The organism is Syntrophus buswellii, from assembly GCF_046097065.1.
In the GTDB taxonomy this organism is placed as follows: Bacteria; Desulfobacterota; Syntrophia; order Syntrophales; family Syntrophaceae; genus Syntrophus; species Syntrophus buswellii.
In genome coordinates this window covers 343,192-458,534 of the sequence record NZ_CP175563.1, presented here as the reverse complement: position 1 = coordinate 458,534, position 115,343 = coordinate 343,192, and the positions used below count along the sequence as shown (strand labels likewise).

The 115,343-nt window shown below is 56.9% G+C and carries 83 protein-coding genes, 2 pseudogenes and 4 riboswitches (1 of these 89 running past the window's edge); of the genes and pseudogenes, 53 read left to right on the top strand and 32 right to left on the bottom strand.

Going from position 1 to position 115,343, the window contains the following annotated elements; all coding sequences use genetic code 11:
• The first annotated feature begins 200 nt into the window (after positions 1-200).
• From ACJ77P_RS02015 to ACJ77P_RS01930, 18 genes and pseudogenes are all read left to right on the top strand, one after another.
• Positions 201-494, top strand: a complete 294-nt coding sequence (locus ACJ77P_RS02015; RefSeq protein ID WP_408998871.1) for a hypothetical protein — start codon at positions 201-203, stop codon at positions 492-494.
• 72 nt (positions 495-566) lie between these two features.
• Positions 567-690, top strand: a riboswitch (cobalamin riboswitch).
• A gap of 197 nt (positions 691-887) precedes the next feature.
• Positions 888-1,925, top strand: a complete 1,038-nt coding sequence (locus ACJ77P_RS02010) for an iron ABC transporter permease (RefSeq protein ID WP_367360747.1) — start codon at positions 888-890, stop codon at positions 1,923-1,925.
• Positions 1,862-2,359: pseudogene (locus ACJ77P_RS02005) on the top strand (ABC transporter ATP-binding protein); the annotation flags it as partial. The gene ACJ77P_RS02010 and the pseudogene ACJ77P_RS02005, both read left to right, overlap by 64 nt.
• Before the next feature lie 296 nt (positions 2,360-2,655).
• Positions 2,656-2,855: riboswitch (cobalamin riboswitch) on the top strand.
• A 138-nt stretch (positions 2,856-2,993) separates the two neighbouring features.
• Positions 2,994-4,991 (top strand): TonB-dependent receptor, encoded by a 1,998-nt coding sequence (locus ACJ77P_RS02000; protein WP_408998870.1) that lies wholly within the window; start codon positions 2,994-2,996, stop codon positions 4,989-4,991.
• Between the two features lie 47 nt (positions 4,992-5,038).
• Complete coding sequence (locus ACJ77P_RS01995) at positions 5,039-5,977, top strand: ABC transporter substrate-binding protein (RefSeq protein ID WP_408998869.1); 939 nt, start codon at positions 5,039-5,041, stop codon at positions 5,975-5,977.
• 10 nt (positions 5,978-5,987) lie between these two features.
• Positions 5,988-6,866 carry an energy transducer TonB gene (locus ACJ77P_RS01990; protein ID WP_408998868.1) on the top strand — a complete coding sequence of 293 codons (879 nt, stop codon included), beginning with the start codon at positions 5,988-5,990 and terminating at the stop codon, positions 6,864-6,866.
• Between the two features lie 229 nt (positions 6,867-7,095).
• Positions 7,096-8,340 carry a dicarboxylate/amino acid:cation symporter gene (locus ACJ77P_RS01985; RefSeq protein WP_408998867.1) on the top strand — a complete coding sequence of 415 codons (1,245 nt, stop codon included), beginning with the start codon at positions 7,096-7,098 and terminating at the stop codon, positions 8,338-8,340.
• 148 nt (positions 8,341-8,488) lie between these two features.
• Positions 8,489-11,689 carry a carbamoyl-phosphate synthase large subunit gene (gene carB / locus ACJ77P_RS01980; protein ID WP_408998866.1) on the top strand — a complete coding sequence of 1,067 codons (3,201 nt, stop codon included), beginning with the start codon at positions 8,489-8,491 and terminating at the stop codon, positions 11,687-11,689.
• Complete coding sequence (locus ACJ77P_RS01975) at positions 11,676-13,280, top strand: ATP-binding protein (protein ID WP_367360754.1); 1,605 nt, start codon at positions 11,676-11,678, stop codon at positions 13,278-13,280. Before carB ends, ACJ77P_RS01975 begins: the two co-directional genes overlap by 14 nt.
• A gap of 7 nt (positions 13,281-13,287) precedes the next feature.
• Positions 13,288-13,938 carry a response regulator transcription factor gene (locus ACJ77P_RS01970; RefSeq protein WP_367360755.1) on the top strand — a complete coding sequence of 217 codons (651 nt, stop codon included), beginning with the start codon at positions 13,288-13,290 and terminating at the stop codon, positions 13,936-13,938.
• A gap of 172 nt (positions 13,939-14,110) precedes the next feature.
• On the top strand, positions 14,111-14,305 hold the full coding sequence (locus ACJ77P_RS01965; RefSeq protein ID WP_367360756.1) for a hypothetical protein: 195 nt from the start codon (positions 14,111-14,113) through the stop codon (positions 14,303-14,305).
• A gap of 55 nt (positions 14,306-14,360) precedes the next feature.
• Positions 14,361-14,927: a VPLPA-CTERM sorting domain-containing protein gene (locus tag ACJ77P_RS01960; protein ID WP_367360757.1), complete on the top strand. Its 567-nt coding sequence runs from the start codon at positions 14,361-14,363 to the stop codon at positions 14,925-14,927.
• A 394-nt stretch (positions 14,928-15,321) separates the two neighbouring features.
• On the top strand, positions 15,322-16,026 hold the full coding sequence (locus ACJ77P_RS01955) for a VPLPA-CTERM sorting domain-containing protein (protein WP_408998865.1): 705 nt from the start codon (positions 15,322-15,324) through the stop codon (positions 16,024-16,026).
• Between the two features lie 397 nt (positions 16,027-16,423).
• Complete coding sequence (locus ACJ77P_RS01950; RefSeq protein ID WP_367360759.1) at positions 16,424-17,044, top strand: VPLPA-CTERM sorting domain-containing protein; 621 nt, start codon at positions 16,424-16,426, stop codon at positions 17,042-17,044.
• Positions 17,045-17,757: 713 nt separating this feature from the next.
• Positions 17,758-19,119: an NADP-specific glutamate dehydrogenase gene (gene gdhA, locus ACJ77P_RS01945; protein ID WP_367360760.1), complete on the top strand. Its 1,362-nt coding sequence runs from the start codon at positions 17,758-17,760 to the stop codon at positions 19,117-19,119.
• Between the two features lie 592 nt (positions 19,120-19,711).
• Positions 19,712-19,831, top strand: a riboswitch (molybdenum cofactor riboswitch).
• A 27-nt stretch (positions 19,832-19,858) separates the two neighbouring features.
• Positions 19,859-22,951, top strand: coding sequence for a formate dehydrogenase-N subunit alpha (fdnG, locus tag ACJ77P_RS01940; RefSeq protein WP_367360761.1), 3,093 nt, complete (start codon positions 19,859-19,861; stop codon positions 22,949-22,951).
• A gap of 15 nt (positions 22,952-22,966) precedes the next feature.
• The gene (locus tag ACJ77P_RS01935) at positions 22,967-23,761 is read left to right on the top strand and encodes a 4Fe-4S dicluster domain-containing protein (protein ID WP_367360762.1); all 795 of its coding nucleotides are present in this window, start codon (positions 22,967-22,969) and stop codon (positions 23,759-23,761) included.
• A gap of 2 nt (positions 23,762-23,763) precedes the next feature.
• A complete protein-coding gene (locus ACJ77P_RS01930) occupies positions 23,764-24,435 on the top strand; it encodes a formate dehydrogenase subunit gamma (RefSeq protein WP_367360763.1) in 672 nt (223 codons plus the stop codon).
• 141 nt (positions 24,436-24,576) lie between these two features.
• Here ACJ77P_RS01930 and ACJ77P_RS01925 read toward each other — a convergent pair whose 3' ends face one another.
• Positions 24,577-27,081: a hypothetical protein gene (locus tag ACJ77P_RS01925; protein ID WP_408998864.1), complete on the bottom strand. Its 2,505-nt coding sequence runs from the start codon at positions 27,079-27,081 to the stop codon at positions 24,577-24,579.
• A gap of 391 nt (positions 27,082-27,472) precedes the next feature.
• Between ACJ77P_RS01925 and ACJ77P_RS01920 the strand changes: the two genes are divergently transcribed.
• Positions 27,473-29,545 carry a cation:proton antiporter gene (locus tag ACJ77P_RS01920; RefSeq protein ID WP_408998863.1) on the top strand — a complete coding sequence of 691 codons (2,073 nt, stop codon included), beginning with the start codon at positions 27,473-27,475 and terminating at the stop codon, positions 29,543-29,545.
• Positions 29,546-29,644: 99 nt separating this feature from the next.
• Here the strand turns inward: ACJ77P_RS01920 and ACJ77P_RS01915 are convergent, their stop codons facing one another.
• Positions 29,645-31,120: a potassium/proton antiporter gene (locus ACJ77P_RS01915; RefSeq protein WP_408998862.1), complete on the bottom strand. Its 1,476-nt coding sequence runs from the start codon at positions 31,118-31,120 to the stop codon at positions 29,645-29,647.
• A gap of 298 nt (positions 31,121-31,418) precedes the next feature.
• Here ACJ77P_RS01915 and ACJ77P_RS01910 point away from each other — a divergent pair, with 298 nt between their 5' ends.
• The 3 genes from ACJ77P_RS01910 to ACJ77P_RS01900 all read left to right on the top strand — a co-directional run bounded on the left by ACJ77P_RS01910 (position 31,419) and on the right by ACJ77P_RS01900 (position 38,476).
• Positions 31,419-33,206, top strand: a complete 1,788-nt coding sequence (locus ACJ77P_RS01910) for an autotransporter assembly complex protein TamA (protein ID WP_408998861.1) — start codon at positions 31,419-31,421, stop codon at positions 33,204-33,206.
• Entirely contained in the window at positions 33,203-37,204 is a 4,002-nt protein-coding gene (locus ACJ77P_RS01905) for a translocation/assembly module TamB domain-containing protein (RefSeq protein WP_408998860.1), read from the top strand. The genes ACJ77P_RS01910 and ACJ77P_RS01905 overlap by 4 nt, the downstream gene beginning before the upstream one ends.
• A 219-nt stretch (positions 37,205-37,423) precedes the next feature.
• Positions 37,424-38,476: a TIGR04552 family protein gene (locus tag ACJ77P_RS01900; protein WP_367359712.1), complete on the top strand. Its 1,053-nt coding sequence runs from the start codon at positions 37,424-37,426 to the stop codon at positions 38,474-38,476.
• 24 nt (positions 38,477-38,500) lie between these two features.
• Here the strand turns inward: ACJ77P_RS01900 and ACJ77P_RS01895 are convergent, their stop codons facing one another.
• The 7 genes from ACJ77P_RS01895 to ACJ77P_RS01865 form a co-directional block, all read right to left on the bottom strand.
• The gene (locus tag ACJ77P_RS01895) at positions 38,501-38,743 is read right to left on the bottom strand and encodes a hypothetical protein (RefSeq protein WP_367359711.1); all 243 of its coding nucleotides are present in this window, start codon (positions 38,741-38,743) and stop codon (positions 38,501-38,503) included.
• A 173-nt stretch (positions 38,744-38,916) separates the two neighbouring features.
• Entirely contained in the window at positions 38,917-40,128 is a 1,212-nt protein-coding gene (locus tag ACJ77P_RS01890) for a glycosyl transferase (RefSeq protein WP_367359710.1), read from the bottom strand.
• 1 nt (position 40,129) lies between these two features.
• On the bottom strand, positions 40,130-41,389 hold the full coding sequence (locus ACJ77P_RS01885; RefSeq protein WP_367359709.1) for a glycosyltransferase: 1,260 nt from the start codon (positions 41,387-41,389) through the stop codon (positions 40,130-40,132).
• On the bottom strand, positions 41,386-42,699 hold the full coding sequence (locus ACJ77P_RS01880; RefSeq protein ID WP_408998859.1) for a glycerate kinase: 1,314 nt from the start codon (positions 42,697-42,699) through the stop codon (positions 41,386-41,388). Before ACJ77P_RS01880 ends, ACJ77P_RS01885 begins: the two co-directional genes overlap by 4 nt.
• Entirely contained in the window at positions 42,674-43,495 is an 822-nt protein-coding gene (locus ACJ77P_RS01875) for an HAD-IIB family hydrolase (protein ID WP_408998858.1), read from the bottom strand. The genes ACJ77P_RS01880 and ACJ77P_RS01875 overlap by 26 nt, the downstream gene beginning before the upstream one ends.
• 6 nt (positions 43,496-43,501) lie before the next feature.
• Entirely contained in the window at positions 43,502-45,271 is a 1,770-nt protein-coding gene (locus ACJ77P_RS01870) for a TIGR00341 family protein (RefSeq protein ID WP_408998857.1), read from the bottom strand.
• Positions 45,272-45,339: 68 nt separating this feature from the next.
• Positions 45,340-48,027 carry a cation-transporting P-type ATPase gene (locus tag ACJ77P_RS01865; protein WP_408998856.1) on the bottom strand — a complete coding sequence of 896 codons (2,688 nt, stop codon included), beginning with the start codon at positions 48,025-48,027 and terminating at the stop codon, positions 45,340-45,342.
• A 403-nt stretch (positions 48,028-48,430) separates the two neighbouring features.
• Here ACJ77P_RS01865 and ACJ77P_RS01860 point away from each other — a divergent pair, with 403 nt between their 5' ends.
• From ACJ77P_RS01860 to ACJ77P_RS01840, 5 genes are all read left to right on the top strand, one after another.
• On the top strand, positions 48,431-49,807 hold the full coding sequence (locus ACJ77P_RS01860) for a chloride channel protein (protein ID WP_408998855.1): 1,377 nt from the start codon (positions 48,431-48,433) through the stop codon (positions 49,805-49,807).
• A gap of 430 nt (positions 49,808-50,237) precedes the next feature.
• Entirely contained in the window at positions 50,238-51,548 is a 1,311-nt protein-coding gene (gene ablA, locus ACJ77P_RS01855; protein WP_367359705.1) for a lysine 2,3-aminomutase, read from the top strand.
• A complete protein-coding gene (gene ablB, locus ACJ77P_RS01850; protein WP_408998854.1) occupies positions 51,545-52,396 on the top strand; it encodes a putative beta-lysine N-acetyltransferase in 852 nt (283 codons plus the stop codon). Before ablA ends, ablB begins: the two co-directional genes overlap by 4 nt.
• Positions 52,397-53,148: 752 nt before the next feature.
• Positions 53,149-53,532 carry a DUF4398 domain-containing protein gene (locus ACJ77P_RS01845; RefSeq protein ID WP_367359703.1) on the top strand — a complete coding sequence of 128 codons (384 nt, stop codon included), beginning with the start codon at positions 53,149-53,151 and terminating at the stop codon, positions 53,530-53,532.
• A 13-nt stretch (positions 53,533-53,545) separates the two neighbouring features.
• On the top strand, positions 53,546-54,454 hold the full coding sequence (locus ACJ77P_RS01840) for an OmpA family protein (protein ID WP_367359702.1): 909 nt from the start codon (positions 53,546-53,548) through the stop codon (positions 54,452-54,454).
• A 142-nt stretch (positions 54,455-54,596) separates the two neighbouring features.
• On the opposite strand, the gene ACJ77P_RS01835 is transcribed toward ACJ77P_RS01840, so the two are convergent.
• Genes ACJ77P_RS01835 through ACJ77P_RS01820 form a run of 4 tightly spaced genes read right to left on the bottom strand, consistent with a single transcriptional unit; the run spans position 54,597 to position 58,811 of the window.
• Positions 54,597-56,099 carry a trehalose-6-phosphate synthase gene (locus ACJ77P_RS01835; RefSeq protein ID WP_408998853.1) on the bottom strand — a complete coding sequence of 501 codons (1,503 nt, stop codon included), beginning with the start codon at positions 56,097-56,099 and terminating at the stop codon, positions 54,597-54,599.
• A 2-nt stretch (positions 56,100-56,101) separates the two neighbouring features.
• Entirely contained in the window at positions 56,102-56,914 is an 813-nt protein-coding gene (otsB, locus tag ACJ77P_RS01830; protein WP_367359700.1) for a trehalose-phosphatase, read from the bottom strand.
• Positions 56,911-58,146 (bottom strand): glycosyltransferase, encoded by a 1,236-nt coding sequence (locus ACJ77P_RS01825; RefSeq protein WP_408998852.1) that lies wholly within the window; start codon positions 58,144-58,146, stop codon positions 56,911-56,913. The genes otsB and ACJ77P_RS01825 overlap by 4 nt, the downstream gene beginning before the upstream one ends.
• Positions 58,143-58,811, bottom strand: a complete 669-nt coding sequence (locus tag ACJ77P_RS01820; protein WP_367359698.1) for a DUF5752 family protein — start codon at positions 58,809-58,811, stop codon at positions 58,143-58,145. The genes ACJ77P_RS01825 and ACJ77P_RS01820 overlap by 4 nt, the downstream gene beginning before the upstream one ends.
• Positions 58,812-59,061: 250 nt before the next feature.
• On the opposite strand from ACJ77P_RS01820, the gene ACJ77P_RS01815 reads away from it, so the two are divergent.
• The 3 genes from ACJ77P_RS01815 (at position 59,062) to ACJ77P_RS01805 (ending at position 62,118) form a co-directional block, all read left to right on the top strand.
• A complete protein-coding gene (locus tag ACJ77P_RS01815) occupies positions 59,062-59,556 on the top strand; it encodes a MarR family winged helix-turn-helix transcriptional regulator (protein WP_367359697.1) in 495 nt (164 codons plus the stop codon).
• Between the two features lie 62 nt (positions 59,557-59,618).
• Positions 59,619-60,899: a M23 family metallopeptidase gene (locus tag ACJ77P_RS01810; protein WP_367359696.1), complete on the top strand. Its 1,281-nt coding sequence runs from the start codon at positions 59,619-59,621 to the stop codon at positions 60,897-60,899.
• A 112-nt stretch (positions 60,900-61,011) separates the two neighbouring features.
• Entirely contained in the window at positions 61,012-62,118 is a 1,107-nt protein-coding gene (locus tag ACJ77P_RS01805; RefSeq protein WP_367359695.1) for a mechanosensitive ion channel family protein, read from the top strand.
• A gap of 290 nt (positions 62,119-62,408) precedes the next feature.
• Here ACJ77P_RS01805 and ACJ77P_RS01800 read toward each other — a convergent pair.
• The 3 genes and pseudogenes from ACJ77P_RS01800 to ACJ77P_RS01790 form a co-directional block, all read right to left on the bottom strand.
• Positions 62,409-63,568: pseudogene (locus tag ACJ77P_RS01800) on the bottom strand (cation:proton antiporter).
• A gap of 213 nt (positions 63,569-63,781) precedes the next feature.
• The gene (locus ACJ77P_RS01795; protein WP_408998851.1) at positions 63,782-66,427 is read right to left on the bottom strand and encodes a cation-translocating P-type ATPase; all 2,646 of its coding nucleotides are present in this window, start codon (positions 66,425-66,427) and stop codon (positions 63,782-63,784) included.
• Positions 66,417-67,295 (bottom strand): universal stress protein, encoded by an 879-nt coding sequence (locus ACJ77P_RS01790; protein ID WP_367360610.1) that lies wholly within the window; start codon positions 67,293-67,295, stop codon positions 66,417-66,419. The genes ACJ77P_RS01795 and ACJ77P_RS01790 overlap by 11 nt, the downstream gene beginning before the upstream one ends.
• Positions 67,296-67,598: 303 nt before the next feature.
• On the opposite strand from ACJ77P_RS01790, the gene ACJ77P_RS01785 reads away from it, so the two are divergent.
• Positions 67,599-70,160, top strand: a complete 2,562-nt coding sequence (locus ACJ77P_RS01785) for a cation-translocating P-type ATPase (RefSeq protein WP_408999388.1) — start codon at positions 67,599-67,601, stop codon at positions 70,158-70,160.
• 29 nt (positions 70,161-70,189) lie between these two features.
• Positions 70,190-70,329, top strand: a riboswitch (cyclic di-AMP (ydaO/yuaA leader).
• A 65-nt stretch (positions 70,330-70,394) separates the two neighbouring features.
• Positions 70,395-72,329: a potassium transporter Kup gene (locus ACJ77P_RS01780; RefSeq protein WP_367360609.1), complete on the top strand. Its 1,935-nt coding sequence runs from the start codon at positions 70,395-70,397 to the stop codon at positions 72,327-72,329.
• Between the two features lie 187 nt (positions 72,330-72,516).
• On the opposite strand, the gene ACJ77P_RS01775 is transcribed toward ACJ77P_RS01780, so the two are convergent.
• Positions 72,517-73,008 carry a Spy/CpxP family protein refolding chaperone gene (locus ACJ77P_RS01775; RefSeq protein WP_367360608.1) on the bottom strand — a complete coding sequence of 164 codons (492 nt, stop codon included), beginning with the start codon at positions 73,006-73,008 and terminating at the stop codon, positions 72,517-72,519.
• Positions 73,009-73,261: 253 nt separating this feature from the next.
• Here ACJ77P_RS01775 and ACJ77P_RS01770 point away from each other — a divergent pair, with 253 nt between their 5' ends.
• Both ACJ77P_RS01770 and ACJ77P_RS01765 read left to right on the top strand, forming a co-directional pair.
• On the top strand, positions 73,262-75,061 hold the full coding sequence (locus ACJ77P_RS01770) for a nitrogen regulation protein NR(II) (RefSeq protein ID WP_367360607.1): 1,800 nt from the start codon (positions 73,262-73,264) through the stop codon (positions 75,059-75,061).
• On the top strand, positions 75,058-76,416 hold the full coding sequence (locus tag ACJ77P_RS01765; protein ID WP_367360606.1) for a sigma-54 dependent transcriptional regulator: 1,359 nt from the start codon (positions 75,058-75,060) through the stop codon (positions 76,414-76,416). The genes ACJ77P_RS01770 and ACJ77P_RS01765 overlap by 4 nt, the downstream gene beginning before the upstream one ends.
• Positions 76,417-76,536: 120 nt before the next feature.
• Here ACJ77P_RS01765 and ACJ77P_RS01760 read toward each other — a convergent pair whose 3' ends face one another.
• Together ACJ77P_RS01760 and ACJ77P_RS01755 are read right to left on the bottom strand one after the other, a co-directional pair.
• On the bottom strand, positions 76,537-76,878 hold the full coding sequence (locus tag ACJ77P_RS01760) for a P-II family nitrogen regulator (protein WP_367360605.1): 342 nt from the start codon (positions 76,876-76,878) through the stop codon (positions 76,537-76,539).
• An 11-nt stretch (positions 76,879-76,889) separates the two neighbouring features.
• The gene (locus tag ACJ77P_RS01755) at positions 76,890-78,122 is read right to left on the bottom strand and encodes an ammonium transporter (protein ID WP_367360604.1); all 1,233 of its coding nucleotides are present in this window, start codon (positions 78,120-78,122) and stop codon (positions 76,890-76,892) included.
• Between the two features lie 480 nt (positions 78,123-78,602).
• Between ACJ77P_RS01755 and ACJ77P_RS01750 the strand changes: the two genes are divergently transcribed.
• The 3 genes from ACJ77P_RS01750 to ACJ77P_RS01740 all read left to right on the top strand — a co-directional run bounded on the left by ACJ77P_RS01750 (position 78,603) and on the right by ACJ77P_RS01740 (position 82,740).
• Entirely contained in the window at positions 78,603-79,289 is a 687-nt protein-coding gene (locus ACJ77P_RS01750) for a M48 family metallopeptidase (protein ID WP_367360603.1), read from the top strand.
• Positions 79,290-79,389: 100 nt separating this feature from the next.
• Positions 79,390-81,639 carry a ferrous iron transport protein B gene (gene feoB / locus ACJ77P_RS01745; protein ID WP_367360602.1) on the top strand — a complete coding sequence of 750 codons (2,250 nt, stop codon included), beginning with the start codon at positions 79,390-79,392 and terminating at the stop codon, positions 81,637-81,639.
• A gap of 177 nt (positions 81,640-81,816) precedes the next feature.
• Positions 81,817-82,740, top strand: coding sequence for an MBL fold metallo-hydrolase (locus tag ACJ77P_RS01740; RefSeq protein WP_367360601.1), 924 nt, complete (start codon positions 81,817-81,819; stop codon positions 82,738-82,740).
• On the opposite strand, the gene ACJ77P_RS01735 is transcribed toward ACJ77P_RS01740, so the two are convergent.
• Entirely contained in the window at positions 82,737-85,880 is a 3,144-nt protein-coding gene (locus ACJ77P_RS01735) for a PAS domain S-box protein (protein WP_408998850.1), read from the bottom strand. The genes ACJ77P_RS01740 and ACJ77P_RS01735 overlap by 4 nt on opposite strands.
• Before the next feature lie 472 nt (positions 85,881-86,352).
• Between ACJ77P_RS01735 and ACJ77P_RS01730 the strand changes: the two genes are divergently transcribed.
• Positions 86,353-86,973, top strand: a complete 621-nt coding sequence (locus ACJ77P_RS01730; RefSeq protein ID WP_367360599.1) for a DUF47 domain-containing protein — start codon at positions 86,353-86,355, stop codon at positions 86,971-86,973.
• Between the two features lie 224 nt (positions 86,974-87,197).
• On the opposite strand, the gene ACJ77P_RS01725 is transcribed toward ACJ77P_RS01730, so the two are convergent.
• From ACJ77P_RS01725 to ACJ77P_RS01715, 3 genes are all read right to left on the bottom strand, one after another.
• The gene (locus ACJ77P_RS01725) at positions 87,198-87,932 is read right to left on the bottom strand and encodes a DUF6515 family protein (RefSeq protein WP_367360598.1); all 735 of its coding nucleotides are present in this window, start codon (positions 87,930-87,932) and stop codon (positions 87,198-87,200) included.
• A gap of 42 nt (positions 87,933-87,974) precedes the next feature.
• Complete coding sequence (locus tag ACJ77P_RS01720) at positions 87,975-88,592, bottom strand: glycine zipper 2TM domain-containing protein (RefSeq protein WP_408998849.1); 618 nt, start codon at positions 88,590-88,592, stop codon at positions 87,975-87,977.
• A gap of 294 nt (positions 88,593-88,886) precedes the next feature.
• On the bottom strand, positions 88,887-89,795 hold the full coding sequence (locus ACJ77P_RS01715; RefSeq protein ID WP_408998848.1) for a radical SAM protein: 909 nt from the start codon (positions 89,793-89,795) through the stop codon (positions 88,887-88,889).
• Positions 89,796-90,166: 371 nt separating this feature from the next.
• Here ACJ77P_RS01715 and ACJ77P_RS01710 point away from each other — a divergent pair, with 371 nt between their 5' ends.
• From ACJ77P_RS01710 to ACJ77P_RS01700, 3 genes are read left to right on the top strand one after another with little or no spacing between them, the layout of a single operon-like run.
• Entirely contained in the window at positions 90,167-91,153 is a 987-nt protein-coding gene (locus ACJ77P_RS01710) for a CoA-binding protein (protein ID WP_408998847.1), read from the top strand.
• Positions 91,146-91,604 carry a hypothetical protein gene (locus ACJ77P_RS01705; protein ID WP_408998846.1) on the top strand — a complete coding sequence of 153 codons (459 nt, stop codon included), beginning with the start codon at positions 91,146-91,148 and terminating at the stop codon, positions 91,602-91,604. Before ACJ77P_RS01710 ends, ACJ77P_RS01705 begins: the two co-directional genes overlap by 8 nt.
• A 45-nt stretch (positions 91,605-91,649) precedes the next feature.
• Positions 91,650-92,345, top strand: coding sequence for an acetate--CoA ligase family protein (locus tag ACJ77P_RS01700; RefSeq protein WP_367360594.1), 696 nt, complete (start codon positions 91,650-91,652; stop codon positions 92,343-92,345).
• An 8-nt stretch (positions 92,346-92,353) separates the two neighbouring features.
• Here ACJ77P_RS01700 and ACJ77P_RS01695 read toward each other — a convergent pair whose 3' ends face one another.
• The 3 genes from ACJ77P_RS01695 to ACJ77P_RS01685 form a co-directional block, all read right to left on the bottom strand.
• Entirely contained in the window at positions 92,354-93,214 is an 861-nt protein-coding gene (locus ACJ77P_RS01695) for a M48 family metallopeptidase (protein WP_367360593.1), read from the bottom strand.
• Positions 93,215-93,280: 66 nt separating this feature from the next.
• The gene (locus tag ACJ77P_RS01690) at positions 93,281-93,919 is read right to left on the bottom strand and encodes a LysE family transporter (protein WP_408998845.1); all 639 of its coding nucleotides are present in this window, start codon (positions 93,917-93,919) and stop codon (positions 93,281-93,283) included.
• Between the two features lie 324 nt (positions 93,920-94,243).
• Positions 94,244-94,807 (bottom strand): acetate uptake transporter, encoded by a 564-nt coding sequence (locus ACJ77P_RS01685; RefSeq protein WP_367360591.1) that lies wholly within the window; start codon positions 94,805-94,807, stop codon positions 94,244-94,246.
• A gap of 607 nt (positions 94,808-95,414) precedes the next feature.
• On the opposite strand from ACJ77P_RS01685, the gene ilvB (ACJ77P_RS01680) reads away from it, so the two are divergent.
• From ilvB (ACJ77P_RS01680) to ACJ77P_RS01640, 9 genes are all read left to right on the top strand, one after another.
• Positions 95,415-97,088 carry a biosynthetic-type acetolactate synthase large subunit gene (ilvB, locus tag ACJ77P_RS01680; RefSeq protein ID WP_367360590.1) on the top strand — a complete coding sequence of 558 codons (1,674 nt, stop codon included), beginning with the start codon at positions 95,415-95,417 and terminating at the stop codon, positions 97,086-97,088.
• A 93-nt stretch (positions 97,089-97,181) separates the two neighbouring features.
• Positions 97,182-97,682 (top strand): acetolactate synthase small subunit, encoded by a 501-nt coding sequence (ilvN, locus tag ACJ77P_RS01675; protein WP_367360589.1) that lies wholly within the window; start codon positions 97,182-97,184, stop codon positions 97,680-97,682.
• A 59-nt stretch (positions 97,683-97,741) separates the two neighbouring features.
• Positions 97,742-99,448 (top strand): biosynthetic-type acetolactate synthase large subunit, encoded by a 1,707-nt coding sequence (gene ilvB, locus ACJ77P_RS01670; RefSeq protein ID WP_367360588.1) that lies wholly within the window; start codon positions 97,742-97,744, stop codon positions 99,446-99,448.
• A gap of 56 nt (positions 99,449-99,504) precedes the next feature.
• On the top strand, positions 99,505-99,978 hold the full coding sequence (ilvN, locus tag ACJ77P_RS01665; protein ID WP_367360587.1) for an acetolactate synthase small subunit: 474 nt from the start codon (positions 99,505-99,507) through the stop codon (positions 99,976-99,978).
• 156 nt (positions 99,979-100,134) lie between these two features.
• Complete coding sequence (ilvC, locus tag ACJ77P_RS01660) at positions 100,135-101,181, top strand: ketol-acid reductoisomerase (RefSeq protein ID WP_408998844.1); 1,047 nt, start codon at positions 100,135-100,137, stop codon at positions 101,179-101,181.
• A 144-nt stretch (positions 101,182-101,325) separates the two neighbouring features.
• Positions 101,326-102,987 carry a dihydroxy-acid dehydratase gene (gene ilvD / locus ACJ77P_RS01655; protein ID WP_367360585.1) on the top strand — a complete coding sequence of 554 codons (1,662 nt, stop codon included), beginning with the start codon at positions 101,326-101,328 and terminating at the stop codon, positions 102,985-102,987.
• A 210-nt stretch (positions 102,988-103,197) separates the two neighbouring features.
• The gene (locus tag ACJ77P_RS01650; RefSeq protein ID WP_367360584.1) at positions 103,198-104,688 is read left to right on the top strand and encodes a DegQ family serine endoprotease; all 1,491 of its coding nucleotides are present in this window, start codon (positions 103,198-103,200) and stop codon (positions 104,686-104,688) included.
• 31 nt (positions 104,689-104,719) lie between these two features.
• Positions 104,720-105,373 carry an endonuclease III domain-containing protein gene (locus ACJ77P_RS01645; protein WP_408998843.1) on the top strand — a complete coding sequence of 218 codons (654 nt, stop codon included), beginning with the start codon at positions 104,720-104,722 and terminating at the stop codon, positions 105,371-105,373.
• A gap of 9 nt (positions 105,374-105,382) precedes the next feature.
• Positions 105,383-106,069, top strand: coding sequence for a lysophospholipid acyltransferase family protein (locus ACJ77P_RS01640; RefSeq protein ID WP_408998842.1), 687 nt, complete (start codon positions 105,383-105,385; stop codon positions 106,067-106,069).
• A 22-nt stretch (positions 106,070-106,091) separates the two neighbouring features.
• Here the strand turns inward: ACJ77P_RS01640 and buk are convergent, their stop codons facing one another.
• The gene (buk, locus tag ACJ77P_RS01635; RefSeq protein WP_408998841.1) at positions 106,092-107,150 is read right to left on the bottom strand and encodes a butyrate kinase; all 1,059 of its coding nucleotides are present in this window, start codon (positions 107,148-107,150) and stop codon (positions 106,092-106,094) included.
• Positions 107,151-107,435: 285 nt separating this feature from the next.
• Here buk and ACJ77P_RS01630 point away from each other — a divergent pair, with 285 nt between their 5' ends.
• Positions 107,436-108,359, top strand: coding sequence for an SGNH/GDSL hydrolase family protein (locus ACJ77P_RS01630; protein WP_408998840.1), 924 nt, complete (start codon positions 107,436-107,438; stop codon positions 108,357-108,359).
• A gap of 35 nt (positions 108,360-108,394) precedes the next feature.
• Here the strand turns inward: ACJ77P_RS01630 and ACJ77P_RS01625 are convergent, their stop codons facing one another.
• Positions 108,395-108,673: a hypothetical protein gene (locus tag ACJ77P_RS01625; protein ID WP_408998839.1), complete on the bottom strand. Its 279-nt coding sequence runs from the start codon at positions 108,671-108,673 to the stop codon at positions 108,395-108,397.
• Between the two features lie 680 nt (positions 108,674-109,353).
• Between ACJ77P_RS01625 and ACJ77P_RS01620 the strand changes: the two genes are divergently transcribed.
• Positions 109,354-109,647 carry a hypothetical protein gene (locus tag ACJ77P_RS01620; RefSeq protein WP_367360578.1) on the top strand — a complete coding sequence of 98 codons (294 nt, stop codon included), beginning with the start codon at positions 109,354-109,356 and terminating at the stop codon, positions 109,645-109,647.
• Positions 109,648-109,888: 241 nt separating this feature from the next.
• Here the strand turns inward: ACJ77P_RS01620 and ACJ77P_RS01615 are convergent, their stop codons facing one another.
• Positions 109,889-110,203, bottom strand: coding sequence for a hypothetical protein (locus ACJ77P_RS01615; protein ID WP_408998838.1), 315 nt, complete (start codon positions 110,201-110,203; stop codon positions 109,889-109,891).
• A 213-nt stretch (positions 110,204-110,416) separates the two neighbouring features.
• Here ACJ77P_RS01615 and ACJ77P_RS01610 point away from each other — a divergent pair, with 213 nt between their 5' ends.
• The gene (locus tag ACJ77P_RS01610) at positions 110,417-110,545 is read left to right on the top strand and encodes a hypothetical protein (RefSeq protein WP_408998837.1); all 129 of its coding nucleotides are present in this window, start codon (positions 110,417-110,419) and stop codon (positions 110,543-110,545) included.
• A 479-nt stretch (positions 110,546-111,024) separates the two neighbouring features.
• Here ACJ77P_RS01610 and ACJ77P_RS01605 read toward each other — a convergent pair whose 3' ends face one another.
• The 3 genes from ACJ77P_RS01605 to ACJ77P_RS01595 all read right to left on the bottom strand — a co-directional run.
• Positions 111,025-111,720 (bottom strand): PEP-CTERM sorting domain-containing protein, encoded by a 696-nt coding sequence (locus ACJ77P_RS01605; protein WP_408998836.1) that lies wholly within the window; start codon positions 111,718-111,720, stop codon positions 111,025-111,027.
• 878 nt (positions 111,721-112,598) lie between these two features.
• Positions 112,599-114,104, bottom strand: a complete 1,506-nt coding sequence (locus tag ACJ77P_RS01600) for a sigma-54-dependent transcriptional regulator (protein ID WP_408998835.1) — start codon at positions 114,102-114,104, stop codon at positions 112,599-112,601.
• Between the two features lie 73 nt (positions 114,105-114,177).
• Positions 114,178-115,343, bottom strand: partial view of a two-component system sensor histidine kinase NtrB gene (locus ACJ77P_RS01595; protein WP_408998834.1) — the 3' portion only. It continues 352 nt past the right edge of the window; 1,166 of the gene's 1,518 nt are visible here — the last part of the coding sequence; its start codon lies off the right edge, out of view; it ends in the stop codon at positions 114,178-114,180.

Here is a 115,343-nt window from a genome sequence, read left to right as displayed (position 1 = left end):
ACCAATGCCCCCAGCGGCGGGCGCCGGCAAACGTCGCCCCCCCTGTTCAGGGAACATTTCAATGCTCCTCCGCCGGCTCAGGAAAGATCCCCGGGATGAAATCAACGCTCCAGATGGATGCTGTCTCAATAAAGCGGTTTAAAAAGCGCCGCCGATTGTGATAGACTAAAGAAAATTCCAGCGAGGTGATGATGATGAAGATGATGATGATTGTCTATGCGGAAACTGTTGATCAAGACGTTATGGCCGCCTTGACGCAGGTCGATATCAAGAAATACATCAAGATGGAACGCGTCATAGGAAGGTCGCCCGAGATCGAAAACATGGCCCAGGAAGGGTCGATCTACTGGACGGAGAAGTACATCCTGTTGATGCTGGCCGTCAAGGATGAAGAAGTTCAAAACGTGACGGACATGTTCCGCAAGCTGAAAAAAGAGCATCCCGTAAAGGGGGGCTATCACGTGTTCGTCGTTCCGATGGAACAGCTTCTTTAAGCGTGAAGGATGCAGGTCCCCCTCTGTTGGAAGAGGGGGCACCCAGCCGTGTCATCAGCTGATGGATAATGAGGAAGAGGGGTGAAAATCCCCCGCTGCCCCGCAGCCGTGAAGGGAACGAACGCCAAAGCAAGCCACTGTCGGAGCCGAACTCCGATGGGAAGGCTGGTCAGTAGGTCGCCTGAAGCCGGAATACCGATCCATCAATAAACTCGCGGGAGTTAGAAGATGCAGACATTTCCCTGGTTACGTCCGCCTTTTTCCCCTCCGGGAAAATGCCAATTCCCACGATATAACAATTAGTTAGCGTTTTACCGTCCCCCGGCGGATCTTGCGGAGAGCCGAGAATGCGGCCGCCCTGTTGGAGGAACGGAGAATGTCGGATTTCGTGAAATGGAATCGGCGGTCACCCTGAAGAAAGTCCTCAGAACAAGCCTGCTGCTCCTTGCGGTCCTGCTGGCCGTCTCGGCGGCCTCTCTCCTGTGCGGACCCGCGGAAACAGGCGTGCTTTCGAAAATCCGGGAGGGGCTGACAAGCGGACGCATGCCGGCCTTTGTCCTGACCCCTGGGGAGAAGACCATCCTGTTTTCTCTGCGCCTGCCCCGGATTGTTTTCGCCGGCCTGGTGGGGGCGTCGTTGTCCACGGCGGGGGTCCTTTTCCAGGCCCTGCTCCGGAACCCCCTGGCCGATCCCTATATTCTCGGAATATCGGGCGGATCAGCCCTGGGTGCGATTGTCGGAATCTTTGCCGGCCTGGGCTCCCTGCCCCTGGGAACCCCCGTTCCGGCCTTCCTGGGAGCCGCCTTCACGGTGTTCCTGGTCCTGGCGGCGGGAGGCTCGAAGAGGGGATTTTCCCCCGGGACCCTGCTGCTGGCCGGCGTCATCGTCAATGCCTTCTTCTCCGCCCTCATCATGCTGGCCCTGGCCCTGAGCAGCCATGCCGACCTTCAGAAGATCACCTTCTGGCTCATGGGCAATCTCAGCCTGGCCGGTTATCCCGAAGCGATGCTGACGGCGCTGGTCCTTGCAGCCGGCTTTGCCGTAGCCGTGCTGAACGCCCGCTCCATCAACCTGATGTCCCTGGGCGAGGAGACGGCCCTCCATCTTGGAGTCAGCGTGGGACGGATCCGGATTCTCCTCCTTCTTTCCGGCTCCCTTCTGACGTCGGTGGCCGTGGCGTTCAGCGGCACGGTAGGCTTTGTGGGGCTGATCATCCCGCACCTCATGCGGATGCTCCTCGGAGCCGATCATCGGCTGCTCCTTCCCGCATCCCTGCTGTTCGGGGCCTCCTTTCTGATCGCGGCGGACACCCTCGCCAGGACCCTTGTCCCCGACATGGACCTGCCCGTCGGGGTGGTGACGGCGCTGTGCGGGTCCCCCTATTTTCTTTACCTGCTGCGGAAAGGACGGTTTTCATCGTGGTCGTTTTGAACCTTGAAGACATCCACTTCCGTTACGAAGCCGCCGGCTGGGTGCTTCGGGGCCTTTCCTGCACCGTCGAGAAGGGGGAATTTCTGGGCATTCTCGGACCTAACGGATCGGGAAAGACCACGCTGCTGCGAATCTGCAACGGAATCCTCGCCCCTCACCAGGGGACGGTAACCGTTTCCGGGGCGGATATCCGGAAGATCCCCAGAAAGGCCCTGGCCCGGACCATGGCCTTTGTAGCCCAGGATTCCCCCGAACCGCCTCCCTTCACGGTGAGCCAATGCGTCCTCATGGGGCGGGCCCCTCACCTGGGAAGGCTGCAATTCGAAGGGGAGCGGGATTTCGCCGTCGCCCGCCGCGCCATGGAAGTCACCGGAACGCTTTCCCTGGCCTCGCGGAGCATGAATGACCTCAGCGGCGGAGAAAAAAAGCGTGCGCATATCGCCCGGGCGCTTGCCCAGGAGCCGCAGATCCTTTTCCTCGATGAATCCACGGCTCACCTGGACATGAAGCACACGGCGGCCGTTTTTGATCTGCTGAAAGGCCTGAACCGCCGGAAAAACCTGACGGTGCTCGCCGTGACCCACGACATCAACACCGCGGCGCTTTACTGTGACCGGCTTCTCCTGCTGAACCGGGGGAGTCTCCACGCACAGGGGCGTCCGGAGGAAGTGCTTACTGAGACCAACATAAGAGAGGTGTTTGAAACCCCGGTGACTATCGGCCGCAATCCGGAAACGGGATTGCCGCAGGTCTCACTGTTGCCGGAAAGTCTGTCAGATCAGAGGAAGCCGGTCAAAGCCGGCGCTGCCCCGCAACTGTAAGCGGAACGAAATCCACGGAATGCCACTGAATTTCACCGTAAATTCGGGAAGGCGTGGACGGTAGGCCAAGCCGCAAGCCAGGAGACTTATCTGACGGAAATCTCAATTCAGCCTGACCGAGGGGAAAGGAGGTTCGCATGATCCGCACACAATTCACGATATCCCCCTGAAATGCCGCCTTTTGAAGCGTCGGAACGACCCGTGGAATCTGGTGAACAACCGTTGAAATTCAAAAGGAGCAGGGGAAATGAATCAAAGGATTACGGCTATTTTGTTGTTTGTCTTGAGCGGACTCTGGTGTTTCTGTCCGCAGGTTTTCAGTCAGGGAACCGCTGACGCCGAACCCATGGAAGAGATCGTCGTCACGGCGACAAGGGACGCGGAGGAGGTCCGCTCGGTTCCCGCCAACGTCAGCGTTCTTACGGCCAAGGAGATCGAGGAATCCGGTGCGACGAGCCTTGTGGAGGTTCTCAGGAAACTGGAAAGCATTCAGATCCGGACCTACAGCGGCAACCCGTCGCAGGCGTCCATTGACCTCCGGGGCTTCGGCGGGGACAACCCCTCGGGTAAAACCCTGGTTCTGCTCGACGGTAAAAGGCTGAACAACCCGGACATGAACGCCATCAACTGGCTTCAGATTTCTCTGAGCAACATCGAACGGATTGAAGTCATCCGCGGCGCGGGCAGCGTCCTTTACGGCGATTCCGCCATCGCCGGCGTGATCAACATACTCACGAAGAAGGGCGAAGGAAAGCCTGAAGTCTCCGCTTCGTTCACCGCGGGCAGCTACGGCCTCTACAGCGGACAGGCGGGAATCCGCGGCTCGGAAGGGAAGGTTTCCTACTCCCTCAACGGCGAAAATTCGGGGATGCAGGGTTACCGGGACCGGTCGAAGTACACCTCGCGGGGGGCGGGCTTTCAACTGGGCTACGACGGCAGCGAGGCATGGAACGCCTCGCTGGCTTTGTCCTACAACCGTACGGATTTTCAACTTCCGGGATCCCTGACCAGGGCCGAATACAAAAAGGACAGGAGGCAGTCCGGCAATCCCGATGACGACGGGGAAAATCAGGACTTCCATGCGAACCTGACCCTGGAAACCCTTTTCGGCAATGCCGGGAGCTTCTCCCTCCAGTTTCTCTACGGCGCCAAGGAGATCATCTCCAGCTACAGGTCCATGTCCTCCTATTCCCGGGTAACCCTGGACTCCTACGGAATGACGCCTCGCTATGTCCTGGACAGGAACATGTTCAACCACAGGAACAAGCTCCTGGTCGGACTGGATTATTACGACGAAGGGCTGGACAAGGACGGCTATGCGGACCGGGGACAGGATGAAAGGATCAATACCGCCGAACTGTCCCGCAGGAGCCTGGGGGTCTATGTCCGCAACGAGTTCCATGTCCGGGAAGACCTGATACTGGCCCTCGGCTATCGAACGGAAAGGGCCAGAATCAAGGGAAAAGAAAGGCTGGCGGACGGAACGCTCGTCTTCGATGACGATAAGACGCATGATGCCAAGGCCTTTGAATCGGCCCTGACGTGGATGATCGGAGAAAAATCGAAGGCCTTCGCCAAGTACGCCACGGTGTTCCGTTACCCCTACCTTGATGAACAGGCCTCCTATTACGGGTATGGCTGGGACGCCTTCAATACGGATCTCGACCAGGAGAAGGGCAGGTCTTACGAGGTGGGCGTCAACCTCGTTCCAATCCTGAATCTTTCCCTGGATCTGACGCTCTACCGGATCGACATGGAAGACGAGATCTCCCCGGACCAGAACTGGGTCAATCAGAATCTTGACAAAACCCGCCACGAAGGCATTGAACTGGGCGCCTCCTATCTCTGGGAAAAGGCGGCCAGGGTCTACGCCCAGATGTCTTACCGCCGTGCGGAATTCCGCAACGGACCGAATGCCGGCAAGGACGTACCGCTGGTTTCCAATCTCCTTGGAACCGCCGGGGCGATCCTCTATCTCCCCGGCGGCTTTGAGCTGAACCCGGAGATCCGCTACGCCGGAGAGGCCTATCGGGGCGGAGACCTCAGCAACAGCGAGGACAAGATCGACGATACCACCCTGTGCAATCTTTTCCTCTATTACCGCCCGACGCTGAAGAAGCTTAAGTTCTCGGCCTTCGCCGGCGTGGAAAATCTCACCGACGAGAAACCGGTGCTGATCTATTACAACGGCTACTACCCCCTGCCGGGCATAACCGTCAAGGGTGGAATATCCTTTAAATTTTAGCCTGTTTGAACAGGATTTGGGAGAGGGAGGTCAGAAAGGGGAGCGCTATGATGAGACACCGGGCAGCAATGAAAATGCTCCGCATCGCATCCATCGTGGCCGCCCTGGCCCTCTGCCCCTTTGCCCATGCCGCCACGGTAATGGACGAAACAGGCAGGAGGGTCTTCGTTCCCGATGCTCCGCGGAGAATCGTTTCCCTGGCGCCGGACATCTCGGAAATCCTTTTTGCCCTGGGTCTGGAGAAGGAAATCGTGGGCGTATCACAGTTCAGCGACTATCCCGATGCGGCGAAGGGCAAACCGAAGGTGGGAAGCTATGTGTCCCTTTCCCTGGAACGCATCCTCTCCCTGTCGCCGGACCTGGTGATCGGCACTACCAACGGGAACCGCAGGGAAGCCGTCAATCGGCTGGAGCAGGCCGGGCTGAACGTCTACGTCGTTAATCCGGAAAGGTTTTCCGACATCTATCGCACCATCCTCAATCTCGGGAGGATCACCGGGCGGGAGACAGCCGCCAGGCAGCTGGCCGATTCGATGAGAAAAAGGGCGGAGCGCATCGTATCCCGAACGGCTTCCTGCCCGCGGCCGAAAGTCTTTGTCCAGATTGATTCCCATCCCCTGGTTACCGTGGGCGGGAGCACCATTTATTCGGAGTTGATCGCCATGGCCGGAGGGTACAACATCGCAGCCCGCGCACCGGGGAAATATCCCCGCTACAACCTGGAAGCCCTGATTTCGCAACAGCCGGACGTTATCCTGCTATCTCCCATGGTTCAAAGGGCGTCCCGGAACGGGGATCTGGATTTCTGGAGCCGCTGGCAGAGCATCCCCGCCGTGCGGAATTCCCGGATACACCTGGTGAACGCGGACCTGACCGACCGGTTTTCCCCGAGAATCGTCCAGGGGCTGGAAGAAATCGCGGGAATTCTCCATCCGGAGCGAACGGGCAGGCAACGGCCGCGGGAATGTTCCGGCCGGAGGAGATGAGCAGACGGCGATGAAGCAGGAACGGAACATAACCGCCAGAACGGCCTTCGGGAAATCCCCCCGGCCGGCCCCCCCCGGGGGAAACCTCCTCTGCGCCCTGATGGCGTCCTTTGTCGCTCACGGCCTGGTGATCCTCCTGATCGCTGCGGCGGGCGGTCTTTTTTCCGTTCCGGCAGACACCGGATCATTGAACAGGCTTAACATTACCCTGGTCTCCTGGGCGAACGCCCCTTCCAGCTCTTCGGCACACCCGGGTCAGGAAGAGTCCGCCGGGGCCGCTGCTGAGGCTGCCGGGAAAGGGATCCCCTCCGTCACGGCCGTTTCGGAAGATCACAGCGATGATGGCCGGCCTCTCAACGCCCCGCCGCCGGAAAAACCGGCAAAAAGGCTTCCCCGCCCCGCCTCGCTGCCGGGAAAGGCGCAAGACTCGGGCGCAGAGAAAACAATTTCAATCCCGGCAGGCCCTGACCTGCGGACCCGGCCTGCCGGGACGGCCCTGTCCGTGTCGTTTCCGGCAGCGGAAGGCGGACGGGACGTCGCGTCGATGTCTTCCGGTTCCGGCATGGAGCGGAACCTCGAGCCGTCCGGCCGATTCCACGCAATTTCAGGCTCCACCCTTTCCCGTTACCGGCAAACCCCTCCCCCCATCTATCCGGCCTCAGCACGGCGGAAGGGGTATGAGGGACTCGTTCTTATCTCCGTGGAGATCCTGGAAAACGGGGCGCCCGGGCAGCTGCTGGTGAAAAAGTCCTCGGGACATGTCATCCTGGATCAAGCGGCTCTTGAAGCGATCCGGAAATGGAAATTCGTCCCGGCGGAGAAAAACGGCCTTCCCGTCCGCTCCCGGGGGGATGTGCCCATCCGGTTCGTTCTCCGGGATGCCCGCTGAGGATCGCCGTGGGCGCCTTTCAGGACCCCCCGGCGACACGTCCGGGGGAAATCCGTCAACCTGCTTGACTTTTCGGTTCCGTTGCCGTTATTAAGCCCGGTGCAGGGCCGCCCCTACCCGGACGTGTCGCATCTTCCGGTCCGGGAGGAACGCAGCGGCACAACGAAAGGAATTCCATCGTCGACGACCGGGGCATGCAGGCAGAGCCTGGCGGCGATTCAGGACAGCCATGAAGACAAAGCCCTTTTCCTCTCCCTTTCTTCGATCCTACGGCTTCTCACTGCTGCTGCTCTTCTCCATTGGAATCGGCTCCGGGCTCGGGCTTCTCCTTAAAGAGGATGCGGCCCTCCTCAAGCCGCTGGGCGATATTTTCCTCAATCTCCTCTTCACCGCCCTGGTGCCCCTCGTGTTCTTTTCCATCTCCTCGGCCGTGGCGGGGATGACCAACGGTCGGCGGCTGGGCAGGATCCTCTTCTCCATGCTGGGGGTCTTTGTCCTGACGGGCGCAGTGGCTTCCGTATTCATGATGATCGGTGTTTCCTTGTATCCGCCGGCCGCTGGCGTTTCCATCACACTTCAATCCGCGGGAGAGCTCCAGTCGCTGGACACGGCGGACCAGATCGTCAGGGCCTTCACCACGCCCGATTTTCCCGATGTCCTGTCCAAGAAGAACATGTCGGCCCTGATCCTGTTCGCCATCCTGATCGGGCTTGCGACCTCCTGCCTGAAGGAGAGGGGGCGGGCCTTTGCCGATTTTCTGACTTCGGCCAGTGACGTGATGATCAAGGCCATCGATCTGATCATGTATTACGCCCCCGTGGGCCTGTGCGCCTATTTCGCCTATCTCACGGGTGTTTTCGGACCGAAGCTCCTGGGTTCTTATTTCCGGGCCATGACGCTCTATTATCCCATAACGTTTTTCTACTTCTTTGCCGGCTTTTCGATATACGCCTATCTCGCCGGGAAAGGCCCGGGGGTGCGGACCTTCTGGAGAAACATTGTTCCCCCGGCCCTGACCGCCCTGGCAACGGGCAGCAGCGTCGCCGCCATCCCCTCCAACCTGGAGGCCGCCAACCGAAGCGGCGTCCCGAAGGACATATCCGAACTCGTCATCCCCATCGGCGCCACCATTCACATGGACGGTTCCTGCCTGGCGGCCGTCCTGAAAATCGCCTTTCTCTTCGGCATCTTCAACCTGGATTTCTCCGGAACGGGGACGCTTCTGACGGCGCTGGGCATCGCCCTTCTGAGCGGAACCGTGATGAGTGGAATCCCCGGCGGCGGTTTTATTGGCGAACTGCTGATCATCTCACTCTACGGCTTCCCCCTGGAGGCCTTCCCCATCATCTCCATGATCGGCGTCCTCGTCGACCCCCCCGCCACCCTGGTCAATTCCGCCGGAGACAACGTGTGCAGCATGATGGTCGCACGGATGCTCGGGGGTCAGAGATGGATGAATACCGTCGATATTTAAACATTTTATATCGCTTGACAAGAAAGAGGTACTTACCTATAGTCCGCCCGTGCTGGGCACACGTTAGATCTTTTCCCCCGGTTTTCAATATGCAACGCATTTTTCTTCAAACTGCCCCGCGAAATCTTTTTCAGGAGGATGCTCCACCATGCCGAAGCGCGACGATCTCAGAAAAATCATGATTATCGGGTCCGGACCCATTGTCATCGGGCAGGCCTGCGAATTTGACTATTCCGGCACCCAGGCCTGCAAGGCCCTGCGGAAGCTCGGCTATGAAATTGTGCTGGTCAACTCCAATCCGGCCACGATCATGACAGACCCCGGAACAGCCGATGTCACCTACATCGAGCCCCTGAACGTCCAGTCCATGATTGAAATCATTGAAAATGAAAAGCCTGATGCCATCCTCCCCAACCTTGGGGGGCAGACGGGCCTGAACCTGACGGCCGAGTTGGCCAAGCTGGGCATTCTGGAAAAATACGGCGTCCAGGTCATCGGCGTCCAGGTGGACGCCATCGAGCGGGGCGAAGACCGGATCGCCTTCAAGGAAACGATGACCCGCCTGGGAATCGACATGCCCAGGAGCGAGCCCGCCTATACGGTGGAAGAGGCGGAGAAAATCGCCGCCCGGCTCGGCTATCCCGTCGTGGTCCGCCCGGCTTACACCATGGGAGGAACGGGAGGCGGCCTCGTCTACAACTCTGAAGAGCTCAGGACCGTTGCCAGCCGAGGCATTTCAGCCAGCCGCGTTGGTCAGATCCTGATCGAAGAGTCCGTTCTCGGCTGGGAGGAGCTGGAGCTGGAAGTCGTCCGCGACGAGAAAAACCAGATGATTACCGTGTGCTTCATCGAAAATGTCGACGCCATGGGCGTCCACACGGGGGACTCCTACTGCACGGCTCCCATGCTGACCATCGCCCCGGAGCTCCAGGAACGGCTCCGGAAATATGCCTATGCCATCGTGGAGGCCATCCAGGTCATCGGCGGAACGAACATCCAGTTCGCCCACAATCCGGAAACGGGGCGGGTTGTCATCATCGAGATCAACCCCCGGACCTCCCGCTCTTCCGCCCTGGCCTCGAAGGCCACCGGATTCCCCATTGCCTTGGTTTCCTCCATGCTTGCAGGGGGGCTCACCCTCGATGAGATCCCCTATTGGCGGGAGGGGACCCTCGACAAGTACACCCCATGGGGTGACTATGTCGTGGTGAAGTTTGCCCGGTGGGACTTCGAGAAGTTTCCCGGCGCCCAGGATAAACTCGGCACCCAGATGCGGGCCGTGGGCGAGGTCATGAGCATCGGCAAGAATTACAAGGAGGCCTTTCAGAAGGCGATCCGCTCCCTGGAAAAGGGCCGTTACGGTCTGGGATTCGCGGCGGATTTCCATGAAAAAAGCCTGGACGACCTGCTGGAGCGGCTGTCGGAGGCTTCCAGCGAACGGCAGTTCCTGATGTACGAGGCGATCCGCAAAGGCGCGGATGTGGCGATGCTCTCCAGAAAGACCCACATCAAGCGCTGGTTTATCGAGCAGATGAAGGAACTGGTCGATCTGGAGGAAGAGATCCTGAAATACAAGGGGAAGGCCCTTCCCGATGAACTGCTGGCCAGGGCGAAGAAAGACGGATTTGCGGACCGCTACCTGTCACAGATCCTCAACGTTCCGGAGCCGGAGATCCGCAGGCAGCGCTCCGCACTGGGCGTCATCGAAGCCTGGGAAGCCGTCCCCGTCAGCGGCGTGGAAAACGCGGCCTACTATTACTCCACCTACAACGGCCGGGACCAAGTGGCGGTCAGCGACCGGAAGAAGATCATGGTCCTGGGCGGCGGCCCCAACCGCATCGGCCAGGGCATCGAGTTCGACTACTGCTGCGTCCACGCGGCCTTCGCCATCCGCGACGAGGGCTACGAGTCCATTATGGTGAACTGCAATCCCGAAACGGTCTCGACGGACTACGACACCTCCAACAAGCTCTATTTCGAACCGCTCACGGTGGAGGACGTCCTGAGCATCTACGAGAAGGAAAAGCCGGAGGGGGTCATCGCCCAGTTCGGGGGCCAGACACCGCTGAACATCGCCGGCGAACTGGAAAAGGCGGGCGTCCGGATCATCGGGACCTCGCCGGAAACCATCGATCTGGCCGAGGACCGCGACCGCTTCCGAAAGATGATGCGCAGGCTGGGGATCCCCATGCCGGAGTCCGGAATGGCCATCAACCTTGAGGAAGCCCTGGTCGTCGCCAACCGGATCGGCTATCCCCTCATGGTTCGCCCTTCCTACGTGCTGGGAGGCAGGGGCATGGAAGTCGTCCATGACGAAGAGATGCTGAAGCGATACGTAGCGGCGGCGGTGGGGGTCACCCCGGAGCGCCCCATCCTCATCGACAAGTTTCTGGAAAACGCCATCGAGGCGGAGGCCGACGCCATTTCCGACGGGACGGACGCCTTTGTCCCCGCCGTGATGGAGCATATCGAGCTGGCGGGCATTCATTCCGGCGACTCCGCCTGCGTCATTCCGCCGATCAGCATCGCCCCCAAGCACATCGAAACGATCAACGAATACACCCGTACCATCGCCATCGAGTTCAAGGTGGTGGGCCTCATGAACATCCAATACGCCATTGCCGACGATGTCGTCTACATCCTGGAAGCCAACCCGCGGGCCTCCCGCACGGTTCCCCTGGTTTCCAAGATCTGCAACATCTCCATGGCCCGGATCGCCACCCAGGTCATGCTGGGAAAGAAGCTGTCGGAACTCAACCTTTCCAACCGGACGGTCCCCCACTTCGGGGTAAAGGAAGCGGTCTTCCCCTTCAACATGTTCCAGGAAGTCGATCCGCTCCTTGGACCGGAGATGCGGTCCACCGGCGAGGTCCTCGGCCTGGCCGACTCCTTCGGGCTCGCCTTTTTCAAGGCCGAGGAAGCGGCCCAGTCGGTTCTTCCCGGAGAAGGAACGGTCCTCCTGACCGTTGAGCCGCGTGACAAGGGCGGAATCCTCAGCGTCGCCAAGAAATTTCAGGAACTGGGTTTCCGGCTCATCGCCACGAAGGGGACACAGGAGTATCTGGCAGACCACGGGATCGAGGCCCAGACCATCCTGAAGATGCACGAGGGAAGGCCCAATATCGTCGACAGCATCAAAAACGGAGAGATTCAGCTCATCATCAACTCGCCGAGCGGAAGGACGAGCGCCTATGACGACTCCTACATCCGCAAGGCGGCGATCAAATACAGGGTCCCCTACATCACAACGATCGCGGCGGCGGCGGCGGCCGTCAAGGGGATCGCCACGTTCAGGCAAGGCCATGGCCGGGCGAAGTCCCTTCAGAGCTACCATCATGATATCAAATGATTCCCGGTGCTCCCCCTCCAGGGGAAGCCGAAGGGAGGAACGAGGCGGGAAGGGCAACCCCGCCGGGACCGTGAAAGCATGTGCCGAAGGGGCGGCCCCGGGTCTCTCCGCCGCCTTGAAGCAGGCGGAACAGCAGATTGAGCGGTTCCGGGAATCCGAGCGGAACCTAAAAAAATCCCGACGAACCCTTGTCGAACTGGCGGGACAGCTCACCGAGCGCGTCAAGGAGTTGAACTGCCTCTATGAGATTTCCGGCATCATGGGGAAGCAGGGCCTGACCCTGGAAGAGGCCCTGAAACGGACCGTGGATGTCATCCCCGGAGCATGGACGTATCCGGAAATTGCCTGCAGCCGGATTATCCTCAACGATTTGGAGTTTCAAAGCACCCCTTTTTCCGAAACAGTCTGGAGACAGTCGCAGCGGATCCTGCTCCAGGGCAGACAGGCGGGTTGCCTGGATGTTTTTTACAGAGAGGAAAGGCCTCTACGGGATGAAGGGCCCTTTCTGAAGGAAGAGCGGAGCCTGATCGAGGTCATCGCGGAGCGGATCGGAGAAATGGTCGTCCGGAAACGGGCCGAGGAAGCCCTCCAGGAAAGCCAGTCCCAGAACCGGGCGCTTCTCGACGCCATTCCCGATTTGATGTTTCAGGTCAATGGGGAGGGCGTGCTCCTCGGTTTTCACCGGGGACAGTTTGATCTCGCCCGGTTCATCACGCCCGACATCCTGGGCCGGAACCTGTACGACATCGAAGAGCTGAAACCGGTTCTGCCCCGACGGCTCGTGGATCAGATCATGGCCTATGTGCGCCATACCTTGGCAACGGGAGGGGTTCAGCTTTTTGAGCAGAACATCCCCCTTTCCGGAGAGCGCAGGGACTTTGAAATCCGCATGGTCCGATATCCTCCGGACAATGTCCTGGCCATTGTCCGGGACATCACCCGGAGAAAGCGCCTGGAACGGGAGATCCTGGAAATCAGCGGCAGGGAGCAGAGGCGGATCGGCCAGGACCTCCATGACAGCCTGTGTCAGCATCTGGCAGGGATCGGATTCATGGGAAAGGTCCTCGAGAAGAACATCGCCGGACACCGGGACCTGAAGCCTGCCGACGTTTCGGAAATGGTGGGACTGATCGATCAGGCCATCACAATGACGCGGGGGTTTGCCCGTGGCCTGAACCCCGTCAGGCTTGAGGCGGAGGGTCTTCGAATGGCCCTTTCTTCACTGGCCGCCAATGTGGAAAAGCTCTTCGGCATTTCCTGTCCCGTCATTTACGAGGAAGAGATACAAATCCCCGACCCTGAGGCGGCCACGCATCTCTACCGCATTGTGCAGGAGGCCTTGAACAACGCCATCAAGCACGGCAAGGCGGATACGGTGACCATCGCCCTCCGCAGGCGGGAGGACACCGTCGTCCTGACCGTTTCCGACAACGGCTGCGGCATCCGGAACGCGGTTCATCAGGGAAAAGGCATGGGGCTGAATATCATGGAGTATCGCGCCTCCATGATCGGGGCCTCCCTGGAAATCGCCGATGGCGAAACGGGGGGAACGAGGGTGACCTGCTCCTTTCCGAACCGTCGAGGAGATTGATTTCGACATGAAAAAAAAACGGGTACTCGTTGTTGATGATCATCCGATCCTCCGCAAGGGGCTTTCCCTTCTGATCAATTCGGAGCCTGACCTGAGGGTCGTTGCCGAAGCCGATAACGCCCAGCTGGCCCTGGAAAAAATCGAAGAGGACAAACCCGACCTGCTCATCGTCGACATTTCCCTCCCGGGAATCGACGGCATCGAACTCATCAAAACGGTCAGGCTGACCCATCGAAACCTGCCCGCTCTCGTGGTTTCCATGCATGATGAGTCCCTGTTCGCCGAACGGGCGCTCCGTGCGGGGGCAAGGGGCTACATCATGAAGCAGGAGGCCCTGGAAAAGGTGCTCGTGGCCATCCGCCGGGTCCTGGCCGGGGAAATCTTCGTGAGCGAAAAAATCGCCACCTCCATGCTCGAAAAGCTGGTTGCCAGCGAAGACAAAGCGATCCGTTCTCCCATTGATCTGCTGAGCAACCGGGAACTGACCGTTTTCCGGATGATCGGACAGGGTTACAAAACCAGCCAGATCGCGGAAAAGCTGCACTTGAGCGTCAAGACCATCGAATCCTACCGCGCCCACATCAAGGAAAAGCTGAAGCTGGCAGACGGCACGGATCTTCTCAAATGTGCCATTCAGTGGGTGCAGAACGCCCCCTAGGCATCGTCCGCCCAGCCTTCCTCCCCCCGGAAGCTCTTTTTTTCGATGGGAATCCTTGTTCCATCTCTATCGTTCCTTCCTCGCCCCCCTGCGTTATCCCGGAGGGTAGGCGGGCAGGATTCCGTATGACATCGCTTTCTGCTTTTCATGCCATCCTAAGGCAAAACAGCCCATGCTTTACTCCATTACCTTAGATAAAAATCAAGATTTTACCGGATTGAATAACTACTATGATCGTGTAAAGTATATCCATCGGATGGATTTCATCTTCCTCTTTGAGAAAGAAACAGGAAAAGGAGGTGTGAAGGAAGCATCACCGGAAAGAGGATTTAGTTGGCGAAAAGACGCCATCGTGTCAGAAGGTTAACCATGTCATTCAATAGATCAGCCAGGCGGTAAGGTTTCGCCACAGGGAGGGAAACATGAACAAGGCAAAAATTTTAGTCATGGCATTGCTTGCGGCTTTCATCATGGCGGCAATGGTGCCAGGCGCAGGTGCGGGACCGGTGTATATCGATCTGTCCACGGCAACCGTTGCATCCGGGGAAGAGACATCTCAAGCTGAAATTGACATGATCATCCTTCCCCTGATCGCTCCGGCGGTTGAGTTATACAGGGATGAGATCGGTGTTGAAATGGGGATGCTGGCCGGGTCCTACGAAACCACTTACACGTATATGCCGGAACCCGAGAATGCGGTCATAAGCTACACGGGGGGCACCATCATCGGTCCGGTGGCTTATCTCCTTGCCAAGGACGGCGCTGTGCCCGACACAAACCCGGATACCCATGCCTGGTACCTCTATAATCTGACGAATCTGGGGTGGACCGGCACGGAAGAGATCACCATTACCGGACTATGGCCGGACCAGGGAAGTTTCTCCCATGTCACCCTGTACGGTACGCCTGTTCCCATTCCCGCTGCGGTGTGGCTCCTGGGCAGCGGCCTGCTGGGGCTTATCGGAGTCGGTCGACGGATGAAAAAGTAATTTCCTGACTGCAGGGAAGGACGAAAGGCAAAAAGGCTGTTGATTCAACATCAACAGCCTTTTTTTATCCAGGAATACGGCTTGGCTGCCATCGACCATCTGTGGCCGGAAGAGGAACGGCCATGTCAAGACCCGCAGTACGAGCCGCTATCCGGACCGCAGAGCTCCGGATTGGAATGCGGAAATGACCGAAGCGGGAAATAATCATCTCTCCAGGCACACTTGGACGAACCGGATTGAACAAAATCGTCATGGGATTTGCATGGAATTTGTCCTGAACGATCGATTGGAGGAGACGGCGACGTGAATCCAAACAGGACGGTGATGCAGGCCGGCTTTTTTTCGCAGTTGATCAGACTATCATGAGAACGGATGGGAGAGAGGGAATCGTAACGTGAAAAAGATACGTAAATGGACATTCTTGGCGGCACTGTTTGTGGTTTTTGGCTTGGCACCGGGGCAGGCTCAAGCCGGGATGATAACCTACAGCCTGGGAACAGCCTTTACCGGCAAAGTGGACCCGAAATCCCCACTCACCCCCAACGGCTGGCTCATGGCGGCATTTGATGATGGTGGAGGCTCCGGGTCGGTGATCCTGACATTGACTTCCGGCCTCGGCGTGGCCAGTGAATTCATCAGTCAGGTGGATTTCAGCGTTCATCCGGCCATCGATCCGAGCGGCCTGGTGATCACAAGGACTGGGGGAACCTCCGACGGCACCGTGAGCAGGATCATCGCCACGGATCAGGACAAACAGACCGCCGGAGGCAGCCACGGCTATGATATCGAACTGCACTTCAAAAAGGCTTCCGTCAACCGTTTTGACGGTGTCGGAGAAACCGTCATCCTGACGCTGACCGGCAGTGGTCTTACAGTGGAAGATTTCGACTTCTGGAATGCGGGAAAGGGGGACAGCGCCCATGTTGCGGCGCACATCCAGGGCATTCCCACCCTGTGGCCCGACCCTGAAGACTCCACCTGGATCAAGGATCCTTCTCCGGTTCCTCTTCCAGCGGCGGCCTGGCTGCTCGGCTCCGGCCTACTGGGGCTTGCTGTAATCAGGAGAAGCGGCGGCCTCTTCAAAAGACAAGGTTTCTGAAACAGGCGTTCCTGAGAAAAGCCTCTGCAGACCATGCGGGGGCTCTTCTCCTTCCGGATCTCTTCATCAACATCGGGCGGGCCATCTCCCTGCCCTCTTCTTCCCTCCTGCTCCATCCCGCCGGCGGCTTTCAACTCGTCTATTTTCAAGCGTTTGCGATTTCCATGTGTCTTGGACGTTCACCAGAAAATTCCGCCCGGGAAGATACCCGAAATTTTCAGTGATTGATTTTTTTTTAACAATCCGGTATTGATCAGGGTCATATGTGAAGTTTTTCATACAGGGCTCACGGGACAAACGTTGACAGGCCCCAAACAGCAGAACAGGGCTCCCTTAGAGTTATGGGGCGTGTGTATTCAGTTTTTTTAACGGATCATTTACTTTAAGGAGGTGTTTAATGAATCGAAAACGTTTATTTGCGGGATTCAGCAAAAAATTAACCTTGATCGCCTGCCTGCTTGCTCTTCTTCTGTTCGCATCCAATGCATCGGCTTATCTTTCCTCGTACTCCTTCAATCTGATTTACGCCAGCAAGGACCTCAATGGCGGCATGATGGACGATTATGCGAAGGTGACGGTGAATCTCCAGGCCATCGATGAGGCGACGATCGTCGTCGAAGCCCTGAACGGTTACAGGCTGCAGAACCGGCTTGGTGTGCAGCTCAACGCGTTTCTTTTCAGCACGTCGAACTTAAGCGCCGGCGAATTGGCCAAGGGAGAGGAAAAGAACTTCAGTGAATTCGGAGAGTTCAATGCAGCCTTCAGCAAGCTGGGAAAGCTGGATTCATTCAGTTTTGACGTCACGAACACCACCGTTAATTCCGATTGGACCGACGCGAAAGAGGTCCTTCACATCAACGATCAGGGTTACCTGGCAGCCGCGCACATCGTACCGGAGAACGGCGAATCAGGCTATGCCGCCGGTGACGGAAAAGCCGTCGTTCCTCTTCCGGGAGCGGTCTGGCTTCTTGGAAGCGGCCTGGTCGGTCTCGCGGCATTCCGCCGACGCAAAGCATGATGTTTCTTCCTTCCGCTCCCGTTGATTCTGAACAAGGAGCTGAAGGATTTGGCGTGGCAGGGCGCTTTTGAATTTCCGCCGTTTTCTTTACCGCCTGCCGAACGGAACCGGAAAGAGGAGCCTCTGCAAACCCTGCAGAGGCTCCTCTTTTTGGTTCCGCACCATCCCAGCGGCCCCGGTACGTTTTTTTCCGTTCTTCACCCTGGCCGATCCTCCGGAAGAACCGCCTGATCCGCTCTCATAACCAGGCGCATTTAAAAAATTCCCGCAGGTCTTCCCCCGTATTATTTTTTCAATATTGATTATTGACACTATAAAAAAACGCGGATATACACTATGCAAAAATCAGCTTTAACCTCATTGTCAAACATGGGTTTTTCGGGTTTTATGGGGTCGTTTTTTCTCATAAAGGAAGAAAGGACGTGACGGAGGGGGATCGTCATTCGGCATGGCGGCCAAGATTCCGGATCCAGACGCATTTCGCGGATGGCCGGTAGGCGGAGGCTGTGACATGGCGTCAAGGTCCGCCCCCGGAACAACGCGTAAGTCCCATTATTTCAAATCGCGCAGAACGTGCCCGCGGCGGAAAATCCTCGCCATGGGCCGTGTATATGAATTTCACGAGGCCTCTCCGACCGATGCGGAAGTGGTCTTAGAAGCTATACGTTTGAAGAGTTTGCAGTGCATTATTTCTTATATGGAGGTCCCAAAAAATGTCCGTGGTCGGCGATGTTATCGACAAGATTAAACAGCAGGATCCTTATGAATTTGAATTTCATCAGGCGGTGGAAGAGGTGCTTTTCACTCTGGAGCCGACAGCTCTGAAACATCCGGAGTTTGTCAAGGCTAAAATCTATGAGCGGATCGTGGAGCCGGACCGGGTGATCTCCTTCCGCGTTCCCTGGACGGACGATAGAGGTGAGGTGCATGTCAACCGGGGATACCGGATTCAATTCAACAATGCCATCGGTCCCTATAAGGGGGGGCTGCGCTTTCATCCCTCCGTTAATCTCAGCATCCTGAAGTTCCTTGGTTTCGAACAGATCTTTAAGAATTCACTGACGACCCTTCCCATGGGCGGCGCGAAAGGCGGCTCCGACTTCGACCCCAAAGGAAAATCGGACTACGAGGTCATGCGCTTCTGCCAGTCTTTCATGCGTGAGCTTTTCCGGCACATCGGCCCCGATACGGATATCCCGGCGGGAGACATCGGTGTAGGAGCCCGGGAAATCGGTTACCTCTATGGCTATTACAAGAAACTGGCCAACGAGCATACGGGCGTTTTGACCGGCAAGAGCCTGGATTACGGCGGAAGCCTTATCCGGCCCGAGGCGACGGGCTACGGCTGCGTCTATTTCGCCGCGGAAATGCTCGCCTGGCGTGGCCTCACCTTCGAGGGTAAAACCGTGGCGATCAGCGGTTCCGGAAATGTCGCCCAGTACGCCATCGAAAAAGTCACCAGCCTGGGAGGCAAAGTCATTACCCTGTGCGACTCCAGCTCAACGATTGTCGACGAAGCAGGAATCGACCATGCAAAGTGCGAATACATCATGGAATTGAAGAATATCCGCAGAGGCCGCATCAGTGAATATGCCGATAAATACGCCGCATCAGCATGCTGCTACATCGGAGAGAGCGTCTGGGATGTGATCAAGAATCAGGGCATTCACGTCGACATCGCCCTTCCCTGCGCCACCCAGAATGAAATCGACGCCAGCCATGCGGAAGCCCTTGTGAAAAACGGCTGCATCTGCGTCTCCGAAGGCGCCAATATGCCCTCCACCCCGGAGGCGATCCGCATCTACCAGGACAATGGCGTCATCTACGGCCCCGGCAAAGCGGCCAATGCCGGCGGCGTGGCCACCTCGGGTCTGGAAATGAGCCAGAACAGCATGCGCCTTTCCTGGCCCCGTGAAGAAGTCGATACCCGGCTGCTTCAGATCATGAAAAGCATCCACACCGCCTGCCTCAATGCGGCGGCGGAATATGGAAAAGAGGGGGACTACGTGCTGGGCGCCAATATCGCCGGGTTCATGAAAGTGGCCAACAGCATGCTGGCCTACGGAGTGGTGTAACGTCCCCTTTGCCTTGAGGCGCGGTCCCGCTTGAGCCGCTGGCGGCTAGAGGCGGACTGCCCCTTTTGGCATCCCCTGCGTTCCCGAGGAGCGATTGCAGATGGTTTTGGTCACATCCTGCAATCGCTCCTCTGTTTTCTGATGCGTATCGAGAGGGGCTCGGCGGCTCATCGGAACCATTCGGTGCGCACCCGCCCTTTGCGGAAAGATTCCCCCAACCGGAACACGTTCCTATGTCCTCCATCAAGCCCGCTCAAAGACCAATCCCTGCAGCGATAAGAAAATCGCATGATCCTCTGTAAGGATTTATCCGATGAAGGACTCCATTTCGTCTTAATACTTTTCAAAATAGCGGTATCATGAAGATACCTTTTTGATGAGCCGATTCGCTCCCGAAGGCGGCCCGGGGCAAGAGCTGTTTGCTCTCCCTCCGCTCCAAACACGTTAACGAGAAAAATGTCTTCATCCGGATACTTTCGACCTGTCATAAATGACATAATATATTAATAATACAGAAGTTATTGACATCCTGCAAAGAAATAGCTATAGGGTGACTCTCATCTGACGATGGATGGGTTATCAGGTAGAAATCCAACATTGTGCACTCCGATCTGCCGATTCTTAAAGAGGTTCTCCATGGACGGCTGGCAACGGGCATTGCCGGAAACGGCGGAACCTCCCGGATTTGGAAAGGAGAAAGCGATGAACGGGGATTACATATCGAAAGGAGTGTAGAGTCATGGATGTAAGCAGAAGAGGATTCCTGAAGATCGCCGGCGGCACTCTGGCAGTCGGAGGCATCGGCTTCAGGCCTTCTTTGGCGCATGCTGAACCGCTGAAGATTCAGTATGCCAAAGAGACGACGACGATCTGTCCTTACTGTTCCGTAGGATGCAGCATCATCGTTTCCACCCGGAACGGAAAAGTGGTAAACACGGAGGGCGATCCGGACAGTCCCATCAATCGCGGCTCCCTTTGCACCAAGGGCGGATCTATCTATCAGATGGCGAACAACGAAAACCGCCTTGGCAAACCCCTTTACCGGGCACCCTACGCTACGGAATGGAAAGAGGTGGACTGGGAGTGGACCTTGGACCGCATTGCGGAAAATGTCAAGAAAAGCCGCGACAAGAGTTTCCGGGCCACCAATGACAAAGGCGAGGTCGTGAACCGGACGGAAGGAATCGCCTCCGTCGGCAGCGCCGCGCTGGATAACGAAGAGTGCTTCGTTTATCAGAAATTTCTGCGGGGGTTGGGGCTGGTCTATATCGAACACCAGGCCCGTATTTGACACAGCCCTACTGTACCGGCTCTGGGAGAGTCGTTCGGACGCGGCGCAATGACGAATCACTGGATCGATATCCGCAACAGTGATGTGATCTTAATCATGGGCAGCAACCCTGCCTCCAACCACCCCATCGCTTTCAAGTGGATCACCGCCGCCATGGAGAAAGGAGCCAAGGTCATCTGCGTGGACCCGCGGTTCACGCAATCGGCGGCAAAATCCCACATCTATGCACCTCTCCGTTCGGGGACGGACATCGCCTTTCTCGGCGGGATGATCAAGTACATTCTCGACAACAAGCTCTACTTCGAGGAGTACGTCAGGAATTACACCAACGCGACCTTCCTCGTGAATCCCGACTTGAAGCTTCCCGGCGACAACAACGGTGTCTTCTCCGGCCTGACGGACGGAAAGTACGACAAATCCACCTGGTCTTACCAGACGGAAGGGGACGGACGGATCAAGAAGGATCCCACGATGCAGGACCCCAACTGCGTGTTCCAGCTCCTGAAAAAGCACTATTCCCGCTACACGCCCGAAGTGGTCAACCAGGTGACCGGGACACCGGTTGACAAGCTGATCGAGATCTACAAGCTCTATGGATCAACGGGAACGAAGGATCGTTCCGCTGTCGAGCTCTATGCCATGGGATGGACCCAACACACCGTGGGCACCCAGAATATCCGGACCATGTGCATGATACAGCTCCTCCTGGGCAACATGGGCGTTCCCGGCGGCGGCGTGGCGGCCATGCGCGGCGAGTCCAACGTCCAGGGATCCACGGACCATGGACTGCTGTTCCACATCTGGCCGGGTTACCTCGGCACCCCCAAGGCGTCGCTGGCAACCCTGGCGGCGTACCTGGAAAAGGAGACACCGTCGACCAAGGAACCCAACAGCCTCAACTGGTGGAAGAACAAACCCAAGTATGTAGCGAGTTTCCTCCGGGCCATGTACGGAACGAACGTCACCCTGGACGAGGCCTACAACCTCCTCCCCAAGATCGACGACGGGGCCAACTACTCATGGCTCAATCTCTTCGATCAGATGTACAAGGGAAAGTTCACGGGTTTCTTCGCCTGGGGCATGAATCCCGCCTGCAGCGGCGCCCATTCCAACAAGGTCCGCCAGGCGATGACCAGGCTGGACTGGCTGGTCAATGTCAACCTCTTCGATAACGAGACCGGCTCCTTCTGGCGCGGACCGGGAATGGATCCCAAAAAGATCAAGACGGAAGTTTTCCTGCTGCCCTGCGCCGCCTCCATCGAGAAGGAGGGGAGCATCATCAACAGCGGCCGCTGGAACCAGTGGCGCTACAAGGCCATCAATCCCCCGGGCGTGGCCCTTCCCGACGGGGACATCACATCGGAAATCTACTTCAAGGTGAAAGGGCTTTACGAAAAGGAAGGCGGCCCCAATGCCGATGCCATTACCAAGCTGAGCTGGAACTACGGCCCGAAAACCTTTGACGGCCACTTCCACTTCGATCCCCACGCCGTGGCCAAGGAGATCAACGGGGTCTTCCTCGAGGACAAAACGGTGGAAAATCCCACGAAGCCCGGGGAATTCAAGGAATTCAAGAAGGGTGATCCCGTTCCCACCTTTGCCTGGCTGCAGGATGACGGGTCCACGTCCTCCGGGTGCTGGGTCTACTGCGGCTCCTACACGGACAAGAACATGTCCGCACGCCGCGAGGGGAAGAAAGATCCGACCGGTATCGGCCTTTACCCCGAATGGGCATGGGCCTGGCCGGTCAACAGGCGAATTCTCTACAATGGCGCCTCCGTCGATCCGGAAGGAAACCCCTGGAGCGCAAAGAAGGCGGCTATCAAGTGGAGCGGCGACAAGTGGGTTGGCGACGTCCCCGACGGCGCGGGTAACCCCGGCTCCGGGAGGCCGCCCTTCATCATGAAACCCGACGGCGTGGCCAGCATCTTCGGTCCTGGTCTGGCGGACGGTCCGTTCCCCGAGCACTACGAACCCCTGGAATGCCCGGTGGAAAAGAACGTCCTGTCACCCCAGAAGAACAATCCGACAATCAAGCGGTTCGACAAACCCGGCGTGGGTTCCGATCTGGACGTCTATTCCGGTGTCGATTCGTGCGATCCCAAATATCCATTCATCTGTGCGACATACCGCATCAGCGAACACTGGCAGACCGGCGTTCTGACCCGATGGTGCCCCTGGCTTGCCGAAATGCAGCCGGAAATGTGGTGCGAGATGAGCAAGGAACTGGCAAAAGAGCGGGGAATCTCCAACGGCGACAAGGTCATTGTCAGCTCCCCAAGAGGTCAGGTGGAGTGTGTGGCCATCGTAACCCCCCGTTTCAAACCGTTCAACATCGACGGGAACATTCTCCATGAGGTGGGCATTCCCTGGCATTTCGGATGGATCACGACAAAGGATCGGTCATACAACCCCGGCGACAAGAAGGCGGAAGTCTTCACCAGGGGTGACGCGGCCAACCTGCTGGTGCCGACGATCGGCGACGCCAACACGACGATCCCGGAAAGCAAGGCCTTCATGGTCAATGTGGTCAAGAAGTAAGGGGGGGAAACGAAAATGGCTGAATATGTAAAACTTATCGATGTATCTAAATGCACCGGCTGCCGGGGTTGCCAACTGGCCTGCAAGCAGTGGAATGCTCAGCCGGCGAAACAGACGGAAAATCACGGAACCTATCAGAACCCGCCCGATCTTCAGGCCAACACCTGGACGCTGATCCGCTTTCAGGAAATTGAAGAAAAGGACGGAAAACTCAAATGGCTGTTCCGAAAGGACGGCTGCATGCACTGCACCGATGCCGCCTGCGTCAAGGTCTGTCCCAGCGGCGCCCTGTACGTTACAGACATAGGGACGGTGGGCCTGAACCGGGATCTGTGCATCGGCTGCAAGGAGTGTATCTCTGCCTGCCCCTTCGACATCCCCCGGTACGACCGCAAGACGGACAAGGTCTACAAATGCGACCTCTGCCTGAGCCGCATCAAGGCCGACCTGATTCCCGCCTGCGCCAAGGCCTGCCCCACGGGGGCCATCACCTTCGGGGAAAAGGGCAAGATGATCGAAAAAGCCTATGCCCGGGCCAAGGAACTGGGCGGAGACGCCAGCGTCTACGGCGACAAGTTCGTCGGCGGCACCCATGTGATGTACGTCCTGGATGAAAAGCCCGGGGTCTATGAACACCTGCCGAAGAGCCCCAGCGTTCCGCTGTCCGTCATTCTCTGGAAGGACATCATGAAGCCCCTGAGCCTTCTGGCTGCCGGCGGCGTCATCGCCGGTTCATTCCTGCATTACATCATCCACGGGCCTAAACTTCCCGACGAGGAGACGGGCCAAGAACAGAAGGGAGGGGAATAACCATGAGAAAAGGATTAATTCAGGCCACGGACTCCTTTGAACGGATCGTGCACTGGAGCCTGGCTGTTTCATGCCTGATTCTGTGCCTGTCGGGGCTTGGAATGATGTTCCATTCCCTGAATTTTCTCGGAGAACCCTTCGGCGGCTTGAAGTCGTTGAAGTACATCCACAATATAACGGCGCTCTTCTTCATCCTGGCCCTCTTCTTCACGGTCAGCATGTGGTGGAAAGAGGCGGGGGTCTTTGTTTTTCCCGAGGACCTGGACTGGATCAAGTGCGCCGGCGGTTATCTTTGGCATGTGGACAAAGTGCCCGAGGTGGGGAAATACAATCCCGGCCAGAAGATGTTCTTCCTGGTTGTGGCAGCCGGCGGAGTGGCGATGATCTTTTCCGGATTGATCATGCTCTTTCCCCTGCACATCCCGGCCATGATCGTCCGGCTGATGTACCTGATCCATGCCGCCGGATTTGTGGCGATCTTCGCCTTTTTCTTCATCCACCTCTATCTTGGAACGGTGGGATCTCCCGGTTCGCTGCCGGCGATGCTGACGGGCTGGGTCAGCCGGCCCTGGCTGAAAAAGCAGCACGCCAAGTGGCTCAAGGAAATGGAAGAACACGGAACGCTGGTGGTTTACGGGGAGGAGAAATCGTCTTCGCACGGCCATCACGGATAAACCACATAAACCACTTCTCTCTCCAAACCTGAAAAGGGGAAGGACCCGACCTCAAAAGGCGGGTCCTTCCCCTTTTCTTTTCGGCGTACGGTTACCGGCCCGGACAAATCCAGGGGGATTTTTTCAGCATAACGTCAGGGATCAAGCCCTCATACGCTTCGACAACTCCAGGACAAGTTCGCGAATATCCTTTTTCTTCAGAAGGGCCTCCGGCGATGCCATCCCATATCGAGAGGCCATCGCCCCGAGAACCTTATTCGCCTGATCGCTGACGACGGGATCGACGCCAAAGCGAAGCAGCTGAATTTTCCTGAACAGTTCGTCCTCATGTCCCGCCCTGGCCGTCAGCAGAGTCCGCTCGATCAGCTTTTCGACGTCAAACTGCACGACGCTGCGCAACACCACACGGTCCCCGCCGCCGTAACGCCCCAGCAGGATGTCGAACTGCTGCAGGGTCCATCCGTCGATGCTTCCCATATAGCCCGCCGCAATCCCTCCCACCATGAGGACAAAATGCCTTTGGTCCCAGTGAAGGCACTGCTTGATAAGGCCAAGAACGGCGCTCCTTTCTCGTTCCGTAATTTCGATATTCCGCGCAAAACCGTCTCGTTCATCGGAAACGATCTGGGCCAGAATCAAAAGAAGTATGGCCCCGCCCCGAATCATATTCTCAGGGAGCATGGCTTTTTCCGCCCGCTTGAGAATCTTCCGGAAGTGGAAACGAATTCGCTCGGTGAGCTCATCCGTAACGCTCCCCCAGCGGTAAGCCTGATGGAGGCAAAAGCCAATCAGCCCGCTTGCCCGGGTCGTCATTACCCGGATCAGCAGGTCCACGTCACCGGTTGTCTGGACGCTCAAGTGCGTTGCCACGTTGTGCGGCAATCTCGACAAGACCGCTCCACTGATAGAATGCCACTCTTCGGAAGAAAGGCCCGCCCAGTTCAGAAGATACCCCGTCACAGCCTCAGCCTCGAGGCATTCCGCGGGATCTGCCACGATTTCATAAATTTTCACACGATCAAAGACGAAAATGTCATTGATCAGGTTTGCAATATACGCATTGACCAGCTCATAGCGCGCATCATTGTCAAGGGTCAAGGACCAGACGTAAACGATCAGGCTTTTATTCACCTTGGTAAGGACCTTCAGAAGCATCTTGTAATCATTCCTGAAGACCTTGGGGGCGTTGATCAGGTCATACAGGAGCGTCCTCAGCAAAAGCCATTCGCTCACATCCGCGACACTTCTGCCGTTCAGCCGACCCGTGCGCAGCAGACAGGCCAGCTGCAGATGATCGATATTGTCGTTGCGCAGGACCTCGATCAGCTTGCCGTAATTGATGTTGCTCCTCATCAACGTGGTGTTGAGATTCTGGATCCCGCTTCGCAACTGCTCATAATAAGCGCCGGTTTTTGCCCCGTCGGGAGATTCGTTCAGAACTTTCAGCCGTTCTCCGAAGGTTTCCTGGGCGGAATAGTCCGTCAGGAGGATAAAATCATTGACGAGCTCCAGGCTTTTCCTGCCGGTCATGCACTCCAGCAGATGCCGGCTTGGCCCTTCTTCCGTGGGTCGAGGCAATCCGCAGAGGCTCCAGACGCTCTGCCGTTCGACAGACTCGTCAAAGCTGATGAAGCGCTTCCAGGTCTTCATCATGGCCAGAAGGACATTTTCCCTCCTGTCGCCCTCTCCCGCCGATTGAAGGATGGCGAGCATGACCGCATATCCAAGGCTTAGATAAAGCGCCGGTTTCCACTGGGTCTGATCGATGAGGGGAGAGACATTGATGACAATCTCCTTTCCCTGAAGCTCCAGCATCTCCGCACCGGGCGGACCGCCGGGGACGACCCGGTAACGTTGCGTCCACAGATAATCCACGTACCGGAAGGCGTAACTCTTCGCCACCTTGTGGATGAACCCTGCAACCTCTTCCAGCCATTCCGGGCTTACAAGCCCTGCCGCGGAGGCAGGGGAAACATCAATCTCCAATCGATGCTCGTCATTGGCGGCGGAAATCCTGTCGAACCATATGCCCGTAGGGTGGATGTGGTAAATGTTCGGCTTGTTGAAAATGTCCAGGGAGGCCAACAAAAGTTCCGGTTGATCCAGATACGCGTCGATGACAATGTCTCTCAATTCGCTCTTCGGCACCTTCCGATGCTGCATGGCCAGGGAGGAGTACCTGAAGACCGCCGAGGAAAAAAGTTCCAGGTTCTCGGAATGGGCAATGGGGAGCTTCTTGATCGAATAAAAGTAGGGGATAAAAAGATTCCAATGCGCCTCGACTTCAACCTTCTCGCCATCCTGCCTGAGCTTTAACAGGGCCGTCCGGCGGGCAATGATACGGACGGTCATATCCAGCGGCGCGCCTTCCGACCAGATCTGTGCAAGCAGATGCTTTAAACGCAGCTCTCCCAGCACCCTGACGGCCTCGGACAGGGTTGCATCCTTCCCGGGAAACGAAAACGGATCAGCCGTGCCGATCCGGGTAAAACTATTCTCGTTCCTGTTCCTGCGAAACGTAATATCCGGAAGGTCCACGCTGCTGGCCGTGGCGGGATACGTTGCATACATCGGAGATCCGGCATGCGCTGCAACCGCCTGCTGCTCAGAAGCAGCCTTGCTTTCCGGACGTCGGCCCTCTCTCATTCCTATTCCCCCTTTTCTCGCCTGTACCTTCGCACGGTTCGAAAGATCCGTCAAGATTTGAAAAAGGCTGATTTTATTCTTTTTCCGGCTGGCAAACCCCGGGCGTCAGGCCGATACCGCCAGCGGCCGGCATTTTGCCGATCCTGACCGCCTTCACCGGAGGCCGGGTCCGCAGCCGCCTCCGGACCGGCGCCGCTTCCGCCCCATGAGAATCATGAATTCGCACGATAAATTCTTCCGTATTTCTGTGGATTTTTTTTGGGAACATGCCCTAAAATGGCCTGTCTTCAATCTCACTCATGATGGAGAAGAGGGCCATGACTGTTCGATCCCCATGAACTTCAGGGCGACCAGGCAGGAAAGAGCAAAGCGGGCATGAGCCCTGCAACAGGTGCTGCATCCAGAATTCGAAACCGAAGCCGACAAAATCCGCGCCTTGATCCGGGGCGGCCATTGGAAGACACTCTTTAAAGCTATGGGCATCGCAGCAGACATCGTCATTATCGTCATTGCCTCCCTGGCGGGAGGGCTGGTGGCGAAACTCTTCCGGCAGCCGCTGGTCCTGGGATACATCCTGGCCGGCATCTTTATCGGGCCGCACACCGGGGGCATCAATGTATCCAATCTCCAGGTCATCGAAAAGCTGGCGGAAATCGGCGTGGCCCTGCTGCTTTTCGCCCTGGGGCTGGAATTCTCCCTGCGGGAACTGCGGCCCGTCCGCAGAATCGCCCTTCTGGGAACCCCCATCCAGATCCTCCTGACGATCGGCTTCGGCTTCGCCATCGGCTCCTGGCAGGGGTGGGATTGGAAAACCTCCCTCTGGTTCGGGGCGCTGATCTCTCTGTCAAGCACGATGGTGATCCTCAAGACCCTCATGAGTCAGGGCTGGATGGGCACCCTTTCCAGCAGGGTCATGATCGGGATGCTCATTGTTCAGGATCTGGCCGTCGTTCCGATGATGATTGTTCTTCCGCAGTTGAGCCATCCCGAAACCGGCCTGCCGCTGCTGGCCCTGTCCATCCTGAAGGCGGCCTTATTCCTGCTGGGGATGATTTTTCTCGGCACACAGCTCATTCCCTGGATTCTCCGGCGCATTGCCGGATGGAAATCCCGGGAGCTGTTTCTCCTGTCCGTGATCGCCCTCGGCCTCGGCATCGGCTACGGGACCTACCTGTTCGGTCTGTCTTTCGCCTTCGGCGCCTTCATTGCGGGACTGGTTCTCAGCGAGTCGGACTATGGCCATCAGGCCCTGAGCGAAATCATACCTCTCCGGGATGTCTTCAGCCTGCTCTTTTTTGCTTCCGTCGGAATGCTGCTGGATCCGGCTTTTTTATGGTCCCACTTGAAAACCGTCCTGATCCTCGTGGTCCTTGTGACCGTGGGCAAGGGGCTCATCTTCGCAGGCCTGAGCCGGCTGTTTTCCTACCGCAACGTCATTCCCCTGGCCGTGGGCCTGGGGCTTTTCCAGGTGGGTGAATTCTCTTTCGTCCTGGCCCGGGTGGGCCTGAACACCTCTTCAATCAGCTCCGAACTCTATTCCCTCGTGCTCACCCTTACCGTGGCCACCATGTTTCTGACTCCCTTTCTTTCCAATCTGACGTCGCCGATCTATTCCTTCTTTCGTTCGCGGACGATTCGGGAGCCTCTGCAGACCATCAATCTGCCGGAGTCCGGAATGTCGAATCACGTGGTGATTGCGGGAGGCGGACAGGTCGGCCTGAACATCGCCAGGATCCTGCACCGGTTCGGCGTCGAGTTCGTCGTCATCGAGATCGATTTTCACCGGTTCGAACAGCTGAAAGCCCTGAATTTCCCGGCCATCTTCGGAGACGCCGGCCAGGCCTCCGTCCTGGAAACACCGCAGATCCGCCGGGCAAAGCTGCTGCTCATCACCGTACCCTCCGCCGTTGTTTCTCAGGCCATTGCGGCCCAGGCCCACACCCTTCATCCCGAGCTGAAAATTTTCGCCAGGGCGATCAGCATTGAACACATGAAAGACCTTCATGCCCGGGGCGTTTACGAAGTGGTCCAGCCGGAATTTGAAGCCAGCCTGGAGTTTACGCGTCAGGCCCTGCTGCACTTTGAATTTCCACCGGATAAGGTGCAGTCCCTTCTGGATGCGATCCGCTATGAGCTTTACGCCCCCCTCTATGATTCCGACAGTTCCTACCGGACACTCTCGCAGTTGCAGAGCGCTTCCCGGCTGCTGGAACTCAACTGGCTGCTGCTGAAGGAAGGAAGCCCCCTCATCGGCCACTCCATCGAAGAGTTGCGCATCCGCTCACTCACCGGCGCTTCCGTTGTCGCCGTGATCCGCAGTGAGGCCCTTTTCCCGAATCCCACCCCGGATTTCCAGTTCCAGGATGGGGATTTCATCGGCGTTCTGGGGGATTCCAAGCAGCTGCGTGCCTTCCAGGAATGGGATCAGGGCAGTCCAACCGGTGCAGAAACGATTTCTCCCTGAGCCGGATCGTTCCGAGCCGGCCGGACACGCCTCTCAAGGCGGCCGGCACCTCCCCGCGAACGCTTCCGGCAGGGGTGTGGTTTCCAGGATCGGGCGCCCCTATTCCGGCTCTTCCTCCTTCAAGCTCAGCAGGATCTCCCGGACCTCAGGGAGCCCCGTTGCGCTCACAAGCACCTGAACAATATCCCCCTCTTCGAGAACCGTTCCGCCGCCGGGCACAAAGAAGCTCCCGTTGCGGCTCACCAGGACAATGAGCGCATCGCGGGGAAGCCCCAACTCCACAAGCGGTCGCCCCGCAACGGCGGCATCGAAGGGGATGACCAGTTCTTCGAGCCTGGTATCATCCCCCTCTACAGGCGCATACTCGATAGGATACCGCTGCTTCCGTTCAAACGGCGCCTGGAGCCCGAGCAGCCGGGCGACGGCGGGGATGGACCACCCCTGAAACAGGGCGGAGGTGAGGACGATAAAAAAGACGACATGGAAGATGGACTCCGCTTCCGGAATACCCGCCAGCAGCGGGAAGGTGGCAAGAACGATCGGGACGGCCCCTCTCAAGCCGACCCAGGAGACCAAGATCTTCTCCCTCCATTGAAGCCGGGCGTAGAGCAGGGAGATCAGGACACCCACGGGACGGGCGACCAGCATGAGGAAAAACGAGCAGGCAAGGCCGACTCCGATCACAGGGATGATCCTGGAGGGAAAAACCAGCAATCCGAGGGTGAGAAACATGGTGATCTGACTGAGCCAGGCAAAACCGTCGAAGAATCGCAGCATGCTCTTCTTGTGGATGAATTCACTGTTTCCGGCAATCAACCCGGCGATGTAAACGGCAAGGAAGCCGCTGCCCCCGCAGACCGCCGTCGAACCGTAAATGAAAGACGCGGCCGCCATGGCGAAAACGGGATAGAACCCCTCATAAGAGGATTTCATGTGGTTGAACATCAGGACCATCAGTTTTCCCAATCCCAGGCCGAAAACAATCCCGAGACCCATCTGGACGACAAAGAGAACGGCAATGGACCGCAGGGACGTACCGGGAATCGTCATGAGCTGAAGGATGCCCACGGTGAGAAAAACAGCCATGGGATCATTGCTTCCCGATTCGAGCTCCAGAAGAGGTTTGAGCTGCCCCCGCAGGCTGATGTTCCTGGAACGGAGGACGGAAAACACCGCGGCGGCATCTGTTGAAGAAACGATCGCTCCGAGAAGCAGTCCGCTGATCAGGGAAAGCTTGAGTACGTAAAATGCGAAGAGGCCGACCAAAACCGCCGTAAGAAGAACGCCGAGAGTGGCGAGGCTTGTCGCCTGCCAGACGGTTGGCTTGACCTCCGGCCATCGGGTGTCGAGCCCCCCCGCAAAAAGGATGAAAATCAGGGCCATGACGCCGATTGCCTGGGCCAGTGCGGCATCGTCGAAATAGATCCCGCCGGGACCTTCCGAACCCGCCAGCATGCCGATGCCCAAAAAGAGCAGCAGGACAGGCACGCCCAGGTTTTCGGAAAGCCTGGCAACACCGATGCTGAGAATGATCAGGAGCGAACCGATCAGGATGACATATTCAATCGGTATCATGTTCTAACCGCCCCGCACTGCGCCACACTGCTCCGCCCCATAGAACTTCCGCTCTCCTTCATCCCGGATCCGCCACCGCAATTTTGTGCACATCCCTGCCCGAATGCGGGACACGGAAGAATTCAATCCCCCCGGCACATGGCGCACCTTGTTTCTCGCTTTTATTTTCACCTTGCGATTGTATCCTTTTGAGTCTAATTTCATAGCATAGAAGCGCAACAAATGCACACCCGCCTGCACCACTGTTTTGGGATGCGGGCTTGCGTGCGTCAATCCTGGAAAGGCAGGCCCAATAGCAATGAAGAGGTTTGATCGGCCCGGAAGAGCCGGGTTGAGGGGATGTTCGGCGGCACTCCTGGCTGTGATGCTTCTGCTCTGCCCCGCGCGACTGCTGTCCGCTGATCCGGTCAGGGTTCTCGTCGTCGGGCTGGAGGGCGAGGCCCTGAAAAACGTTCAGGCCGCCCTGGCCATCCCCCCCGGCCTGGTGCGTGAAGGCAGGGTAGACCTGCTCTGGCTGGAGCGCTTCGCCTCCCAGGCGGAGGAAAATGCCCGCAGGGCCCTGGAGCCTTTCGGCTATTACCGGGCCCAGGTGAAGGTGGTGACTGAAGCGCCGGAGGAAGGGAGCCATCTTCTGCGGGTGGAGATTTCCCCGGGCGATGCTGTTCGAGTCGACGAGGTGAAGGTGGCCATCCAGGGCTCCGGCTCACAGGAGGCCCCCCTGCAGGAGATGGCAGACGCTTTCCCCCTTAGAAAAGGGGACGTTCTCCTGCATCAGCTTTATGAACGGTCCAAGGCGGCCCTTCAGGGGCGGGCCCAGGAGATGGGCTACCGGGATGCGCATTTTTCAGTCCACGAGATCCTCATTGACGAATCCCTTTCCGCCTCCCGCATCGGGCTCGTCCTGGAAACGGGAGACCGGCACCGCTTCGGAAAGCTCACCATTCAGGGGGCTCCCGACTACCCGGAAACCTTTCTGCAGAGGTACGTAACCTTCAGAACGGGGGAGATCTTCTCTCCCGCCAGGCTCGTGGAGACCCAGCGCAACTACCTGGACTCCGAACGCTTCCGGGAGGTGCGGGTCATTCCGGGAGCAAGCGAATCCCCGGGAAACACCGTGCCTGTGACGGTCGAGCTTACCCAGGCGCCGTCCCAAAGCCTGAGGGCGGGGCTCGGTTATGGTACGGACACCGGCGCCCGCTTCACCGTCCGGTACCGCGACTTGAATCTTTTTTCCCGCGGACACGAGATATCGGAAAATCTCTTTATTTCCGAACGCCTTCAAGGGCTGGCCTCCACGTACATCATTCACGGCATCCCCGATGCCAAAAGCTTTTTCTCCGCGCAGATAAACCTCCAGCAGGAGGACATCGACGCTTACCGCAGCCGCCTGGTATCGTCGGAATTCTCCCTGAATCGAAGCTTCCGGGCCAAAATGCTCGGTGCGGCCTATCTCCGGCTTCTCTACGAAGACAGCACTCTCGGGGAGGGGAATTCACGATATTTCTCCGTTCTGCCGGGTCTGCGCCTGGCCGATGACCGTTATGACCATCCAACCCATCCCCGCAGTGGATTCCGCTACATGGTGGAGGTGCGGGGAACCCACGAAGCCCTGGGGTCGGAAATGGGCCTGTTCCAGGGAATCGCCGAGGGAAGCCGTTTGACGCCGCTGCCGTGGAGCCTGACACTCCATACCCGGGCAGCCGCAGCGCTCACGGTCCTGAGCGACCCCCTCAGCCAGCTCCCCCCGTCACTGCGCTTTTTTGCCGGCGGCGATCAGAGCGTCCGGGGGTATGCCTATAAATCCCTCGCTCCGCGGGACTCGGAGGGCGATCTGGCGGGAGGGAAGCACCTTCTGTCCGGAAGCGTTGAGCTTGAACGGGCCCTCTACAAGGACTGGAGCGTCTCTGTGTTTTACGATGCCGGGAACGCCTTCGACTCGTTCTCCTCCTTCCGGCTCCATCAGGGGGCTGGAGTCGGTGTCCACTACTACACTCCCGTCGGCGCCCTGAATTTCTCTATCGCCCGCCAGATCGGAAGGGATGATCCTTCATACCGCATCCATTTCACCGTGGGGTTCCAGCTATGAGGCGGCGGGGCTGTTTTCTGTCGCTGGGAATCCTGCTTTTCGTCCTTGGCATCGTGATGGGCGGGATGGCCTGGCTGGCCGGAACGACGGCGGGGGCCCGATGGCTGGTGAACACCCTCAGCCGCCTGGCGTCGGCCGAAATCAGCATCCGCTCCGTGGAGGGGCGGCTGTCCGACCGGCTGGATCTCTCTGGAATACGGATCGGATCGGCGCAGCAGACGGTGGAAATCGACCGGCTGGCCCTCGAATGGAATCCGCTCTATCTCTTGCTGGCGCACGTCGATATCGGCAGGATTGCCGCACGAGGCGTGAGAATCCGGGATGACGGGCCTCGAACCCCCCTTTCCCTGAAATGGCCGAAGCTGCCGGATGCGTTACATTTCGTCACGCTGGAGGTGTCGCGCCTGGGCCTGAACGGCCTCGAATACCGAAAGGGAAGCGATCCGCCCGTCATTGTTCATGAATTTTCCGGCACCGCACGATGGCAAAGCGGTCATCTCATCCTGGCGGGGGTTCGCGCCGCCATGCCGTCTCTGAAGGTGGAGGGAACGATCGACATGGGCATGAACCGCCCTTCCCTCGTGACCGACCTGACCCTCTATCCGGAGAAGTCTATCGGCGGCCTGGAGCGCTTCGTTCTGCATACCCGCCTTCAACCGGCCAGAGAGCCGGAACAGGCGGCGGGGGCATTCACCTTCGCCGGAGCAGGGGGAAATGACCAGGAGATGCCGGGCGTGGAGCTGTCAGGTGAAGCGGGCGTGGAGCAGAAGGCCCTCCGTTTCCGCAATCTCCGCCTCACCGGCGATGATCTGCACGGCACACTCACCGGTGGGGCCGCCATCGACTTCAGCTCCATCGACCCTTCGATGACGGTGGAGCTTCAGGCCGCCGGGGTCGATCTGGCCCGGCAGATCGGCACGGCGACAAACATGGAAGGAACGCTGAGCTTTGCCGGAACCACGGGAAATTACCGGGGCCGCTTTGCCATCGCCAACACCGGCCCCGGCTGGCACGCCCTTCGTTTCTCCGGCGCCTACGAGGGCCATGAAAAGGGCATGAAACTGACCTCCCTGGCGGGAACGATCCTGAAGGGAACCCTCGGGGGAGACCTGAAAATCGACTGGACCGGCGGTGTTCGCCTGGAAGGCGCCATCCGGGGAAGGAAGCTGGACCCCTCAGGCATCACCCCCGACTGGAAGGGACTCATCAATTTCGATCTGGCCGGCAGCCTGTTCAAGGCAGGGGATGCGCCCCTGCAGGGCGATCTCCAGGGGACCCTCCTCGAAAGCCGGCTTCACGGCCGGACGCTGACGGGAAATGTGCGCGGCGCCTTCGCCGGAGAGAGCATCCGGATAGAATTCCTGAACCTTCACGGCAGGGGCTTCTCTATCCATGCGGCGGGCGAACTGGACAAGCGGCTGGCCCTGGACGCAAGGATCAGCGATCTTTCCAGGCTCGTTCCCGGGGCATCCGGAACGTTGAATGCCGACGGCTGGATACGCAGGGATGAAGACCGGTTCAGCGGAGCCATCCGCGGACGCGCCCGGGCCCTGGCGTCGGACGGCCTCCGGATCGATTCGGCGGATCTGACCGCCCGAATCGGCCCGAAGCAGGACGATCCGCTGCACATGTCCGCGACACTGCACACGGTTGCCTACAACGGCCTGCGCGTCAATGCCGCCACCCTGGAAGCGCTGGGAACGGGCACGCGACACACGATCCAGGCCGCGCTGAGCGCTCCCGGCGCCGAGACGCTCCTACAACTTGCCGGCGGTTATGCCGACGGGCGGTGGCAGGGACACCTCCTCCGTTTTTCCGGCCGCGACGCTGTCGGTCCGTGGCACCTGTCCGCACCTGCAGCCCTTTCCCTGGGAAAGGAGCGGATGTCCCTGGGCCCCCTCGTCGTAACCGGGACACCCGGGGAGCGCATCGAAGCCGCCGCGGACCTCTTCCGCCCCGGCTTGCGCGGAAACGCCTCCCTGCGCATCAGTGGATTGAATCTCGCCCGCTTCGACCCCTGGCTGACGGCGGCTCAGGTGAGGGGTGTGGCAAACGGGGAGTTTCGCCTTGACCTGGCGAGCAGGGACCATTTTTCCCTGAAGGCCAGGACCGACCTCAGGGGCACCATCGGAGCTGAAGGCAGGCACATCACCGTGCGGCGGCTGGATGCGGCCCTCCTGGGTAGCGAAAAAGGGCTCAGCGGCAGGCTGGAAATCGGGCTGCAAAAGGACGGCATGCTCCACGGCACATTTTACTGCGCCTTTCCAGCCCGCTCTTTCGTGCCGGACCGGGGAGAGTTCAAGGCCAGATGGTCTCACGTCGACCTTGCCCTCCTCCGCCCCTGGCTTCCCAGTGAACCCGGCGTCGAGATCCGCGGGCTTCTGGGGGGCGGCCTCACCGGTGTGATCCGCCCTGCAAAGCGCTTTGAGCTCGCCGGATCGGCTTTCCTCGCCCAGGGGGCAATCCGCCAGCGCAGAGGGAATCTGGACATCACGGCACACATCGACAAGGCGGAGGCCACCTGGGCCTGGCGCGAAGAGTCGCTGAGCGGAACGGCAACCCTGGCCCTCGCTGATTACGGGAAGGTGCAGGGCCGATATCGGCTGCCGATCCCCGCACGCTTTCCCGCAGCCGCCAACCCGCAGGGAAGAATCGAAGGGCTCCTGACCGCCCAAATCCGGGAGAGGGGGCTTCTCGCCATCCTGTTCCCCGGAGCCGTGCAGGAAAGCCAGGGGAACCTCGAGTTGGACCTGGCGGTCGGCGGACAATGGAAGGAACCGCAGTTGGAGGGAAAGATCCGTCTGGCCAATGCGGGGGCTTACATCCCCTCGGCGGGCATCCGTCTGAAGGATGTCCAGATGTCCGGACGCCTCGAAAAGGACGCACTGCACGTTGATTCTTTCCGCGCCGTCTCCGGCCCCGGCCATGTCGGGGGAACGGCCCTCATCCGGTTGAAGGAATGGAAGGTGTCGGGCTACCGGATCACGATGGCGGGCGAGCGGTTTCGCACGGTCTATTTCCCGGAACTTCAGCTGTACGCATCACCTCGGCTCACCGTCGAGGGAACACCGGATAAGCTGGCCGTTCGCGGCGAGGTGCATCTTCCGGAGCTCCACATAGCCGGATCACCTGTTCAAGGGGTCATCCGGCCGAGTCCGGATGTGAAGATCGAAGGCCGCCCCCCCATCGAATCGAAGGCCTTTCCCCTGGATGTGGACCTGCAGATCCTTCTGACAGTAGGCGATCGGGCCTTTGTGAAACTGGCGGGAATTGATGCCCAACTGGGGGGGGCGCTGCAGATAAAGGCTCTGCGCCATATCGAACGGATCACAAGCACCGGAGAGATCCGGATCGTCAAGGGACGCTACCAGGCCTACGGTGTGACGCTGGAGATCGTTCGGGGAAGGTTCTTTTACGCCGGCGGCGCCATCGGCAGGCCGTCCCTCGATGTCCTGGCCCTCCGCACCGCCGGATCCGTCCGGGCCGGTGTCCTGGTAACGGGAACCGCGCAGTCGCCGGTGGTCAGCCTGTACTCGGAACCCTCCATGGAGGATGTGGACATCCTCAGTTATATCGTCCTCGGACGCCCTCTCGGCAGATCGGGGGAACAGGTTGACCTCCTCACCATGGCGGCGGAAAGCCTCCTGTCGGCCGGCCAGTCGGTCGTCCTGCAGGACAAGCTCGCCACCCGGCTTGGTCTCAGTTCTCTGGAGGTTTCTACCCGCAGCGAAAACGCCCCGGGCTGGGATGCCTATACGGCTCGCCCCCTTGCCTCGCCGGGCTCCGCCGCGGCGGCCTCGGAGAACAATCTCTCCCGGGCCATGGCCACCGTGGGAAAATATTTGACCCCGAAGCTCTATATCAGCTATGGTCGGTCCCTCTTTACCGGCAGCAATCGGTTCCTCCTTCGGTACGACCTTCACGGAAACTGGCAGGTTGAAACTCAGACGGGAACGGAAAGCGGAGTGGACTTCTACTACAAAATTGAATTTCGATAACTCCGGCAGGCCTCCGCTCGCGACCCGCAATGAGGGAGCGGCAAAAAACCGGCGTACACGCATCGATACAGGAAGCGGCCCGTCATGCCGGCCCGGAGAACCCGGCGTTTTTTATTGTCCTTCCATGAATTCATTGACATAAAGGATTAATTTCCCTATTTATTTCTTCAGAAGGGCGGAATTTCATCAAGGCGGCGCCGATCATGGAGGACGGAGACGATGATTGTCAAATTATCTCTCGGCGAGTTGGAGAGGGCAAGGCTGGTCCTACGGGGAGGGTCGGTCCTCGACTGGCATCGACTGGACGTGGGATCGCTCGATGAGTGCCTTGCCATCCTCCGCGCAAACGGATTCGATCTGGAAGACGAGGGGGACCGGTCATATCTGAAGAACATGCGCTTGTCCGCCATCGACTATCTCACGCGGAATTTCGGCTTCTCTTTCCTGCCGGAGATCTTCAACGCCCCATCCGCAGGCGATCTCATGCTCCTTGCGGCAGGGAAGGATTCGCTGCGGAGGCGTCAGGCCTGCGTGGTGCTGAAGGTCATGCATGTCCTCCATCACGCGGAAGCGATGGAGCTCAAGTCCCGGCTGAACATCGCCGAGCATGAACTCTACCACATCGTCGAGGATAAGGCGGTGCGCGTCATTGAGGCGATGAAAGAGCGGGGATATCCCATTGTTGATTTTCAGTGCAGCCGCAAAACCCGCGACTCCATCATCACCAAGCTGCTGCACAAGAAGCAGGGGAACAGAGCCCTCCTGTACGACATGATCCGATTCCGCATCGTTACGGCAACCGCTGAGGAGATCGTACCCGCCATCGCCTACCTGAGCATTCACCTTTTCCCCTTCCATTACACCGTGCCGGGAGAGAGCCGCAATTCGATCTTTGATTTCCGGGATTTCATCCGCAGGCATCCCCGCATCTCCAGGATGATCCCGGAATTCCAGGTGGACTTGATGTATGAGAACGAAATGCGCGGGCCATCCAATCCGGAAACAAACGACACCTTCAGAACGGCCAGCTTCGTCGTCGACATCCCCATTCGCCTGGATGACCGGCAGCTCGAACTCTGGGCTCCCGGAGCGAGGCTTTCATCGCGGGTCGTTCACGTTCTTGCCGAATTCCAGATCGTCGACGAGGCGTCCCATGCCGGGAACGAACAGGGCGAAGCCAGCCATGTCCGGTACAAGGACAGAAGATTATCCAGGGTGAAGGAGCGCCTGCTCCGGGGAAGGATGGTCTGGAACGACAAAGCCGGCGAATGAAGCACAGCTTCCCGCACCGGAGCCCTATCCTTCCGCCGGCTTGATCCAGAAATTCCAGATCCCCTGCAGCCAGGCATAAGTATACCAGACGGATACCGCAAAGATGCCCCACTGTTCGTGCTGCCACGAGGACCAGAACCAGAAGGGCTGCCCCATCAAGCCGACAACAAACCCCCAGCGCCGCCAATGCTCCCTGCGTCCCACCAGCCAGATGGACGTGCAGCTCAGCACGATGATTCCCCATTGATTGATATCGGCCAGTTCCATGGCATGACCTTCCTTTACGGAAACATTAGAAAAGCATCTCACATCCTGAACGCGGATCCCGGGCAGTCCGATCCCTTGGCCGGCACAGGGTCCGATCATGTTCGCCGGCGGAGAAATGCGGCGGCGTTTCTGCTGCAAACGGCTCTGTTCCCCGTTGAGCCGTCATCCCGCCATTACAGGGAATTGTCGAGTCTGACCGCCTCCGTCAACCGCTCGGAAAAATCCGGTATGGCCGCCCTGACGCGGACCCAGGCGGGAAGCATGGGAATTCCCACGGGATTACGGATAAATTCCTCCGTCGCCGTTTGAAGGGATTTCACAAACGCCTCTGCCGCCTCAATTTCGCTGTGCCGGTCATAACTCAGTCCGTTGATCATGGACAGGGCATGATATTTTTCGATCACGAGGCGGGATTCCTCGATATAGGCCGTGAAGAGCGTCCGGAAGAAAGACGAACTCATAACGATGCCGTCCTGGCTCAAAATCCGGAACAGGGCCTCGGCAATGTCGGTGGCCATGCGGATCAATCCGGCATCCGGGTTTGTTTTGTCCAGGACCTGATGCTTGTGCTCGTAAGATTCAGTAATTTCCACCTGGCAGATGCGGTTGAGGGAAGCGCGCTGGTAGACTTCGCTCAGAAGAGAGACTTCGAGCCCCCAGGTGGGCGAGATCCGGATGCTTCGCGCCAGGGTGCTGATCAGGGCGAATTCCCCCGAAAGGGGATAACGGAAGTTTCCCAGATAGTCCAGAAATGGGTTGTAGTTCAGGATCCGCTTCATTGCCCGGATCAGGGGGATATAGAAGAGCCGGGTGGCCCGCCCGTAGAGCCGCTCCCCTGCCCGAGCGTAATACCCCTTGCTGAATTCGAAATCAATGGCCGGATGAACCACCGGATAGACCAGCCTGGACAGAAAGTCCCTGGTGTAATTCAGAATGTCCGAGTCGTGCAGGGCGATGGCGTATACGTCTTCATCCTCCAGGACATAACCCAGGGTCATCCAGACGGACCGACCTTTTCCGGGCCGCTGGATGTTGAAATCGTTTGCCGCCAGGTCCCGATACAATTCCTGCATCCGGGGGCCGTCGTGCCAGACCACAACCACCTCCGTGGGAATCTCGCCCATCAGCTTCCTTGCCTTCTGGAACTGGCGTTCGTCCGCCCGGTCCAGCGACAGAACGATCCGCTTGAGATACCGCACCTTTTTCAGCTCCTCGATAATGACCGGCATGGAAGGCGTTTCAAACTCGGAAAAGAGAGCCGGAAGCAGAAGAACCGTATCGCGCTTTCTGGTGATCGCCACAAGCTCCTCGTCGATTTCTCCGGAAGGCCTCTCCTTCAGCCTCTGTAACGTGGTAATCATCCCGTGTTGATAAAAATCAGCCATTTCATCTTCCTCCTTTCCGTCTCCAGATTTTGATCATGTAATCCTTCTGGCGTTCGAAGGCTTCGGCCTGGGCCTCAAAATGCGCCTCCGCCTCGGTCGGGCTTTTGTCCCGCACCTCGTTGACCAGGGAGGCCACTCGCCCGTAATAGAGGGGCACCATGGTGTCCAGCACCTTGAAGCGCTGGCGCGGCGTGGCCCGGAACGCCCCCGCATAGCAGTAGACGATGCGGACCCACGTTTCGATGGGGAGGTAAAACTGGTCCCCCTGGTCAACCTCGGCCAGTTTAGAAATGGCTGTAAAATCCTCCTCATCGATGATGTTCTGCCACACCGTCCCGAAATTGTTCAACCCCACCTTGAAGTATTCGAGAAGAACTTCCTGGTTGATCTCAAAAGCCGGCGGCTCCTGACCGACGAACTCGCCGAGGGAAGGAACTTCCCGGGACCGGCGGACTTTCAGCCAGAAATCCTCGTAGCGCTCCATGAGCTGAAACGTGGTTCCCACCACCTGGCGGAACATGGGCCCCAGGTCCGCAGAGGGATCCTTCTGCCCGTGCACCTTCGCGCCAAGCTTTGCCTGGCAGATCCGAAAGCCGCCGACAATGGCCGACGTGGTCATCCAGATGTCAACCCCGAATTTGGCCACGTCCGTCTCCCAGACGTCCTGATCCAAATAAAACTTGATCAGGGCCGGAGACAGTCCGAAGTCGCCGCCTATGGGCTGCCGGATTGTTTTTCCGTAAAGGGCCCTCGTCAGGTTGTAGGCAATCGTGTTGGTGATGGTCCCATCCAGTTTATAGCGCTTGTAGTCGGGAGCGACGTAATCATATCCCTCGATCACCGGATCCAGGATGTTCCGTACCCATTCAGGGGTAATGGAAAGCAGATCGGAATCGAACACCGCAATCGCCCTGGCCCTGAGAAAAGCGGCGACCTCAAAAACGGCCCGCAGGCCGGAGCCCTTCCCGTGGCTTCCCCGGTAAACGGTGACAATGCTCTCGATGTTGTAGGATTTCGGATCGATCGCCCGGGCAAGTTCCCGCGTATCGTCCGTGGACCCCCCATCGGAAATCATGATAAGGGCCTTTCGGTCCTTGTAATAATGATCCAGGCCCTGGATGATGACTTGAACAACATGGGAAATGGTGTCGCCGCTGTCATAGGATGGAATGCCGATGACGATGTCGGCGGTCCCGAGCTGCTCGATCTTCGTCCTCACATGAGGCCTCAACGCCGAGGAAAACCGTATTGCCGTGGTCATGATTCGTTACCTCCAACCAGTAAAATCGAGATGTCCATGACATTCGTCCCTGTCGGACCGGTGACGATCACCCCCCCCGTCCGTTCCAGGAAGGAAGAGGAGTCATTCCGATCCAGAAAGTCATCAAGAGAAAGGTTCATTTCCCGGGCGCGCGTCCAGACGGAGGCGTCGACCAGCGCCCCCGCAGCCTCCGAACTTCCGTCGATGCCGTCCGTCCCGGCGCATAACAGAAGCAGTCCGCCTTGATCCCGAATTTCCCGAAGAGCCGCCAGGCAGAGCTCCTGGTTCCGGCCCCCCTTTCCGTTACCCCGAAGGGTCACCGTCGTCTCTCCGCCAAAGAGAAGGCAGAGGGGCGGCTGCTCAGGCATGCGGCTCGCCAGAAATTTCCTGCCCATGGCGACAATGGACTTTGCCGCCTCCCGCGCCTCTCCTTTCAGGCGGTCCGTCACAAGATGGGCCTCGAGCCCCAGGGACAGCGCTTTTTCCTTCGCCCTTCGCAGGGCTTTTCGATTGCTGCCCACCACAACGTGATCGATGCCGGGGTTGGCCGCCTTGGGCGTTTCTTCCATCTTCCCGGCGGGACCTTGCTCCATCAGGACCCGAAGGGCAGCGGGCGCCTTTTCCCAAAGGCCGTACCGGGCCAGGATGTCGCGGACATCCTCGATGGTGGAGCGGTCCTTATACAGCGGGGCGGATCCGATGGTCTCCAGGTCGTCGCCGATGACATCGGAAAGCACCAGAACGACCCCCCGCGCCTTCGTCATCGCTCCCAACCGGCCGCCCTTTACCAGGGAAAGATGCTTTCTTACCGCGTTCATTTCGTCGATCGGCACGCCTGCCGCAAGAAGCATCCGCGACATTTCCTGGAGATCCTGAAGGGTCAGCGGAGAAATCGGCTTCTCAATCAGGGCGGAACTTCCGCCGGACAGAAGGTAGATGAAAAAGTCCTCCTCCGAGAGCCCGGAAAGCGCGCTCATCAGTCTTTCCGCCGCATGGACGCTTCGGGCATCGGGAACGGGATGAGCGCCCACGACCACGTCAATGCGGTCCAGTTCCGCTTCGTAACTGGACACCACCAGCCCGCCGGCGACCCGGTCTCCAAGAATTTCCGTCACCGCTTTTGCCATGCCGGCGGAAGCCTTGCCGCTGCCGAAGACGAAGAGCTTCCGCCCGGGCTCCTGACCATATCGCCGATCCCCGACAATCAGCTCGTTTCCCTCGATCTTCAGGGCTTCACGGATCATGGCCTCCGGCAGCACCGCGCGGAGGGCCTCGAAAAAGATCTCATGGGCTGTCTGCTTCAAGTTCATCCAATATCCTCCCCAGGGCCTCGTTCCAACCCCGGCTTCCCGGGTCCGGGGCCTTCACCAGCCCCGGCAGCGAAGCCTCCAGCCAGCCGCGCTCCGGGTGGGGGATAAGAACGGGAACGTCCACTTCCTGCAGCATCGGCAGGTCGTTTTCACTGTCGCCGATGCCGACGGCCACGTGCTCCATCCCGAAGATCCCCCGATAGAGGGACCTCACGCCGCGCACGGCGGCCCCCTTGTCCTGCCGGTCGCCGATGAGATGGTAAAACCTTCCGCCGCGGACGATCTTCATTCCTTCCCTCGCCGCCAGGCGCTCCAACTCCGGAAGATCCGGGACGGATTTCAGGAGAAAGGGCTCCGAAAACTCCCGGGCCTTCGCCCTTTCCGCCTCTTCAACGGCAAGCCCGGAAAGTACGGCCACCTCCTGGGAAGAAAGGTCGCCGTATCCGGTAATTTTGAAGCGGCTCTTCATCGCCGCAAATACGCCGCGGATCCTTCCATACGGCAACCCCAGCGCGAGGACGAAGAAATTCCCCTGCTCCCGGAATTCCTCGGGCAGGGAGACGCTGCGGTATCCCCTCGGAACAAAAATTCCCCCGCCGTTCTCCACGATAAAGGGCTCCCGGAATCCCAGCCGGTTCTGGAGAGGCTCCACCTCCCGGCGCGTCTTGCTGGTTACGAAAACCAGGGGGATCTTCGCCCCCCGGAGCCGATCCAGGGTCGGCCGGGCTTCTTCAAAGGAGTAATCGTCATGATTCAGAAGGCTCCCGTCCAGATCCGTAAAGACCAGGATGTTCATTTCCGCCTACCCCCTTTCCGGCAGAGTGGAAACCAGTATTTTGATCGAAGGCCTTCCGGCCGCCCTTGCGGCAAGGGTTTTTCTGATCTGCAGAGGGGCGATCCGGCATTCCGCGCTGAGAAAGGAAGCGAGGGCCTCCGCCCGCTCATTGGCCAGGCGGATTCTTTCCCGGTAGGGCAGGTTCGCTTCCGCAACGGCCTCCAGGGAAATGAGAATGCGGTCGTTTCTCGCATAGGCATCCCGAAGGGGCTCCAACTCCTTTTTCATCGCCTCCGTCAGCGCTGTGGATCCCGGATTAAAAAACAGCACGGGGACAAAGGGCACCGTCTCCACTCGGAGGCGAACCGGCATATTCAAGGAGGCGCTGAAAAATTTCTCCAGCCACGTCAGTTCCTCAACCGACAGGGGGTAATCGCGGCGGATCTGAACGGTCAGAAGCAAAGCGGAGGCTTTATCCTGAAAAGCCACGGAGAAATCCGTGATCCGGGAAGGGGAGATAAGCTCTTCCGCTTCGGCCGACACCTGCCGGATCAGGGGAACAATCCCCTCCCTCGCCTCCTGAAGGATCTCCTTCGTCGGCCTGGCGGGGACGATAGCGGATGCTAATGTGATGTCCTGCTCCGCCAATCCCTGGGGCAGCACCTTAACCTGCTCGACATGAAGTCTCACTTTCCTCTTCAGTCTGTCCCGCACCTTCTGCTCAGCCAGCTCCAGTTCCCTGTCCTTGAGGTATTCAACAGCGTTGACAACCGCCTCGATCTCCAGCAGGCCCCCGTCGTCCAATTCCGTAAACTGGAATGTGGCCAGGCGCGAGCGCTTTTCCTGATTGAACTGTCGTTTCAGAGACGCTTCGACATCCCGTTTCAGCTTGATCTCGGTAACGCCCCGGGAAAGGGTGTAAACCAGCGGGACCGAGATCAAAAGGAGAAGCAGGGACAGATAGACGAGGCGGCGCTTCAATTTCTTCATGTTTTCTTCGGCGGCCATCGTGGGGCGGAATCCATAAAGGGAAAAGACAAGGCAGGTCGAAAGTACAATGGCGACAAAATTGGTGAAGAAAAGAAAAAAGGCGCCGGCGGCGATGGTCGGATTGCCGTTTCCAATACCGAATCCCGTCACGCTCAGTGGGGGTATGACGGCCGTGGCGATGGCCACTCCGGGAACGATGGTGAGATAGTTCTTCTTGGTGCAGATGGCCGCCGCACCAGCCGTTCCGGATAGAAAGGCGATCATCAGGTCAAAGATGTTGGGTGTGGTCCGGGCGCTTATTTCCCGGGTGACTTCGCTGAGGGGGGAAAGGTAGGAAGCCAGAGTGGCGATAAGGACCGTGGCAACAACGCTGATGGCCACCTTGCGGAGGGATTTCGTCCAGACCAGGGAATCCCCGGTAACGAAAGCGAATCCGAAGCTCAGAATGGGTCCCATGAGCGGAGAAATCAGCATGGCTCCGATAATGACCGGGGCGCTGTTGATCATGAGGCCGCTGAGGGCGATGAGATTGGCCAGCGTCAGGATGGTGAAATAGCCGGCCGTGATATCCAGCTCGTCATAGATATTTTTGATGATCTCCCGATGATTGATCACCGGAAGCCTCTCGCGCAGCCAACGGTTGATCCTGTATTCCAGTTTTTTAATCATCTTCACGTCCACGGAAATTGCCATCTGGTGCAGAAGCGCCGCATCCGGCATCATGCCCCTGCGGCGATCCGTTCCAGGCTTGTCATATTTTTCCGGCAGGGCGCTTCTTTGGGTCCCGCCTGGCCGACAATAGCCCATCTGTCTCTATCGGCACCACAAGCGCGGCAAACAGGCATCCAAGCGCTGCCCCGAGCCTCGCCCCTTACTTACCCCTTTCGGAGCAAACGCTTCTCGAAGCCCACGATGAGCATCACCGAGACAGCCACCGCAAGAAGGCGGATCCAGGAATCGATCCCGATCGGCGCGCTGTGGAACGCCGTGTTCATCGCCGGCACGTACGTGAAAAGAAGCTGCAGAAGAATCATGGCGGAACAACCGGCGAAGATCCAGGGATTGGAGAAGAATCCCAGTGCGAAAGGTGATTTCGTCAGGGAGCGGCAGTTAAAGAGATAAAAGAGCTCTGCCAGAACAAAGAGATTGACGGCCACCGTCCGCGCCTCCTCAAGGGTCGCCCCGTTCTTCGACAGCTCCCACTTGAACAGCCCGAAGGCCCCCAGCACCAGCAGCACCCCCACGAGAAGCATCCGGCGCACAAGCACCGGGGTCAGGATCGGCTCATCGGGAGCACGGGGCGGGCGGGCCATGATGTCAGGCTCCTTGGGCTCGAAAACGAGCATCAGGCCGAGGAGCACGGCCGTCGTCATGTTGATCCACAGGATCTGCACGGCCACGATGGGCAGCATGGTTCCCAGAAGCACTGAGGTCAGAATCACCAGGCCTTCACCGACATTGGTCGGCAGGGTCCAGACGAGGAATTTCGTGAGATTGTCGAACGTCCCGCGCCCCTCCTCCACGGCGGCCTCGATGGAGGCGAAGTTGTCGTCCGTAAGCACCATGTCCGCCGCTTCCTTGGCGACATCGGTGCCGGTGATTCCCATGGCCACGCCGATGTCGGCGCGCTTCAGCGCGGGGGCGTCGTTGACTCCGTCGCCGGTCATGGCCACGATGTGGCCGCGGGTCTGGAGGGCCTCCACGAGGCGCAGCTTCTGCTCCGGCGCCACGCGGGCATACACGGAAACCTCCTCAACGGTTTCCAGGAGTTTCGAATCGCTCATCTCGGCCAGTTCCCGCCCGGTCAGGGCCTTTTCCCCACGAACGAGCCCGATCTGGCGTGCAATGGCCGAGGCCGTAACGGCGTGGTCGCCGGTGATCATCTTGACGTTTATGCCGGCGCTGTGGCAGTTCCTGACCGCCTCTATCGCCTCGGCCCTGGGCGGGTCGATCATGCCCTGCAGACCCAGGAAGGTCATGCCGGACGCCACGTCCTCATGGGAGATCGTTTTCCTGCCTTCAGGCAGGCCCATCCGGGCAAAGGCCAGGACACGCAGCCCCTTGGCGGCCATGGCGTCCACGGCCCCGAGAATTCCGTCGGCATCGAGCTTCACCTGCTCTCCGTCGGAGGACAGAGCCAGAGAGCACCTCTCCAGCATCGCCTCCACGGAACCCTTGGCATACACAACCAGTCCGCCCTCGGGAACGGTGTGCAGGGTGGCCATGTACTGGTGCTGAGACTCGAAGGGAATCGTATCGAGGCGCGGCCGCGCTTCCGTTTCCTCCCGGTCCGAAAGCCCTCCCTTGGCAGCCGCAACCAGAAGAGCGCCCTCGGTGGGGTCCCCCTGAACGGTCCATCGTTCGTCCTTTTCCACAATCAGGCTGTCGTTGCACAGCAGACCGCAGCGGAGACACTCCAACAGGGCGGCGGAAGAAGCGTGAGAAGCGGTTCCATCAGGCGCCAGGATCCGGCCGGAAGGCGCGTATCCTCCACCGGTCACTTCAAAGAACGTCGAACCCACGGCAATCTCCTGGACGGTCATCTGGTTTTCCGTGAGCGTTCCCGTCTTGTCCGAACAGATGACCGTCGTGCTTCCCAGTGTTTCCACCGCGGGAAGCTTCCGGATGATGGCCTGCTTTCGCGCCATGCGCGCTACGCCGATGGCCAGGGTAATGGTCATGGCGGCGGGCAGCCCTTCGGGGATGGCGCCCACGGCCAAGGCGACGGAGGCCATGAACATGTCGAAGGCGCCCTGGCCCCGCAGCAGCCCCACGCCAAACGTGAGGGCCGCCAGGCCCAGGATGACATAAAGAAGAACCTTGCTGAATGCGGAGATTTTTTTGAGCAGAGGGGTTTCCAGCTCCTCCGTCGAGGAGAGGAGTTCGGAAATCCGTCCGACCTCCGTATCGTCGCCGATGGAAACGACGATGCCGCTCGCCTGGCCATAGGTGACCAGGGACGATCCATAGACCATATTCTTCCGCTCAGCCAGAATCGTATCGTGGGGCAGGACCTCCATGCACTTCTGCACGGCCACGGATTCTCCCGTGAGCGCTGATTCGTCGACCTGCAGATCCCGGATCGACAGGAGGCGCATATCCGCGGGGACCTTATCGCCGGACTGGAGCAGGACGATATCGCCCGGAACCACCTCGGCCGACGAGATCCGCCTCTTTTCCCCCGAACGCAGAACCGTGGCCTCGGTCACCATGGTCTGGGCCAGGGCCTCCATGGCCTTGACAGCCTTGGATTCCTGGAGAAAACCGATCACGGAATTGACGAGAACCACCCCGAAAATGACCCCGGCATCAACCCATTCCTGAAGCAGAAAGGTAATCAGAGCAGCCGCAAGAAGGATGTAAACGAGGGGCTGGTGAAACTGGAGGAGGAAGCGCAGAAGAGGGCCTTTGCCCTTCTTCTGCGTCAGGGTGTTGGCGCCGAACTTCTCCCGCCGGTGATTGATTTCGAAGAGGTCAAGGCCTTGGTCCTTATTGCCGTCCAGCAGATCGATGACTTCTTCCGCGGGGAGATGATGCCAGTGCTTGCCGATCAGATTGTCCATGATTTCCTTCCCCTTTCCTCAACCAGGAATTCCTTTCCAGGTTTTTTCCCGATCCTGCAGGATTCAAACGGCATGCTGCGAAAGACGCATTGAAGGTTGGCTACGGAAGCGGAGTTTAACGCGCGAGGATATAGTCCGCTTCAAGCCGCGGGCTTGACTGGAAAAAACACGGCACAGAAATCCAAATGTTAAATCTTAATATACAGTTGGCAATCCCATAAATCAAACGTTAATATGCCTTCTCCTCTACAGTCCCCGGACGGACAACACTCCGGATCAAATTTTCGATGATTTAACATCCTCATAATGATACATGTTTAAGGAAAGTTCCCCCGAGAAGGGGCTCGATGACGCGTCAAGGCCTTCACAAAGAACAGAAATCCTTAATATTGAAAAAAAAAGCATGAAAGAACACCTGATCGAAGAATCCATCCTGTTCATCAGCATCCTGAAATGGGTTGCCATTGCGACGGGCATTGGCATCATCGTGGGATTGTCCACAACCTTCTTTCTGAAGATTCTGGAGTGGGCCCTGGCCTACAGCACCGGCTATCCCTATTATTTTCTCATGCTGCCCGTCGGATTGGCCGTCAGCGCATTGACGACTCAATACCTGGAGCCGGATGCCAAAGGATACGGCATCGAAAAGGTTATCGAGGCTGTCCACCGTCGCGGGGGCAGGATCAAGGCCGCCATCGTTCCGGTCAAGCTCCTCACGGCCATCCTGACCATCGCCACGGGGGGATCGGCAGGCCAGGTCGGACCGTGCGGTCAGATCGGCGCATCCCTGGCCTCTGTGGCGGCGGAATTGTTCAGGCTCGATGAAAGAGACCGGAAAAAGATCGTCGTCTGCGGACTCAGTGCCGGTTTTGCAACGGTCCTCGGAGCGCCGTTCGCCGGCGCCATTTTCGGCGTTGAGGTTCTTTATGTCGGTGGAATCGTTTATGAAATCCTCTTGCCATCCATTATTGCCGGCATAACGGGCTACCACATTGCCCTGCTTTTCGGGATTCACTACCAGTTTTATCCCTTCGATTTCGCGCCGGCCCTGACGGAAGCCTTCATCCTTAAGATCGTGTTCTCCGGAATCTTTTTCGGGATTTGCTCCCTGCTGGTCATCGAGATTCTCAAGAAAGGGAATGCCTTTTCCCAGAAATTCGGTACATTTCTTCCTCTTCGGGGGCTTATCGGCGGAGCATTTCTCATCGGAATGACGCTGATCTTTTCAAAGCAGTTCCTCGGTACCGGTCTCGAAACGATTCAGACGGCCCTCAGGGGTGAAGAAATCATTTTTTACGCCTTCCTGGTCAAAGCGATTTTTACGAGCATCACGCTGAATTTCGGAGGCAGCGGCGGCCTCGTCATGCCGATCCTGTGCATCGGTGCGACAGCAGGAAATCTCTTCGGCGGCCTGTTCGGGCTGGACAGAGCGACCTTTGCCGCGGTCGGTTTTGTCAGCCTGCTGGCGGGAACAACCAACACCCCCATCGCTTCCAGCATCCTGGCTGTGGAATTTTTCGGCAGCGCCATCTCTCCTTACGCGGCCATTGCCTGCATCGTCAGTTTTCTCATGACGGGCCACAGAAGCGTGTTTCCCACACAGGTCCTGTCCTTTCAAAAATCCACTTCCGTCCATGTTGCAATCGGAACGGAGCTGGAGCAGATCCGCACGTCCCCTCAACTCCGGGATAAGAGCCTGACGGGATTGCTGCTGAGAATTCTAAAAAAAATCAAAGACGGCATCAGGAAAAGGCCTCATAGCGGAGAGCCGGATCCTTGAGGAATCCGGAGCGCTTCCTTCATCGGAAAGCCGTTCCCTGCATGGGTTGATCCAGGGAATCTCAACATTCCGCTCCGTCCGCCGATCCCCGGTAAACGGGACGGGTTTTCATCGTGATGCCGCTCTGAAACGCTCCGGCATTTTTTTTCGATCTCCCCGGGTTCCGATCCAGGACCCTGAAGATATTAAAGAAATTTCATCCTTTTTTCTCATTTCATTCTTGCCGACCTTGACCTGCCTGAGGTGCGCCGCCTCATAATCAAGAGTTTTTCTTGACAGATCTTTCAGAGCCTATTATATTCGTACATGAAATATTCTAACAGGAAATATTCCAACAGAAAGGATATTCGCGGCAACGGGGTGGTATCGCCTGTCTATACCAGGCGATACGCGTATTATGTCGCTTTATCCAGTCTAGGAAGGATTTATTATGCTAACGGAATCCCAGCACAAAATACTCAATGAAATCGACGGCAGCTCGATTCGGAACTGGAAGGATTGGCGATGGCAGCTCAGGCACTGCGTCAGGGATCTGGAAACGTTTGAAAACCTGCTCAATATCCAGTTGCCAACCGCTATACGTCATCACTTTACGTTGATCACCGAACAATTTCCCATGTCGATCACGCCTTATTATCTCTCTCTGATTGATGTTGATAATCTGGAAAACGATCCGGTATTCAGGCAGAGTTTCCCGGACATCAAGGAACTTCAGGTTCAGAAAACGGACATGACGGACCCGCTGCACGAGGACAGGGACAGTCCGGTTCCAGGGGTAACGCACCGGTATCCCGATCGCGTGTTGTTTCTGGTGAGCAACATGTGCTCCATGTATTGCCGTCACTGCACAAGAAAGCGCCGTGTGGGAGACCGGGACACGATCCCGAGCCGTGATCAGATCCTCCAGGGAATCGAATATATAAGAGATACGCCGCGGGTAAGGGATGTCCTCCTGAGTGGTGGCGACCCTTTTCTCCTGCCGACGGATTATTTGGACTGGATTCTCTCCGAGCTGAGAAAAATCGAGCATGTCGAAGTCATCCGGATCGGGACACGCACACCTGCTGTGCTCCCCTACCGCATCACGGATGAGCTGGTTGAAATGCTAAGGGCGCATCATCCCCTCTGGATCAACACGCACTTCAACCATCCCCGGGAATTGACAGCCTCTTCAAAACTCGCACTCAGAAAACTTGCAGATGCCGGGATTCCCCTGGGAAATCAATCCGTTCTTTTGTCCGGTGTCAACGACTGCCCCCGGATCATGCGTTCTCTGGTCCATAAACTCGTAGCCAATCGGGTTAGACCCTACTATCTCTACCAGTGCGACCTGTCGGAAGGCCTGAGCCATTTTCGAACCCCCGTGGGAAAAGGAATCGAAATTCTCGAAAGCCTCATAGGTCACACGAGCGGATTCTGCGTTCCCACCTATGTCATCGATGCCCCCGGAGGCGGAGGAAAAATTCCGGTCATGCCGAATTACCTCATCTCATGGTCTACCAACAAGGTCGTCCTGCGAAATTATGAAGGGGTCATTACCACGTATAAAGAACCCGATTCGTACGAGCCGACGTTCTGCGATCGAAATTGCACGGAATGCAATCTCCAGCTCGCCCTCGAAGATGCGGGGGAATTCCGTTCCGTGGGGATCGAAAAACTGCTGGCGGATTACGACGACACCATCGCCCTGATTCCCAGGGACAATGACCGGCACGAAAGAAGGGAAGGAAACGGTTCATGAACAGGCACGTTCCGGACCGGCTGGAAACGCTCCCATGCGGCTCCATCATCCAGCATGGTCCGTACAATGACCGGATCTACCTGTTGAAATTAGGAGACGGCTCAAACGGCGATCTCCCTTTCGACCTGGTCCGAAGAGCGGAACGGAGCGGTTATTCGAAGATCTTCGTTAAAGTTCCGTCACACCGTTCGAACTGGTTTTTCCAGGCGGGTTACGTTGAAGAGGCTTCCATCCCCGGACTCTACAACGGGTGCGATGCAGGAATATTTTTGGGGTATTACCTGGAGGGGCGGCGGGCATCCGAAACGGAAGCAGCAAACCTGGATGCAATTCTCCGCCTCGCACTCAGCAGGGCCGGAACCCCTGCGGCACCGCTCGACACAAACCGGTTCTCAATACGCCGCTGCAGGGAAAGGGATGTGGAGGAAATGGCCTCCATCTACAGGGCCGTTTTTCCGACTTATCCTTTTCCAATCCATAATCCCGCTTATCTCCTTGACACCATGCGAAGTCACGTCGACTATTTCGGGGTCGAAACAGGCAAAAAGCTGGTGGCCCTTTCTTCCGCCGAGATGGACCTGTCAGCCGAAAATGTGGAAATGACGGATTTTGCAACGCTTACCCGGTGGCAGAGTCACAGCCTGGGGGTGCATCTGCTTTTTCAAATGGAGAAAAGGATGAAACACAAAGGCATCAAGACAGCTTACACCATTTCCCGGGCAAAATCCCCGGGAATGAACATCACTTTTTCCAGGCTCGGTTATGCCTATGGAGGAAGGTTAACAAACAACACCAACATTTCCGCACATATCGAAAGCATGAACATCTGGTACAAGGCCATTTCGTAATCTCGGCAGATTTCAAGAAACCCGGGCCGCCGCAACACAGAAAGTGGACGGCCCCACGGATATAACAGCCGTTTCCCGGCCCCTCCATCGTTCAGACAAGCTGGAATCAAACGGGGTGACCGGCAACACGCCCTCATCAACCCTTTCATGGACCCGCCGATAAAAAAAGGATTTACTCATCAATTATTACAGGCTATAATTATTAAAACGAGATATTTTTTAACCCAACGGGCGTTTCATCCAGGTCAACGTGTCGTTATTCCGCCGGACTCAGTCTCTGTAGGCAAATGCTGACTCCGCATTCCGTCAGAAGCCGTGGTCAGGATCAAGAACATGCGCTGGTCAAAAATATTCCCATGGAAAAGAATTCCCGGGGGTTAAAATCCACCATCAGGAATTTCACCTCGCCTGGTGAATCACAACGGAGTCTCCGAAAGCCCGGCATGGCGCCCCAAAAAAAATCCAGGATGTTCCGGGTCGCAACGAGATGGCCGGGCGATCAGAACCCGAAATGTGGGCATTCAGGAAAACCGGAGAACAGGCTCGTCAGGCGTTTTTCATCAAAAACCGGAATGAGCAGGGAAACACCCTTTTTTCTTTTCGCTGATCCTTTGTTCTTCAACCTTCAGGTTCAGCCGCCAGCTTGATCGCTGACGGTTCATAACGGGTGTTTGTGCTTCATGGGTTAACGCATCCGGCACTTCAGCAGTCTTTGCCGGATCGCCTAATTTTCATTTTGGAAGGAGTAGCCAATGATTTCAAAAAACAAAATCGTTCTTGTCATGGCAGGCGCATCTCTCATTTTTGGCTTCACAATCATGGGCTGTGCGGAAAAAGTGGCGGTGCCGAACGAAAAGATCGCAAACGCCGAAAGGGCGATCTCGGGTGCCAGGGAAAGTAACGCCATCGTGAATGCCCCGCTCGATCTGAGAATTTCAGAGGATAAATTAAAGCAGGCAAAGGAGGCCGTGGCCGCCGAAGAGTACGTGCAGGCGGGACGCCTTGCCGATGAGGCGACTCTCGACGCCGATGTCGCCAGGGCGAAGACGCGGGCTGCAAAGGCAAAGGAGATTTCCGGGGAAATGCGTAATACGGTCGATTCCATGCGAAAAGAATTGGAGCGAAGCCATAAATAGGAGGAGCAAAAAGATGGAGAAAGTCAAAAGAAACAGATTCATCATCGTCGACATTCTGCTTTTGATGGGAATATCCTTGTTTATAGCCGGATGTGCCGGCATCACCCCCCAGGAACAGAGGGCCATAGATGCCGTAACCAAAGCGCGGGCCGCTCTTGAAGAAGCCAAGCAGAACCCCCAGATTGCTTCAGTCTCCGCCGTTCCTCTTTATGAGGCGGAGCAGACACTGAAAGAGGCGGAAAAGGTTGAGGATGACGCCGCCCAAAAGGAGCATCTGGCCTACATGTCCGAAAGAAAGACACAGCTTGCCGTTGCATCGGCGGAACGTACGCTGGCGGAGCAGGAAACCTTGAACCTTTCAAAAGAAAAGGATCAGCTGATCCTGCAGCTTCGTGAAAAGCAACTAGGCAAGGCCACGCTCACCGCAAAGGAAAAAGCGGCGGCGCTGGAAAAAGCCCGGATGGAAGCGGAGCAGAAAGCACTTGAAGTGGAGCGAAAGACAGCCGAACTTGCACGGCTGAAAGCCGAACTGGAGGAACTCAAGGCAAGGCCGACCGACCGGGGAATGGTTGTCACCCTGGGCGATATCCTTTTTGCGACGAACCGGGCCACTCTTACAGCGGGAGCCGAAAAGAACATCGATCAGTTGAGCCAGTTCATGAATAAATACCCCACTCGGAAAATCGTCATCGAAGGTCACACGGACAGCAGGGGAAGTTCGGAATATAATTTGACACTTTCCAAGCGACGGGCCGACGCAGTCAAGAAGGCCATGGTTGAAAAGGGGATTGATGAGAGCCGCATCGCGACAAAGGGTTACGGAGAAACCTCTCCGGTGGCCAGCAACAAGACCGCTGCCGGACGCCAGCAGAACCGCCGCGTTGAAGTGATCATTCTTGAAGATGCCCAGAACCCGCAATAGGAACTTCCCTATGGCCCCCTGGTAAGGAGGCAGGCAGACTTCAAAAAGGGCCTCCCGGCCATGTGTCGGGAGGCCCTTTTTCGAATGCGCCGGGCTCCGGAGCGCCTCCGGATCGTCGAAGGTCCTTTTTTTTCAGATGGGCTTATTCGTCATCGCTCCCGACGCCGCCGTTCGGAGAAGGCACAAAGAACTCGGCCTGGGGAAAGTCCCCTAAATTCCTTGCAATGCCTGCATGGAGAAAAGAATTGACCCAGTTGATAATATCGTGCCTCTTGATGAACCGCCTGAGCCTCCGCATTCGGGCCTGCCGCTCATCATCCTGCATGCGCAAGGCGGCATGAATCGTATCGGCCATCCGCTGCCTGTCATAGGGGTTGACAAGAAGCGCGTCCCGGTGGAGTTGAGAGGCGGCGCCGGCGAATTCGCTCAGGATGAGGATCCCTTTTTCCTCTATGTTGCTTGCACAGTATTCCTTCGCGATGAGATTCATGCCGTCTTTCAGCGGGGTGACCAGCGCGATCTCGCAGGTTTTGTAGTAGGCGACAAGTTCCTGGCGCGGCAATGACCGGTATATATAGTGGATCGGCGTCCAGCCGACTTCCGTGAACCTCCCGTTGATCTCCCCCACGATGCGTTCGATCTCCTGCTTGAGATTTCCATACTCTTCCACATCCACACGGCTGGGGACCACCACCTGGATCAGCGTAACCTTCCGGCGCATGTCCGGATAGCACTCCAGGGCATGGGCGAAGGCCAGAAGCCGGTGAGGAATACCCTTGGTATAGTCAAGGCGGTCCACACCAAGGACGAGCTGCCGATTGGGGAGGTTTTCGTGGATGCTCCATGCCATCTCGGCCACTTCACCGGTTCGGGCAAGGTCTTCAAATTCTCTGTAATCGATGCTGATGGGAAAGGCTCCTACGAGAACCTCGCCGTCGGGACGAAGAATCCGGTTCATGAACTTTTCCTTTGCAACCTTGTAATTGAAGAGCGCCCGAACGCATCCGACAAAATTCCTCAAATCTCTCACGGTCTGAAAGCCGACAAGGTCATATTCCATGAGCGCTTCGAGAATTTCGAAGCGCCAGGGCAGCTTGAGAAAAATGTCCAGGGGCGGGAAAGGAATATGGAGGAAGTAACCCGTCTGGCGTTTTAATCCGAGTCGCTTGAGCTCCCTGCCCACCAGGATGAGCTGGTAGTCCTGGACCCACACATAATCATTCTCGTCCGTATTCGAGACAACAGCCTGTGCAAACTTACGGTTCACCTGCTCATAGAACGGCCAGTACGAAAGATCGAAATTGCAGCGCGAAAAAAGGTCATGGAACAGGGGCCAGAGGATCTCGTTGGAGAATCCGTGATAATACTTGTTCACCTCTTCTTTCGTCAAATGGACCGGCTTCAGGGAGTATCCCGTTTCCCGGGTTCCCCTGCGGATGAGGTCCTCGAGAAGAGGACCAGCCGGCTCCTCCTCGGCATTCGTGCCCATCCAGCCGATCCATATCCCATCGCGATTTTTGAGGACCGGCCCCAGGGCTGTCACCAGACCACCGGATCCCGGTTCGATCTGCCATTTCCCCCTCTGCTCTTTTTTCAAGACAATGGGGAGGCGGTTTGATATGACGGCGAGTCTTCTCTTCTCCATGTTCAATCCTCCTGATGCCCCTCGGGGGCTAGAGCGTCCCATCCCTCAAGAAAGTCTTTCACCGCTTCGATATCGGGCAGAAAGCCCGCTGCAGTCGTGGGAACGTCGGCATTTCCAACTTTGATGCCGATGCCTCGGCCCAAAAGAACCCGGAATGCGTCTTCGTCGGTTTCATCGTCTCCGAGATAGACGCAGAAGGCGTCTTCCGGCTGGCGGGCAAGCAGGATCTGCAAGGCGCTCCCCTTGTCCAGGCCGGTGCACCTCAGTTCGACGCCGCCGTTGAACCCCCTCACTTCAAGATTGTGGAGACGGGCAATGGGGGTCCAGCTGTCCACCGCCCATTTCTCCATGGACAGCGCCTCATCGTCCACCTGCCCTCGTGTATGGAGAGCGATACTGGCCGCCTTTACTTCGAGCTGATCCTTTATTCCCCTGCGGATGCCGGTCTCCAGGGCTTTGCCAAGTCCTTCCCTCTGAATTTGAGACGGCTTCCGGATTTCCAGGGTGCCATCGGAATCGTGGAACTCGCATCCATGGCTTCCGATTGTCATGATGCCTGGCACGCCGAGAAGCTTTTCGATCTCGGCAATGGGCCTGCCGGAAGCGACGGCAATGCCGCCGGAAGTCCTGTTCCGAATCCTGGCGATAAGATCCGGGATGCCGGCCATCGGGTAGGCTTCCATCCGCGCGACCTGGAACGGGGCGACGGTTCCGTCATAGTCCAGGACGAGGAAACTCGCCCTGGCGGACTGAAGCCTCTTCCAGAAATCCGGGATGCCCCGGACCGGTATGGGAAAGACGCGCGAGGAAATCACCAGGTCTCGATCCTTTCCCGGGTTTCGAACATGACGGCATGCATCAGGGTGAGGTATTCACGGAGATGGCGCGTCACCAGGAAGTTTTCCAGGACAAAATGATGGGCCTTCTCCCCCATCTCCGTCAGCTGGTCCCGGTGCTTCAGCAGGTACCGGATTCTCAGGGCGGCGCCCTCCGGCGAGGTGACGAGGAAACCGGTGTGATGGTCCACAACCTGAAGCCGGATCCCCCCCGTATCCCCTCCGATTACCGGCTTGCTCTTCCACATCGCTTCGGTCACGGTGAGGCCGAACCCTTCCCGGGTGGACTTCTGGATCACAATGTCCGAGATTCTCTGGAAGGCGTTAATGGTCCGGTGGTCATCACTGGGAAGGAGAAGGACATGGATATCCTCGTCCGTACCGGCGTTCTCTTTGACCCGACGGATCATCTCCTCTCCTTCGGGGTCATCGGCGGCCCCTCCGCCTGCAAGGACAAGTTGAATCGGTGAAAATTCCCTCACCATCCTGTAGGCACGGATCACTCCAATGGGGTCCTTGAACCGGTCGAAGCGCGATACCTGGGTAATGATGGGCCGTTCCGGATCCAGGCCCCACTTGTGGTACATGGCCGAAAGTTCATCGTGCCCCAGATCGATGTTCTTCTCGCTCAGGGGATCGATGCTCGGGGCAACAAGGTAGAGAGGATGGGGAAGCGGCTGGGCGAACTCGGACAGCGACCAGATGCTGGCGGAGTAAGGTTCGACGAACGCCCGCAGGAATTTCCAGACCGGCCGGAACGGGCGGCTCGCATCGATGTGGCAGCGCCATATCCATTTCCCCCGCCGGTTGGGAATAAACTGCGGAAGCGCTGCTGGCTGCGGGTCGTGGATGAAAACCAGATCAGCCTCCTCAAGAGTCTTCCGGAGGGACTCAGCGTTCATCTCGTTAACCCGTTCATATTCCGCCAGATGGTCGGGATGCAGTTCCACCCTCTTACCCTGGAGGCCATTGTGCATCAGTTTCGTGAACGAAAAGAACGGATCGGTCCCGGAGATCACCTCCCATTGAGCGTCGATCCCCAACTCCCGCTTCAGGGGAATGAGCCAGTGGAGAATCTCCGCAACCCCGCCCCCTTCCCGAGTGGAATTGACATGCACGACCTTCATGCCCTGGAGATTCGCAGCGAGCAGCTCCAGGTGATGGATGACGTCCTCGCCGACAATTTGGGCATAGTTCTCCAGCAGTGTCATGACCGGCCCCGCCTTTCTCTCATGTATGCAGCAAAGACCTGATGCAGTTCATTCCGAAGCTCGCTGAGCGTCGTGAAATAGGGGTCTATGCCGGCAATGCGCATGGCAAGTTCCTGGTGCTCTTCACCATAGCCCATGAGCCATTCGGTGAAATCATTTCTTCCCAGAGGGGTTCTCCTGCGCGCATCGATTAAATGATAGAAGATGACTCCCCGTGACATATGAGGGATGTATTCACAGAGATCTTCAATGGTTGAAAACCGTTTGCCGGTGTCGAAAACGACGATCTGGGACCGGACGAAATGGAACCTCTGGGATGGTATGATCCACGAAAGCAGTTCGTTTTCATCGAGCCGCTCTTCGATGACCTCGATGAGTTCCCTGCGCAGTTCTTCGAGGTCCTTGAAACCCGTTGGATCGATCACGGCGAGCCTCTCGGCCAGTGTTTTGTCGTGAATGCCCCGCCAGGTCCAGATCGCAAAATCGTTCTGATAGAGGGGGTCGTCGAAACGGGGGCGCAAAAGGCCGCCCCAGAAATGATAATAGATGCAGCTTGTCGGTATGGTTCCCAGCCTGTCCTTGAGCTCGCGAAGAGTTACCACGTGCTCCCCGGTGGCTACCGCAATGAGTGCGCAGTCCTTCACTGCGAAAGGATCGATCTGCATGGGCCTCCTCACCAAATCACCGTTGGTTTTATCCCGCCTTCAACCTGGATCCGGGAAATCTTTGCAGCAACACCATGGGGAAAGGCTCGATTCCGGCTTCTTCCCGACATTCCGGGGCCGGGCAACCCATTCCCGGAAGCAGCTCAAAAGCGGAATGAGGGTTTGTTTTCTCTTGACATATTTTTCAGAACCGATTATCCAGCGGCAATTAATATTCTTACACGAAATATTTTACCAGAAAGGATTGTCCATGACAACAGAAAGTGGCAATGCTTATGAATATCGAATCATACGCGCTTTGCGTCGCGTCATCCGCGCCGTCCATATCCATTCCAAAAAATTAAACTCGGAGTTCGGACTGACAACGCCCCAGCTTTTGTGTCTCGGTGCATTAGCGGAATCAAGCCGGACAACCCTCACGGATCTGGCCAGGATGGTGAACCTTGGAATAAGCACGGCCAACGGGATCATTGATCGACTGGAAGCGAAGGGATATCTGACTCGAACGAGAAGTTCGGAGGATCATCGCAAGGTGTACCTGGAAATTTCCCAATCCGGAAGGGAAATCATTCTCAAAGCTCCGTCGCCGCTTCAGCACAAGCTGTCGGAGTCCCTGTCGAGGCTTCCCGAATCGGAGCAGATGGTCATCGCCGAATCCCTGGAGCAGGTGGTAAAGCTCATGGAAGCCGAGAAGCTGGACGTCTCGGCCAACCTGTTCCCCGGCGGACAGAGCTACAGAAGTTAAGATAGACATGCCGCAATTACAGCGACTTAACTGAATTCAACGGAGAGGCGGAGAGAAATCGAATGAAAAAAATCTTCATCCGGTCAACTCTTGTTTACATTCTTTTTTCCACGATTGTCCCGACGTTTTTTTTAACAGTCCTTGCCGGTTTCAATCTCCCGGAAAAAACGGATTTCGACGAAGAGATCAAGGTAACCGAATCGGAAGAATTTCACGAAATAACGGGAAAAATCAGAAAAGGTGAAACCCTCTTTGACATTTTTAAACACTACGAACTGAACCTGAACGATCTCTTCAGTTTAAAAGAAGCATCGGCAAGTATTTATAAACTCAGATATCTCCGGGTTAACCAGCCCTATCGGATTCGCCTCGATGAAAACAAACAGATAAACTCCTTCACATACTGGATCGATGAGGACACCATCCTGAATATCACCTGCGGCGAGGAAGGTTTCTGCGCGGAAAAGATCCCTGTGCCTTACGAAAAGAAGATCGAGCACATCGGCGGGGTCATCCAGGATAATCTGATTTCTGCCCTGGGGCATGGCAAAGAGTCCCTGGTGCTTGCACAGAATCTCTCCGATATCTTCGCCTGGGATATAGATTTTACAACAGACATCAGAAAGGGCGACACCTTCAGGCTGGTCGCCGAGGGGTTTTACCTCAATGGAACCCTGAAAAAATACGGCAATATTCTTTCCGCCGAGGTCATCAACAACGGAAAGGCATACCGCGCCTACCGGTTCACGGATGAAGAGGGTACGGATTATTACGATGCATCGGGGAAGTCCCTGAAAAAAACCTTCCTCAGGGCTCCATTGAACTTCAGGCGGATCAGTTCAACGTTCTCCAACGGTCGCTACCATCCGATCCTGAAGATCACCAGGCCTCATCACGGGGTCGACTATGCGGCCCCCGAAGGTACCCCTGTTTCGGCGGCAGGCGATGGATCGGTCGTTTTTGCGGGACGCCGGGGACAGTACGGCAATCTTGTGATTCTGAAGCATCCCGGCGGTTATCAGACGTATTATGGCCATTTGTCGAAAATCCACGAACGTTTAAGGCAGGGAACAGAGGTCAGCCAGGGTTCTTTGATAGGGCTCGTCGGATCAACAGGACTTGCGACGGGGCCGCATCTTCATTTCGAGATGAGGATCAACGACCGCCCCATAAATCCTTTATCGATTTCGGTTCCAAGGGGGTCGGACATCACCGTCAAATCGACGGTAAAATTTGAACGCTTGAAGGCGGAGCAGGATGTTGAACTCGCATCCATTCCTCCCGGCAACTTCCTGGCCATCGAGGGAAAAAGGCATGGCAACCCGGGAAGCAGCGAAGGGTAACGGTGTTTTTCTCCTGCTTTGATGCGGAATACCTTCGAAATAATCGACTCCGGAATGGAGACATTGGGGAAAATCCCTCCGCCTCACGAATGAATCGGAAGGGGTGTACGGAATGGATCTGAACGTTTATCTTGAAAAAATTACGGCCCTTTACCAGGGATATCAATGGCTCATCGTATTTCTGATTATATTTGTCGCGCTTCTATTTGATTTCATTCAAAAAATTGTCCTATCGCGTCTGCACAGGCGGACGCTCCTCACAGAAAACCCCTGGGACGAGGCCATTCTGACTGCTCTTCGGAAGCCTTTGAGCGCCTTGATCTGGATCATAGGCATTTCCGCTGCGGTTAACTACGTAGCACCGAAGACGGCCTTCCTGGAGTATTCCCGGGATGCTGCCCGTGCCGGCATCATCCTTGTTATCGCCTGGTTCTGCGTCAACCTCGTCCGGCAGCTTCATGACAATATCCTGGAAATTCAGCGCAAAAAGGGGAAGCCGGTTGATCCGACCACGGCAGATGCCATCGGCAAGCTTGCCCGGATATCCATTTTTATCACGGCCTCACTGATGATGCTGCAGACCCTGGGCTTCAGCATCTCCGGCGTCCTCGCCTTTGGCGGCATCGGCGGCATCGCCGTGGGCTTTGCGGCAAAGGACATCCTCTCCAACTTCTTCGGCGGATTGACGATCTTCCTCGATCGGCCTTTTGCCGTGGGGGACTGGATTCGCTCACCGGACAGAAACATCGAGGGCGTAGTGGAATACATCGGCTGGCGCCTTACCCGGATCCGAACCTTCGAAAACCGCCCCCTTTACATACCCAACTCGACCTTCACGACCATCGCGCTGGAAAACCCATCCAGAATGACCCATCGCAGGATTTATGAAACCATCGGCGTCCGCTACGATGACGCAAACAAGGTCATGGCCATCGCAAAAGATGTCCGTCAGATGCTGATCGATCACCCCGGCATTGATCCCACCCAGACACTGATCGTCAATTTCAACACCTTCGGCCCCTCGTCCCTGGATGTCATGGTCTATGCCTTCACCAGAACGAAGGTGTGGGTGGAATATCACCAGGTCAAGGAGGATGTGCTGATGAAGGTTTACCGGATTATCCTCTCCCATGGAGCGGAGGTCGCTTTCCCGACCTCGACCATCCATGTTCCCGAGCGGATATTGCTGGAACAGGTAAACCTTAGCTCCCAAAAATAAACACGGAAGGGCCATCCCAAAAAAACAGCGCCTTTATACAAGTCCGGAACTCCTGAACGATCATGAACAAGCAGCGATTCAGCAACTCCCTCTGCCGGAGAATCTGGAACTTTCCGGATCCAGATTCTCCGGTCTTGCCAATCCGAGCAGGAGATTCTGGAATGCCTGAAAACATTAAGGGCTCAACAAACGGACGGGGCAGAAGGCGCCTCCCGCAACTTGTCAATCCTTCCTGCCATTTAACAATTTCTTTTCTCGTCTACTCTTTCCGGAGGCGGTGCTCTCCTTCTTCAGCGAACGGCGGCCGCGGAGGACTCGCCCGAAAAGCGGAATGCAAAAGCCGCAACAGGTGGGCCTATCGTTTCGAACATCGTGACGGCCCCAAGCACCGTGGCTGAAATCAGGGATGCCTGATCCATGAACATCATACAGGAAGTGTCGGCTAGCCCTATCGCCAGACCTGCCATTGGAACCATGAGAAGTCCGCTCGATATTCCGTAACGAAGGGGTTTACGAAGCAGGACCGTTGCTGCGGTAACCCCGGCCGTTTTTGCAAATGTACGGGCAACTACCACCGCGAAGACTGCAGGAGCAAACTCGATCAATTCACTTACATGCAGCTTTGCACCTGCAAAAACAAACAGTACGATAAAAAAAAGCTCAAAGGCAGGACCAAAGGCCAACTCTGAAACAATATTTTCCCTCTCAATACTTTTCGCCGCAACTCCGACAACGAGCGGAACAAGGAGCATGGAAAGCTGCGTCTCCTTCGCAAAGCCAACTGCCAACATGATTGTACCTATTACAAGTGCGAGTCGGTATTGAGCTGCCTGGCGGGTCTTGATAACAAAAAAATGTAGACACCAGCCTAAAATAATCCCCAAAAGGAGCGACCCCATCAGTTGGTACAGGGGCTGAAGAATCACGGTCATCCAGTGTGAACCTACGGTGTAATGCATGAAGGGCAGAATGAAAGAGAATAACGTAAAAGAAATCAGATTATTGAGCGCAACCAGTGTCTCCGTGGATTCCGTCACTTTGCCCGATGCGCCGACTTCATTCGCCACATGCAAAAGAACCGCTGGGGATGAGGAAACGGTGATTGCGGCAACCAGTGCAGCCGTTGCGATCCCCACATCAAAAATCGAGAGGATGTAGGTTACAAGACAAAAGGTCGCAACACTTTCAACAAGAGAGACCAGAAGGAGGCTTGGTTATGTCGAAGCATGGCCATGTCGAGTGACAACCCAAGCCGATAGAGAATAAGCCCAAGGGCGATATGTATAAGAATCCCTGACTGGGCCAAGGTTTCCTGGCTCAAAATATTGATTCCGCTCGGCCCGAAGAAGAATCCGACAGCCATAAACCCCGTGATGCTTGGAAGCCAGGGGATAAGATGTGTGATGAATCCGCCAAGGGACCCGATCAGCAGGATGAGGCCAAATGCCATCAATGGCGTGATATCTGCTGGAAAGCTCGGCAAACAACTCATGGAGAACTCCGTCTGATCAGGTTAGTGTAATGGGGGAAATCATAGGAACCCCATGGAGGGATCGCCGGTTTGCTCCAATCAAAGCAAGATAAAGATGATTAGTCAAGGCTTGAGCTTGTCGCCTGGCAAATTACCTCCCCGATGGTATAGGGTCTCCTGAATAGGATTCCGTCACCGTCGCAGTAAGAGATATTTCCTGGCCTCCTCACTGAAGAGCAGAAGGAAGGCAAAGGGAAGAAGGACCAGCCACATTGCAGGGGAAAGGGGATAGGTCGAGAATACCCTGTTTCCGTAAGGGGAATAGACGATGAAGAGCTGAAGGCAGAGTTCGAAACCGATGCCGATGAAGATGAACCGGTTTGAAAAAAAACCGAGTCTGAACACGGACTCTTTCGCCGACCGGCAGGCAAAGACGTTGCCGATCTGGACGATGATGATCGCGGTGAGACACGCCGTCGTCGCCTGCAGATAGAGGACGTGATCCGGCGCTGCCTCCATCCCCCATGTCCAGCCCCCGTTGATCATGACATAGAAGAAACCGGACATGCAGGCGAAGGCTTCGATCGGCCCCAGGAAGAGATAGGCACGGGAAAGGAGCGAAAAATTGAGGAGTCTCTCGTTCCTGCTTCGGGGCGGCTGCCTCATCACCGCCGGTGTCGGCTTTTCCGTGCCGAGGGCCAGTGCCGGAAGCATGTCCGTGCCGAGGTCGACGGCCAGGATCTGCATGATCGTCAGCGGCAGCGGGATCCGGAACAGGATGTATGCGAGGTAGGGGACGGCCTCCGGGATGTTGGAGGCAAAGATGTAGGTGATAAATTTCCGGATGTTCTCGTAAACCGCCCGGCCTTCCTCAACGGCATTGACGATGGTGGCGAAATTGTCATCCAGCAGGATCATGTCCGAAGCTTCCTTCGCGACATCGGTACCCGAAATGCCCATGGAGATGCCGATATCCGCCTTTTTCAGGGCAGGCGCGTCATTGACGCCGTCGCCCGTCACAGCGACCCATTCCCCTTCCTCCTGGAGGATCGAGACGACCCTCATCTTGTGCTTCGGCGCCATGCGCGCAAAGAGGATTTCTCCGACCGAGAGTTTTTCCCGGAGTTCCCGGTCATCCATTTCCAGGAACTCCGGCCCTTCGATCACGAGCGGATCGCCCTTCACCAGGCCGATCTCGCGGGCGATGGCAACTGCCGTCCGGCTTCCATCCCCCGTGATCATGATGACCTTGATGCCCGCCTCATGGCATTTTCCAATGGCCTCCGGCACCTCAGGCCGCGGCGGGTCTTCGAGCCCGACCAGGCCGGCCAACACAAGATCCTCTTCCAGAGACGAGGGGTCCGGGGGGAGGAGATCGGAAGGATTTTTCCTGTAGGCGAAGGCCAGAACCCTCAGCCCATGATCCATGAGGGACCCATAGGCATCCAATGCCCTTTCGCGAAAGGTCTCCTCCATCCCGTATTCGACGCCGTTCACCAGGAACCGGCTGCACAGGGGCAGGATGCTCTCCATGGCCCCCTTCGAAAAGACGATTCCCGCGTCCCCCACTCTGTTCACGGTGGTCATCCTCTTCCGGTCCGAGTCGAAGGGAATCTCAAACATGCGTTCTGCACTCAGATCACCCAGGCTTTCCCTTCCAAGCCGCAGCAGGGCAGTCTCGGTGGGATCCCCCCGGTATTCATTGTCGGCGAAGCGCGCATTATTGCACAGAAGGGCCGCCTGCATCAGCGGATCATCGGCCGGCGCCATAAATCCCTGCGCATCCAGGATCGAGCCGTCTCTCCATATTTTTTCCGCGGTCATTCGATTCTGGGTCAGTGTTCCGGTCTTGTCGGTGCAGATCACGGATACGCAGCCCAGCGTCTCCGCCGAGGAGAGATTCTTGATCAAGGCCTTCCGTTTCGCCATTCTCTGGCTCGCCATGGCCAGGGAGAGGGTGACGGTGGGCAGCATCCCCTCGGGGATCAGGGCGACGGTGATGCCGACGGCAAAGATGAAATTTCCCCAGAAATCCCTCCCGATGACAAATCCGAGGCTGAAGAAAAAGATGCCGACCAGGGCGGCGATGGTCGCCACCAGGCGGGTCGCCTTGGCAATCTCCTTCTGAAGCGGGCTGAGATCCTGCTCAACGGCGCTCGTCAGATGGGCGATCCGGCCGAATTCCGTCCCCATTCCTGTTGCGAACACCAGGGCTTTTCCCGAACCGCTTATGACGCTTGTCCCGGCAAAGACAATATTGGGGCTGTCCAGAAGTTCGCCCGGCGCAGGCAGAGCATTGCGAAGGCTGGCTTCGGACTCGCCCGTCAGCGGAGCATTGTTGACCTTCAGCATGGCGCCTTCGATGAGGCGGGCGTCGGCGGGGATCCGGTCCCCTTCGGAAAGGAGCATAACATCCCCCGGGACAACCTCCCGAGACGGGACCTTCCGCTCCTTTCCTTCCCGGACAATCCGCACCGAAAAGGGCAGAAGCCTCTTCAGGGCCTCCAGGGCCTTCTCGGCGCGGTATTCCTGGATGTAGGTAAAGACGGCATTGATCACAATGACGCCGATGATGGCAAAACCGAGGGTGCCCATGTCCTCGCCGGGATGGAGATAATCGGAAAGGAAGGCGAGCCCTGCGCCGACCCAGAGGAGCAAGGCCAGGAAATGGGTAAACTGCTTCAAGAACCGGATCGCCAGGGGAGTTCTGTGCGCCTCCCGGATCTCGTTGAAACCGCTTTCCGAAAGCCTTCGGGCGGCTTCCTTTTCGGAAAGGCCGTTTTCCGAACTGACAAGGGCCCGAAGGGCCTCCTCCCGGGAAAGGCTGTTAATCTTCATGGCGGGGCTTCAGGATGATGAGGTCGCAGGGTGTCTCTCTCAGAACCTGCTCGACGGGACTGCCATTGAGCAGGGAAGCCAGAAGGCTCCGCTCGCTGGCCCCCATGATGATAAGGTCATGCCGCTTTGCAAAGGCTTCGACCGTGATGTTCCGGGCGATCCCTCCCGGCAGGTGCCGCCCTTCATGCTCGATGTCCCTCTGCGTGAGATGACTCATGAAGTGCGCGATGTCCGTTGACCTGCGCTCTTCCCATTCCGGGGGAGTGAGGTGTATCTCTCCGGAAAAGAGCTTTTCCAGAGGCTTCGGCGCATGGAAGACGAAAACCTTTGCCCCGAATGCCTTGGCCATGGCGGACACAAAAAGCGCACGTTCCCGCACGCGATTGATCCTTGCCTTCACCGGAACGAGAATCCTCCCGGGGCGCACCCTGCCGGAATGGGCAATGCGCACGAGGGCCACGGAGCAGGGAAGCTTCAGCGACAGGCTCCGGGCCACAGTGCCGGCGTAGAACCTTTTCTCAAGATCCTCTCTCCGGGTCGAGGCAAAGACAAGCCCGATCCTTTCCTGGCGGACGATTTTCCCGATCTCCCGGAGGGGATTTCCCGTGGAGGCGATGCTTTCCGCCTGGATGTTCCGTTCCAGGGCGTCGTCGAAAAGCCGCTGAATGGCTTCCTCGGCGATGTGGCGGTCATGGGGGGGCATGCCCTCCTCGGCGACAAAGCAGATATAGAGCTTTGCATGAAGCTCCTGGGCGAGGTTCAGGGCATAGCGCGCCGCCACTTCGGAATTCAGATGCTCATTGACTGCGGCAAGAATCTTTTTATACATGGTTTCCACGGAATCGCTCCGGCGGCATGGTCCCCTCATCGGCGGAAAAGGCTTCCTTCCGGGGGAAAACCCCCGAAAAGGCTCTCACGGACAAGCCTCTCAGCCCTTTGTGCCCTCGGCTCATCTTGCCGGATTTATTTTACTCCCCGACACGGACGATTTCTATGAGAAATGTGGCCGTGGATGAAAAAGATTTCCGGAAAGTCAGACCTGTCCCGCAGACGAAGCCTTCAGGGCACACCATGGCCGGCCATCGGTCACAATATCCTTGAATTCCCCGGATTCCCCCCTTATGATCAGCAGGATCAGTCGCCTATTTCCTATTCGAGGTTGGCACAGGCAATGAGCAGCGGGCTGGACCCCAAAATATTTCCCGGACTTTCGGAAGAGGAAGCGGCACAGCGCTTACTCCGGGATGGGTACAACGAGTTGCCCTCGTCCCGGGGGCGCAGCGTCTGGGCCGTCACCGGGGATGTCGTGCGGGAACCCATGTTTCTGCTGCTGGTCACCTGCGGAACCCTTTACCTTTTCCTGGGAGATGTTCATGAAGCGCTGATGCTCCTCGGTTTTGTCTTTGTCGTCATGGGCATCACGCTTTATCAGGAGCGCAAGACGGAGCGGGCCCTGGAGGCCCTGCGGGATCTTTCCAGCCCCCGCGCCCTGGTGATCCGGGATGGCCGGGAAAGACGGATTGCCGGACGGGAGGTTGTCCGGGGGGACATCCTGGTGGCGAAAGAGGGGGATCGCATTCCCGCCGATGCGGTTCTGCTCTCCTGCCTGAGCCTCTGCGTGGATGAGTCTCTCCTGACCGGAGAATCCGCACCTGTCCGGAAGTCCGCCGACCCCTGCGCCTCCGGAATGGGACGGCCGGGCGGTGACGATCTTCCCTTCATTTACTCGGGGACCCTGGCCGTTCAGGGCCAGTGCATCGCCCGGGTACTGGCCACGGGCATCCACACCGAGATCGGGAAAATCGGCAGGGCCCTGCAGGACGTTGCGCCGGAGGAATCTCTCCTGCAGAAGGAGACGGGGCGGCTGGTCCGCTATTTCTCGCTCCTTGGACTTTCCCTGTGCGCCGTGGTCATTGTCGTCTATGGGTTGACGAGGGGGGACTGGCTCCATGGGCTTCTGGCGGGCATCACCCTGGCCATGGCGACCCTGCCGGAAGAGTTTCCCGTCGTGCTTACCGTCTTCCTGGCTATCGGAGCCTGGCGCATTTCCCAGAAGCGGGTCCTCACCCGGCGCATTCCGGCCGTCGAGGCCCTTGGTTCAGCCACCGTCCTCTGTGTGGATAAAACAGGGACACTCACCGAAAACCGGATGACCGTCCGGAAACTGTTTGCCCGGAACTCCTTCTTCACGCTGGGAAATTTTGATCAGCAGATCCTGCCCGAACCTTTTCACGAGCTTGCGGAATTCAGCATCCTGGCAAGCCAGATCGACCCCTTTGATCCCATGGAAAAGGCGATCAAGCAGTTAGGTGACCTCCACCTTGCAGAAACGGAACATCTCCATTCCGACTGGACGCTGGTTCACGAGTACCCCCTCTCCCGGGAGCTGCTTTCCCTGTCCCGCGTCTGGAAATCCCCTCATGGCGGAGACTACGTCATCGCCGCCAAGGGCTCACCGGAAGCGATTGCCGATCTCTGCCACCTGAATGAAGGAGAAACGGAGAAGTTGGATCGGCACGTTCGCTGCCTTGCCGATGACGGCCTCCGGGTGCTCGGGGTCGCCAAGGCCGTTTTCGAGCCCTCGGACCTGCCCGATGGACAGCATGACTTCGTTTTCGAATTCGTGGGCCTGATTGGATTGTCCGATCCGGTGAGGGCCTTGGTCCCGGAATCGATTCGAGAATGCCGTACAGCGGGAGTCCGCGTGGTGATGATTACCGGGGACTATCCGGGAACGGCCCGGCACATCGCCCGTCAGATCGGCCTGGCACCCGTTGAGGACTGCCTGACGGGACCGGAGCTGGACGCCATGTCCGATGAGGAACTGCAGCGGCGAATTTCGGAAATCAACATCTTTGCCCGTGTCGTCCCGGAGCAGAAACTGCGGCTCGTCGAAGCCCTCAAGGCAAAGGGTGAAATCGTGGCGATGACCGGGGACGGAGTCAACGACGCCCCGGCCTTGAAGTCCGCCCATATCGGGATTGCCATGGGGGGCAGAGGGACGGATGTAGCGAGGGAGTCCGCTTCGCTGGTACTTCTCGACGACGATTTTTCGTCCATCGTCCAGGCTCTGAGACTGGGGCGCCGGATATTTTACAACATCCGAAAGGCCGTGGCCTACATCGTCGCGATCCATGTGCCGATTGCGGGATTGTCCCTGATTCCCGTACTCTGCAACTGGCCCCTCATTCTGATGCCGGTTCACATCCTGTTTCTGGAATTAATCATTGATCCGGCCTGCTCGATCGTCTTCGAAAACGAACGGGAGGAAGCAGACGTGATGACCCGCCCTCCCCGAAACCCGGCCGAACCCCTGTTGAACGCGAGAACGCTGGCCGTCAGCCTGATGCAGGGCGTCAGCGTTCTTTTTCTCCTGGTGGTCGTCTTTCTTCTCTCCTTCCATGAGGGACTTGGCGAAGGCTACGCCCGGGCGTTGACGTACACGGCCCTTATTGCCGCCAACCTCTGCCTGATTCTGACCAACCGCTCCTGGTCACGGACGATTCCGGCCACGCTGAACGCTCCCAATCCCGCGCTCTGGTGGGTGATCGGGGGAACCCTTCTCTTCATGGGACTGGTCCTGTACGCTCCCGCCCTGCGGAATCTGTTCAAATTCGACCGGCTCCATGCCCCCGATCTCTGGCTGTGCCTGGCGACGGGAGTGGTCAGCATTCTCTGGTTCGAGGGACTCAAATTCCTTCGCGGCCTCCAGAAACCGTTTTTTATGCGATGATTTCTTGACAATAAGCGTTTATAGTGATTTATGAAGTGCCGCTTAATTCTCAGATGTTGAGGAGCGGGGGACCCATTTTTTCCGGGGCGTATCACCACACATAAGGTGTAGGGCATCCTCTTCGGCCCGAGCCCGTCAGCTAACCCCGCAGGCGTCGTTGAGGAGACCTTCCCCATCATTCATCGGGATCTGCTCCTCCAAGTTCCTGTTGAATTTAAGGGGGGTGCCCAATCTTTGGAAAATCAACCTGACGAAGGCCAACCGCAGGCCTCACAGAATTCGAACATCAATTCCCAAAACCACCAGAAGGGGAAATTTCTTCTCCTCGCCCTCGGCGCCCTGGGCGTTGTCTTCGGCGACCTGGGAACCAGCCCGCTTTACACCGTCCGGGAGTGCTTCTATGGGACGCACGCGATCAGCCTTTCCCACACCAATCTCATGGGAACGCTTTCCCTGATCTTCTGGTCGATGACCATGGTCATCAGCATCAAGTACGTGGTTTTCATCATGAGGGCGGATAACCGGGGAGAAGGCGGGATTTTTGCCCTCCTCGGCCTGATCCCCAGACCGTCGAGCAATATTTCATCCGGGCAACATGCCCTCGTGATGCTGGCGGGCATTCTGGGAGCGGGGCTTCTCTGCGGCGAGGGGATCATCACCCCGGCCATCTCCGTCCTTTCCGCAATCGAGGGCCTCGAGGTGGCGACCGAGGCGGCAAAACCGATGGTGGTTCCCCTGACCTGCGCAATCCTCCTCGGGCTCTTTCTCGTGCAGCGCCGGGGCACGGCGGACATCGGTATCGTTTTCGGTCCGATCATGCTTCTGTGGTTTGCCGCCTTGAGTTGCCTGGGCTTCGTGCAGATTCTTCACGAGCCCCGGGTGCTTTCCGCGGTGAACCCGATTTTTGCCTTCAACTTTTTTTTACAGAATCATTTCCATGGATTTCTTGTGCTCGGCTCCGTGGTCCTCTGCTTTACCGGTGGAGAGGCCCTTTACGCGGACCTGGGCCATTTCGGACGCAGCGCCATCCGCTTCTCCTGGCTCGCCATCGCCTACCCGGCCCTGCTGCTCAACTACTTCGGCCAGGGAGCGCTCCTTCTTCATCACCCGGAAATGAAAGTCAACCCCTTTTACGGCGTCGTTCCCGAACCCCTGCTCTATCCGATGGTCGGCCTGGCGACGGTTGCCGCCGTGATCGCTTCGCAGGCCCTGATTTCCGGGGTCTTTTCCATCACCCAGCAGGGCATACAGCTGGGATTTCTTCCCCGCATCAGGATCGTTCACACCTCCAGCGAGATGGAGGGGCAGATCTACATCCCCTTCGTCAACTATGCGCTCATGATCAGCTGCATCGGCGTCGTTCTCGGTTTCGGCGCATCCAGCGGACTGGCAGGGGCCTATGGCCTTTCCGTGACCGGCACGATGACGATCTCCTCGTTCCTGTTCTTCCTGGTCCTGGTCTACAACCGGAAATGGCCCCTCTGGAAGGCCATTCCCCTGGTGGCCACCTTTCTTGTCTTCGATCTTTCCTATCTGGGGGCCAATTTTCTGAAAATTGTCGACGGGGGGTGGTTCACCCTTCTGGCGGCGCTGATCATAACGACCGTGATGACCACCTGGCGCAGAGGAAGGGAGGAGTTGAACCATAAGCTTCAGGGGGAAAGACTGCCGGTGGACATTTTTCTTGAAGAGGTTGCGAAGCACAAGCTTCCCCGGGTCCCGGGCACGGCGATTTTCATGACGATCTCTCCAGCGGGCATACCGCCCACCCTTCTGCACCATGTGAAGCACAACCACATGCTGCACGGGCAGGTGGTGCTCCTCAGCATCCGTTCCACAGGCGTTCCCATGGTTCCGGATCGGGAACGCGTCGCCGTTGAAGATCTGGGCCAGGGATTTTACCGCCTGGAGGCCGTCTGCGGATTCATGCAGGAGCCCGATGTGCCGAAACTTCTGAAAATCGCCGCAGCCCAGGGGCTGGCGACGGATCCCATGACGACGACCTTCTATCTCGGCAGAGAATCGCTCCTCACCACCGGGACGGCGAAAATGATGCTCTGGCGCAAATCGCTCTTTGCCTTCATGTCCCGAAACGCCGGAACCCCTGCCTCCTACTTCAACCTGCCGGTCAACCGCGTGGTGGAACTGGGCGCTCAGGTGGAAATATAACCCCCAGGAAACCCGTGGGTTGCCTTGAGAGGAATCGAACGCCCATCCGTCATAAAAATGCGGGATCTCCCGGCGGCGATTCGCATTGCCGGAGGATCCCGCATGGTTATGGGGAGGGCGCTGACGGCCCCCCCCGAAAACAGCCCCTGTGGACTGCCTGCTTGCTTTTTTGCCTGTTCCGGCCCGCCTAACGGCCCATCATGCCGGGACCGTTACCGTAGCCCATTCCGGGACCCATTCTCGGACCCTGTTCGGGGGCGAAGCAGGGTCCTCTGCGACCCAGGTTCCCAAGTTGGCCCCGCTGTTCCGGAGTCAGCAGCTGATAGACGGCCCACTGATAGCTCGTCCTCTTGTCATGGATCTGATCCCTGATGGCCCGGATTTCCTTGTCCAGGGCTGTGATTTTGGCCTGATCCAGGTTCTTTTCCAGCCAGAGGAGCCTCAAATCGCCCTTCTTGCTGTAGAGCTGATCCCGGAGGGGCTTGATGTCCTTCAAGTGCGCGGCCTGCATGTCCGTCAGCTTGGCCTTCTGTTCCACCGTCAGGTTGAGTCCCGGAACTTTGGTGACATCTGCGCAAGGACCGTCTCCATGGCCCCGCCATCCCCTGTAAGCAAAAGATGGCACAGCAACCGCAACCGCAAGAACCAACACGGCCATCACCGTCAATAATTTCTTCATGGTCATTTCTCCTTTCTAAATGTGTTTTCGTTACTCTCCTTAATGGCAACAGTTGTGCCAGGACAGAAAGAAACGCCTATATTGTTGATATTAAAGGATTATTAAGAAAATGAATTTTTCTCTTTCGATGAAGGAGAGAAAATATGGGTAAAAAGTATCCAATTGTGGTATCCAGCTGAACAGTGTGTATCCAGTTAGGACATCGGGGCATCAACAGCCCCGAAAAAGCAGAGTGCGATGGATGGACAATCTCATGAAAAAGGTTCGCAGCGGATCTTCTTTAAGGAATTTCTGGGTGATGATCCCGCCGTGGATCATCCTGGGGGCGCTCCTGGTTTTGATTCCGATCTTCGCCTTCATCACCCTGGGGAATATCCACCGGGAGAACGAACTCACCACCCGCCTGCTGATTGAAAAGGGAGAGGCCCTGATACGCTCCTTCGAGGCGGGCGCCCGAGCGGGGGCCGGCCTCGAGTGGGGCAGCGTCCAGCTTCAGAAGCTGCTGATCGAAACGGCCCGCCAGCCGGGGGTGGATTATCTCATCATCGCCGATACGCAGGGGGTCATCGTGGCGGACAGCGATCCTTCCATGGTGGGAGAGATATACGGTTGGAACCTGGATCTCAGGGCGGCCGCCCGACGCACTTCGGCAGCCTGGCGCCGGATCGCCGATGATCAGGGCACCCATACCTTTGAGGTGTACCGGGGCCTTTCTTCCCCGGGAAGCCCTTTTCCGGGATTCCAGGAGCGGGCGGATCTTCCGGACAGCAGGGGCGCTGACGACAGAGCCCCGGAAAATGCCGGCCAGCCCCGGGGCTATGTAATCTTTGTCGGGCTGGACATGGGCCCCGTCCTGGCAGCCCAGGGACAGGACACCCGGAATGCCGTTATAACCGGCGTATCGCTCCTTCTCATCGGCTTTGCCGGAATGGTTTCCCTGCTCCTGGCACAGGGCTACCGTTCGGTGCGCGGCTCCCTTTCCCGGGCCAGGGCTTTCTCCGACAGCCTGGTGAATCACATGCCCATCGGGCTTGTGGCCATGGACCCCGGGAAAAGGATCATCGCCTTCAACGAGACGGCGGAAGCCCTTTTCGGGCTGCCGGCCGGGGATGTTTTGGGGCGAACAGCCGAGGAGGCCCTGCCTGATATCATTACAGAAACGACCGAAGGCCTCGGCAAGGCTCAGCAGATCCTGGAAAGGGAAGCGGAATGCCCAGTGAACAGGGAACGGACGATCCCCCTGTCCGTCATCGCCACAAGGCTTCAGGATGACGAAGGGAATTTTTTCGGATATGCCATCCTCTTCCGGGATCTGACGGAGGTACAGCACCTCAAGAGGGAATTGGAGCACAACCGTCGGCTGGCGGCCATCGGCAGCCTGGCTTCCGGCGTGGCCCATGAAATCCGGAACCCCCTGAGCTCCATCAAGGGATTTGCCACTTACCTGCGGGAGCGCTACCGGGACAATCCCGAGGATCTCCAGGTGACGGACATTATGATCCAGGAGGTGGAGCGGCTGAACCGGGTGATCGGCCAGCTTCTGGAATTTTCCCGCCCCCTGACCCTGAACCGGAAGGAGGCGGCCATCGAACCGATTCTCCGGCATGCCCTGAAAATGATAGAAGTCCAGGCCCGGGAGAAAGGGGTGTCCCTTGAAGCCGATTTCGGCCGCACGGTGCCCGATCTTCTTCTGGACAGCGACCGTATGACCCAGGTCTTTCTCAATCTGACCCTCAATGCCCTCAACGCCATGGAAAAGGGCGGAACGCTTTCCCTCAGGGTCGTCCAGTCTGGCGATCGAACCGTCCGGGTGGACGTTTCCGACACGGGAACGGGAATCGGCAAAGAGGAACTGGGGCGGATCTTTGATCCGTATTTCACGACCCGCCCTTCCGGAACCGGCCTTGGATTGCCCATTGCCCAGCGAATCGTCGAGGCTCACGGCGGAGAGATCCTTGTCTCCAGTGAACCCGGAAGGGGAACGGTATTTTCCGTCCTTCTTCCCCGCCGAGAGGCTTCGTCCGAACCTATCGAAATGGAGTTGTCTTCATGAAAAAGAAGATTGAAATTCTAGTGGTTGATGATGATTTTGCCCACCGGACCATGCTCAGGACCCTGATCTCCGGCTGGGGATATGCCGTTTCCGAAGCCGATGACGGGGCGACGGCCATTGAAGCCGTCCATCGGCACCCGGTAGACCTGGTTCTCATGGATATCCGGATGGTGCGGGTTTCGGGAATCGAGGCCCTCGAGGAAATCCACAGGCGCAATCCGGCCATCCCCATCATCCTCATGACCGCCTATGCCTCGGTGGAGACCGCCGTGGAAGCTCTCAAGAAGGGGGCCTACGATTACCTGACCAAGCCCCTGGACTTCGACGAGCTGAGGCTTGTTATGGAACGGGGGCTGGAGCACACGCACCTGAAGGAGGAAAATCTTCTCCTGAAGGAACGCCTGGGACTCCGCTTTGACCGGCGCAATGTCATCGGTCGCAGCGAGGCCATGACCAGGCTCCTCGACCTGGCGGCCCAGGTGGCCCCGTCTGAGGCGACGGTTCTCATCACCGGCGAATCAGGGACCGGAAAGGAGATTATCGCAGCCGCCATCCATTACAACAGCCTGCGGAAGGAGGGGCCCTTCATCAAGATCAATTGCGCGGCCATTACGGAAACGCTGCTGGAATCAGAGCTCTTCGGCCATGAAAAGGGCTCCTTTACCGGAGCTGACCGCCGCAGGGAGGGAAAGTTCCGCCAGGCCAACAGCGGGACCATCCTGCTCGACGAGGTGAGCGAGATGTCCCTGTCCATGCAGGTGAAGCTGCTTCGGGTCCTCCAGGAACGGGAAATCACCCGGGTCGGCGGTGAGGAGGTCATCCCCATCGACGTGCGGGTTATTACCGCCACCAACCGGGACCTTGTCCGGGAAATCGCCGCCGGACGCTTCCGGGAAGACCTCTACTACCGGCTCAATGTGGTGACCCTCCAGGTTCCGCCCCTGCGCGAGCGCAAAGAGGACATCCCCCTTTTGGCCGTCCATTTTCTGAAGGAATTCGCCAAGAAAAACCGCAAGGAGATCAAGGGATTCACCCCTCGCGCCCTGGACCGGATGCTCCGCTACCCCTGGCCCGGCAATGTGCGGGAACTGATGAATACCGTTGAACGCGGGGTAGTTCTTTCCCGGTCGGACTATCTCGACGAGCCTGACCTCTCTCCCGTTCTCATGGAAAACGACCCCGGCGAAGAGCAACACGGGGCCGCAGTCGGGAAGTCCTCCCTTGAAAGCGTTGAGAAGGCAACCATTCTGAAAACCCTGGACGAAACCGGCGGGAACAAGAGCGAGGCGTCACGGCGGCTGGGAATCACCCGGCGGACCCTTCACCAGAAGCTGAAAAAATACGGTATGATGTAAAAGTGGAGCCGCCCCTCTAGAACAAAAATGGCCCCGAATCGCCGCAGAGACCGGCGGATTCGGGGCCCCCTGATGTAATCGGATGCAAGAGATGAAAAATCCGCGGCATCCATGAATTTTTTAACCGATGGCTGCGGATCCCCGCTCCCCGGTGCCGATCCGGACGCACTCCTGCAGGTCCAGGACAAAGATCTTCCCGTCGCCGGTCTCTCCGGTGTGGGCGCCTTTAACGATGGCCTGAATGGTCTTTTCCACAAAATCCTCGTTGACGGCGATGTCCAGCCTCACCTTCCGCAGCAGGCCGCCGGCCTCGCGCATTCCCCGGTACACCTCCGTATATCCTTTCTGGCGCCCCTGACCAAGAACATTGGAAACGGTCATGAGGTTCACGTTCACGGCTTCCAGGGCACCTTTCACTTCCTCCAGCTTGTGGGGCTGGATAATGGCCACAATCAGTTTCATGGTTTTTCTCCTCACTCTACGACCGTGTAGGCCGATTCGCACTGCTGACTCAGATCGAGCCCCAGGATTTCACTCTTCTTGTCCACTTTCATGCCCAGCAGGGCGTCGATGACCTTGAAGAGAACAAAGGTGACGACAGCGGCGTAAAGAACGGTAACCCCCACAAGCGCGAGCTGGACGAGAAATTGATGGAGGCCGCCGAAAAAGAGGCCGTCCGCACCGGCGGAATTGACCGCCTTCTCCGCCAAGAGTCCCGTGGCGATCGTGCCCCAGGCTCCGCCGACCCCGTGCACGCCGAAGGCATCGAGGGAATCGTCATAACCCAGTTTGGCCTTGACGACGGCAATGGCCATGTAGCAGATCGCGCTGGCGGCCGCCCCGATGACGATGGAGCTCAAGGGGGAAACAAAGCCGCAGGCGGGGGTGATGGCCACCAGGCCCGCCACCGCACCCGTCACAGTGCCGAGGACGGTGGGCGCGCCGTGAATCCTCCATTCGATCAGGGCCCAGGCAAAACCCGCCGCAGCCGTTGCCGTATTGGTCGTTACGAAGGCATTTGCCGCCAGCTCATTGGCGGCAAGGGCGCTTCCCGCATTGAACCCGAACCAGCCGAACCAGAGCAGCGCGCCGCCCAGGACCGTGAAAGGCAGATTGTGAGGCCGGAAGGGTTCGCTGGCATAGCCGATCCGCTTTCCAAGCAGCAGCGCCATGACCAGGGCGGATATGCCGGAACTCACATGAACGACGATTCCCCCCGCAAAATCAAGGGCGCCCAGTCTTCTCATCCAGCCGCCCGTACTCCAGACCCAGTGGGCCAGGGGATCATAGACCAGGGTGGCCCAGAGGATCGTCAGTACGAGAAAGGAGGAAAATTTCACCCGTTCCGCAAAGGCGCCGATAATCAAGGCCGGCGTGATGATGGCGAACATCGCCTGGAAGATCATAAAAACGAGATGGGGAATGGTGGCGGCATAATCCCCGTTGGGAGCGCCCCCGACCCCCTTCAGACCCGCCCAGTCCAGACCGCCGATGATTCCCCAGCCCGTATCGGGACCAAAGGCCAGGGAATATCCATAAAGGACCCACTGCAGACTGATGGCGCACATGATGATAAAGCACTGCATAAGAATGGAGAGAACATTCTTCCGCCGCACCAGCCCGCCATAGAAAAAGGCCAGGCCGGGCGTCATAACAAAAACCAGTACCGTGGACATGAGGACCCAGGCGGTATCTCCTGCATTCATGATGAGTTCCTCCTCTAGAATTTCAATCGTTTCAAAGTGCCGCAGATCTGAAAACCGGTTTCTTTATCGGCCGGCGACAAGCGGTTCCGCAAGCTTGACGCCTTGGAAAGGAACAGAGCAAAGGGAGTGCCAGGGGAAAAAATCATTTTATCTTATTGATATAACAAAACAAATACTTACCAGCCCTCGGCTCGGATACTTAATTGGAACAATATTGTTCCTTCGCGGCACTGCTTCAGACCATAATTGAACAACGGCCTGTCCAGACAGGGGGATTTCCCCTGGCGGAAACACCGGTCCCGCTCCTCCATCTTCAAGGATCAAAGCCGGATTCCGACACCCCCGGACTCCTTGTATCGCCTTTCACGGCCTGCCGGGCAAAGGCAGCTCCGCCGCAGGATTTCCCCTTGCGCTGCGGGATAAAACATGGAATGAAAGCGTGGGCTGTAAGGGGAGAGTCGATGTCGCACAGGAGATTCAATGGACTTGAGCTATACGCTTTTAAGGAGCGGAAAAAGGCGGAAGACGCTCTGCCTCCAAGTGGCAAGGGATGGCCGGATCGTCATCCGGGCCCCCTTGTTCACCCCTCAGGATGAAATCGAGAAGTTTTTTTTGAACAAACTGGACTGGCTGAGGGATCGCCTCCGAAAGAGGGACAGGCTGCCGGAGGAAAGGAGCCCTCGGGCCTTTCGGGAAGGGGAAACCTTCCTCTTTATGGGAACGGCCTATCCCCTTCGGATCGAACCGGCAGATTCCGCTTTGGAAGGCCGGCTTTTCTTCGATTCCAGGCATTTCGTTCTCGGACGGAGCGATCCGGCAAGGGGCCGGGAGATTTTTACCGCCTGGTACGGAGAGCAGGCCCGGAGACACATCGGGGAGCGACTGGAGGAATTCAGCCGGCGCCTGGAGCTCTTTCCCCGGAGTTTTCGAATTACAGCGGCAAGGAGCTTCTGGGGGTCCTGCTCAGCGGCGGACCGGCTGGCCTTCAACTGGCGGCTGATCATGGCGCCCTGCTCCGTTATCGATTATGTCATTGTCCATGAGCTTCAGCATCTCGCGGAAAAGAATCATTCCCCGGCATTCTGGAAGCGGGTCGCCCTGGTGATTCCCGATTACCGGGATCGGAAACTCTGGCTGCGCAAAAATGGCTCCTTCCTGAATCTGTGATTCCAATTCCAGATCAAAGATGGTAGCAAGATGACAGAAACATGGAAGACACGCTGATCTTCAGCGCTGAATATTTGCAGATTACTCAAGGAGACGTCGTGTGGATGAAGAGTTGATTCCTCTGTCCCTCCTGAAGGAGGGGGAAGAAGGGATTGTCCGCTCCGTCAGGGGGGGAAGAAGACTGATCAGTCGGCTGGCCAGCATGGGAATCAGCCAGAATGCCCGAATCCGGGTCCTGCAGAGCGCCGGCGGCCGGTTCATTGTCGAGGCGTCCGACGCCCGCATCGCCCTGGGATGGTTCGAGGTCGGCCATATCGGCGTGGTCCGAAGCGTCACCAGCAGGGAAGAACCCCCACCCGCCTCGGAACAGCGCCGCATCCTGGTGGCCCTCGCCGGTCAACCCAACGTCGGGAAATCGACGATCTTCAATATCCTGACCGGCCTTTCCCAGCATGTGGGCAACTGGCCCGGCAAAACGGTGGAGAAGAAGGAAGGCGTCTACATCGCCGACAATACGGAGATGCACATCGTCGATCTCCCCGGCACATACAGCCTTACGGCCTTTTCAGAGGAAGAGCGCGTTGCCAGGGATTTCATCCTTCAAAACCGCCCCGATGTCATCGCCCTGCTGATCAACGCCTCATCCCTGGAACGAAGTCTCTATCTTCTCTCGGAACTGCTTCTCCTGGGACCTCCCGTGGTCGCTGCGGTGAACATGATCGACGTGGCCGAATCCTCGGGAATCAGCATCAACATGGCAAAGCTCCGCAAATCCCTGGGCATTCCCGTCGTTCCCATGATTGCCACAAAAAATACCGGGATCAACGACCTGGTCGCCCAGATCCTTGCAACGGCCGACGGCAATGAGTCCTATCAGCCCGTTCTTCCCGGAGTGTCATCGGATCACGAGGACGTCTACCATGAGCTGCTGAACCTGATCCGCGAACATGCCACCCCGGACGCCTACCCCCCGGAATGGGTTTCCATCAAGCTGATGGAGGGAGACGGAGAAATTTCCAGGAGAGTGGAAGACCGCGTGCCGGCCTTTGTCCGGGAGCGGATCAACGCCCTCCTCATCGAACACGAAGACGCCCTGCGCGCCGTGGTCAACGGCCGCTACAGCTGGATCAAGACGATCACGGACCAGGCGGTCTCCCGGAAACGAATGGAAGAAGTGCTGCTCACCGACCGGATCGATCATGTCCTGACCCGTCCAATCTGGGGAATACCGATTCTTCTTGGCGTCTTCGGACTCATCTTTCTTCTGACCTACACCGTCGGATTCCCCCTGCAGAAGCTTCTGGAGGAGGCGGTCATCCTGCTGGGCCGTTCCCTGGAGCCTCTTTTTGTCTCTGCTCCGCTGTGGCTGAAGGGACTCGTTCTTGACGGGGTGATCGGGGGAGCAGGATCGGTCCTGACCTTCCTCCCCATCCTGGTCATCTTCTTTGCGGTCCTGGCATTGCTTGAAGACGTCGGCTACATGGCGCGGGCAGCCTTCGTGATGGACCGCTTCATGCATCTCATCGGGCTTCACGGCAAGAGCTTCATGCCCCTGTGCCTGGGTTTCGGCTGCAATGTACCGGCAATCATGGGGGCCAGGATTCTGGAATCCAGGAAAGCCCGGCTTCTCACGCTTCTGCTGATTCCCTTTGTTCCCTGCACGGCGCGCCTGGCCGTTCTGACCTTCATGACGGCCGCGCTTTTCGGCCATAAGGCAACCCTCGTTTCCTGGTCCCTGCTGACCTTGAACATCCTCGTCCTGGGCGTCGTCGGAATGGCGGCTTCAGCGCTTTTTCTCAAGGACGAGCAGACCCCTTTCATCATGGAACTTCCCCTCTACCATAAGCCCAATCCCCGAACCATCGGCATGGTGGTCTGGAGCCGTTCCCTCGCCTTTGTGAAAAAGGCGGGAACGGTGATTGTCCTCGTCTCTGTCGTGATCTGGCTGCTGTCCTACCTTCCCGAGGGTCGGCTGGAAGACAGCTTCCTGGCGCGGGGAGGAATGCTCCTGGAGCCGTTTGGGGTTCCCCTTGGCCTGGACTGGAAAATGGTGACGGCCCTGCTGACCAGCATCGTGGCAAAAGAAAACGCCGTCGCCACGCTGGGAGTCCTGTACGGAGTGGGAGACGAAGGACTTGTCCGCCTGCTGCCGTCGGTGATCAGTGCCGCATCGGGGCTCTCCTTCCTGGTTGTTCTGATGCTCTTTGTCCCCTGTGCGGCGACCGTGGCGGTGATGAAGCAGGAGATGAGAGATCGGAAGTGGTTTGTGCTGTCCCTGACTCTGACCCTGGTCATCTCCTATCTGGGGGGCATGGCCGCCTATCGAATCGCTTTCTGGCTCGGTTTGTAAAGGCGCCCCTGAAATCCGCCCGACGTTATAGGACACGCGACAGGGAAGGACCGAATGACCGTTGTGCCGGTCCTTCCTTATGGAAGAGAAGTCATTTGTGACGGGTAATGCAATCGTGAATTGTTTTTTCCGTAAATATATGCTTAGTACTCCATTAAAAATGGAGGGAAACTCAGAATGAGCTCGATCAAGCATCCGCCTATTTCTTTAACCGCAAATTTTTATCAGCTGGGAACTCCGGCTTTCCCTGCTTTCCTGTCCATGGGAGACATCGGGATGTTAATCGAAGGGGGGACAGGCCCTACGTTCCCGATCATCGTTGAACAGATAAGAACCCTGGGAATCAGCCCTGAAAGAATCAAGTATATCATCCTGACCCACACCCACGCCGATCACATAGGCGGCATTCCCCATTTCAAGCGCATATGGCCGCACATCAAGCTGATCGGCAGCAAGGTGGCCGATAAGATTTTCAAGAAAAAGGAATTGTTCTTTGATTATCTCCTGGCTGACACGGCCATCGCCCAGCTCATGAAGGCCAAGGATGAGATAGACGACCTGCCGCCTTCACTGAACGACTACCACTTTGAGCTTGATTCCAGCGTGAAGGAAGGGGACAGGATCGACCTCGGCAAGGGGGTCGTCTGGGAGGTTTACGAAACGCCGGGGCATTCGCCATGCCACATCTGCCTTTTTGAACGGTCGGAGGGCACCCTGGTTGTTGGAGACTGCACCGGATTTTATGTCCCGGAAAAGGATGCGTTCTGGCCGAATTATTTTGTATCCCTGGAAGATTATGTGAACAGCATCCGCAAGCTTGCAGCCCTGCCGGCCAATCGGGCCGTTCTGAGCCACAACTGCGTCGTATACGGAAAGGTCAGAGAGTATCTGCAGTATGCCATGGCTGCCACAGAAAAATACCATCGGGAACTTCTGGATCGACTTGCCAATGGAGAGACGGCGGAACGGATCGCCCTGGACAAGGCGAGGTTTGTCGACAGCATTACCGATATCCAGCCGTTCAAGATCATGTATGACTTGAGCAAACTCATGATCAACAGGTCACAGAAGGCCGATCCGAATCTTTCCTTCGAGCTTTAGGCGGAAGCACGCTGTGACACCCCTGGAACCCGCCGGTCTTCCGGACTCGCCTCGCTTCGGGAGCCATCCAGCTCCCGGCGCAGCATCTTCAGCAAGTCCGGGGGTTTAAACGGCTTCTGGATCAGTTTGAGTCCGGAAGTGAGAATAAAGTTGGTGTGCAGGGCATCTTCACTGTATCCGCTCATAAAGAGGCACCGGATGCCGGGATGGACGGCGCGGATCTCATCATAGACGCAGCGTCCGCCCTTCCTGGGCATGATGACATCCAGCAGCAGTAGATCGATCTCTTGCGCGTGGCCCCGGTAGATGCGCAGGGCATCTTCGCCATCGACGGCCGCAAGGACCCTGTATCCAGCCATCTTCAGTATCTCCTCGGTGAGGAAGCGGAGAGGGGCATCGTCTTCCGCCATGAGGATCGTCTCATGGCCCCCCGGAGGCAGGACTGTTTCCTCCTCGAAAAGCTCTTGCTCGGAACTTTCGATAACCGGAAGGCAGATCTTGAATCGGGCGCCTTCCCCGGGTTCGCTGTCGACCTGGACGATCCCTTCATGCTGCCGGATGATCCCGTAGACGGTGGCCAAGCCAAGGCCTGTGCCCTGCAATTTTCCCTTCGTGGTATAAAAGGGTTCGAAGATTTTGCTTTTCGTTTCCGGGTCCATTCCGCAGCCTGAATCCGTTATGCTCATCTGCACGTACCGCCCCGGTTTTGCCCCGTCATGCCGGGCGCAAACGCCGTCATCAAGCCAGGCGTTCTGAGTCTCGATGGACAGGCGCCCTCCGTCGGGCATGGCATCCCGGGCATTGACACAGAGGTTGATGAGCACCTGCTCCATCTGCCCCCGGTCGGCGTTCACCTTCCACAATGCAGAGCCGGGAAGGATGTCCAACTCGATATTTTCGCCGATGAGGCGGCGGAGCATCTTCATGAGATTGTCAATGACCGCATTCAAATCCAGCGGACCCAGCTGAAGGACCTGACGCCTGCTGAAGGCAAGCAGCTGGCGGGTCAACGCGGCCGCTTTCTCCCCGGCTTTTTCAACCTCTTTCAATTTTCTGTAATGCCTGTCCTCTGTTCCCAGTGACATCAGAACCATGTTGGTATAGCCGAGGATGGCCTGCAGGATGTTGTTAAAGTCATGGGCCACCCCGCCGGCGAGCTGACCGATGGCCTCCATCTTCTGTGCCTGGCGAAGCTGCTCTTCAAGCGCCTTGCGGGATGTGATATCCTGAAAGACGATAATTGATCCGCCGGAGTCGCTCGTTCCATCCAGATAGGATCGGCCCACCAGCGCCCAGATGGACGCCCCATCCTTTCGTCTCATCCGAAGCTCTTTCATGGCGTACTGCGTTGAATACAGAGCCTCTCCCGCCGCCCGGTAATCTTCGTCGCTGAAGTAGAGGAAGCGGGCCGTGCGCCCCACCATTTCTTCCGGCAGATAACCGAATGTCCTGAGGCAATAATCGTTGACCCTCATGATGACCCTGTCCTCACCGACGGCGCATATGGCCAGGGGAGCGGCCTGGAACAGAACTCTCCAGAGGGCTTCGTTCTGCTTACGTTCCGTAATATCGCGCGCAGAGCTGATGACGGCCTTGACCTCCCCGGAATCGTCCTTTTCCGGAATTTGAATCACATCGAGCCACAGCCCGTCCGGTTGCTGGAATTGATGGCGGATAATTTCTCCAGATACAAAGCCCCGTTCAACGATCTCATGGCCTTCGTCGCATATTTCCCGGGAAAACCCGACATCTTCAAAGGTCTTGCCGATAAACTCACCCGGTGACAGGGGAAATCCGCTATGCTCGATCACGAACCGGTTGACATAGAGGTAGCGATGATTCCGGTCGAAGCGTACGATTCCATCCCCGCAGTTTTCCACCAGGGCGCGGAAGGTCTCTTCCCTTTCCCGCAGGGCCGCCTCGGCGGCTTTACGCTGGGTGATGTCCCGGACATTGGCCAGAATCAGGGGACGATTGGCCAGCACAAGCCGCTTGACGGCAACTTCGGCCTCAAAGGTGGAGCCATCGCTGAGTCGCCTCGCCCTCTGTTCGAACTGGAACGATTCCCCCTTCATCACCCTGTCCCACAGCTCCTTCTGAAGCTCGCCAGGAGAATCCTCTGCGGGAAAACAGTCGAGAAAGGATGATTCGAGCGCCTCCTCTCTGCTGATATCATGAATTTCCAGCATCTTCTGATTGCAGTCCAGGATCCGTCCTTCGGCATCATGGACAACGATCGCGTCGTGGGTATTGTCAAAAATCGTGCGGAGAAACTGCTGCGACTCTCTCAGGTCCTGCTCTTTCCGGTTGCGGTCGGTTATATCCTCGAGGACAACCACTGTCTCCAGCGAAGGTCCTTTCGATTGAAGACGTGCAGCAGTCAAGACCATATCGCGAATGCCCCCGTCCTTCCGCCGATGTGTTGTCTGGACGGAAGCGATGCCCTGCTCGGAGACTTCCGGGTACAGCTCCCTGCCCACCCGCTCATACTCCGCGTCATCCTCGTACAAGATCCGCGTTGAGTGCCCGATGATTTCAGGCTCCGAATATCCGGTGATATCGCACCAGGCCTGGTTGACACTGCGGAAAATGCGGTCCTTCATGATGGACAGGCCTATAGGAACCGCCTTGAACGTCGCACGGAGACCCTCTTCCGCCTTCCTGCGCCTGGTGATATCCCGGTCGATGCCCCGATACCCTTCCAGATGCCCCCATTCATTGATAATGGGTATGCCGCTCGTTTCGATAACAACGATCCGGCCATCCTTATGGAGGTTGATATTTTCCAGCCTTTGAAAGGGTTTTGGCCTTTCAAGGTGTTCAGCCAGGATTTCAGCCACGCGCTCCGCCTCGCCGGGAGGCATCAGATCCGTCACAGCCCTGCCCAGGACCTCCAGGGGTTCATATCCCAGGATATCTTTGACCTTGGGGCTTGCATAGGTGTAGATACCCCGGTAATCCGTCTCCCAGATCCAGTCGCTCGTCGCCTCAACGAGCGACCGGAAACGTTCCGCGCTGTTCCTCAGCGCCCTTTCCGCCAGACAGTGGTCGGATTCCGATCGTTCCAGTTCTTTAATCCTCTGCTTCAGGCGATCATTCTCTTCAAACAGGTCTTCAATGGTTTTTGCTGAATCGTACATCCTGAGCTCCTATGCCATGACGAAGGGAAAGACGGGGAGGGGAAAAGAAATCATGGCTGGGGTTACGACAACTTTTTATGGGGCTACTGATTCCTCTTTGCATGTCAAATGAGGCGTTCGGCCTCGCGTTACCCGACAGAAAACATGGATTGAACTATTTTATTTCATTAACAATAACAGGCAAGCAACTATCATTCCTGATCATCTTTGCGCTGCCGGACAATCAAATGAAGTCCATTCCCGCCTTCAGATATCCGCCATGGTTCATTCCCGCATCTGTTTGTTCCTGCCATGCGCCCCTTTCTCTAGACATCCCGGCGGCAGGATGCTATGAATGACACTGCCGGGTTTTCGGATTTTCCAAGAGAGCCGGAAAAACGGCGCGGCAACTCCGAGGGCGGAACGAGCCGCCTTGAGACATTCCGTGAAGCAGCGGGAATATGTTCACAACCAGGCAAGGAGACGGCGTCAGATGAGATTTATTCCCAGGGAAGAAAAATTTTTCGATCTCTTCGAAGAGCTGGCGGCTAAGATCGAAGAGGGCGGCCTTGTGTTCATGGATATGCTGGAACATTACGACCAGGCGGAACCCAGGATCGCCCGGATCAAGGAAATCGAGCACGAGGCCGATGTCATCACGCACAAAACCTACGAGAAAATGCATCGGACCTTTCTCACCCCCTTTGACCGGGAGGACATCCACGCGCTCCTGAACAATATGGACACGGTCATGGATATTATCGAGGCCTGTGCCATCCGGATGCCCCTTTACAGGATCAAGGAACCGGCGCAAGAGCTCAAGGAGCTGGCCCGGATTCTCAACAAGGCCATAACCAAGGTGAAAGAGGTGGTCTATGCCCTGCGGGACAGGAAGAATGCCCCGATGATCCTTGCTGCCTGCGTGGAAATCAATACGGCGGAAAACGAAGGGGACATCGTGTTGAGACGGGCGGTTTCCCGGCTCTTTGAACAGGAGAAGGACGTGGTCGAGCTGATCAAATGGAAGGAAATTTTTGAACGGATCGAAGAAGCCACCGATGTCTGCGAGGATGTGTCCAATATCGTCGAGGGGATCGTCCTGAAAAATGCTTGACGGGTCTGCGTGACGCTTTTCCCATTCGAACAACCGGGAAACCGGAATCTCTGTGCTTTGGCGGATCTGTGGGGTCGATGGCACAGACCTGCCCCTCATCCCGGTGCGATCTTCAAATCGAAAAAGAGAAGTCCGCGGACATCATCCGCCTGACACTCCATCGACCTTGAGACGAAATGATCCCGGCAGCACATGGGAACGCTGATGAGGATCTTATTTGCGGATTATTTCACGGTGTACCCGCGACCGTCGAGGCAGGCAGACATCGCCCGCAGATAGTCCGCTTGCGTCCCCTTCGTCTGCGCTTCGGGCGGCTGCGTCGGATCGAAACCCGTCTGCTCGACAGCCCACTGATGGCATTCATACCGGTCATCCGCCTGCTGCTGCTCGCTCTGATTCAGGCGGGGATAGATGAACAAATCATCCGCCGGCGGCGGCACCTGGCTGGCCTCATCCTTCGGCGGCGGAACGACGACATAGCCGGCCCCCCGGTGGGTGTAATAGACTTCGTTGGCGTAATAATAGGGAACCCCGCCCGCCCATACCGTGGTGTAATAAGGCGGGAGGAAAGAAACATACAGGCCCGGAGGGGGAATTACGACGGAAAAATAGGCGCCGTAGGGGCGGTACCAGACACCCCTTGAATAGTAATAGTGACGCCCGCCATGATGCACATGATGGGAGTGCCGGGGCGCTTTTCGATAGGATTGGCCGTGGACGGGATAGCTGCGGTTGTGATGATAGCGCGTATCCCGATACTCACGGGAGTGGCTGCCGCCTGGAACGGCCCGCTGGGCGGAAGCGGGGGCATTTCTGTACGACTTGCCGCCGGAACCGTGCCGCACTCCTCGATCCGCAGACTCTGCCGCCGTTGACCAGCAAAGCAGCACAATCCCCGTCAGAAGAACCGACATCCACCCCCTGGCTGCGGATCCTTTTTTTTGGAATAAATTCATCATGACTCTCCACCTCCCTGAACATTTCCCGGGGGGCTTGCTCTGTCAACGCACCGTGTAACCCCGGCCTTCCATGCAGGCGGACATCGCCCTTCGGAAACGGCCCGCCTGCCCTGCAAGCTGGGCATCCCGGGTGCGGGTCTGCGCATTATAGGATTCCTCGATCCGCCGCGCCGATTCCTGCCTTGCCACGTCGGAAGCAGCCCCGACCACGGCTCCCCCTGCTGCGCCGATCAGCGCGCCCTCCCCGGCATGATAAGGGCCGCCGATCAGCGCACCCAGCACCGCACCGGCAATGGACATCGTGACGGTATCCCATCCCGGCGTCGGCATCGGCACCACGCTGACGCGCTGATTCCTGGGAATGGCCGATTTCCCCGGGTCAAATCCCGTCATCTTCACCGCCCAGTTGTAGCATTCGTAATGGTCGCGAGACTGCTTTTCAACCGTTTGCCCCTTGTTCGGGTAAAAGTACAGCTGGTTCAGAGGCAGACTGGCATGATCGCCGTCACCGGCAGGGGACGGCACGACCGCGGCAGAGGGTCCGCAATAGCAGGACGTCAGCCCCGCAGCGGTCAGGAAAAGCAAAATTCCGAAACAAAACCATGACATCCCCTTTTTGAGCCGTTGCCTTCCCTTTTTTCCTTTGCCGGATACCAACACGTTTTCTGCCTTTCATTCCCCGAAAGCTCCCGCGGACCGGAGAGGACAACGGCCTCCGTGCGGGATATGTTCTTTGACCACGATGTCCTTGAAACCTCATTCATGACCTTTTCTTCAGCAGGGAGTGTGCCGAAGGGTCCGGAACATCCCCATAAAAAAGAACCGCGCGATATGAGCTCGTTGCAGACGTTCACCCGGGAAAGCCCCGGGGCACAGTGAATAATAAGTATCCATCCGGACTATCCACCTGGGAAGAAAGTAGCCGGTCCCCAGGGCTGCCCCGGAAAAGCTCATTCATTCATCCAGGAGGCAAAGGCCGGCAGACAACGCCGCCTTGACGGCATCGGCCAGTTCCGCCGCCGTAATGCGCCGGTTGATCCGCTCATCCCTGTGGGAAAGTCCACAGGGGCGGTACTGTCCCATGACGTTGACACAGGTGGAAGGAGAGATCTCCCGGGACAGAAAATTCATGACGTCACGGGAACCGGCGATATCGTCCGGCATGACCAGATGACGCACGAGAAGCCCCCGCACGGCAAGCCCGGCTTCGTCGCACCGTAGGTCACCCACCTGGCGGTGCATCTCCTTGAGCGCCTTTGCCGCCTGTTCCCGGTAATCCGAAACATGGCAGAAGCGCCGCGCCCAGGCGTTATCCCAGAATTTGAAGTCCGGCAGATAGATGTCGACAATCCCCTCCAGCAGTTTCAGGGTTTCCACGCTTTCATAACCGCCGCAGTTGTAAACCAGAGGTATGTCCAGCCCCTGCTCGATGGCCGGAACCAACGCCTGCAGAATCTGCGGAACCACGTGGGTCGGAGTCACAAGATTGATATTGTGACATTTCATTTTCTTCAAGGCGATCATCATGGCCGCCAGCTCACCGGGCTCAACGGCCTTGCCGGCAAGACAGTGACTGATCTCATAGTTCTGGCAGAACGAGCACAGGAGGCTGCAGGAACTGAAAAAAACCGTTCCGGAACCGCAGGTTCCCACGAGCGGGGCCTCCTCCCCGAAATGGGGAGAGTAACTGGCAACGACGGCTTGGTCGCCGGTTCTGCAGATTCCTGCTTTTCCCGCCAGCCGGTCCACGCCGCAGTTGCGCGGGCAGAGCCGGCAGGAGGGAGAAATCAGCGCCATGGCCTGCTCAATTCGTTCCTGCAATATTCCTTCGCGGTACAGAAAGAGGTATGATGGCCGGTTCATAAACGAGCCCTCCGCTTTACCGGGTCAGACAACCCGATCTCAATGGGTAAAAGCCGCCTAGACAAAGGAAATTTCCCCTGAATTCCAGTGATATCCTATACCATTTTTCGGAATCAGACCAGAGCCCAAGGAGGGACTTCTTCAACGGCGTATCCCGCAATCCCCCAGGGGGCACGAAACTCCATGCCGTAACGGCCCAAGATCCTCCTTGACTTATCTTCCCCCTGTTTCATATACCTTTAAAAAGGTAAAGGGGCTTCCCCGCCGAACGAAAGGGATCACATTCGAAAGCCCGGGGTTTGAGCCGGGAACGTCCCCGAAACGGGCAGGCTCCAAAAAGAGAAGGACATTCAAGGAACCGGGAGAAGGAAATGGAAACGACGGCCAGGAAATCCCTGGATGGTTTGTTCAACGGCAGGGGGGTTGCGATCATGGGAGCCTCCGCTAAAAAGGGAAAGCCCGGCCATTCAATCGTTGAAAACTTGAGGGCTGCGGGCTTCACAGGAAACGTTTACCCTGTCAATGCCGCATCTGAATCCATCCTGGGCTTTCAGTGTTACAGGAGCCTGGAGAAGATTACCGGCCGGATCGATCTCGTGGTGATGGTTCTGCCTGCCGATGATTGTGTCGAGGCGGCCCGGGCCATTGCGCGGCGGAAAGACGGGAAAGGCGACATTTCCGCTGCCGTGGTCGTTTCCGCAGGCTTCAGCGAGTTGGGAACGGACCAGGGCCGGTCCCGCGAGAAAGCCCTGCTGGACGTCCTCGTTCCCAGAGGGATCCGGGTGGTGGGACCGAACTGCCTGGGAGTGATGGACACCTATTCCGGGGTCAATACAAATTTCGATATCGGCGCCTATCGAAGGGGCGGTCTTTCGATCATCACCCAGAGCGGGGCCTTTGCGGTCTCCTACCTGAAGTGGGCGGAGCCTGGAAGGCTTGTGGGGCTGAGCAAATTCGTGTCCCTGGGCAACATGTCGGACGTGAATGTCGTCGAGCTCCTTGGCTACCTCGCCGATGACGACCGTACGTCGGTAATCGCCCTTTACCTCGAGGGGACAAGGCAGGGGCGCGCCCTCGTCGAAACGGCGGCTCACGTGTCCAGGAAAAAGCCGATCGTCGCCTTGAAGGCGGGAAAAACCGGAATCGGCTCCGTGGCCGCGGCGAGTCATACCGGTTCTCTGGCCGGCAGATTTGAAATGTATCAGGGGGTCTTCCGGCAGGCGGGTGTCGTCCTGGCCGAAAGCGTCATCGAGTTTTATTATACTGCCGCCGCTTTTGCCAAAATGCCGTTACCCAGAGGAAATTCGATCTGTGTCTTGACCGTTCTGGGGGGGGCCGGGAACCCTGTGCGTGGATGAACTGGTCTCTTCCGGAGCTGTCCGGTTGGCCAGACTTTCGGAGAAAACAAAATCCGAGCTGCGGACCATTCTGATCCCGGCAGCCAATATCGGCAAGCCGGAGGGGTTCATCGACACAACCCCCTCCTTTACGGAAGCGCAGCATCGCGAGGTATTGAAAATTGTTCTGGGGGATCCGGCCGTTTCCGGTGTGATCTATCTTACCACGCCTCCTCTTTTCATGGATGAAGATGCCCTGGCGGAAAACATCATCGCCGCCTATGAATCCTTCGCCCCGGAAGAAAGGAAACCCCTTCTCTCCGTCATCGGCTTCGGCTCTTCCGTTCCCCGGTTGAGGAACCGGATGGAGGAAGCCGGAATGCCCACCATCGAGTACCCGGACATTGCGGCAAAAGTGATGATCAATATGGTCCGTTACAGCCGGTACAAATCACGGTTTGATGAACACTAAGCGGCTGTTCTGAAGCGTGAGGCCATTCCGGCAGAGGAGGGAGAAATGGGCTGCCACGAAGTTGTTCAGAGGGCTCTGAAAGCGGGAAGGAAGCTTTTGCCTGAACATGAAGCCTATGGGCTGTGCGGGGAATTCGGCATTCCCTTCGCCCCTGCCCGTCTTGCCGGAAATTGGGAAGAGGCGAGGCAGGCCGGCGAAGATCTGGGGTTCCCCCTTGTTCTGAAGATCGTCTCCCCTGAAGTCGTCCACAAGTCCGATTTCGGGGGAGTCCTTGTCGGCATCACCTCTCCCGCCGATCTTCGAAAGGCATACGACCGGCTCCTGGCCAATGTTCGAGAAAAAGCCGGCCATGTGGCCGTTGACGGCGTCCTCGTTCAGAAGGCCATGCCCAGGGGGGTGGAAGTGGCCGTTGGAGGTCTCAGGGATGACGTCTTCGGCCCGATGATCATGTTCGGATCAGGGGGGATTCTCATCGAGGTCTTCAAGGACGTTTCTTTCCGGATGGCGCCCTTCGATGAGGAAGAGGCTCTGCGGCAGATCAGGGATACGAAGGCCAGCGAACTTCTGGCAGGCGTCCGCGGCGCCCCGCCCTGCGATCTGGGAACCCTGGCTCGACTCATTGTGAATGCGGGCAACCTGATGTGCAGGGTTCCGGAACTTGCCGAACTGGATTTCAATCCTGTGCTGGCCTATCCCGATGGGTGCGTCGTCGTGGACGCCAGGATGATTTTGAGCGCTTAAGGACTCGGTTACTGGGGTTTCCGATAATAGCGCATCGCCTCGGGAATAAGGGCCTGAATGTTGGCGATCCGGTTTGTCGGAGCCGGATGTGTGGACAGAAATTCAACCGAACGCCCCCCGCCCTGAGCATTCATCCGCTGCCAGAGCGTTACGGCCGCCCTGGGATCGTAGCCGGCCTTGGCCATGAGCACCAGGCCGATCCGGTCTGCCTCGTTTTCCTGCAGACGGCTGTAGGGCAGGATGTATCCGACGTTTGAGCCTACTCCGTAAAGCTGAAGAAAAAGCTCCTGCGTTGCCGCCGCCTGAGTGGACAGGGCGGCGGACAACCCTATGCCCCCGAGCTGAACGAGCAGTCCCTGGCTCATCCGTTCGTTTCCGTGTTTGGCGATGGCATGGGCAACCTCGTGACCCACCACGACGGCCAGGCCTGTTTCATCCCGCGTGATGGGCAGGATCCCCGTATAAACGGCTATTTTCCCACCGGGCATGCACCAGGCGTTCACCGTCTTGTCGTCTTCGATCAGATTGAACTCCCATTTGTACAGGGCGATATCCCCTCCGTTACCGGATTCTCTCAGAAAGGATTCCGCGGCGCTGGCGATCCTCGCACCGACCCTCCGAACCATCTGCACTTTTGCCGCATCGTTGGACAGCTTTGATTTTTTCAGAACATCGGCATATTGCTGATAGCTCATGGTCACCACCTGGGAATCGGGAACAAGGCTCAGGCTGCTGCGCCCGGTGAGGGGGACCTCCGCGCAGGACAAAAGGAAAAGGATGAGGATCAGGCCTGCAATCCCCCTCCACGAAAAGATTTTGAGGGGAGTAGGTAACCGTTTCCTGCTGTTCCAAGAAATGTTCGTGTCCATGCCGTAACCTCCACGTTAACCAACATGTTATGACCGGCTTCCAGGGCCGGCCTTACTGCCAGTGCCTCAGGACAGGATATTCCTCAGGCCCAAAAAGGCGAAATAAAAGGCGAAAGCAACCAGGAAAACGGCGCAGCCGCCCAGCACATTCCGATAGAGCCGATCACTGAGGAAGGAGCGGCCCTTGGCCACGGTCCCCGAAACAAGGGCGTAAAACGCAAGATCCCCAAGGATGTGACCGGAAAAGAAAAAGGCAATCCCCACGATCCCCGACATTCGGCACTGGGCGATGTATCCCAGGCCAATCGTGGCCCACCAGATATACCAGTACGGATTGGCGAGGCTCAACAGAACCCCGTACACCATCAGGCGCCCCTGCTTCTTCCCTCCCGAATCCTGCCAGGACAGGCTCAGGGAAGGCAACGACCGAAACATTCCACAGGCCATCCAGAGAAGAATCACGGATCCGGAAAGGGCAATCCCGGTAAAGACCCCTTCTTTGAGGAGAAGAGGCGCCAGGCCGATCATCAGGGCGGCGAGCAGCGCCAGTTCCAGAATTCCGTGGCCGGCAACAATCAAGGGACCCGTCCAGAATCCCCGGCGCGCGCTTTCGCTGATTGTGGCCGTCAGCATCGGGCCGGGCATCATGGCTCCGGAAAGGGCAATCACAAAGGATGAAAAAAAAATGGTCATCAGGGCCAGCACAGGTCACGTTCCTTGCTCTTTTAATGACATGTGGAATTCAACGCATTCAAGCAGCCTTGTAAAGAAAGCCGGGCCTTTGAAATCTTGTTTTTCCAGGTAGGATTATGAAGGAAATCGTTTTAAAAAGCAACGCTCCCGGCAGGGCCCCGGGAGCGTTGCCGCTGACTTGTCGATAAAAGTTCCCGATGACGAAAAAAGCGACGACTTCGGGTAAAGATGACGTGCCCATCGGCAGCAGCCAAGCCGGCAGGATGGAGCATCAGAAGAACTCCGTTCCGGATGTGGCGGCCTGGAAGCGCCGGGGCGGCTCGTTTTTCGCAGAACCTACTTCGCCCCGAGGGGAAGCACGGTGCGGCCGAAGCTTTCGTTGAGCACCTGCCCCATGGCGCAGTAAATCGCCAGGGAACCGCACAGGACCCCTTCCCACCCCGTCATGACCGCCCAGGTGCCTTTCCATCCGAAACCGTCCCGGGCAGCCAGCATCCAGAACAGGATGGTCAAGGTCAGAAAAACGGCCTGCAGAACGCGGGTGGACTTCCAGGTGCCGAACCACATGAAAAAGGTAAACACCCCCCACATGAACAGATAGGCCGTCATGAACGCTTCGCTGTTTTTCGGAATTCCGAACTGACCGTTGAAGTAAACGAGGAAAACCAGGGTGAGCCAGAACAGGCCATAGGAGGTAAACGCCGTCGTACCGAAGGTGTTGCCTTTCTTGAACTCCATGATCCCGGCAATGACCTGAGCCATGCCGCCATAAAAGATGCCCATGGCCAGGATGCCCGCACCCAGCTCGAAGAGCCCGGCGTTGTGAAGGTTCAAAAGAACGGTTGTCATTCCAAAGCCCATAAGGCCCAGTGGTGCAGGATTCGCTAGATTGTCCGACATGATGATAAACCTCCTCAATAATTTCTGTTAGTTACACAAACGCCCCGCTAACTGGGCGAATCTTAGGGAAAGTTGCGGAGCATGTCAAATAAAATCGGCTTCTGCAATAGCGGGATCCCGTGCAATGGTTCCGGATTCTGTCACGTTTTATTGGGTAGGGGATCAACATGCGTCCTTTGATAAGGAAATAAACCTTTTTTCAAGAATTTCCTTGACAATATTTTTCTTTTTCTGATATTGGGAAACCATATTTCTTCTTAAGTATTTATAAGGAACGCGTGTCATGCTGAAAAACATTCTTCTGATACTGGGCATTATAACCGTAGTCATCGTACGCAGGGGGACTGCTGCTCGGTTTCTTTAACAACAAAATAAGGAACTGAGAGCCGCAGGCCCCTGAAAGGATCTGCGGCTCTTCTTTTTTTGGAAAAGAGCCGCATTGCATACAAATGCGGCTCTTTTGTTTTTGAACCGCGGCGATGCCTTTGAAGAAAACATGGAACGCAACACGATCCGCTTCCTTGAAATACGAAGATCCGGAGGGGACTGACCCGTTTTGGCCCTCTGCCGGGAAAGCTGTCAGGAATGAAAGGAGTATCGAAAGATCATGGACACCATCGGTGCAGATATCGTTTTACAAATCCTCCAGGAGGAAGGGGTGGAAGCCATCTTCGGCTATCCCGGGGCAAGCTCGCTGCCGCTTCACGACCGGCTGAAGGACAGCCCCATCCGTCATTACCTGACACGGCATGAACAGGCAGCCGCCCACGCCGCGGATGGGTATGCCCGTGCCACCGGGAAAGTGGGAGTGTGCCTCTCCACGTCAGGACCTGGCGCCACCAATCTGGTGACCGGCATCGCGACCGCCTTCATGGACTCTTCACCCGTGGTCGCTCTGACCTGTCAGGTCAATACCAGCCTGATGGGTCGGGATTCTTTTCAGGAAACGGACATTGTAGGAATTACGCTGCCGATCACCAAGCACAGCTATCAGGTGAATAACGTGAACAACCTGGCTTCGGTTCTGCGCCGGGCCTTTCAGCTGGCGAGGTCCGGCCGGCCGGGACCGCTGCTGGTCGATATGCCCAGGGACATCCTCGCTTCCCGGTGTGAAAAGGCGGATCCCCCGGAGGAGACTCCGTCGTCCGCCGCAGAAAAAGTCCCGTCTAATCTGGACCAGCTGGGGAAAATAGCCCGGGCGCTGAATATGAGCGAACGCCCCGTGATCATCATGGGGGGCGGTGTGAAGCTGAGCAATGCCTGCGACCTGATGCGCGCCTTGATCGAAAAGGGAGGGATCCCCTTCACCACCACCATGATGGGCGTGGGTTCGATCGCCTCCGGTAACGGCTACGATCTTGGCTTCATCGGCACCCACGGCAATGAGCTGGCAAACAGCACGGTGCACCAGTCCGATTTTATCCTGGCCGTCGGCATGCGTTTCTCCGATCGCAGCACGTCTCTCATCGATGAATTCGCGCCGCTGGCCACCATCGCCCAGATTGACATCGATCCCACCTCAATCGGAAAGAATGTCAAGGTGGCTCTGCCTTATGTGGGCGATATCCAGGAAACCATTTCGGCCCTTCTGAATCTTGTGGAGTCGAGAGACAGGTCCGCCTGGCTGCAGCGCATCCAGCAGGAGCGGGAAGCCAAGGATTTCTGCCTTCCCTTCAAGGGTTGCGGAAAGGCGGGTCATCTGATCAGTATGATCCAGGAGGCCATGCCCAAAGAAACCATCGCCGTCTCCGACGTGGGCTTGAACCAGATATGGACTCTCCGCACCTGGAAGGCCCGCACGCCGCGCGGCCTTATCACCAGCGGCGGCATGGGAACCATGGGGTTCAGCGTCCCGGCGGCAATCGGCGCCAAGATCGGCATGCCGGACAAATCCGTTGTGGCCATCTGCGGAGACGGGGGATTCTACATGAACATCCAGGAACTGGCCACCCTGAGCTATTACAAGATCCCGGTTAAAATCGTCGTCCTCAACAATCGCCACTTGGGGATGATCCGCCAGATTCAGGATCTTTTCTACGAAGGCCGCTTCAACACCATCGAACTGGGCAATCACGTGGATCTGGTGGCGGTGGCGAAGGGCTTCGGCGTCCCGGCGGAGAGAATCTCCGTGGATGAGAACCCCGAAGCGGCCCTGGCCGCCCTGGCCCGGGCGGAAGGCCCCCACCTGCTGGAGGTGGTTGTGGATGAGAACGATTACGTCTTCCCGATCATCCCCCCTGGGCAGGCGAACACGGCAATGATTCACGGAGTCGGCGACTGAGAACGGATGAAGGGGACCCAGCTCCCCGGTCCGCCGGCTTTTGAAGGAACAAGAGATACGGCGGGGATATTTTAGGGAGGAAAAGAACAGGCCATGAGCATGGAAGAACATACCATTACGATTCTGGTCAAGAACGAGCCCGGGGTGCTGTCGCGCGTTGCAGGAGTGTTCAGCGGCCGGGGATACAACATCAAGACCCTCTGCGTCGCTCCCACGGCGAACCCGGAAATTTCACGGATCACCTTGACGAGCAACGCCGATGCGGATTTTACGGAAAAGATCAAGAAGCAGCTTGATAAACTGGTTGATATTGTAGATGTTCTGGATTATACAGGCGAACGATTTCTCAAGAGGGAAATGATGCTCCTGGGTCTGAAGATTACCCCCGGACGCCACGCGGAGGCTCTTCAGGCGTTAAACACCCTGGGATGCAGGATCGTGGCCATGCGGCCGGATTACTATATTATCGAAACCTCTGGAAGTCGCTCTGAAAATGATGCGGTCTTCCAGTACTTTCAGACGTTTGATGTCGAAATGATGAATCGGACGGGATGCATCGCCATCCCGCTCAATCCCAAGAATGATCCGGAATGAATCCCTCCCGGATCCCTTGAGGACGAAGAATTTATACATAATGATAAGGGGGTATTTTTGTGAAGCTCACCGGATCGCAAATCCTATTTAAAGCCCTGCATGCAGAAGGCGTGGACACCATCTTCGGCTATCCCGGAGGGTCCGTTATCGATCTCTACGATGAAATGTACCGACAGGAAGGAATTCAACATTACCTGGTCCGCCATGAACAGGGCGCGGTCCACGCAGCGGACGGTTACGCCCGCGCAACGGGGAAAACCGGTGTCTGCCTGGTTACTTCAGGCCCCGGCGCCACCAACACCGTGACGGGGATCGCCAACGCCTACGCGGATTCCATCCCGGTGGTCATTCTGACCGGGCAGGTTCCGACCCATATGATCGGCAAGGACGCGTTTCAGGAAGTGGACATTACCGGCATTACCCGTCCCTGCACCAAGCACAATTTCCTCGTTCGAACGGTTGAAGATCTGGGTCGCAACATCCGCGAGGCCTTCCACATCGCCCGGAGCGGGCGCCCCGGTCCCGTGCTGGTGGACATTCCTAAAGATATCCTCCAGGCGACTCTGGAAGAAGAGAAGATTTCCATGGCCGTCAACCTGCCCGCAGAACCGTCCAGGGAATCCATCGATGGGGCCTGTGCAGAGGCTATCAGCCTCATCAAGGCCTCCCGCAGGCCCGTCATCTTCGTCGGCGGCGGAATCCTCCGGGGAAAGGCCGTCTCAGAACTGCGGACCTTCGTCGATGCGGTCAACGCACCGGTCACCGCCTCGCTCATGGGGCTGGGAGCCTTTCCGGGAACGGATCCACGCTGGCTCGGGATGCTGGGCATGCACGGGACGTATTACGCCAATATGGCCGTCAGCCACAGCGACCTGCTGATCGCCGTCGGAGTGCGCTTTGACGACCGCGTCACCTCCAAGGTCGCGGAATTCGCACCGAACGCCCGGATTATTCACATCGATATCGACCCCGTTTCGATCAACAAAATCGTCAAGGCCCATGTCTCCATCATCAGCGACTGCCGGGAAGCCTTGCAGCGCCTCAACACGATGGCCGGGGGCCGGGTCCTTCTTTCCGAGGATCAGACCCGGGACTGGCTGGATCAGATCACAAAATGGAAGAGGGCGGTTCCACTGGGTTACTGCCGCAGCGATAAGATCAAGCCCCAGTGTGTCATCGAAAAGCTCTACGAACTGACAAAGGGGCAGGCCATCATCACGACGGAAGTCGGGCAGAATCAGATGTGGGCGGCCCAGTTCTACCACTTCGATTACCCGGACACCTTCATCTCATCGGGTGGACTGGGTACGATGGGCTTCGGTCTTCCCGCGGCCATCGGTGCCCAGGTGGCCTTTCCGGACCGCACGGTCGTCGACATTGCCGGGGACGGCAGCATTCAGATGAACATCCAGGAACTGGCCACCGCCGTCCACTACAATCTGCCTGTCAAGGTCGTCATCCTGAACAACAGCTTTCTGGGCATGGTCCGGCAGTGGCAGGAAATGTTCTACGGAAAACGCTACTCTCAGACCCATATGAAACAGACGCTCGATTTTGTGAAGCTGGCTGAAGCCTTCGGAGCCGTCGGACTGAGAGCCACGAAGCCCGAGGAAGTGGAGGATGTCCTGCGAAAGGGACTGGAAACCCCCGGGGTCGTCATGATGGATTTTCAAGTGGAGCCGGAGGAGCAGGTTTATCCCATGGTCAGCCCGGGCGCCGCGCTGACGGACATGAAGCTTGGAAACCTGAGGCAGGAGGCCGACTGATCCAAGACGGGTTTTTTCCGCCCATACACTTCATCCAAAGAAAGGTTTGCCGTAAAATGGACATCAAGGAAAGCGTCATTTCAATCCTGGCCAGCAACAAGCCCGATGTGCTGGCCCGCATCGCCGGAACCTTCAGCGGCCGCGGCTTCAACATCGACAGCATCACCGCCAATATCACGAGAGATCCCCGGATCACGAAGATTCTCATTACGACGCACGGGGACCAGGACACGATTATAAAAATAGAAAAGCAGCTCAACCGCCTCGTCGATATCCACCAGGTTACGGATCTGACCAGCCTGGGTCTTCCCCTTCGCGAGATGATGCTGATCCGCATGCCGATGACCGGGGAAAACCAGGACAAAATCATGGAAATCGTTGACAGATACAGGGGAGAAGTGATAGAAACCGGCGCTGGATATGGCGTCCTTGAATTGGCGGGCAACAAGGAAGACATGGACAACGCCTTCGCCGCCCTGGAGCAGCTGGGCATTGATGATTTTGCCAGGACAGGCAGCATCACACTTTAGGATTGGCCGCTCAAGGGGGAACCGCATTCCCGCTTCAGCAGAAGAAATAAAGATCGTTTCTTCACATAGGGGCAATGGGCCATTGCCCCTATGTCTTATGAAACGTTCTGAAGAACATGATAAAAATACCGGGTTCAGGATATAAGGAGGCAACGTATGGCAAAAATTGATTTCGGCGGTATCGTGGAGGAGGTTATCACATCTGAAGAGTTCACGTTGGAAAAGGCGCGGCAGGTGCTGAAAAATGAGGTTGTCGCCGTTGTCGGCTACGGCATTCAGGGACGGGGCCAATCTCTGAACATGCGCGATAACGGGGTCAACGTCCTTGTCGGCGAAGGGCCCTATGCCTGGGATCAGGCGGTTGCCGACGGATTCGTCCCCGGAGAAACGCTCTTTTCCCCGGAAGAGGCAGCCAAACGGGGCACCATCATCCAGTACCTTCTCTCCGACGCAGGCCAGAAGGAAATGTGGCCGGTGATGAAAAACTGCCTGCAGCCGGGCAATGCCCTTTACTTTTCCCACGGGTTCTCCATTGTTTATAAAGAGCAGACCGGGGTGATTCCCCCGGCGGACATCGACGTCATCCTGGTGGCCCCTAAAGGCTCCGGCACGACCGTGAGGTCGAATTTCCTCGACGGCAGCGGCATCAATTCCAGTTATGCCGTTTTTCAGGACGCCACGGGCAAAGCCCGGGAACGGACCCTGGCGGTGGGGATCGCCATCGGCTCAGGCTATCTCTTTCCCACCACCTTTGAGCAGGAAGTCTACAGCGATCTAACCGGCGAGCGGGGCGTGCTCATGGGTTGCCTGGCCGGCGTCATGGAGGCCCAGTACAACGTCCTGCGCAAAAACGGCCACAGCCCCAGCGAAGCCTTCAACGAAACCGTGGAAGAGCTGACGCAGAGCCTCATCCGTCTCGTAGCGGAAAACGGCATGGACTGGATGTACGCCAACTGCAGCATCACCGCCCAGCGAGGAGCCCTGGACTGGAAGGACCGTTTCCGTGACGCCGTCGCGCCCGTCTTCGATTCCCTCTACGAAAGCGTGAAGAGCGGCCGTGAGACCCAGATCGTGCTTGAGGCCAGCCAGGCCCCGGATTATCGGGAAAAGCTGCGGAAGGAACTGGAAGTTATCCATAACAGCGAAATGTGGAAGGCCGGGGCCGCCGTGCGCAATCTGCGCCCCGAGCGGCGGAAGAAATAGCAGTTCCCATTCTGAATCATGGCGTCAAATAAGAAACGGGAAGTACATGTCGCGTCTTAACGTTTTTGCAGGGGATTAACCGGTTTCGATCAGCGGGTTAATCCCCTTTTTTTACAGGGAAACAGTTCCCGGAAGGAGAAGTCCATGCGCAGCGATATCATGAAGAAAGGTCTTGAACGGGCGCCGCACCGTTCTCTGTTTAAGGCCATGGGATATACCGATGAAGAGCTTGAGCGTCCCGTCATCGGCGTTGTCAACGCCGCAAATGAAATCATTCCCGGCCACATCCATCTGGATCGGATCGTAGAGGATGTCAAAGCGGGGATTCGCATGGCCGGCGGAACCCCGGTGGAATTTCCCGCCATCGGAATCTGCGACGGCATCGCCATGGGCCACCTGGGGATGAAATATTCCCTGGCCAGCCGGGAGCTCATCGCCGATTCCACGGAGGCTATGGTCATGGCCCATCCCTTTGACGGCCTCGTCCTTGTACCCAACTGCGACAAGATCATTCCCGGAATGCTGATGGCCGCCCTGCGTCTCAACATCCCGTCGATCTTCATAAGCGGCGGCCCCATGATGGCCGGGCGTCTGGACGGGAAGTCCGTGGACCTCATCAGCGTCTTCGAGGGAGTCGGCGCGGTCAAGGCGGGCAAGATGTCGGAAGAGGAACTGAATGCCCTGGAAGACTGCGCCTGCCCGGGCTGCGGCTCCTGCTCCGGCATGTTCACCGCCAACTCCATGAACTGCGTCACAGAGGCCCTTGGTCTGGGTCTTCCGGGAAACGGCACGATTCCGGCGGTTTTAGCGGCGCGGCGGCGTCTGGCCAAAGAGGCCGGGATGAAGATCATGGAACTGGTCGCCAGGGACATCCGCCCCCGCGACATCGCCACGCTGAGCGCCTTCAAAAACGCCCTCGCCGTGGACATGGCCCTGGGATGCTCCACCAATACGGTTCTGCACATCCCGGCCATCGCCCATGAAGCCGGTATCACCCTGGACCTCGACCTCTTCAACAGCGTCAGCGCTCAAACGCCCAACCTGTGCCATCTCAGCCCGGCCGGCCCCCATCATATCGAGGAGCTGGACGCCGCGGGAGGCATCCAGGCCGTCATGAAGGTCATCAGCGAACGGGGCGTGATCGATGAAGCGGCCCTGACGGTCACGGGAAAGACGGTCGGGGAAAACCTGGCAAAGGCCCGGGTCCTCAATGAAGAAGTGATCCGCCCGCTGAACCGCGCCTATCGCCCCGAGGGCGGCATCGCCATTCTCAGGGGGAACCTTGCCCCCGACGGCGCCGTGGTCAAGCAGTCCGGGGTGCTTCCGGAAATGATGGCCAATGAAGGCACCGCCCGGGTCTTTGATTCAGAGGATGAAGCGATTGCCGCGATCCTGGGCGGCAGGATCGTGGCGGGAGATGTTGTGGTCATCCGCTACGAGGGGCCGAAGGGCGGGCCGGGAATGCGGGAAATGCTGAGTCCCACTTCGGCCATCGCCGGCATGGGCCTGGACAGCTCCGTTGCCCTGTTGACGGACGGCCGTTTCAGCGGCGGCACCCGCGGGGCCGCCATCGGGCACATTTCCCCGGAAGCGGCAGAAGGCGGTCCCATTGCCCTGATCAGGGAAGGAGACCGCATCGCCATCAACATCCCGGAGAAGACCCTGACCCTTAACGTCGGCGATGAAGAGCTGGAGCGGAGAAGGCGGGAATGGCAGCCGAAACCGCAGCCGGCCCTGGGCGGCTACCTGGCCCGCTATGCCCGGCTTGTCACCTCGGCCAGTACGGGGGCTATCTTCAAGGATTAGGGCAGTCGGGCTGACAGGGGGTATTCAGGCCCTTGTTCCTGCAAAATCCCTCCCTTTGCCCACAGGCAAGGGCGGGATTTAACTTTTTAAAGGTTCAGCGGATGCAGCTTCTGCTTCGCAGGCCCGGAAAATAAATTCATAGAAACTCGAAGTTATTTGTGTTAGAGAAGCCGGAAAAATCAAAATCATTTTTAAAACCGGGAGGTTTTAATGAAAAAGGAAAGTAAGAACAGAAATACGTTCATCATGTTTCTGTTAGCTTTTCTCGTGGCATTTTTTGTTATCTCCGTGGTGGAGGTTCTGCGCTCCTCCTTTGCCCCCGTGGCCCCTGATGTTCAGGTCGCATCGGCGGTCCCTTCGACGGACAGCGCCGGAATGCCCGGCTCCTTTGCAGATCTTGTCGATCGATTAAAACCGGCGGTGGTCAATATCCGGACAACCCAGACGGTCCGGCCCGGGTCGAACCCCTTTTCCTCACCCTTCGGCAATAACGGATCACCTTTCGAGCGTTATTTCTGGGGGGACGAATTTTTTGAACGGTTTTTCGGAGATGTTCCCAAACGTGAGTTCAAGAAGAGGAGTCTGGGTTCCGGGTTCATTATCAGTGCTGACGGATACATTTTCACAAACAATCATGTGGTGGAAAAGGCCGATAAAATCCTGGTGAAGCTGTCCAATGGAAACGAATATGAGGCAAAGATCATCGGCAAGGATGCCAAAACGGACATCGCCCTGATCAAGATCAAGCCTACGGGGAGTTTGAATGTCGTTGAAATAGGCGATTCCGATAAACTTCGCGTGGGAGAATGGGTCCTGGCGATCGGCAATCCCTTCGGGCTGGAGCAGACCGTCACGGCGGGGATCGTGAGCGCCAAGGGAAGGGTCATCGGGGCGGGCCCCTATGATGATTTCATCCAGACGGACGCATCGATCAATCCGGGGAACAGCGGCGGCCCCCTGTTCAACATGGAGGGGAAGGTCATTGGAATTAATACGGCCATTGTCGCCCAGGGACAGGGAATCGGGTTTGCAATCCCTGTCAATATGGCCAAAATCATCCTCTCCGACCTCAAGACCAAGGGGAAGGTCTCTCGCGGCTGGCTGGGCATCTCCGTCCAGGATGTTACGGAAGACATCGCAAAGACGATGAATCAGAAAGCTCAGCAGGGCGCCCTGGTGGCAGAGGTTTTCAGGGGGGATCCGGCAAGCAACGCAGGGATCAAGCCGGGGGATATCATCGTTGAAATCAATGGGAAAAAAGTCAATAACTCACATGATCTCCTGATGATGGTTGCCGGGTTTCAAGTTGGGGACCGTGTCGATGTCAGATTTTTGCGGGAAAATCGGCTGATGAAGGCGAACGTCCTGGTTGCGGAGCGTACGGACCAGACGGAACTGGCGGCCAGAGGCGATTTATCCCGGGACAGTTACGGCATGGCGGTTCATGACATTACCCCGGAGATCGCTCAATACCTGGGATTGTCCAGCCGCACCGGGGTGGTCATCACGGATGTTCGCGAGGGAAGCCCGGCCGATGACGCGGGGCTTCAGCCTCAGGATGTGATTCTTCAGGTCAATCGCGCAAAAATTGCTTCGAAAAAAGACTACCAAAGGGAGATCTCCCGCAAGGAGGCCAAAAAGAATCTCCTGCTCCTGGTCAAACGGGGGCAATCCACCTTTTTTGTCGCCCTTCGGCCATAAGCCTTATCCGCTTTTCCCTGAAAAAAAACCCATGCCCGAAGCGTCCGTACTGTCCGTCATTTACGACAAGCTCAACAGCCACTTTGGAGACCTCCACTGGTGGCCCGGCGAGACGCCGTTCGAAGTGATGGTAGGCGCAATCCTCACTCAAAACACCGCCTGGCAGAACGTGGAACGCGCCCTGGACAATCTTAAGGCGGCCGGCTTGCTGGATCCTCAATGGCTGTATGAAACGGACTCCCGGATTTTAGAGGAGCTTATTCGTCCCGCAGGCTACTTTCGTATTAAAACGTTCCGCCTCAAGAACTTTCTCTCTTTTCTGTGTTCTCATTACGGTTGGGATCTGGAAAAAATGTTTTCCGAAGATTTATGGCTACTCCGCGATCAATTGCTCTCCGTCAACGGCATCGGAAAGGAAACGGCGGACAGCATCCTGCTTTATGCCGCCAATCAACCCATTTTTGTGATCGACACCTATACCAGGAGGATTTTTCAGCGACATGGCGTGATTGCCTCGGACATGCACTATGACGCGCTGCAAACGTTTGTTATGAAGTCCCTTCCAAAAGATGTCCCGCTTTACAACCAGTATCATGCCCTGATTGTGAACACGGGGAAAAGGTATTGCCGGACGGTGCCCCGCTGCGAAGAATGCCCTTTGAATTCCATCGGATATTATGGCTAGGAGGTTTCCGTGTTTAAGAAGATCTCCCTTTTTGCGATTCATTCCGGACTGATCCGCTGGCTTTATTACCTGGTCCGCTTTTATTTCCTGTTTTGCCGGCTTTCTGTCACGAATGACGCTTCCCTCCTTCAGCGGCTCTCCCGTCATGAGCCGTTGATCGTCTCCATCTGGCATCAACGGATTTTAGCGATCCTTCCTTATTCGCCGCGCTTCGCGCACTATTCGCCCTCGGTCATGATCAGCCGGAGCCGTGATGGCGAACTGGTTGCTCAGCTTTTTTCCTGCATGAATTTCCACCCCGTTCGAGGCTCGAGTTCCAGGGGCGGGAAAGGGGCGCTATCGTCCCTGATCCAGGAACTTCAAGAGCATCCCGCGGTGGTTCATGTTGTGGACGGTCCCCGCGGACCACGGGGAATCATCAAGCCGGGCCTCATCACCCTGGGCCAGCGATCCGGAGCGCCCATTTTCCCGATCTCCGCCTCCGCCAGTCGGGCGTGGATTCTAAACAGCTGGGACCGCTGCCTGATCCCCAAGCCCTTCAGCACCATCCATATTTCCTGGGGCGCTCCCATCTTCATCCCCCCGGATCTCGATCCGGAAAACTTTGAACGGATGCGCCTGGACGTCCAGAATCGGATGCTTTCCCTCCAGCAGGAGCAGGACGCCCGCCTGGGCTGGTATAATCTCTTCGAATGATCCTGGGATTCAGAGGGGATTCTCACTCGTAAATCCGAGCTTTCTCCTCACCCCTCAATACCGTCAAGGCAGCCTGGGCAAAGGCCAGGGCCTCCTGCTCCGGATACCGTTTCACCGGTGCGATAAAGCCGCACCTCTCTTCGATCCAGTTGACCGCGTGGGCGGATTCCAGGATCTTGCCCGTCAAGATGACCGCATCTACCTTGCCTTTCAGAACAGACGCCATGGCGGCGATCTCTTTCGAGACCTGATAGCACATGGCCTCCAGGTAAAACCCGGCTTCTTTATTCCCCGCCTGGACCTGCTTTTCAATGTCACTGATTTTGTTGGTGCCGAGATAGGCGACCATCCCCCCTTCGCCCCGGATCATTTTCAGGATCTGTTCGCGGGTGTATTGACCGGAAAAGCACAGTTCCACCAGCGACACGACGGGCAGGGCGCCACTCCGTTCCGTGGTGAAGGGTCCCTCCTCGAAGGCGTTGCTTACATCGACGAGCCTGCCGCCGGCGATGGCCGCAATGGACATCCCGCCTTCCAGGTGAGCGATGATGAGATTCAGGTCGTCCATTGCCCGATCCAGTTCCCGGGCTGCGAGTCCTGCAATCCCTTCGATATTCACCACATGGTAGACGGCGCGCCTTTGAATTCCGGGAATGCCGGATACCTTTGCCATAGGACCGAGAGATTGAGAGGCACAATGAGCGACAAAGGCCGGGATGCCTTGTTCATCGGCGATTTCCCTGGCAAGCATGCAGCCCATTCCCGCCGCATGTTCCACCCGCGACAGGATGGATTTAACATCATCGATCATTTTTTGATTAACCACGTAGGCGCCGCTTTCCCTGCGGCTTATGAAGCTTCTGCCGACAACGGCCGCCAAATCCCCTTTCCGGATATTCCATTGCCGAAGCTGTTCCTTGATGGCAGCGCAACGGTAGGGATACTGATCCAGGATCGTTGAATACTTCCTCAATTCTGCTACGGGATGGATCATCCTGGCGCTTTTAACCTCACGCTCATCTTCAAAAATGGAAATCTCGCTGCTGGTGGATCCCGGATTGATCAGCAATGTTCTGAACATATAATAACCTCCCTCCTGCTTGCTTTATCAGGATAAACACCTTGCAATCAAAAGAAATTTTTCCTATCCTTACCTTCAGCAACATTTCAGCATAGAATTCTTTCACAAAAATGTGTCCCCGATGAGATCATCAACTAAACACGGATTAAAATATTGAATATTAGACAATTGGAAACGATGTGGTGAGGTTTTCCTGCAGGTGAAAAGAGGTATGTCTGTCTTGTACGTGGCCCCCGTGACGGCAAGAACCGCAAATAATGCTTTTGTTTGAAGGGAGGATACACCATGAACGCAAAACGTTTCCTTGTCGTTATAATCGCCATATTTTGCCTGTTCACAACTGACGCATACGCAAAAACTTACAGCTCCGTAGTTGTTTACGGGGATAGCCTGTCCGACAACGGCAATTTTTTCGATGCGACCGGTCAGCCCGGATTCCCATATTACGACGGTCGCCGGTCAGACGGTCCGGTTGCGGTGGAATACCTTGCCTCATTCCTGGGGGCGCCTTTGATCGATTTCGCATGGATCGGTGCGACGACAGGGGTCGGCAATTACGCAGACAGCGGTAACGTGACGGAGTTCGGCGCATATAACCTGCCGGGCATGACGACGATGTATGGCGCAACAAAAGGGTTGCTCGGTCCCTACATGTCCGGAGGGCTTTTCGTCGTTTGGGGGGGGCCGAACGACATCCTGGCCCCCTCGCCTATGGATGGGAATGATATTTCTGCGATCGTCTCGCGGGCATTGGCAAATGAGCTGGCGATCATCGGGGAACTGAAAGAAATGGGCGCAGAAACGATTCTTGCACCGGGGATGCCGGATCTCGGCCTTACACCCTATTTTAACTCCGTGTCGCCGGAATATGCCGCCCTGGGTACCGCGATCACAAACGCTTTCAATGCCGGACTTGAGGCCATGCTTCCCTCCGATGTGCTGTATTACGATACGGCCGCACTGATGCGGTCCGTGGTGAACAATCCTTCCGCCCACGGATTCACAAACGTAACAGATGCCTGTTTCGATGGCTCAGCAGTATGTGGCGACCCGGGGACATACCTCTTCTTTGATGATTTCCATCCGACGACGGCTACTCATGAAATCCTGGGCAGAGATTTCGCGGCAACGGTCGTCCCGTTGCCCTCAGCGATCATCTTCATCTGCACTGGATTTGGCTTCCTGGCGGTCCTGCGGCGACATCTATGATGTGAGAGGTCTTGGTTCTCGGAAGATCTTGAACATTAATCAAGATATGGTAAGCTGGCGCATTGCAAGTTGCCATTTTTTGCATCAATGTATAATTTCCCATCAATAGGAGTATCTTGATTCTTTATGTCTGCGACTGGTACGACTACATGAATTTCATAAACAGGAGTTTTGATACCGCCGCAATCTTCAGTTCCATTCTTTAGTAACTTTACAGATTTAATATGCTTTTCTACTTCTTTTTTGTTCTTACCGTACGGATCACCCATTAAGATTTTTACCGCTTTTGATTTAGCTGATACCTCTGATAGCATTTTTTTCAGCCGCAATCGCATGTGTAGCCAACACAGTAAATAGAAAAACCAATACAACAGCTACAGCTCTTTTCATCATACATATCCTCCGATTTTTTAGTTTGCGACTCCGTGCCCCGCCTGTCAGACAGAAATAAGGGGTCTCAATCTTTCTGCCCAACGTGCGTGGGTCAGGCGCGCTGTAAAACGTCGCCTGCGCCTTCTGGTTCTGTCTTTGTCTTCATCATCCAAAAAGACATCGACTTCGGTTATTACCCCGCTGGGTTATATGATGTGGATAATGGGGTGCTATGATACGGGCGATTCTCGGCATGAAAAATTTCTACATTGATCCTCACCGGTTCAAACATAAATACGGGAAGCGTCCCCATATTACCCCATATTACCCATATTACCCCTGCTGCAGTCCCTCAGTTTACCTGTCCGTCTTTCCCTCACTTATCGTGGCCGCTCTCAAGATATCGTTTCCCCTTTGATCGTCGCAGACAACTTCCTCGACATCGAAGGACTCCGAAATAACAGACAGATCCGTTCAGAGAACAAAGCGACCGCACATGATTTGACCTCGATTTTTCCCGATAGGACCCTCATCGAAATATTTCGAACGCCTTTCTCTCGATCTTTCATTGAGGGATCTTGCCTCAGCCTCGGGCAATACTTATATTTAAAGCGAGGTGAGAATGATGGACAATCTTTTTTCTTCAGGAATCAATACGGCCTTGTCGATTCTGATCAGTCTTTTCTATTTCGTCCTGGTTATGCTGATGACCATTATTTTTCTGGAACGGGTATGGACCGGACCATCGCAATGGGCGATTGTTCCGGTGGTCCTGTGTTCCCTCGCCCTGTTCGGCTTCCATCCATCGATATTCCTTATCATCATCGACGCCGTGACCGGATTCTTCTCTTTCCAGGGCGTCTCCGTGATGACCGGCATGGGGATCCTGGCCGGAATGGCCAGTTGCAGCCTCTGACTTATCGTCAGTTTGCCGGAGGCAATCATGAATTTTCTCTTCAAATCAAGAACATCCCGATAAGTTCGAAGGGGCGTTTCCCTTTGTTGGAAAACAGGCAGACATGGGAAGCTCGTGAGCGACGGGGCCCCGCTCAGAAAAGCCCCCCGATGCTTCCCGCGTAATCGGTCATTTCGATCTATCCCTGACAGGTGACCGCCTTCTGCTTTGACATCCCCTTGCCGTCGACGGCACCCTCGTACTAATTCATGCCTGTTGACCCCGAGGTTGTCAATTCCTGATCCTGGAGGAGAGGCTCAACGCGAAAGGAAAGGAAGTCTTCGCTTCCCAAAGGACGCCCAGTTGAAGTATTCACCCTGATCTTTTGATCCATCAGCGTATCTGTTTGAATCAGGAATGTCCGGTAGGCTTCCCGATCTTTTTCATCAAGCCACCAACCTGTAACCAATCCGTCTTCTTGTCCCCGAATATTGGCTCGGCAACTCGACCAAAGATAGTCCTCCGGACGCGTCACCAACGCCGATTTTACAGGATTTTGCTCAATGTATCTTGTCACTGCCCATAAATAACATTCCGTATCAACAATAGTCGAAAAGAATCGGTTCTGACACAATCGACCGCTACGTTTGTATTTCCGATTGACATGCTGCGTGTACAGAAGATTTGTCCTGCCGATGCACAGGAACCACGGGAAAAATGGAAGTCGCTATCTCTTGGTTTCATCTACTAATGGTGGGAGGAGCGTTGTTGTCAGAATGGAGAATTACGCATGGAAAGAGAGTTAATGCTCCATTTCAACTGCGGGTGTTCACACCTCTCGTCGATGCGCTCCATCAGCATGTATCTGAACATATGTTATTTCGCGTCCAGCATTTGCTACGATCTCATCGGCCAGTGACGAAGGCGTTGTAAGGCCTTGAGTCATTTGCATGCCTGCCCTATGCCGCGCCATCCTGCTTGTAACGGTGACTTCTTGTTCGGAGTGGCTCTCAATGGGGAAGAAAAGGAATGGCCGACGCAAAGCAGTAAGTTCGATTGTTGTGGTACCGCCGCCTTGCACAACTGCGAGATCGCAGACAGATAGGTGCCCATAGAGGTCAGGGACCCTTCCATGCCGCTCGACGCCCTGAGGAACGTCAAACGACCGGATCGATCCGTCGCTTGCGCACAAAAATCATCCGTAGGCCCGGTAAACGGCGCCGAAGCTGACAATGTTTGCCGTCAAAGTCCCCCCTTCGGAGTCCGTCCAGCCGGCGTCAGCAGGGCCATCGTCGAAACGGGGGTACGCATGCCTAAGGGCTCATGTACACAAAACAAAGGCCACCGCGATGGGGTGGCCTTTGTTCATTCCCTGGGGCGTCAGCCCGGTGTCTGCAACTAGCGCTTCCGCCAGAACGCCAGCCCCGCGAGGCCCATGCCCAGCAGCATCAACGACGCCGGCTCCGGCACCGCCGTGGCTTCACCGTGCACCGTGAAGTCCGCTGCCATACCGGTCGGTCCGCTGACACCGGTGTAGTTCGGATCATAAACGTAGCTTTCTGTCTCAGAGTCCAAGAGTCTGTAACCGCCGCTGTTCCAGATGAGGAACTCGATCGTGTTGACGCCGCTCTGCACCGTACCGCTCACGCCGTTCTGTGAATAAGACGTTGTCCACGGATTTTCCTGACTCAGATTGTTGACGCCGAGACTCGTGCCGTTAAGCTTGATGTCGGTGAGGTAGTCATCGGAGAGCCATCGGAAGTCGAATGTCGTGCTGGTGGTCGAGCCTTCCCAGTTGAATTTGAACGCGTAGGTATAGAGCTGTGCCGTCACGTTGCCCTGCGTCGCATTTGACTGGTTGGCCGCCCACGAGATGTACTTCCCTGTAGTCAGGCTCGTATTTGGCAGAACAGGCCAGCCATTAGCAATTGTGGTGACCAGGTAGGCCGCTCCGCCGTTGACGGTGAAGGAATCATCGATCCAGTTCGAATCGACGTCCGTGCCCGTGACGTAGGTGTAATCGGCCTGCGCTGGAATGGCGAAGAGCAACGAGACCAAGCCGAGCACTACGAATACCATCAATAACTTTTTCATTTCCATACACCTCCTGTTGAATTGTCACTTCGTTCTGAGTTTATTCTAGACATAATCCGTTCCATACCTTTGTTGACCTATCAATATAGCCACATAATGAATTGATATTAATGATGAATAATTTTTTGCGAGCACCGACAACAATGCGATCATTGACGGACTATAGTGTGCGATTCGTAAATTTATCCGACAATGTTAGAGCAAATAAGCATTAAAAAAAGGCATAAACTCTCATGATTGAAGATACTTAGTTTCATATACAGAAAGTGTAAAGTATCTTTACTATCAGAGAGGAGTGGTGAGGGAAATAACTATTATTATAACTCACAACAAATGCGCGATGAATAGACCGGATGAGAAATCAGCACAGCTGTGAGAATCACGGTGAGCTGCCAAGGTGATAAGAACCAGATCGCCTGAGAGGAAATGGAGCTGTAAAAAAGTTTACGATTCCTGAATGAACTTAAACCGATGTTGTGTCACCAGAAATGTTTGGGTGCTTTCGAGATGAACAATTACCACATGAAAGTTAGCATACTTGCGGGAACCCGCCACCCAACGATAACAGGAAGCAATCCGTCAATCCGGAGTCTTTTGATTCCTGCTGCGGCAGTCTTTACATTTCATAGAACAGCCCAAAGACTCCAGATTTCGAATGTGAATTAATCAACTCTTATATGCCGTGAAGGATGTCCATCCATCTGATGGCCTCTGATTCACTGACTTTTCCAAGATAGACCTGAGTCGTTTTGAGATCCTGATGACGTAGAATAATCTTGGAAATGATCTCCAGAGGTGCCGGTGTTTCTCTTTTGCGCATCGGCGATTCAAGTCCTCCGTGGAGGTGGAAATGTCATTCTGAATCGATCTCTTGGGGGCTATTTCTTTCTCAGGTTATATTTCAACATCTTGAGCTGCAGACCTTTTCGGCTGAAACCGAGACGCCTGGCGGCGTGGGTGATGTTTCCGCTGCATTCTCCCAGGATCTTCTCGATCATCCGTTTTTCCACTTCCGCCTTTTGATTTTCGATGAAATTGCGATAGGGGCCGGGTTTTTTTTGATCCTCCGTGAAGGCCTCATCATGATGGTCTTCCAATGCCCCCTTCTTTTCACTGCGGGCCATCAGGACAAGGCGTTCCGTAAAATTCTCCATTTCCCGCAAGAGGTATGTTTCAAACTGGTCTTTATCTTTCTCTTCGGAATCAAGGATTTCCTCACCCGGCGAGTTTTTGATTTCATCGGGAACATCCTCCAGGGATATTTTTTCATCCTTGGCCAGCAGGACGATTCGTTCGACCAGGTTTTCCAGTTCCCGGATGTTGCCTGGCCAGCTGTATTTTTGAAAACAATCCAGGACCTGGGGGACTATCTCCCGAATGCTCCTGTTCAGTTTGGCATTGAAGCGATCCAGAAAATATCGGGTCAGGGACGGGATGTCCTCTTTCCTCTCCCGCAGCGGAGGCATCTTGATGGGCACTACGTTCAGCCGATAATAAAGATCCTCGCGGAAATTCCCTTCCTTGATTTCCTTCTGTAGATCCCGGTTCGTGGCCGCGATGATTCTCACATCCACATGAAGGGTTTTGACCCCGCCGACCCGCTCAAAGGTCTGGTCCTGCAGGACCTGGAGGAGTTTGACCTGCATGTCCCGGGGAAGTTCCCCGATTTCATCGAGAAAGATCGTCCCCTCATGCGCCAGTTCGAACTTGCCGGGTTTAGCCGCTGCCGCCCCCGTAAAGGCCCCCTTCTCATAGCCGAACAATTCCGATTCGATGAGGCTTTCAGCAATGGCGCCGCAGTTTATCTTGATGAAGGCGTTGTTCCTTCTGGGACTTCCCCTGTGAATGGCACGGGCGATCAGTTCCTTCCCTGTCCCGGTTTCACCGGTAATCAGGATGGTCGTCCTGGTCGCGGCAACCTGCTCGATCGTCGCGTAGATCTCCCGGATTTTTTCACTGCGCCCGACAATGCCGTAGTGGTCGATCTCATCCTCTCCCAGGATAACCTTGTCGCAGTTTTTTCTCCGTGTCCGCAGGGCTTTATCGATGACGTTAATCAATTCCCCCTGGTCGAACGGCTTGGTAATGTAATCAAAAGCCCCTTTTTTCAGGGCATCCACAGCCGTTTCGATGGTTCCATGAGCCGTAATGATAATGACCGGCATTTCCGGGTATTTCGCGGTAACGTCCTCCAAAAGCCCCAGGCCGTTGAGCCTCGGCATTTTCAAATCCGTGACCAGGACATCAAAGTTTTCCTTTTCAAGCCGGGTCTGTGCGTCCACACCGTCCACGGCTTCGGTGACCGAATATCCCTTTTTCTTCAGCATGGCATGAAGCACGACGCGCATGTTCAGCTCGTCGTCCACGATGAGCACCTTTTCCATTTTCTGCCTTTTTTCTGCTTATTCCCGCAATCCTTATTCTCTTCTGACGTTTTTCCGTCTCGATCGACCGGGGTCAGTTTTCCAGCTGTATTCTGAAAGAACTCCCCTTCCCCAGGATGGATTTCACCTTGATGACCCCGCCATGATTTCTCACGATGCGGTTGCAGATCGCCAGCCCCAGTCCGACGCCCCGCTCCTTGCTGGTGTAGAAGGGCTTGAAGATATGTTTCAGCTCCTCTTTCGCAATCCCCTTTCCCGTATCCCTCACCAGAATTTCGATCCCTTCGCTGTTTTCCCTTTCAAACCTTTTTGCGCCCAGGGTCAGGGTTCCGCCTTCCGGCATCGCTTCGATTGCGTTGAAAACGAGATTCAGGATCACCTGCATGATCTTTTCCGAATCCATCTTGATGGCCGGAAGATCTTCCTGCATTTCCTTTTTGATCGTCACACTATCGGCAATTTTCCTGGCTTCTACAAGGGAAATGATTTTATCCAGAACCGGTTCGATCCTCTGCTCCTTTTTCTCATATTTATAGGGCTTCGCGTAGGTCAAAAACTGGGACATCACGCCGTTGAGCCGATCCGTTTCCTCGATGATGACGTTGAGGATCCTCCGGTTCTCCTCGCTGTCGATCTCCGTTGCCAGGTATTGCGCCGCCCCCTTGATGGAGCCGAGGGGGTTTTTGATCTCGTGGGCCAAAACAGGGGCCATCTCCTCAAGCATCATGGACTTTTCCCTCTCAAGCCGTTCGTCGAAAGCGTACAGCGAGGTAAAGACATCCTGGCTGCCCGGGTAGAAGAAGCTGAAAATCTTCTTCATGATCACCTTCAGGGGCGTTACGGAAATCACAATGACAAAGGACGCAACCAGGATGTGCGTCAGGGGGATCGTCGACGTTTTTGTGAAGAGGGAAATGACAAGATAGAAACATCCCGTCGCCAGGAGAGTCGATATCGTGATCACCAGCGCCTTTGCCATCAGTTCGTGAAGGCGGGTCAGGTGGGGATAGGCGATAATCAGTAGGATGAAATACAGAAGCGCCGCGAGAAGAATATTCGCGAAGGGCGGCAGCTCGAGAGTTTGCGCTGCCGCAAGATTCAGCAGGCATAATCCCGCAGCAATGGCACAGGCTATCGCCAGATAAATCAACCTTCTCTTCTCCACGCCGGCGGCCTTCTTCCTGATATACAGCAGAAGCGATGAATAAATAAAGAGGGCCACACCGGCGCCATAGGCGC

What these genes read in the sequence shown, in the direction of transcription:
- ACJ77P_RS02015 (WP_408998871.1), top strand. Translation starts at nt 201, where the DNA reads ATGATGATGATTGTCTATGCGGAAACTGTTGATCAAGACGTTATGGCC.
- ACJ77P_RS02010 (WP_367360747.1), top strand. Translation starts at nt 888, where the DNA reads ATGGAATCGGCGGTCACCCTGAAGAAAGTCCTCAGAACAAGCCTGCTG.
- ACJ77P_RS02000 (WP_408998870.1), top strand. Translation starts at nt 2,994, where the DNA reads ATGAATCAAAGGATTACGGCTATTTTGTTGTTTGTCTTGAGCGGACTC.
- ACJ77P_RS01995 (WP_408998869.1), top strand. Translation starts at nt 5,039, where the DNA reads ATGATGAGACACCGGGCAGCAATGAAAATGCTCCGCATCGCATCCATC.
- ACJ77P_RS01990 (WP_408998868.1), top strand. Translation starts at nt 5,988, where the DNA reads ATGAAGCAGGAACGGAACATAACCGCCAGAACGGCCTTCGGGAAATCC.
- ACJ77P_RS01985 (WP_408998867.1), top strand. Translation starts at nt 7,096, where the DNA reads ATGAAGACAAAGCCCTTTTCCTCTCCCTTTCTTCGATCCTACGGCTTC.
- carB (WP_408998866.1), top strand. Translation starts at nt 8,489, where the DNA reads ATGCCGAAGCGCGACGATCTCAGAAAAATCATGATTATCGGGTCCGGA.
- ACJ77P_RS01975 (WP_367360754.1), top strand. Translation starts at nt 11,676, where the DNA reads ATGATATCAAATGATTCCCGGTGCTCCCCCTCCAGGGGAAGCCGAAGG.
- ACJ77P_RS01970 (WP_367360755.1), top strand. Translation starts at nt 13,288, where the DNA reads ATGAAAAAAAAACGGGTACTCGTTGTTGATGATCATCCGATCCTCCGC.
- ACJ77P_RS01965 (WP_367360756.1), top strand. Translation starts at nt 14,111, where the DNA reads ATGCTTTACTCCATTACCTTAGATAAAAATCAAGATTTTACCGGATTG.
- ACJ77P_RS01960 (WP_367360757.1), top strand. Translation starts at nt 14,361, where the DNA reads ATGAACAAGGCAAAAATTTTAGTCATGGCATTGCTTGCGGCTTTCATC.
- ACJ77P_RS01950 (WP_367360759.1), top strand. Translation starts at nt 16,424, where the DNA reads ATGAATCGAAAACGTTTATTTGCGGGATTCAGCAAAAAATTAACCTTG.
- gdhA (WP_367360760.1), top strand. Translation starts at nt 17,758, where the DNA reads ATGTCCGTGGTCGGCGATGTTATCGACAAGATTAAACAGCAGGATCCT.
- ACJ77P_RS01935 (WP_367360762.1), top strand. Translation starts at nt 22,967, where the DNA reads ATGGCTGAATATGTAAAACTTATCGATGTATCTAAATGCACCGGCTGC.
- ACJ77P_RS01930 (WP_367360763.1), top strand. Translation starts at nt 23,764, where the DNA reads ATGAGAAAAGGATTAATTCAGGCCACGGACTCCTTTGAACGGATCGTG.
- ACJ77P_RS01925 (WP_408998864.1), bottom strand. Translation starts at nt 27,081, where the DNA reads ATGAGAGAGGGCCGACGTCCGGAAAGCAAGGCTGCTTCTGAGCAGCAG.
- ACJ77P_RS01915 (WP_408998862.1), bottom strand. Translation starts at nt 31,120, where the DNA reads ATGATACCGATTGAATATGTCATCCTGATCGGTTCGCTCCTGATCATT.
- ACJ77P_RS01910 (WP_408998861.1), top strand. Translation starts at nt 31,419, where the DNA reads ATGAAGAGGTTTGATCGGCCCGGAAGAGCCGGGTTGAGGGGATGTTCG.
- ACJ77P_RS01905 (WP_408998860.1), top strand. Translation starts at nt 33,203, where the DNA reads ATGAGGCGGCGGGGCTGTTTTCTGTCGCTGGGAATCCTGCTTTTCGTC.
- ACJ77P_RS01900 (WP_367359712.1), top strand. Translation starts at nt 37,424, where the DNA reads ATGATTGTCAAATTATCTCTCGGCGAGTTGGAGAGGGCAAGGCTGGTC.
- ACJ77P_RS01895 (WP_367359711.1), bottom strand. Translation starts at nt 38,743, where the DNA reads ATGGAACTGGCCGATATCAATCAATGGGGAATCATCGTGCTGAGCTGC.
- ACJ77P_RS01890 (WP_367359710.1), bottom strand. Translation starts at nt 40,128, where the DNA reads ATGGCTGATTTTTATCAACACGGGATGATTACCACGTTACAGAGGCTG.
- ACJ77P_RS01885 (WP_367359709.1), bottom strand. Translation starts at nt 41,389, where the DNA reads ATGACCACGGCAATACGGTTTTCCTCGGCGTTGAGGCCTCATGTGAGG.
- ACJ77P_RS01880 (WP_408998859.1), bottom strand. Translation starts at nt 42,699, where the DNA reads ATGAACTTGAAGCAGACAGCCCATGAGATCTTTTTCGAGGCCCTCCGC.
- ACJ77P_RS01875 (WP_408998858.1), bottom strand. Translation starts at nt 43,495, where the DNA reads ATGAACATCCTGGTCTTTACGGATCTGGACGGGAGCCTTCTGAATCAT.
- ACJ77P_RS01870 (WP_408998857.1), bottom strand. Translation starts at nt 45,271, where the DNA reads ATGGGCTATTGTCGGCCAGGCGGGACCCAAAGAAGCGCCCTGCCGGAA.
- ACJ77P_RS01865 (WP_408998856.1), bottom strand. Translation starts at nt 48,027, where the DNA reads ATGGACAATCTGATCGGCAAGCACTGGCATCATCTCCCCGCGGAAGAA.
- ACJ77P_RS01860 (WP_408998855.1), top strand. Translation starts at nt 48,431, where the DNA reads ATGAAAGAACACCTGATCGAAGAATCCATCCTGTTCATCAGCATCCTG.
- ablA (WP_367359705.1), top strand. Translation starts at nt 50,238, where the DNA reads ATGCTAACGGAATCCCAGCACAAAATACTCAATGAAATCGACGGCAGC.
- ablB (WP_408998854.1), top strand. Translation starts at nt 51,545, where the DNA reads ATGAACAGGCACGTTCCGGACCGGCTGGAAACGCTCCCATGCGGCTCC.
- ACJ77P_RS01845 (WP_367359703.1), top strand. Translation starts at nt 53,149, where the DNA reads ATGATTTCAAAAAACAAAATCGTTCTTGTCATGGCAGGCGCATCTCTC.
- ACJ77P_RS01840 (WP_367359702.1), top strand. Translation starts at nt 53,546, where the DNA reads ATGGAGAAAGTCAAAAGAAACAGATTCATCATCGTCGACATTCTGCTT.
- ACJ77P_RS01835 (WP_408998853.1), bottom strand. Translation starts at nt 56,099, where the DNA reads ATGGAGAAGAGAAGACTCGCCGTCATATCAAACCGCCTCCCCATTGTC.
- ACJ77P_RS01825 (WP_408998852.1), bottom strand. Translation starts at nt 58,146, where the DNA reads ATGACACTGCTGGAGAACTATGCCCAAATTGTCGGCGAGGACGTCATC.
- ACJ77P_RS01820 (WP_367359698.1), bottom strand. Translation starts at nt 58,811, where the DNA reads ATGCAGATCGATCCTTTCGCAGTGAAGGACTGCGCACTCATTGCGGTA.
- ACJ77P_RS01815 (WP_367359697.1), top strand. Translation starts at nt 59,062, where the DNA reads ATGACAACAGAAAGTGGCAATGCTTATGAATATCGAATCATACGCGCT.
- ACJ77P_RS01810 (WP_367359696.1), top strand. Translation starts at nt 59,619, where the DNA reads ATGAAAAAAATCTTCATCCGGTCAACTCTTGTTTACATTCTTTTTTCC.
- ACJ77P_RS01805 (WP_367359695.1), top strand. Translation starts at nt 61,012, where the DNA reads ATGGATCTGAACGTTTATCTTGAAAAAATTACGGCCCTTTACCAGGGA.
- ACJ77P_RS01795 (WP_408998851.1), bottom strand. Translation starts at nt 66,427, where the DNA reads ATGAAGATTAACAGCCTTTCCCGGGAGGAGGCCCTTCGGGCCCTTGTC.
- ACJ77P_RS01790 (WP_367360610.1), bottom strand. Translation starts at nt 67,295, where the DNA reads ATGAGGGGACCATGCCGCCGGAGCGATTCCGTGGAAACCATGTATAAA.
- ACJ77P_RS01785 (WP_408999388.1), top strand. Translation starts at nt 67,599, where the DNA reads ATGAGCAGCGGGCTGGACCCCAAAATATTTCCCGGACTTTCGGAAGAG.
- ACJ77P_RS01775 (WP_367360608.1), bottom strand. Translation starts at nt 73,008, where the DNA reads ATGAAGAAATTATTGACGGTGATGGCCGTGTTGGTTCTTGCGGTTGCG.
- ACJ77P_RS01770 (WP_367360607.1), top strand. Translation starts at nt 73,262, where the DNA reads ATGAAAAAGGTTCGCAGCGGATCTTCTTTAAGGAATTTCTGGGTGATG.
- ACJ77P_RS01765 (WP_367360606.1), top strand. Translation starts at nt 75,058, where the DNA reads ATGAAAAAGAAGATTGAAATTCTAGTGGTTGATGATGATTTTGCCCAC.
- ACJ77P_RS01760 (WP_367360605.1), bottom strand. Translation starts at nt 76,878, where the DNA reads ATGAAACTGATTGTGGCCATTATCCAGCCCCACAAGCTGGAGGAAGTG.
- ACJ77P_RS01755 (WP_367360604.1), bottom strand. Translation starts at nt 78,122, where the DNA reads ATGAATGCAGGAGATACCGCCTGGGTCCTCATGTCCACGGTACTGGTT.
- ACJ77P_RS01750 (WP_367360603.1), top strand. Translation starts at nt 78,603, where the DNA reads ATGGACTTGAGCTATACGCTTTTAAGGAGCGGAAAAAGGCGGAAGACG.
- ACJ77P_RS01740 (WP_367360601.1), top strand. Translation starts at nt 81,817, where the DNA reads ATGAGCTCGATCAAGCATCCGCCTATTTCTTTAACCGCAAATTTTTAT.
- ACJ77P_RS01735 (WP_408998850.1), bottom strand. Translation starts at nt 85,880, where the DNA reads ATGTACGATTCAGCAAAAACCATTGAAGACCTGTTTGAAGAGAATGAT.
- ACJ77P_RS01730 (WP_367360599.1), top strand. Translation starts at nt 86,353, where the DNA reads ATGAGATTTATTCCCAGGGAAGAAAAATTTTTCGATCTCTTCGAAGAG.
- ACJ77P_RS01725 (WP_367360598.1), bottom strand. Translation starts at nt 87,932, where the DNA reads ATGATGAATTTATTCCAAAAAAAAGGATCCGCAGCCAGGGGGTGGATG.
- ACJ77P_RS01715 (WP_408998848.1), bottom strand. Translation starts at nt 89,795, where the DNA reads ATGAACCGGCCATCATACCTCTTTCTGTACCGCGAAGGAATATTGCAG.
- ACJ77P_RS01710 (WP_408998847.1), top strand. Translation starts at nt 90,167, where the DNA reads ATGGAAACGACGGCCAGGAAATCCCTGGATGGTTTGTTCAACGGCAGG.
- ACJ77P_RS01700 (WP_367360594.1), top strand. Translation starts at nt 91,650, where the DNA reads ATGGGCTGCCACGAAGTTGTTCAGAGGGCTCTGAAAGCGGGAAGGAAG.
- ACJ77P_RS01695 (WP_367360593.1), bottom strand. Translation starts at nt 93,214, where the DNA reads ATGGACACGAACATTTCTTGGAACAGCAGGAAACGGTTACCTACTCCC.
- ACJ77P_RS01685 (WP_367360591.1), bottom strand. Translation starts at nt 94,807, where the DNA reads ATGTCGGACAATCTAGCGAATCCTGCACCACTGGGCCTTATGGGCTTT.
- ilvB (WP_367360590.1), top strand. Translation starts at nt 95,415, where the DNA reads ATGGACACCATCGGTGCAGATATCGTTTTACAAATCCTCCAGGAGGAA.
- ilvN (WP_367360589.1), top strand. Translation starts at nt 97,182, where the DNA reads ATGAGCATGGAAGAACATACCATTACGATTCTGGTCAAGAACGAGCCC.
- ilvN (WP_367360587.1), top strand. Translation starts at nt 99,505, where the DNA reads ATGGACATCAAGGAAAGCGTCATTTCAATCCTGGCCAGCAACAAGCCC.
- ilvC (WP_408998844.1), top strand. Translation starts at nt 100,135, where the DNA reads ATGGCAAAAATTGATTTCGGCGGTATCGTGGAGGAGGTTATCACATCT.
- ilvD (WP_367360585.1), top strand. Translation starts at nt 101,326, where the DNA reads ATGCGCAGCGATATCATGAAGAAAGGTCTTGAACGGGCGCCGCACCGT.
- ACJ77P_RS01650 (WP_367360584.1), top strand. Translation starts at nt 103,198, where the DNA reads ATGAAAAAGGAAAGTAAGAACAGAAATACGTTCATCATGTTTCTGTTA.
- ACJ77P_RS01645 (WP_408998843.1), top strand. Translation starts at nt 104,720, where the DNA reads ATGCCCGAAGCGTCCGTACTGTCCGTCATTTACGACAAGCTCAACAGC.
- buk (WP_408998841.1), bottom strand. Translation starts at nt 107,150, where the DNA reads ATGTTCAGAACATTGCTGATCAATCCGGGATCCACCAGCAGCGAGATT.
- ACJ77P_RS01630 (WP_408998840.1), top strand. Translation starts at nt 107,436, where the DNA reads ATGAACGCAAAACGTTTCCTTGTCGTTATAATCGCCATATTTTGCCTG.
- ACJ77P_RS01625 (WP_408998839.1), bottom strand. Translation starts at nt 108,673, where the DNA reads ATGCTATCAGAGGTATCAGCTAAATCAAAAGCGGTAAAAATCTTAATG.
- ACJ77P_RS01620 (WP_367360578.1), top strand. Translation starts at nt 109,354, where the DNA reads ATGATGGACAATCTTTTTTCTTCAGGAATCAATACGGCCTTGTCGATT.
- ACJ77P_RS01610 (WP_408998837.1), top strand. Translation starts at nt 110,417, where the DNA reads ATGGAAAGAGAGTTAATGCTCCATTTCAACTGCGGGTGTTCACACCTC.
- ACJ77P_RS01605 (WP_408998836.1), bottom strand. Translation starts at nt 111,720, where the DNA reads ATGAAAAAGTTATTGATGGTATTCGTAGTGCTCGGCTTGGTCTCGTTG.
- ACJ77P_RS01600 (WP_408998835.1), bottom strand. Translation starts at nt 114,104, where the DNA reads ATGGAAAAGGTGCTCATCGTGGACGACGAGCTGAACATGCGCGTCGTG.